The sequence below is a fragment of the Ruminococcus sp. XPD3002 genome (genome assembly GCA_900119535.1).
GTDB classification, from domain to species: domain Bacteria; phylum Bacillota; class Clostridia; order Oscillospirales; family Ruminococcaceae; genus Ruminococcus; species Ruminococcus flavefaciens_H.
The window spans coordinates 1-115343 of record FPJT01000009.1; the positions used below are offsets into that span (position 1 = coordinate 1).

General features: G+C 46.7%; 101 protein-coding genes and 1 other RNA gene (1 of these 102 running past the window's edge). 49 read left to right on the forward strand and 53 right to left on the reverse strand.

The features are described 5' to 3' along the window. The 3 genes from BT127_RS16825 to BT127_RS09300 form a co-directional block, all read left to right on the forward strand. Positions 1 to 1549, forward strand: a 1549-nt coding sequence (locus BT127_RS16825; protein ID WP_318257213.1) for a dockerin type I domain-containing protein, incomplete at its 5' end; no start/stop codon positions are given. 123 nt (positions 1550 to 1672) lie between these two features. After that, complete coding sequence (locus BT127_RS16830) at positions 1673 to 1843, forward strand: hypothetical protein (protein ID WP_175541948.1); 171 nt, start codon at positions 1673 to 1675, stop codon at positions 1841 to 1843. A gap of 2 nt (positions 1844 to 1845) precedes the next feature. Beyond that, positions 1846 to 3351, forward strand: coding sequence for a recombinase family protein (locus BT127_RS09300; protein ID WP_075424737.1), 1506 nt, complete (start codon positions 1846 to 1848; stop codon positions 3349 to 3351). A gap of 66 nt (positions 3352 to 3417) precedes the next feature. Here the strand turns inward: BT127_RS09300 and BT127_RS09305 are convergent, their stop codons facing one another. From BT127_RS09305 to BT127_RS09325, 5 genes are all read right to left on the reverse strand, one after another. Beyond that, positions 3418 to 5064 carry a carbohydrate binding domain-containing protein gene (locus BT127_RS09305; RefSeq protein ID WP_075424738.1) on the reverse strand — a complete coding sequence of 549 codons (1647 nt, stop codon included), beginning with the start codon at positions 5062 to 5064 and terminating at the stop codon, positions 3418 to 3420. A gap of 521 nt (positions 5065 to 5585) precedes the next feature. Beyond that, positions 5586 to 6281 carry a cyclophilin-like fold protein gene (locus BT127_RS09310; RefSeq protein ID WP_075424739.1) on the reverse strand — a complete coding sequence of 232 codons (696 nt, stop codon included), beginning with the start codon at positions 6279 to 6281 and terminating at the stop codon, positions 5586 to 5588. Further along, positions 6271 to 6837 (reverse strand): sugar O-acetyltransferase, encoded by a 567-nt coding sequence (locus BT127_RS09315; RefSeq protein WP_075424740.1) that lies wholly within the window; start codon positions 6835 to 6837, stop codon positions 6271 to 6273. The genes BT127_RS09310 and BT127_RS09315 overlap by 11 nt, the downstream gene beginning before the upstream one ends. 22 nt (positions 6838 to 6859) lie before the next feature. Beyond that, a complete protein-coding gene (locus BT127_RS09320; protein WP_075424741.1) occupies positions 6860 to 7858 on the reverse strand; it encodes an alpha/beta hydrolase in 999 nt (332 codons plus the stop codon). Position 7859: 1 nt separating this feature from the next. Continuing rightward, the gene (locus BT127_RS09325; RefSeq protein ID WP_075424742.1) at positions 7860 to 8093 is read right to left on the reverse strand and encodes a hypothetical protein; all 234 of its coding nucleotides are present in this window, start codon (positions 8091 to 8093) and stop codon (positions 7860 to 7862) included. A 257-nt stretch (positions 8094 to 8350) separates the two neighbouring features. Between BT127_RS09325 and BT127_RS09330 the strand changes: the two genes are divergently transcribed. Beyond that, positions 8351 to 9109, forward strand: a complete 759-nt coding sequence (locus BT127_RS09330; protein ID WP_318257214.1) for a MerR family transcriptional regulator — start codon at positions 8351 to 8353, stop codon at positions 9107 to 9109. A gap of 91 nt (positions 9110 to 9200) precedes the next feature. On the opposite strand, the gene BT127_RS09335 is transcribed toward BT127_RS09330, so the two are convergent. Together BT127_RS09335 and BT127_RS09340 are read right to left on the reverse strand one after the other, a co-directional pair. Continuing rightward, the gene (locus BT127_RS09335) at positions 9201 to 11495 is read right to left on the reverse strand and encodes an ABC transporter permease (RefSeq protein WP_075424743.1); all 2295 of its coding nucleotides are present in this window, start codon (positions 11493 to 11495) and stop codon (positions 9201 to 9203) included. 10 nt (positions 11496 to 11505) lie between these two features. Continuing rightward, positions 11506 to 12207, reverse strand: coding sequence for an ABC transporter ATP-binding protein (locus BT127_RS09340; RefSeq protein ID WP_075424744.1), 702 nt, complete (start codon positions 12205 to 12207; stop codon positions 11506 to 11508). A 286-nt stretch (positions 12208 to 12493) separates the two neighbouring features. Here BT127_RS09340 and BT127_RS09345 point away from each other — a divergent pair, with 286 nt between their 5' ends. Continuing rightward, on the forward strand, positions 12494 to 13726 hold the full coding sequence (locus BT127_RS09345; RefSeq protein ID WP_075424745.1) for a hypothetical protein: 1233 nt from the start codon (positions 12494 to 12496) through the stop codon (positions 13724 to 13726). After that, entirely contained in the window at positions 13723 to 15156 is a 1434-nt protein-coding gene (locus tag BT127_RS09350) for a carboxypeptidase regulatory-like domain-containing protein (protein WP_075424746.1), read from the forward strand. Before BT127_RS09345 ends, BT127_RS09350 begins: the two co-directional genes overlap by 4 nt. A gap of 188 nt (positions 15157 to 15344) precedes the next feature. On the opposite strand, the gene BT127_RS09355 is transcribed toward BT127_RS09350, so the two are convergent. From BT127_RS09355 to BT127_RS09395, 9 genes are all read right to left on the reverse strand, one after another. Then, entirely contained in the window at positions 15345 to 17714 is a 2370-nt protein-coding gene (locus tag BT127_RS09355) for a glycoside hydrolase family 9 protein (RefSeq protein ID WP_082334981.1), read from the reverse strand. A gap of 91 nt (positions 17715 to 17805) precedes the next feature. Then, positions 17806 to 18372: a manganese catalase family protein gene (locus BT127_RS09360; RefSeq protein WP_075424747.1), complete on the reverse strand. Its 567-nt coding sequence runs from the start codon at positions 18370 to 18372 to the stop codon at positions 17806 to 17808. A 3-nt stretch (positions 18373 to 18375) separates the two neighbouring features. Further along, positions 18376 to 18624, reverse strand: coding sequence for a spore coat protein CotJB (locus BT127_RS09365; RefSeq protein ID WP_075424748.1), 249 nt, complete (start codon positions 18622 to 18624; stop codon positions 18376 to 18378). Further along, on the reverse strand, positions 18621 to 18878 hold the full coding sequence (locus BT127_RS16300; RefSeq protein ID WP_082334982.1) for a spore coat associated protein CotJA: 258 nt from the start codon (positions 18876 to 18878) through the stop codon (positions 18621 to 18623). Before BT127_RS16300 ends, BT127_RS09365 begins: the two co-directional genes overlap by 4 nt. A gap of 823 nt (positions 18879 to 19701) precedes the next feature. Further along, the gene (locus tag BT127_RS09375; protein ID WP_075424749.1) at positions 19702 to 21141 is read right to left on the reverse strand and encodes an FMN-binding protein; all 1440 of its coding nucleotides are present in this window, start codon (positions 21139 to 21141) and stop codon (positions 19702 to 19704) included. 85 nt (positions 21142 to 21226) lie between these two features. Further along, positions 21227 to 22762, reverse strand: a complete 1536-nt coding sequence (locus BT127_RS09380; protein WP_075424750.1) for a hypothetical protein — start codon at positions 22760 to 22762, stop codon at positions 21227 to 21229. A 309-nt stretch (positions 22763 to 23071) separates the two neighbouring features. Next, the gene (locus tag BT127_RS09385) at positions 23072 to 25693 is read right to left on the reverse strand and encodes a LamG-like jellyroll fold domain-containing protein (protein ID WP_075424751.1); all 2622 of its coding nucleotides are present in this window, start codon (positions 25691 to 25693) and stop codon (positions 23072 to 23074) included. 541 nt (positions 25694 to 26234) lie between these two features. Then, positions 26235 to 27542, reverse strand: coding sequence for a sensor histidine kinase (locus tag BT127_RS09390; RefSeq protein ID WP_075424752.1), 1308 nt, complete (start codon positions 27540 to 27542; stop codon positions 26235 to 26237). Between the two features lie 13 nt (positions 27543 to 27555). Next, positions 27556 to 28257: a LytR/AlgR family response regulator transcription factor gene (locus BT127_RS09395; protein WP_075424753.1), complete on the reverse strand. Its 702-nt coding sequence runs from the start codon at positions 28255 to 28257 to the stop codon at positions 27556 to 27558. 420 nt (positions 28258 to 28677) lie between these two features. Here BT127_RS09395 and ileS point away from each other — a divergent pair, with 420 nt between their 5' ends. Next, positions 28678 to 31788, forward strand: a complete 3111-nt coding sequence (gene ileS, locus BT127_RS09400; RefSeq protein ID WP_075424754.1) for an isoleucine--tRNA ligase — start codon at positions 28678 to 28680, stop codon at positions 31786 to 31788. A gap of 84 nt (positions 31789 to 31872) precedes the next feature. Next, on the forward strand, positions 31873 to 34572 hold the full coding sequence (locus BT127_RS09405; RefSeq protein ID WP_075424755.1) for a valine--tRNA ligase: 2700 nt from the start codon (positions 31873 to 31875) through the stop codon (positions 34570 to 34572). Positions 34573 to 34883: 311 nt separating this feature from the next. On the opposite strand, the gene BT127_RS09410 is transcribed toward BT127_RS09405, so the two are convergent. After that, positions 34884 to 35579 carry a GTP pyrophosphokinase gene (locus BT127_RS09410; protein WP_075424756.1) on the reverse strand — a complete coding sequence of 232 codons (696 nt, stop codon included), beginning with the start codon at positions 35577 to 35579 and terminating at the stop codon, positions 34884 to 34886. Further along, positions 35579 to 36544 (reverse strand): RluA family pseudouridine synthase, encoded by a 966-nt coding sequence (locus BT127_RS09415; RefSeq protein WP_075424757.1) that lies wholly within the window; start codon positions 36542 to 36544, stop codon positions 35579 to 35581. Before BT127_RS09415 ends, BT127_RS09410 begins: the two co-directional genes overlap by 1 nt. Positions 36545 to 36843: 299 nt before the next feature. Between BT127_RS09415 and BT127_RS09420 the strand changes: the two genes are divergently transcribed. From BT127_RS09420 to addA, 3 genes are read left to right on the forward strand one after another with little or no spacing between them, the layout of a single operon-like run. Next, positions 36844 to 38499, forward strand: coding sequence for a GH25 family lysozyme (locus BT127_RS09420; RefSeq protein WP_075424758.1), 1656 nt, complete (start codon positions 36844 to 36846; stop codon positions 38497 to 38499). A 60-nt stretch (positions 38500 to 38559) separates the two neighbouring features. Beyond that, on the forward strand, positions 38560 to 41895 hold the full coding sequence (locus tag BT127_RS09425) for a PD-(D/E)XK nuclease family protein (protein WP_075424759.1): 3336 nt from the start codon (positions 38560 to 38562) through the stop codon (positions 41893 to 41895). Then, positions 41895 to 45512 (forward strand): helicase-exonuclease AddAB subunit AddA, encoded by a 3618-nt coding sequence (gene addA, locus BT127_RS09430; RefSeq protein ID WP_075424760.1) that lies wholly within the window; start codon positions 41895 to 41897, stop codon positions 45510 to 45512. The genes BT127_RS09425 and addA overlap by 1 nt, the downstream gene beginning before the upstream one ends. Before the next feature lie 71 nt (positions 45513 to 45583). Here the strand turns inward: addA and BT127_RS09435 are convergent, their stop codons facing one another. Beyond that, positions 45584 to 46966, reverse strand: coding sequence for a S1C family serine protease (locus tag BT127_RS09435; RefSeq protein WP_075424761.1), 1383 nt, complete (start codon positions 46964 to 46966; stop codon positions 45584 to 45586). Positions 46967 to 47483: 517 nt separating this feature from the next. Here BT127_RS09435 and BT127_RS09440 point away from each other — a divergent pair. The 16 genes from BT127_RS09440 to clpX all read left to right on the forward strand — a co-directional run bounded on the left by BT127_RS09440 (position 47484) and on the right by clpX (position 60672). Then, on the forward strand, positions 47484 to 47693 hold the full coding sequence (locus BT127_RS09440; RefSeq protein WP_075424762.1) for a DUF896 domain-containing protein: 210 nt from the start codon (positions 47484 to 47486) through the stop codon (positions 47691 to 47693). Positions 47694 to 47696: 3 nt separating this feature from the next. Then, on the forward strand, positions 47697 to 48089 hold the full coding sequence (locus BT127_RS09445; RefSeq protein ID WP_075424763.1) for a cytidine deaminase: 393 nt from the start codon (positions 47697 to 47699) through the stop codon (positions 48087 to 48089). After that, entirely contained in the window at positions 48086 to 48535 is a 450-nt protein-coding gene (locus BT127_RS09450) for a GNAT family N-acetyltransferase (protein ID WP_075424764.1), read from the forward strand. Before BT127_RS09445 ends, BT127_RS09450 begins: the two co-directional genes overlap by 4 nt. Positions 48536 to 48549: 14 nt before the next feature. Then, positions 48550 to 50409 carry a TIGR03960 family B12-binding radical SAM protein gene (locus BT127_RS09455; RefSeq protein ID WP_075424765.1) on the forward strand — a complete coding sequence of 620 codons (1860 nt, stop codon included), beginning with the start codon at positions 48550 to 48552 and terminating at the stop codon, positions 50407 to 50409. Next, positions 50384 to 51040, forward strand: a complete 657-nt coding sequence (locus BT127_RS09460) for a TIGR03936 family radical SAM-associated protein (protein ID WP_075424766.1) — start codon at positions 50384 to 50386, stop codon at positions 51038 to 51040. Before BT127_RS09455 ends, BT127_RS09460 begins: the two co-directional genes overlap by 26 nt. A 246-nt stretch (positions 51041 to 51286) precedes the next feature. Further along, positions 51287 to 51631: a 50S ribosomal protein L19 gene (gene rplS, locus BT127_RS09465; protein ID WP_075424767.1), complete on the forward strand. Its 345-nt coding sequence runs from the start codon at positions 51287 to 51289 to the stop codon at positions 51629 to 51631. A gap of 144 nt (positions 51632 to 51775) precedes the next feature. Continuing rightward, complete coding sequence (gene lepB, locus BT127_RS09470; RefSeq protein WP_139275487.1) at positions 51776 to 52507, forward strand: signal peptidase I; 732 nt, start codon at positions 51776 to 51778, stop codon at positions 52505 to 52507. Beyond that, entirely contained in the window at positions 52500 to 53099 is a 600-nt protein-coding gene (gene lepB, locus BT127_RS09475; RefSeq protein WP_075424768.1) for a signal peptidase I, read from the forward strand. Before lepB (BT127_RS09470) ends, lepB (BT127_RS09475) begins: the two co-directional genes overlap by 8 nt. A gap of 31 nt (positions 53100 to 53130) precedes the next feature. Further along, a complete protein-coding gene (ylqF, locus tag BT127_RS09480) occupies positions 53131 to 53994 on the forward strand; it encodes a ribosome biogenesis GTPase YlqF (protein WP_075424863.1) in 864 nt (287 codons plus the stop codon). A gap of 2 nt (positions 53995 to 53996) precedes the next feature. Then, on the forward strand, positions 53997 to 54626 hold the full coding sequence (gene rnhB, locus BT127_RS09485; RefSeq protein WP_075424769.1) for a ribonuclease HII: 630 nt from the start codon (positions 53997 to 53999) through the stop codon (positions 54624 to 54626). Next, positions 54619 to 54996, forward strand: coding sequence for a YraN family protein (locus BT127_RS09490; RefSeq protein WP_075424770.1), 378 nt, complete (start codon positions 54619 to 54621; stop codon positions 54994 to 54996). The genes rnhB and BT127_RS09490 overlap by 8 nt, the downstream gene beginning before the upstream one ends. An 11-nt stretch (positions 54997 to 55007) precedes the next feature. After that, the gene (gene thrC / locus BT127_RS09495; protein WP_075424771.1) at positions 55008 to 56501 is read left to right on the forward strand and encodes a threonine synthase; all 1494 of its coding nucleotides are present in this window, start codon (positions 55008 to 55010) and stop codon (positions 56499 to 56501) included. Continuing rightward, positions 56501 to 57202, forward strand: a complete 702-nt coding sequence (locus tag BT127_RS09500; protein WP_075424772.1) for a metallophosphoesterase — start codon at positions 56501 to 56503, stop codon at positions 57200 to 57202. Before thrC ends, BT127_RS09500 begins: the two co-directional genes overlap by 1 nt. Before the next feature lie 205 nt (positions 57203 to 57407). Beyond that, positions 57408 to 58712 (forward strand): trigger factor, encoded by a 1305-nt coding sequence (gene tig, locus BT127_RS09505; RefSeq protein WP_075424773.1) that lies wholly within the window; start codon positions 57408 to 57410, stop codon positions 58710 to 58712. Between the two features lie 80 nt (positions 58713 to 58792). Continuing rightward, the gene (locus BT127_RS09510; protein WP_075424864.1) at positions 58793 to 59383 is read left to right on the forward strand and encodes an ATP-dependent Clp protease proteolytic subunit; all 591 of its coding nucleotides are present in this window, start codon (positions 58793 to 58795) and stop codon (positions 59381 to 59383) included. 8 nt (positions 59384 to 59391) lie between these two features. After that, positions 59392 to 60672, forward strand: coding sequence for an ATP-dependent Clp protease ATP-binding subunit ClpX (clpX, locus tag BT127_RS09515; protein WP_075424774.1), 1281 nt, complete (start codon positions 59392 to 59394; stop codon positions 60670 to 60672). A 158-nt stretch (positions 60673 to 60830) separates the two neighbouring features. Here clpX and BT127_RS17195 read toward each other — a convergent pair whose 3' ends face one another. After that, positions 60831 to 60962: a hypothetical protein gene (locus BT127_RS17195; protein WP_318257215.1), complete on the reverse strand. Its 132-nt coding sequence runs from the start codon at positions 60960 to 60962 to the stop codon at positions 60831 to 60833. 471 nt (positions 60963 to 61433) lie between these two features. Between BT127_RS17195 and BT127_RS09520 the strand changes: the two genes are divergently transcribed. From BT127_RS09520 to BT127_RS09540, 5 genes are all read left to right on the forward strand, one after another. Beyond that, a complete protein-coding gene (locus tag BT127_RS09520; protein WP_075424775.1) occupies positions 61434 to 63785 on the forward strand; it encodes an ATP-dependent Clp protease ATP-binding subunit in 2352 nt (783 codons plus the stop codon). A gap of 415 nt (positions 63786 to 64200) precedes the next feature. Continuing rightward, positions 64201 to 65064: a patatin-like phospholipase family protein gene (locus BT127_RS09525; protein WP_075424776.1), complete on the forward strand. Its 864-nt coding sequence runs from the start codon at positions 64201 to 64203 to the stop codon at positions 65062 to 65064. Between the two features lie 26 nt (positions 65065 to 65090). Then, the gene (locus BT127_RS09530; protein ID WP_318257216.1) at positions 65091 to 65672 is read left to right on the forward strand and encodes a cyclase family protein; all 582 of its coding nucleotides are present in this window, start codon (positions 65091 to 65093) and stop codon (positions 65670 to 65672) included. Between the two features lie 145 nt (positions 65673 to 65817). After that, complete coding sequence (gene pnuC, locus BT127_RS09535; RefSeq protein WP_075424778.1) at positions 65818 to 66516, forward strand: nicotinamide riboside transporter PnuC; 699 nt, start codon at positions 65818 to 65820, stop codon at positions 66514 to 66516. Positions 66517 to 66556: 40 nt separating this feature from the next. Further along, positions 66557 to 67009: a DIP1984 family protein gene (locus BT127_RS09540; protein WP_075424779.1), complete on the forward strand. Its 453-nt coding sequence runs from the start codon at positions 66557 to 66559 to the stop codon at positions 67007 to 67009. A gap of 457 nt (positions 67010 to 67466) precedes the next feature. Here BT127_RS09540 and BT127_RS09545 read toward each other — a convergent pair whose 3' ends face one another. Genes BT127_RS09545 through BT127_RS09565 form a run of 5 tightly spaced genes read right to left on the reverse strand, consistent with a single transcriptional unit; the run spans position 67467 to position 71018 of the window. Then, positions 67467 to 67994, reverse strand: a complete 528-nt coding sequence (locus BT127_RS09545; RefSeq protein WP_075424780.1) for a hypothetical protein — start codon at positions 67992 to 67994, stop codon at positions 67467 to 67469. After that, positions 67975 to 68484 (reverse strand): hypothetical protein, encoded by a 510-nt coding sequence (locus tag BT127_RS09550; RefSeq protein WP_075424781.1) that lies wholly within the window; start codon positions 68482 to 68484, stop codon positions 67975 to 67977. The genes BT127_RS09545 and BT127_RS09550 overlap by 20 nt, the downstream gene beginning before the upstream one ends. Beyond that, positions 68481 to 69335 (reverse strand): metal ABC transporter permease, encoded by an 855-nt coding sequence (locus BT127_RS09555; RefSeq protein WP_175541949.1) that lies wholly within the window; start codon positions 69333 to 69335, stop codon positions 68481 to 68483. The genes BT127_RS09550 and BT127_RS09555 overlap by 4 nt, the downstream gene beginning before the upstream one ends. After that, complete coding sequence (locus BT127_RS09560; RefSeq protein WP_075424782.1) at positions 69328 to 70044, reverse strand: metal ABC transporter ATP-binding protein; 717 nt, start codon at positions 70042 to 70044, stop codon at positions 69328 to 69330. Before BT127_RS09560 ends, BT127_RS09555 begins: the two co-directional genes overlap by 8 nt. Continuing rightward, on the reverse strand, positions 70044 to 71018 hold the full coding sequence (locus BT127_RS09565; RefSeq protein ID WP_350339278.1) for a metal ABC transporter substrate-binding protein: 975 nt from the start codon (positions 71016 to 71018) through the stop codon (positions 70044 to 70046). Before BT127_RS09565 ends, BT127_RS09560 begins: the two co-directional genes overlap by 1 nt. Before the next feature lie 252 nt (positions 71019 to 71270). Here BT127_RS09565 and BT127_RS09570 point away from each other — a divergent pair, with 252 nt between their 5' ends. From BT127_RS09570 to BT127_RS09635, 14 genes are all read left to right on the forward strand, one after another. Continuing rightward, entirely contained in the window at positions 71271 to 74486 is a 3216-nt protein-coding gene (locus tag BT127_RS09570) for a carbohydrate-binding domain-containing protein (protein WP_075424783.1), read from the forward strand. 307 nt (positions 74487 to 74793) lie between these two features. Then, the gene (cobT, locus tag BT127_RS09575) at positions 74794 to 75843 is read left to right on the forward strand and encodes a nicotinate-nucleotide--dimethylbenzimidazole phosphoribosyltransferase (protein ID WP_075424784.1); all 1050 of its coding nucleotides are present in this window, start codon (positions 74794 to 74796) and stop codon (positions 75841 to 75843) included. Then, positions 75840 to 76361, forward strand: coding sequence for a bifunctional adenosylcobinamide kinase/adenosylcobinamide-phosphate guanylyltransferase (locus BT127_RS09580; RefSeq protein WP_075424785.1), 522 nt, complete (start codon positions 75840 to 75842; stop codon positions 76359 to 76361). Before cobT ends, BT127_RS09580 begins: the two co-directional genes overlap by 4 nt. Continuing rightward, on the forward strand, positions 76355 to 77125 hold the full coding sequence (locus BT127_RS09585) for an adenosylcobinamide-GDP ribazoletransferase (RefSeq protein WP_082334984.1): 771 nt from the start codon (positions 76355 to 76357) through the stop codon (positions 77123 to 77125). Before BT127_RS09580 ends, BT127_RS09585 begins: the two co-directional genes overlap by 7 nt. After that, the gene (locus BT127_RS09590) at positions 77122 to 77496 is read left to right on the forward strand and encodes a bifunctional adenosylcobinamide kinase/adenosylcobinamide-phosphate guanylyltransferase (RefSeq protein ID WP_075424786.1); all 375 of its coding nucleotides are present in this window, start codon (positions 77122 to 77124) and stop codon (positions 77494 to 77496) included. The genes BT127_RS09585 and BT127_RS09590 overlap by 4 nt, the downstream gene beginning before the upstream one ends. 22 nt (positions 77497 to 77518) lie before the next feature. Beyond that, a complete protein-coding gene (locus BT127_RS09595; protein WP_075424787.1) occupies positions 77519 to 77905 on the forward strand; it encodes a DUF5071 domain-containing protein in 387 nt (128 codons plus the stop codon). Positions 77906 to 77920: 15 nt separating this feature from the next. After that, positions 77921 to 78328, forward strand: coding sequence for an MmcQ/YjbR family DNA-binding protein (locus BT127_RS09600; RefSeq protein WP_318257217.1), 408 nt, complete (start codon positions 77921 to 77923; stop codon positions 78326 to 78328). Further along, positions 78325 to 79029 carry an elongation factor P 5-aminopentanone reductase gene (ymfI, locus tag BT127_RS09605; RefSeq protein WP_075424789.1) on the forward strand — a complete coding sequence of 235 codons (705 nt, stop codon included), beginning with the start codon at positions 78325 to 78327 and terminating at the stop codon, positions 79027 to 79029. Before BT127_RS09600 ends, ymfI begins: the two co-directional genes overlap by 4 nt. Positions 79030 to 79038: 9 nt before the next feature. Further along, a complete protein-coding gene (locus BT127_RS09610; protein WP_075424790.1) occupies positions 79039 to 79629 on the forward strand; it encodes an HD domain-containing protein in 591 nt (196 codons plus the stop codon). Positions 79630 to 80110: 481 nt separating this feature from the next. Next, the gene (locus BT127_RS09615; RefSeq protein ID WP_075424791.1) at positions 80111 to 81979 is read left to right on the forward strand and encodes an LTA synthase family protein; all 1869 of its coding nucleotides are present in this window, start codon (positions 80111 to 80113) and stop codon (positions 81977 to 81979) included. 1 nt (position 81980) lies between these two features. Next, positions 81981 to 82373: a thioesterase family protein gene (locus BT127_RS09620; protein WP_075424792.1), complete on the forward strand. Its 393-nt coding sequence runs from the start codon at positions 81981 to 81983 to the stop codon at positions 82371 to 82373. Between the two features lie 318 nt (positions 82374 to 82691). Continuing rightward, positions 82692 to 83402, forward strand: a complete 711-nt coding sequence (locus BT127_RS09625; RefSeq protein WP_075424793.1) for a PrsW family intramembrane metalloprotease — start codon at positions 82692 to 82694, stop codon at positions 83400 to 83402. Positions 83403 to 83461: 59 nt separating this feature from the next. Next, positions 83462 to 84160 carry an AzlC family ABC transporter permease gene (locus BT127_RS09630; RefSeq protein ID WP_075424794.1) on the forward strand — a complete coding sequence of 233 codons (699 nt, stop codon included), beginning with the start codon at positions 83462 to 83464 and terminating at the stop codon, positions 84158 to 84160. Then, on the forward strand, positions 84157 to 84465 hold the full coding sequence (locus BT127_RS09635; RefSeq protein WP_075424795.1) for an AzlD domain-containing protein: 309 nt from the start codon (positions 84157 to 84159) through the stop codon (positions 84463 to 84465). The genes BT127_RS09630 and BT127_RS09635 overlap by 4 nt, the downstream gene beginning before the upstream one ends. A 294-nt stretch (positions 84466 to 84759) precedes the next feature. On the opposite strand, the gene BT127_RS09640 is transcribed toward BT127_RS09635, so the two are convergent. Beyond that, positions 84760 to 86667 (reverse strand): leucine-rich repeat domain-containing protein, encoded by a 1908-nt coding sequence (locus BT127_RS09640; protein ID WP_075424796.1) that lies wholly within the window; start codon positions 86665 to 86667, stop codon positions 84760 to 84762. Between the two features lie 299 nt (positions 86668 to 86966). Between BT127_RS09640 and BT127_RS09645 the strand changes: the two genes are divergently transcribed. Beyond that, the gene (locus BT127_RS09645; RefSeq protein ID WP_075424797.1) at positions 86967 to 89384 is read left to right on the forward strand and encodes a glycoside hydrolase family 44 protein; all 2418 of its coding nucleotides are present in this window, start codon (positions 86967 to 86969) and stop codon (positions 89382 to 89384) included. A gap of 61 nt (positions 89385 to 89445) precedes the next feature. Here the strand turns inward: BT127_RS09645 and BT127_RS09650 are convergent, their stop codons facing one another. From BT127_RS09650 to thyX, 6 genes are read right to left on the reverse strand one after another with little or no spacing between them, the layout of a single operon-like run. Next, positions 89446 to 90666 (reverse strand): peptidase U32 family protein, encoded by a 1221-nt coding sequence (locus BT127_RS09650; RefSeq protein ID WP_075424798.1) that lies wholly within the window; start codon positions 90664 to 90666, stop codon positions 89446 to 89448. A gap of 17 nt (positions 90667 to 90683) precedes the next feature. Beyond that, positions 90684 to 92090, reverse strand: a complete 1407-nt coding sequence (mltG, locus tag BT127_RS09655) for an endolytic transglycosylase MltG (RefSeq protein WP_075424799.1) — start codon at positions 92088 to 92090, stop codon at positions 90684 to 90686. Further along, entirely contained in the window at positions 92080 to 92661 is a 582-nt protein-coding gene (locus BT127_RS09660) for a 5-formyltetrahydrofolate cyclo-ligase (RefSeq protein WP_075424800.1), read from the reverse strand. Before BT127_RS09660 ends, mltG begins: the two co-directional genes overlap by 11 nt. Further along, a complete protein-coding gene (locus BT127_RS09665; RefSeq protein ID WP_075424801.1) occupies positions 92639 to 93184 on the reverse strand; it encodes a DJ-1 family glyoxalase III in 546 nt (181 codons plus the stop codon). The genes BT127_RS09660 and BT127_RS09665 overlap by 23 nt, the downstream gene beginning before the upstream one ends. Positions 93185 to 93196: 12 nt before the next feature. Beyond that, on the reverse strand, positions 93197 to 94087 hold the full coding sequence (locus tag BT127_RS09670) for a DUF2156 domain-containing protein (protein ID WP_075424802.1): 891 nt from the start codon (positions 94085 to 94087) through the stop codon (positions 93197 to 93199). 12 nt (positions 94088 to 94099) lie between these two features. After that, a complete protein-coding gene (gene thyX, locus BT127_RS09675; RefSeq protein ID WP_175541950.1) occupies positions 94100 to 94870 on the reverse strand; it encodes an FAD-dependent thymidylate synthase in 771 nt (256 codons plus the stop codon). Positions 94871 to 95078: 208 nt separating this feature from the next. Here thyX and BT127_RS09680 point away from each other — a divergent pair, with 208 nt between their 5' ends. Continuing rightward, the gene (locus BT127_RS09680; RefSeq protein WP_075424803.1) at positions 95079 to 96323 is read left to right on the forward strand and encodes a hypothetical protein; all 1245 of its coding nucleotides are present in this window, start codon (positions 95079 to 95081) and stop codon (positions 96321 to 96323) included. A gap of 156 nt (positions 96324 to 96479) precedes the next feature. Here the strand turns inward: BT127_RS09680 and BT127_RS09685 are convergent, their stop codons facing one another. The 21 genes from BT127_RS09685 to aroB form a co-directional block, all read right to left on the reverse strand. Then, positions 96480 to 97346: a sensor histidine kinase gene (locus BT127_RS09685; protein ID WP_075424804.1), complete on the reverse strand. Its 867-nt coding sequence runs from the start codon at positions 97344 to 97346 to the stop codon at positions 96480 to 96482. A gap of 12 nt (positions 97347 to 97358) precedes the next feature. After that, a complete protein-coding gene (locus BT127_RS09690) occupies positions 97359 to 98216 on the reverse strand; it encodes an ABC-2 transporter permease (RefSeq protein WP_075424805.1) in 858 nt (285 codons plus the stop codon). Further along, a complete protein-coding gene (locus tag BT127_RS09695) occupies positions 98209 to 99123 on the reverse strand; it encodes an ABC transporter ATP-binding protein (protein WP_075424806.1) in 915 nt (304 codons plus the stop codon). Before BT127_RS09695 ends, BT127_RS09690 begins: the two co-directional genes overlap by 8 nt. A gap of 81 nt (positions 99124 to 99204) precedes the next feature. Then, a complete protein-coding gene (locus tag BT127_RS09700) occupies positions 99205 to 99873 on the reverse strand; it encodes a response regulator transcription factor (protein ID WP_075424807.1) in 669 nt (222 codons plus the stop codon). Between the two features lie 514 nt (positions 99874 to 100387). Beyond that, complete coding sequence (locus tag BT127_RS09705; RefSeq protein ID WP_075424808.1) at positions 100388 to 101119, reverse strand: metallophosphoesterase family protein; 732 nt, start codon at positions 101117 to 101119, stop codon at positions 100388 to 100390. Positions 101120 to 101153: 34 nt separating this feature from the next. Next, a complete protein-coding gene (locus tag BT127_RS09710) occupies positions 101154 to 101915 on the reverse strand; it encodes an amino acid ABC transporter ATP-binding protein (RefSeq protein WP_075424809.1) in 762 nt (253 codons plus the stop codon). Positions 101916 to 101927: 12 nt separating this feature from the next. Then, positions 101928 to 102629, reverse strand: a complete 702-nt coding sequence (locus BT127_RS09715) for an amino acid ABC transporter permease (RefSeq protein WP_075424810.1) — start codon at positions 102627 to 102629, stop codon at positions 101928 to 101930. A gap of 153 nt (positions 102630 to 102782) precedes the next feature. Then, positions 102783 to 102966, reverse strand: a non-coding RNA gene (gene ssrS, locus BT127_RS09720) — 6S RNA. Between the two features lie 70 nt (positions 102967 to 103036). Beyond that, positions 103037 to 103351: a DUF1292 domain-containing protein gene (locus BT127_RS09725; RefSeq protein ID WP_075424811.1), complete on the reverse strand. Its 315-nt coding sequence runs from the start codon at positions 103349 to 103351 to the stop codon at positions 103037 to 103039. Positions 103352 to 104929: 1578 nt separating this feature from the next. Next, entirely contained in the window at positions 104930 to 106201 is a 1272-nt protein-coding gene (locus BT127_RS09730) for a replication-associated recombination protein A (protein WP_075424812.1), read from the reverse strand. 9 nt (positions 106202 to 106210) lie between these two features. Then, positions 106211 to 106537, reverse strand: a complete 327-nt coding sequence (locus tag BT127_RS09735; RefSeq protein ID WP_082334985.1) for an inorganic diphosphatase — start codon at positions 106535 to 106537, stop codon at positions 106211 to 106213. A gap of 43 nt (positions 106538 to 106580) precedes the next feature. Then, positions 106581 to 106997 (reverse strand): NUDIX domain-containing protein, encoded by a 417-nt coding sequence (locus BT127_RS09740; RefSeq protein WP_075424813.1) that lies wholly within the window; start codon positions 106995 to 106997, stop codon positions 106581 to 106583. A 28-nt stretch (positions 106998 to 107025) separates the two neighbouring features. After that, on the reverse strand, positions 107026 to 107817 hold the full coding sequence (locus BT127_RS09745) for a class I SAM-dependent methyltransferase (protein ID WP_075424814.1): 792 nt from the start codon (positions 107815 to 107817) through the stop codon (positions 107026 to 107028). A gap of 60 nt (positions 107818 to 107877) precedes the next feature. Then, complete coding sequence (gene glyA, locus BT127_RS09750) at positions 107878 to 109134, reverse strand: serine hydroxymethyltransferase (protein WP_075424815.1); 1257 nt, start codon at positions 109132 to 109134, stop codon at positions 107878 to 107880. Between the two features lie 110 nt (positions 109135 to 109244). Further along, entirely contained in the window at positions 109245 to 110075 is an 831-nt protein-coding gene (locus BT127_RS09755; RefSeq protein WP_075424816.1) for a dockerin type I domain-containing protein, read from the reverse strand. Further along, a complete protein-coding gene (locus tag BT127_RS09760; RefSeq protein ID WP_075424817.1) occupies positions 110072 to 110371 on the reverse strand; it encodes a hypothetical protein in 300 nt (99 codons plus the stop codon). Before BT127_RS09760 ends, BT127_RS09755 begins: the two co-directional genes overlap by 4 nt. Before the next feature lie 12 nt (positions 110372 to 110383). Further along, positions 110384 to 110578, reverse strand: a complete 195-nt coding sequence (locus tag BT127_RS09765) for a hypothetical protein (protein WP_075424818.1) — start codon at positions 110576 to 110578, stop codon at positions 110384 to 110386. After that, a complete protein-coding gene (locus BT127_RS09770) occupies positions 110559 to 111152 on the reverse strand; it encodes a DUF4364 family protein (protein ID WP_075424819.1) in 594 nt (197 codons plus the stop codon). The genes BT127_RS09765 and BT127_RS09770 overlap by 20 nt, the downstream gene beginning before the upstream one ends. A gap of 9 nt (positions 111153 to 111161) precedes the next feature. After that, the gene (locus tag BT127_RS09775; RefSeq protein ID WP_075424820.1) at positions 111162 to 112214 is read right to left on the reverse strand and encodes a chorismate synthase; all 1053 of its coding nucleotides are present in this window, start codon (positions 112212 to 112214) and stop codon (positions 111162 to 111164) included. Next, positions 112195 to 113421 carry a 3-phosphoshikimate 1-carboxyvinyltransferase gene (gene aroA / locus BT127_RS09780; RefSeq protein ID WP_075424821.1) on the reverse strand — a complete coding sequence of 409 codons (1227 nt, stop codon included), beginning with the start codon at positions 113419 to 113421 and terminating at the stop codon, positions 112195 to 112197. The genes BT127_RS09775 and aroA overlap by 20 nt, the downstream gene beginning before the upstream one ends. A gap of 1 nt (position 113422) precedes the next feature. Further along, on the reverse strand, positions 113423 to 114466 hold the full coding sequence (gene aroB, locus BT127_RS09785; RefSeq protein WP_075424822.1) for a 3-dehydroquinate synthase: 1044 nt from the start codon (positions 114464 to 114466) through the stop codon (positions 113423 to 113425). 494 nt (positions 114467 to 114960) lie between these two features. Here aroB and BT127_RS09790 point away from each other — a divergent pair, with 494 nt between their 5' ends. Beyond that, positions 114961 to 115343: the 5' portion of an RING finger protein gene (locus BT127_RS09790; RefSeq protein WP_075424823.1), read on the forward strand. It continues 850 nt past the right edge of the window; 383 of the gene's 1233 nt are visible here — the first part of the coding sequence; it begins with the start codon at positions 114961 to 114963; the stop codon falls past the right edge of the window.

Here is a 115343-nt window from a genome sequence, read left to right on the forward strand (position 1 = left end):
TAATGTTAAAATAATTTACGGAGATGTAGACTGTGACGGAGATGTTGATTTCAATGATGCTGAATTACTCAATAAGTACCTCTCAGATTCGTCGAAATATCCTCTTACAGAACAGGGATTTGAAAATGCACGTGGTGCATATCCGGGAGGAGCAAATCCTGATGCTGATGATCTTCGGAAGATTATAGAATTTCTTGCAGGCAAAGGTTCGCTGGGGGTAAGTGGGGTTAGTCTAAAATCTGAGAATATTATCAACGATCTTGATAAGCCTGTCCTTCCGGGAGATTTCAACTGCGACGGAGTAGTTGATATCGTGGATGCAGTAGGTATCGTGTCTTGGCTCAACGACACCGACAGAAACAGAAAGATATCCCTTCAGGCGCTCAGAAACGGTGATGTATACGATCCCGGTACAGGTCTGACAGTAGAAGATGCAAAGGCTATTGAAGCCCAGATCAACGGTGAGAGGAGTATTCCTGTTTATTCAGATGATTATCTGGAACAGCACTACCTCTTGGGCGATTTCAACTGCGATAATGTAGTTAACACAAAGGACGTTATGCAGCTCAACAGCTATGTACAGGGTTCGACCGATTACAAGCCTTCCGAGCAGGGACTTAAGAACGCAGACGTATACAAGAAGGGTTCAGGTATAACCTTCGAGGACGTTGCTGCTATTGCAGAATCAATAAAGGGCACAAACAAGCTTCCAACAGAAAAGATAGTCAACGTAGGCTCAAAGACAGTTCTCGGCGATTTCAACTGCGATAATGTAGTTAACACAAAGGACGTTATGCAGCTCAACAGCTATGTACAGGGTTCGACTGATTACAAGCCTTCCGAACAGGGACTTAAGAATGCAGACGTATACAAGGAGGGTTCAGGTATAACCTTCGAGGACGTTGCTGCTATTGCAGAATTCATAAACGGCACAAATGATCTTCCTACAGAAAAGATCGTCAACGTAGGCTCAAAGACAGCTCTCGGCGATTTCAACTGCGACACTGTATTCAATGTTGCGGACGCAGTAATGTTCCAGAGATACATTGATAGTACATCAGACTATGTACCTTCAGAGCAGGGTAAAATAAATGCTGACATCTACGAGCCCGGTAAGGCTCTTGACTACAAGGACCTCGAGCTCATGCTCAACGCACTCAAGGCAGGTGTTGAACCTATAATCGAAAACCCAGTTGTTACTACAACAGTACCTGCACCAACAACTACAAAGCCTGCAACTACGACAAAGGCAGTAGCTACTACTACAAAGGCAGCTGCTACAACAGCTAAGCCTGTAACTACTACAAAGGCAGTTGCTACAACAACAAAGCCTGCTGCTACTACCGTACCTGCAACCACAACAGCTCCTAAGGCTTTACAGGGCGATATCAACGACGACGGAAAGGTTAATGTTGCAGACCTTGTAACACTTAACAAGGCTCTCGCATGCTCAGGCAAAATAACCGCAGCTTGCGATGTAAACGGCGACGGACGTGTAAACCTCTTCGACTCTATCACATTAAGAATGATACTCTTAAAGCTTATATAACTACAATATAAGAACCGCTAAAACAGAAAGCCGTTCACCTGAAATACATTCGGGTGAACGGCTTTTCTCGTATGGTATAGGACAGCTTGTGGGGTGCATATTATCTCACGGGAGGTGAATGGCATGATAAATATAAATAGACTTGAAACGCGGTATACAGCCACAACTTATTACACGGACTCAAAGGACAAAGTACATACCGTAACGCATAAGGTCGTATTGACTGATGATGCATACGATACCGAAGAACAGATAGCAGAGGAACTGTTCATTGTCCTTGCAGGCAGAAAGTGAGCATGTACACGGCGCTGTATGCAAGGCAGAGCATAGACAGGGACAATTCTGTGAGTATCGAAACTCAGCTTGAATACTGTAAGGGAGCGCTGCGTCCCGATGAACAGCAGTATGGTGTAAGGTGTTTCTCGGACAGGGGATATTCGGGCAAGAATACGGAACGTCCCGATTTTCAGCGGCTTATGAAGGAGGTCCGCAGAGGCAGAGTAAGAAAGATAATCGTGTATAAGCTGGACCGCATCTCACGTTCGATAGTGGACTTCGTTGATATGCTTCGGGATTTCAGGCGATACAATGTCAGCTTTTCAAGCTCGCAGGAGGGATTTGATACAGGTTCAGCCTACGGTGAGATGATATGCAAGATACTCATGGTGTTTGCGGAGTTTGAACGTGAATCCATTGTAAACCGTGTTCGGGACGCATTTGAGAAGCGCAGTGACATGGGACTCTATACAGGTGGAAGGCAGGTTTACGGCTACAGGCTCTGCGAAACTGTCATACACGGCATAAAGACGAAGTATTTAGTACCCGAAGAGAACGAGGCAGAACAGGTAAGGTACATATTTGATGCATATTCACAGCCTTCCGTTACTCTCAGGACACTGCAGGCTGAACTCCTTGCAAATAACATCGTTCCCCTGCGAGGCGCTGACTGGACTACGGGAAAGCTCGGTTCGATGCTCCGCAATCCTGTATACGCAAGAGCGGATGCGGATATCTACAGCTATTTTGAGCAGAAAGGTACACGCATAGTCGGCGGACTTGAAAGCTTCAGCGGCAGGCATAATGTTCAGCTGTACGGCAGGACTGTACACGATGCCTCACTTGATGACTGGAGCGATATGAAGATAGTCCTTCTTGAAAGCGAGGGACTGGTTGATTCGGAAACGTGGCTGAAATGTCAGCATAAGCTGGAGCAGAACAGACAGATTGGCAACTCACTTAGCAACCGCACATCATGGCTTTCGGGAAAGCTGGTATGTTCCTTGTGCGGACATACAATGACAACTGTCAGGAGCGGTTCAAGGCGGTATTTCATGTGCAGCGGAAGGACGAACAAAAAGACCTGCAAAGGAATAAAGCCGACGATATACGTTTCGGATATGGAGGATATGATGGACGGATATATCTCGGAAAAGCTGAAAAACATCCGCGGAAAAAACAAAGACCGTTCAGCAGAGGATACCGCACGGCTGAATGAACTGAAGCTGAAATTGAAATCGGCGGAACAGAAGCTGGATTCTGTTGCCGAAGCTGTTATGAACAGCGGTGCAGTATCCGAGCTTATATCGGTTCTGAACGAAAAAGCCTTAAAGCTGACTGAGGAGAAACGGCATTACCTGAGTGCTATTGAGGTACTGGAACGTGCTTCCTCAGCGGAAACTACCGACCTCTCGAAGAAATGGGATAAAGCGGCCTTTGCGGAGAAGCGCTCGGTGTGCAGCATACTTGTAAAGGCGGTGAGTCTGTACGAAAACGGCGATGCTGAGATAATATGGAATATATGAATAAGGCAGCACCGCACAATGCCTGCGGTACTGCCTTAAAGATCACTGCATTATATAACAGGAATATTATTTGCCTGTTTCGTGGAAGAAGTAAGGCAGAGCATTGTATATATAGTGCCTTACCTGACGCCATGTGTGTTCATATCCGTTAGCTACAAGGAAGTAAAGGTTGCCTTCTGAGAAATCCGAGGTGTATATGAACTGGTCATACTTCTTCATAGCTTCGATCTGAGGATTCTCATTCTTGAAAGCTATATCATTTGAACCGGTTGCGGCAAAGATGAAATATTGATTCTTCTTATACCCGCCGCTGTCAACAGCACCTGCTATCTCTGCGGCTTTATCGCCGTTTGTCCAGTGATCGCCGCTGAGAGGCATGAAGTAGCCTGCAAGATCAAGATCGTTCTTGAATACAGCCCAGGTCGATACCGCACCCATTGAGAATCCGCCGTATGCTCTGTGCATTCTTGATGCACGGATATCATCTTCAGAGGTAGATTCTGCATAAGTGGAATACTTACCCTCTACGAATGGGATAACGCTCTCGCGGAACTCCTCGTAGAAGTTCTCTGCCTTACTGCCGTTGCCGTTGAAGGTAGGAGTTACAACGATCAGCGGTTCAAGCTCACCGTTCATTATCATATGATCGAGAAGATTCTGTATCATTGTATCGTTCTGGAAGAAAAGGGTATTTTCGTTTTCGCTTCCGCCGTGCATCAGATAGAAAATATTGTATTTCTTTGATGGATCGTAGTTGTATGGGGTATATACATTAAGCGACTTGTTGCCTCTGATACCGTTGTAGGTCTCCTTTGTGACTTTTCCCTGCTGTGAGCATGTATTGAAATAGCTGTCAGGTGCAGCCTTGAACTGCTTATTCTTTTCATAAGCAAAGGGAGTCACTTCCTCTATCGGCTCCGGAGGCGGCTCAGGACTGTTATCAGGGAACTCGCTTATCTTTCCGAACAGGAACTCCTGCAGGAGTATGACATCGTTGATCTCAAATTCAGTGCTCTTATCAACATCAGCAAGCTTTACGAGCTCCGCATCCTTTTCGGAAGCTGTAAGAAGCTGTCTTGCAGATACAACATCAAGAGAATTCAGGCACTCGTCCGAATTCACATCACCGAGGATGAATTTCGGAACTTTGATGATAACACCTTCCTCAGCGACCTTTACTTCGTCCAGATAGAAGTTAGGTATTACGCTGCTTGCGCTGTTTTCCTCTGTCTCTACATAGATGTACACATTTTCCGCACCTGCAGGGATAGTAAAGCTTGTATTTGCAAGCTGAGTCCACTCTCCCTTTTTCAGTTCGGCGCTTGCTATTTTTTCATACTTTGCCTCACCGTCGATGTCGTACTGCATGGTAAAGTGGAACAATTCGCCGTCCATACCGCCGTTATACATAACATTAGCGCTGAAGCTGTAAGCAGTACCCGCAGTAAAATTGCTGCCGAGCTTATAGGAAGCGCCGTTCCATGCGCTGTCTCTGCCTGTGCAGTAGAGTGAACGGCTTCCCGTCAGTGCAGCAGAGGAAGAAACAGCAACAGATGCATTTCCTCTGCCTTCCCAGTTTTCGTCTCCGTCCTCAAAGGAGAAGCTGAGCAGATAACCGTTATCTGTATCAGCACAGTCAGCCGTGAGAGCAGAGGACGTCACTGCGGACACAGTCATAGCAGCCGCAGCGATCACAGGTAATATCTTTTTCATAAGTGACCCCCGTTTCAGGATTATTTATCGCCGTTGAGCGATATGGTTCAATTCCGCCTTCGTAAGTTATGAAATTACTGTTTTTTCTTTATTATATTTATTAATGTCTGCTCAACAACTAAAAAATGGCTTATTATAGCTTCCAAAGCCGTTTTTTAGTTGGCAAAGTGCAAGAAAATAATGATATTAAAGGTTTTTCTTGCACTTTGTTTTGCCCTTTCGGGCAAAATGAGCTTGACATAAAGAAATGTGACACACAAATTCTTTATATTTCAGGGAATTTGCGCTCCCCGAACAAAGTTCGGGGCAGTAACCGCCCAAAGGCGGTTACTGAGTACACATTTATTATAATGGTAAAGGGGGATTATTCATAACAAAATCATGATAAAAATAGCATTTTCTTGACATTTGGACAATATAAATAACGATATATCGCCGATTCAGGAAGCTCCTGTATGAGTATTGCTCCACCTGATAACTCTTGAAGTATCGGGTGGAGCAATAATGTCCTTTGTATCTGTTTACTGCTGTGAAAGCCTGTTCCGCATAAGGCAAAGGTCGAAAGTATCAAGACTGCCGCTGCCGTTCAGGTCGTAGTTTTTATCCTTTATATCTTCCGAAGTCTGTTTCGTAAGGAGAAAGTCATTTAATGCAAGCATATCCGGTTCGGTATATGTTATGTTGTCTGACTGAAATGTCAGTGTAACGCCGCCTTTTCCGAGAGCTTCTTCAAGTTCGCTTGTATCGCTTATATGTCCTATCTTCGTGTAGCTGTAAGGCGTTGAGAAACTCTTGTAGAACACCACAAGGCAGTTATTTCCGTAAAGCATGATATCGCCTTCGTTGATATTTCCCACTTTTTCGGAAGCTGAGGGCAGTTCCGTATCAAGGTAATAATATTTCTCGTTGCCGTTGAGTTCGGACATATCAAGAGTCATTGGTATAAGTTCTTTCAATGCCGTAACTGTATCGTTATTTTCAAGGGTGATCTCAAAGTCTTTTCCGTTTACAGTCATTTTCATGGTATCACCTGCTTTTTCCTGCGGCTGTATCTCCGAAGTCACAGCTGAGGTGATGTCCTGTGCAGCCGCTTGTGAATATTCAGTGGTATGCTTTTCCGTAACCGGATTCTCAGCAGACTCCTCAACATTTCCGCAGGCACTTGTAAATATCATCAGGGATGAAAGTACAACTGCCGATACAATTTTATTTTTCATAGATACTCCTTATCACTTTTGCAGGCGAACCAACAGCTATCATGTTTTCGGGGATATCCTTTGTTACTACCGAACCTGCGCCAATTATAGCGTTATCGCCTATAGTGACGCCCGAAAGAACAGTGGAGTTCGAGCCTATCCAGACGTTTTTACCGATGTGTATGGGACGGGGGATAAGGTCATGGCGTTCTTCGGGAAGAAGCCCGTGGTTTAGAGTTGCGAGTACGGTATTGTGTCCTATCAGCGCACCGTCACCGATATATATGCCGCCCTGATCCTGGAATTTGCAGCCTGCATTTATGAACACGCCTTTTCCGAGGTGTATATTCTTTCCGCAGTCGGTATAGAAGGGAGGAAACAGTCCAACTTCCACAGATTCGCCGATAAGCTCAGACATAAGGGCATTTATCTCCTCGGGAGTGTGATAACGGTTGTTTATCTCCATAGTGATGCGGATAGCCTCCTGACTGAGTCTGTGCATGGTCTGATGGACTCCGCACTCTGCCGTGACCTGCTGACCGCTGTTCATGAAGCTGATGAATTCCTCTGTTGTCATGTATGTTTCCTCCGTGTATTGCTTATTTAAGGTATTTGTTGTAGAACTCTGCAAGCTTATCGAACGGGATAGCATTGTTTTCGCCGCCGTCGTAAAGGTCGGTGTGAGAAGCTCCCTCAATAACAAGAAGCTCCTTGTTGTCGGTGTATTTGCTGTCCTTTGTCATGTTCTCGAATGCATCCTTGCCGAAATAGAATGAATGAGCCTTGTCGCCGTGCATTATCATAACTGCCGAGCGTATCTCATTGCTGTACTTAAGGATAGGCTGATTCATGAAGGACATACAGCCGATAACGTTCCAGCCGCCGTTGGAGTTGAGAGAACGGGGATGATATCCTCTGTCAGTCTTGTAGTAGCTGTGGTAGTCCTTTACGAAGAAAGGTGCATCCTCTGGAAGGGGATCGATAACTCCTCCGCCGAGTGCATACTCGCCCGACTTGTAGTCCGCAATACGCTGAGCATTGAGAGCGACTTTCTTCTCGTAGCGTTTCTCCTCACTGTCCTCCGAATCGAAATATCCGTTTGCATTGACTCTTGTCATATCGTACATTGTGGAAGCAACGGTTGCCTTGATGCGTGTATCAAGTGCGGCAGTATTAACAGCCATACCGCCCCAGCCGCAGATACCGAGTATACCGATTCGGTCGGGATCGATGTTTTCCTGCACGGAAAGGAAGTCTACTGCAGCCATGAAGTCCTCGGTATTGATATCGGGAGAAGCCATATATCTTGGCTGACCGCCGCTTTCGCCTGTGAATGAAGGATCGAATGCAATGGTCAGGAATCCGCGCTCTGCAAGTGTCTGGGCGTAAAGTCCGCTGCACTGTTCCTTTACTGCGCCGAAAGGTCCGCATACTGCGATCGCAGGAAGCTTTCCCTCTGCATTTTTCGGGATGTACATATCCGCCGCAAGAGTAATGCCATAGCGGTTGTGAAAGGTGATTTTCTTGTGTTCGGTCTTGTCGGACTGTGGGAAGGTCTTATCCCATTCCTGTGTTAATGTGAGCATTTCTTCTTTCATTTCAGTGTACCTCTTTTCTTAGATTATAGGTGAAGTAGTCCAGGCAGTCCAGCTGTGAGGTGTACTTGTGAACGCCTTCAAGCAGTTCTCTGCGGTGGTCTGCAAGGAGCTTTTTAAGGGCAGTTATATCGCCGTTATCAAGCATTTTCATGCATTTATCCGTACATTCCTCGGAAAGTCCTGCATCAAGAAGATTTTCCCTGATACAGGCATTTTTGTCTGCTGCGTTTGCCATACTGTCACCTCTGTTTTCTGTAATTACAGTATAGCACATCATTGTTGAAATGTAAAATACCTATTTTTCATAGCTTGCCATTCTTACAGAGAATCACAAACTGCTCCGATTACAATATCATCAAGGACTTCAAGTCACATTGCACAAGTTTTATCGTGAAAATTGTGCATGTCTACAAAGTTGGCTTCGGAGTATTGACTATGACGTTACGTAATAGTGTATAGTATATACAGCGAAAGACAAAGGAGGTCGTTTCAATGGTCGCAGACAACGGAACTTCAATGACAGTCAATGAGGTCAGCAGGATAACGGGACTCAGTGTGCGCACACTGCAATACTACGACAAGATAGGACTGTTATCACCAAGCGGATATACCGATTCGGGCTACAGGCTGTATGACGATACGGCACTGGAAAAGCTACAGCAGATAATGCTTTTCAGAGAGCTTGCATTTCCTCTGAAGGAGATAAAAGCGATCATCTCGGATCCGCATTTCAACGCCGAAAAGGCACTTGAACAGCAGATAGGACTTCTGAAGCTGAGACGTGATCATCTTGACAAACTCATTGCTTTCGCGGTTAAGATCAAAATGTCAGGAGTGAACGATATGAGTAATAAAACAGATTTTTCAGCATTCGACAAGAGCAAGCTTGAGGACTACAAAAAACGTGCCGCAGAACAGTGGGGCGATACTGCGGAATACAGGGAATACGAGGAAAAAGCGTCAGGACGAACAGTTGATGACGATATCAGTCTCGCAGAAAAGACAATGGCACTGTTCGCAGAATTCGGCGCTATGCGTGATCACGCTCCCACCGACGATGCAGTTCAGGCACAGGTAAAAAAGCTTCAGGACTTTTTCTGCGATAATTTCTACAACTGCACGAATGAGATACTCCTCGGACTCGGAAAAATGTACGCAAGCGGCGGCGAATTTACCGGGAATATCGACAAGGCAGGCGGTGAAGGCACTGCTGAATTCGTACATCAGGCTATAGAGGCATACTGCAAATAGTGTAAAGATAATGCCATTCACATGAGGTTTTTCATGCGAATGGCATTTTTTCTGTATTATGTCAGATATCCCGAATTAGCGGACAGGTATTTTACTCCATACCCTTGAGGACTTCGACCATATCTATCCTTTTTATCCTGCGTGAGAAAAGGAAGCTTACAAGTACGGATACGGTCATAACAAATATCGCTGCAAGTAAATACGATAATGGTGAGATATAGCACGGCCAGTCCACTGCATCGCCGTTTGAATCCATCATTGCCTGAAGCGGTGCTCTTCCGATAGGTATACCGAATATTACTCCCAGTATCGAGAGCCACAGGTTCTGAGTTGAAAGGAGCTTTCTTATTGCACCGCTTTTAAAGCCGAGCACCTTAAGTGTAGCGAACTCCTTTTCACGCTCGTTGAAGGACAGATTTCCCGAATTATAGAGAACTATAACAATAAGCAGAACTGAGAATATGACCATGAAATAAACCAGAAGATCCATGATTTCCATCATCTTGTCAAAAGCCGCAATAAGGTCATCCATGCTGTGAACTGCGGAAACATAGTCCTTATCCGCTGCATTTTCGCAGTTGTTCTTTGATACGAGCATAACGGGACGGAAGGTCAGGTCCGTTTTTTCATAATCTTCACGGAGCATTGTTATACCCGTAATATTCGGATGACGTGAGATAAGTCCTATCTTGCTTTCATTCCATTTTGTTCCTGTAGTGGTTTTCCAGTAGACATTGTCTCCCTCTGAGAGACCGAGTTTCTTTGCCTGTTTCATGGTAAGGGCAACTGTACCCTTTGGTATAGGGGTTGTATCAAGTTCTGTATCCGATACGCAGTAAAGCTGTTCGCCCTCTGTGACCGCAAGTCGGCATGTGATAATGCCGTCCGAAGTGGGATGGTCCTTTGCTGCGATAGAGATAGCTTCCATAGCGACAAGCTCGCCGTCAGTTTCTTTTTTCAGCTCCTCTGCCTGTTCGGGAGTGCAGCTGTCATTCAGCAGGACCTGATATTTATAGTTCTGTATATCGTTGAAATACCAGTTGCGTACATAGTCTAAAGTATCGTATGCACCGAGTCCAAGCGACATTATCATCATACCCATGCACGTTCCGAAAACGCCCATAAAGGCTCTCATTTTCGAGCGTGAGATATCACGGAGATTATATCTTGCGTTGAAGCTCAGCTTGTTCCAGAATGGCAGCTTTTCAAATATACAGGGTTTTGCAGTCTTTGCCGCAGCAGGTCTCAGGGCTTCGGAAGGATGTATCCTGAGTATCTGCTTGCAGCTGAAATATGAAGTTCCCGTACATATGAGTATGAGAATTGCCGCAACTATGATGCTCTTGTAGTTGAATCCCGGCTTCCATCCTGGTATGGTATAGAACTGGCTGAACATATCGACCATCAGTCTGCCGAAGGTAAAGATACCGAGTATTATTCCAAGCAGGCAGCCTATGAGCGAAAGTACAAAGCTGTAGCTGAGGTAGTGACGGAGTATCTTTCCCTTTTTCATACCGAGGGCATTGAGTGTACCTATCTGCGTTCTCTGATGAGCTATCATTCGTTTCATTGTCGTGATAATTACGAGAAGCGCTATCGCAACAAAAACGAAAGAGAAGATATACGAGAAGCTGTTGTGCTGTGCAAGTTCGTCCGAAAGCTGATACCAGCCGCGGATACTGTTCCTGTCGGCAAGATAAGCGTAGTTATCGTCAAGAGCCTTTGCAATGTCATTTTCATAGCTAAGAGCCTTGTCATCGCAGGTGAATATCATCTCGTTGTTTATCCGCATCTCTTCGGGAAGGACCTTCTGTGACAAATAGGCAAATCCTATGTTATGAAAGTCCGTATCCGTATCTGTAGAGGCACAGGCAAATTCGTATTCGGGAGTTACTATAAGTCCCTTGACTTCTTTTTCGATATCAAGTCCCATAACGTGAACGGTGAACTTATCGCCCACATGTATTCCCCATGTCTCCGCAAATTTGCTGAACAGCCAGAGTCCCTCCTCATCGTCGGGGTCAAAATCCTCGCCCTCTGTGGTAAGGGGAATGGTAACGTCTGTGTTCTTCTGGAAATAGCAGTACATCTCGGCGGTATTGTATTTTTCGTCCGCTTTTCCGAGGACCTCGGTACGCAGCTGAACTTTATCTATTCCGTTTATATCGGATATCTTTTTAAGCTGCTCCTCTCCGAAATCTGCACCGTATATCCAGCCGTCCGCAAATACGGCATTGTCCTCAAAAGTCTTTCTTGCCTTTTCTCCGCCGATAACATTTGCCTGAAATCCCGTATAGCACCACATGGCTATGAGAGACAGAAGCATTATCGAGAAAAACTGTGCAAAGTTCGCCTTAATGTCCCTTAGCATTTTACGTTTCAGCATCGCCGTCACCTCACCATTCGATATCGTTGACGGACAATGGCTTGTCGTTGGTCTTTATTGACTTTATCTTACCGTTTCGCATATGTATTATACGATTTGCACACTTCGCTATATCTGCATTGTGTGTAACGAGTATAACGGTATTTCCGCCCTCGGTGGAGAGCTTCTGAAGCAGGTCTATTACCAGCTTTCCTGTTTCGGAGTCCAGCGCACCTGTAGGTTCATCGCCGAGGATTATCTTGGGATCCTTTGCAAGAGCTCTTGCGATAGAAACTCTCTGCTGCTGACCGCCTGACATCTGTGTGGGAAATTTGTTCTTCTGGTCTGAAAGTCCCACACGGTCGAGCATCTCATCGGGACTGAGCGCCGACTTTTTGATATCCTTTACTAACGCAACATTTTCGTATGCTGTAAGTCCCGGAAGCAGGTTATAGAACTGGAATATGAATCCTATGGTATCAGCACGATACTCTGAAAGCTGTTTATCGTTGTAAGAGGATATCTCCTTGCCGTCAACCATTACCTTTCCCTCGGTGGGAACGTCCATACCTCCGAGCATATTGAGAACTGTGGACTTACCTGCACCTGACTGTCCCAGTATGACCACGAATTCGCCTTTCTCTATGGTGAAGCTTACGTGATCCACTGCTATCTGCATACCTTCGCCCTTGCCGTAGGTCTTGACCACATCCTTGAATTCAACTGCTGTCATTTCAATTCCTCCCTTATAAAGTTAGTTTATACAAACTACATTTATATTATATCATGTGCTAACTTATTTTACAAGCTGTTGAAACGATTTTCATTACAATATGCTCAGTATTGCTATAGAAGTTCATACTTTTTATTACGTATTACCATTTCTGAGGCGGAATAATCTTCCGATACTGCTTTAATCACTTGACAATAAATGGTAATTATGATATAGTATAAACGTATTTGATTGTAAAATAATGCAAGTTTTTGTCATAGCTGACTTTCATGAGGTGAGATTTATCTTGAAGCTGAAAAAATTATCATCGTTTTTGCTTGCATCTGCAATAATGCTCGGTTTGCCTTGCCTGACCTCCTATGCAGCGGAAAAAACACAGGATGGTATTACGCTCTCTGTTACGGCAGACAAAAGTGTTTACAGCAAGGATGATAATATCACCGCAGATATCACTCTTGAAAACAACAGCGATTCGGATATTACAGATGTTACTCTCGAAGGTATCATACCTGACGGTTATCACCTGTCTGAAAGCAGTCAGGCAGTTCTGCGGGCGACCTATATAATGTCAGGCGATTCGATAAGCTCGGAGCTCGTTTTTGTTCCCGATAAAATGGTGCAGGTGACCACTGTTCCTGCCGCTTCGTCAGAAGAGACAGTCGTTACCGAATCGGTCACTACTTCCAAAACTGCCGTGAATACTACTGTTACAGAACCATTGTCCGTATCAGCTGACAGCGGAAATGATAACGGAGATACTGGAAATGGGATGAAACTGCTTATAGCAGGTCTGCTTGTTCTTACGGCAGGTGTCGGACTCATTGCAGTTAAAAAGAAAGGCAGAGGTAAAATTACGGTGATACTGCTCTGCGCTGCCGCATCGGGTAGTTTCATAACGCAGACGGATGCAGAAGCTGAAGGCTCGGGGACTTATACTTTTTCAGTCAGCGAGACTGTTACTGCTGATGGTCAGACATACGATATCACGGCTTCCGTAAAGTACACTATGGAAATATCGGATATGCAGGCTGCTGTTGAGGAATACTACGAGGACAACTCGGAAGAGATAGTAGCGGTGGAAGATGCAAAAGAGACTGAACAGGTTTTCTCTGAAAAGGAAGCCATAAGGTTTATGTCCGAGAGAGGCTTTAACGAGTATCCGCTTACCTATGACTACAATATGGACGGCACTTACACCGATGAAGCCGAAGCTTCTCCCGATTCAGACGCAAAGCATCCTATGTATCAGACCTTCTATGTTGCTTCGGACGGTTCGATATGGTCTGTATTTATCGTGGGAAGGACTATAGCTGCAAATCCTGCATCATATAATCTTGAATCGGATATCGATGCGCAGATACTTGTTTCTGAGACCGATACTCTTACAAGCTATACAGAAATGGGCAATAAGTTTTACAAGACAGTACCGAAGGAATCCGCGGTCCTTTTAAAGGTCGTGGAAAAGATCACGAGTGAAAAACTCGATAAACTGAATTATGACGAGGTGACCAGAAAATGAAAAACAAATTTATGAACAAATGCATTTCTTCCGCACTTGCATCAGTAATGATGCTCTCAGCTGTCCCTTTCTGCACGTCTGCTGCAAATGATGATACAATGGTAGTTGTATCGCTCGGAGATTCGTATTCATCAGGAGAAGGAATCCCTGCATTCTACGGACAGAACAAGGCGTGGGAAGACAGAGTTTATGACGAGGACTGGCTTGCACACAGATCCACAAAAAGCTGGCCGGGTATGCTCGAAATACCTGACATAAGCGGCAAAATGAAGGACTATAACGTAAAGGAAACAAATTCGGCGAAGTGCAAGTGGTATTTCGGTGCTGCTTCGGGTGCCGAGACAAAGCATTTCAGTCAGGTGCGCCAGAGAAAGGATACCTACAAGCGACTTTCTTTATTCAAGACTTTCAAAACAACTTCATACCTTCCGAAGCAGATGGATATTTTCAATAAGGCAGGCAATGATGTTGATTATGTCACACTTACCGTCGGAGGAAATGATGTCGGATTCCAGGAGATAATCACTACCTGCGCTACAGGAAGTACATACCTCCATTTCGGAAGCGATAAGCTCAAGCTTGAAAAACAGATGGACAGCGTATGGGAAGGATTTGATTCCATAAGAGCCAATATCAAGGACGTTTATACAGATATACAGTCTGCTGCAGGCGATCAGGCGAATATTATCGTAGCAGGCTATCCTAAGCTTCTTGATAAAGAGGGAAAGGGCGTTCTTATCAGCAAGAAGGAAGCCACTATCGTAAACGATAACGTTACGAAATTCAATAACAGCATACTTGATATAGTCAACGAGTGCAGAGATCAGGGAATGAATATCTACTTCGTTGATGTAGAGCCCGAGTTCGATAAGGACGGAGGACATCAGGCATACTCCGACAATGCATGGATAAACAAGATCATACTCACAAAGCAGGATCAGGATCTTGACCAGAGCGGTATTGCAAGTTCTTATTCTATCCACCCGAATGAGGAAGGTGCGAAAGCATATGCAAGATGCGTAAATGCAAAGATAAAAGAGATCGCAGACAGCATTAAGGCAAAGAAGGCTGCTGCAAAGCTTCTTAAGTCCGCAAGCGCACCTGCTGTTGAAGAGACAGTTCAGTCTGTTGCTGTATCGGGAATCATTTATGATGCAGCTGATGAGACAACTCCCGTTGCCGATGCTGTTGTAAATGTCTACAGCGGAGATGAGCTTGTTATGACTTCAAAGACAGATGCAGAAGGAAACTATTCATTTGAACTGCCTGAGGGTGAATACAGGCTCGAGATCATTGCTGAAGGCTTCAAGGCATCCGAGATAAGCATAAGCGGCGAGACAGTGCCCGAAGCAATAATGCTCGAAAAGGCTGAGACTGAAGCTGATGAAGAAATAGTTCAGGCAACAGAAGCTGCTGAAAAAATTGCCTGATATAACGGAAAACAGCATCCTATCGCATACACATAAATCGTCGGGGGATACCTTTGAACAAGGTGTTCCCCGATTTTTTCTTAGCCTTTAAAATATAGTTCTCACCATGACAGGTAATAAAAAAACTTCCGCACTGTGAACAATGCGGAAGAATGATATATAAGGTTATATCCGTAAGACTGTGTGTTTTACGAATTTGATGAAATGACCAGTCTGCGGAGGAGTACCAGGTCGAAGATATCGACTTTTTTGTCTTCGTTGAAATCGAACTGGTCTGCAACTTCCTTACTGCTGAAAGGTGACTCGCCGTGAAGCATCTTGCTGAGACGTACAAGTTGTGCTGTCTTATAGACCTTTGCAGGCTTTGTGCCGTCAGGTTCTGTACCGCCGATGAGCTTGCCGTCGGCATAAACGCAGACATTTTCGCAGCGCTTTGCAAACTCGACTCCGCCGACGATATTATCGTAGTCCTCACCTTCCTCGGTAAGGTCTATCATGCCTTTTTTGCTCCAGTCGTTGGATGAATCCCAGTTTTCACCGTAATAGTTGCCTATTACGAGCTGATACTTCTTGTTTGAGTTTGCTATAGCGTAATCAGGCCATGATATTTCGATATACCAGATATTATCCTTGAACTGCTTCGGCTTTGAAAGCACCGCTGACCTGTCAGCTACTTCGGTCTCTACCTGATCGTATGTTTTCTGAAGCACGAAGCTTCCGGGGATGGTCTTGTTCTCGAACTCGTCAATGCTGAAATAATAGCGGATCGAGATATCGTCGTGAGGTTCGAGGGAATCGGTATTCACGAAGAATGTGAGCTTTGTAACGCCTGCGCCTGTAGCTTCGGGAGCGTCCGAACAATATCCCGAAACCCAGAAATCGTCACCTGAGAATATCTGTGAATCGTCCGTTTTCTCGGCAGGAGGGAAGTTCTCCTCGGGCTTCATGGTATCGTCGTTCTTATAGAGGTAGAAACCTGCTGCCGCACCAACGATCGCAGCGTTGTAGTCGATAGTTACCTCGTTGTAGATGTAGTCCTTAGTGATGTCGTTATGCTCATCGTTTTCATCGGGACCGCCTGCAAGAGCGCCGTAAAGAACGTGCTTGTGTTCAGCAGGATCCTCGCACTTTGTAAGACCTGATGCCGCACGGTGATGCGGGAACTTGACCGCATTGTCTCCGAAGCCCACAACATAGCATCTGTTCAGCGGATTATCACCGATGAGGTATTCCATCTGACCGAGCGCCCAGTTAGTGAAGGTATAGTCGGGATTCTTTTCATTGTAGCGGTCTTTGCCCTTCTGATACTTGTCATATACCAGCGCTGTGAACTGAACTGCGGTATTGTATCTTGCGCTTCCCCATGTATCAAGGTGGAAATAGCCTGCGGGAGTCATATTCTTGGTCTTGGTCATGACTGTATTGATAGCCTTTGCTTCCATTTCCCAGAAATCAAGCTTTTCATAGGGACCTCTGCCTATTGCTTCACGAGTCTCCTCGCAGACTTCGGGATAGATATCCTGTATGCGTCCGAAAACTATGCCTACGCCGTTCCACATATCGTTCCAGCAGAGAACATATCCCGGAGGTGCATAGTAATCGATATAAGGCTCGCAGGCTTTAAGGTAATCGTGATCCTTTGTAATGAGGTAGAGCCAGCCTGCCGCGAAGCAGAAATCGTCCTCCCACTTGCTTGATGTATAGAAGCTCATGGGACCTTCACCGGGAGGGCCTACAGCTTTATCGTTCTTGTTTGCAAAATCGAAAAGTGCCTTTGCATAGTCGAGGCATTTTTCCGCATACTCGGGATCGGTATCCTTGAAGTTGTAGTAATTGATAGCCAGTGCAGCAGCGCTTTCGGATACGTCATCCGTTGTGGGAAGCTCTGATGTGGCAAAGAATGCGGGACGTCCCATAGCGTCTATCTCGGGGGACTGCCAGTATTCGTGGTCTACGCTTCCGTCGCCTACCTGATAGCAGAAAGCAACAACATTTCCGTCCTTGTCACGGAAAGTGCTGTTCATGAAATAGTCGCAGAAATAGCGGCAGATAGTTTCAACGTGCTTGTCCTGACCTGTTTTTGTGTATGCATCGCGGAATTCGTAATAACCCCACGATACTACCGAGGCTGCATAAGCTTCGGGAAGACCGAATTTAACGTGGTCGCCAGCATCATGGAAACCGCCTGATACATCGATATAACCGTCACCGTCGGGATCGAGGATATCCTTGTTCTCCTTGATGAAAGATGCAGGAAGATTGGTTCCCGTGTGGTTAGTGTCTATTGACTGCATGGGGACTTTTGCATCGTAAGTATGACAGTTGCCGCGCCATGACAGCAGGGTGTTGTCGGCTACCTTCGTTCCGCACATATTGGCATCATAGAAGTAAAGCGTATACTGAAGAAGCTTCGCCCAGTTGTTGTCCGTCTCGTAGTAATCGGCAACATCGGGATTTGTCTCCGCAAATGACTGCATTACCGGCTGCGGTAAGCTGATTGCAGCAGAGGCAGTTACCAGTGCAGCAGCCATTGCGGATATACGTCTGAATATTTTCATGACCTCATTCCTTTCCGAAAAATATTTGTCATCTATATTTTAACGCATATAGTCCAAAAAGTCAACGAGATACTTCATTTATTTCATCGTGTCAATGATATGATGTGAGAATGTTTGAATCAGTACGGTTCCCTTCACCGAATCGCTGATAATGGACTATCTCGCGCTGACGCAGAAAACGTATGGGATCCCTTACATCGGGATCGTCCGCAAGCCGAAGGATGTTATCGTAAGTTGTACGGGCTTTTTGTTCGGCAGCCATGTTTTCATGGAGATCGGTGATTATATCGCCCTTGGACTGGAAATAGGCTGCGGTGAACGGTTCGCCCGATGCGGCTACAGGATAGATACCCGTTGTGTGGTCTACGAAATACTCGTCAAAACCGCTTGCCTTTATTTCTTCTATCGAGAGACCCTTGGTGAGCTGGTAGAGTATCGCAGATATCATCTCTACGTGGGCAAGTTCCTCTGTGCCTATATCCGTTAGCAGTCCCTTGACCTCGGCATAGGGCATCGCAAACCGCTGGTTCAGGTAACGCAGGGATGCAGCAAGTTCTCCGTCAGGACCGCCAAGCTGAGTAATGATGACTTTAGCGAGCTTGGGGTTGGGATTTTTGATATTGACGGGATATTGAAGTTTTTTCTCATACTGCCACATAAATTAGCTCCTTTCCCACGGCCATGGATCGTCGATCCAGTCCCAGTGATCTGCATCGTTGTTCTGTTCTGGCATAAGGGGACCGTACCTGCTGACGTATTCGTTCACAGCATTCATGCGAAGCTGTTTATATTTTCTGAACATAGCAAGCGCCCGCGGACAGTTGGGGTGAGTGTCGAGATAGAGGTTCAGCTCTTTAAGGGTGAAGTCGTACTGGCGTATCTTATTGAGCAGTTTTCTTTTTTCGTTCATGATCTTTCTCCTTTCCTGAATGGGAAATTCAGCTCGGGGAAAAGGGTGCCGTATTCCAGAGCATCGTCATGCTGATAGGTCTCGCCCCACTGCTGGAATGGTACATAAGCCATAGCAAGCGGAGTGTTTTGTGGAAAGCGTGAAGTTGCGTCTGCTGATACGGGACGTTTACGTTCCTGATCGGTCTCTGTGAGGACAGATTCGCGTTCTCTCAGCACAAGACCGTCGATATCATCGAAAAGATTCAGATTCATATTGCTCCTCCTTTCATGCAGAGGAGATCGTGCAGACCTCTTCTGCACAGTTTATATTATGTATCTATGCAGGGAAGCGTTACACTGACCTTTTGTACCTTTTGAACCTTTTGTACCTTTTTTACCTGTACCATATCTGACAAATCAATAATAAGCTGTTTGGGGTAATAGTTAATTTTTTTAATCGATACGTGAATATTCTGTGTAACAGCATTTTTCTGATGCAGCAGCTCATGGACGGTGGGACAAAAGGTACAAAAGGTTCATAAGGAAAAAAGGTAAAAAAGGGGTGCTTGAAGAGCGCAGAAAGCAGTTGAAAGAACTCGGAGCTTAGTGTAGGGGCGAGTTCCGCTCGCCCGTCGATACACGTACAATCGCCCACAACCCTGATACCTTGTAGGGACGGCCATTGGCCGTCCGCAGATGACCGTACATATATGGTTAAACAATTGTAGGGGCGCTTTCCGAGCGCCCTCAGATAACAATATAATTATGATGAACAGATTGTAGGGGCTGCCTTTGGCAGCCCGCATGATCCAATACATACGGTCAAATGCAACGGACCGCCAAAGGCGGCTCCTACACGGTATCATGTTTGCATGTGGATGTACGTGTATTAAAGGACGGCGAATCGCCGTCCCTACAATGTTCTATTCATATTATTAGGGTTAACAACGGGCGCACGGAATGCGCCCCTACACTGCTTTCTGCTTTCTGATTTCTGTGCGGACGACCAACTACAGGGTATTAAGGTTGCATGTGGTTGTACGTGTATCGACGGGCGCTCGGAAAGCGCCCCTATACTGCTTTCTGATTACTTTGTTTAGTTCTTTGCGGAATTCATTGCTTTTTCAACGGCTTCCATAATTGCGTTTGAGCTGTATGTAGCTCCTGAAACGGCATCCACATATGTGTCCTGAGCGGAAATAATAGAGCGGATGACTGCGTCCTTAGCCGAGTTGAAGTAAGAGAGGTCCTCTTCCTCAGACGACGCTTCGATAGAAACGACCTTGTCATTTTCTATGGTTATCTTTACACTTACGTCACCGTCATAGCCGTAAGCCGAAGCCTCGTAAATGCCGTCCTTATAGATGTGGTTTTCCTGAACAGGTTCGGGAGTCGGTGCGGCTTCCTCTTTCTTTTCTGGTTCGGGAGCGGAGTTGTTCTCCTCTTCCTTATCGTCGGACTTGTTTTCGGATTCGGACTGTGTATCGTTCTGCTCGTTCTCTTCCTCAGCGGCTTCTGTAGCTGATGCAGTTACGGATTCTGTTGCAGTCTGTGCAGAGGATGAAGCGGCGGCAGTACCCTCGCTTCCCGAAACTGCTGTGGTATCGGACTTAAGGTCGGTGCCGCTTACAACTGCAGTTGTTGCTGTATCGGTACTTTCTTCCTTCTGCGCCTCTGTAGTCTGCTGTGATTCGGTTATCTGCGGACGTTCACGGCGCTTGCCTCTCTGAGGTTCTGCGGCAGTCTGTGACTTAAGTGAGATACATACTGCACCTGCAAGGACAGCAGCTGCGGCAACTGTGCAAATACTGTTTATGGCAGCCTTGCTTTCGGGCTTTTTCTTTGCGATGTACCACTTTCTGATACGCATTGCCGCATACACTGCAAACACCAGTGTATAGACTATTATGCTGAACATATAGCCTTCCTGACCGAGCTTTGCCTTCGGTACGAAAAGCACCATGATATGAGCATAGATGAGCGCATAGAAGATATAGGCGAAAGGCTGTATAGTCTTCCATTTCTTCGGGTTTATCTTCTTTCTTATCGCCTTGAAGGAAATAACGGTAAGAGGAAGCATTATAAGTACCATTACAAGTGAGATGATACTTGTTGCTGTGAACTGAACAAGTGCCGAGCCTGTACCTGTACGCTTGTTTATGAGCGAATTAATGTACTTCATACCGTAGGTAACGATGTGGGAAAGAGTTACGGCAGCGGCGAAAATGGATAGCTCTCCGCGTATGGGCATGAGCTTCTTTATTGGTGCAGAACCGTTCGGAAGTGCGCCTGCGTACATGACAACTGCCCAGAGTGCGGCAGCAAGTGCGCCTCGTGAAAAGATGCCGAGAACATAGTTCTTTACGAACGGACTGCTTATGACTATATCACCGTTTGAACTCATCTGAGATATAACGATGACTGCGACTGTAACAACGGATGCGGCTATGTAGAAGGGGACAGGATGTTTTTTCAGAATTTTGTCACACAGGAATGAAAATAATAATGCTATTACAAGAGAGACAAGAAATAACATAAAAAAGTTCCTTTCCGTTTTTTGCCCCCTGTGCCGTCGGGACGCAGGGGGCAAAAACTTACTAAATTATCTATTGACCGCTATATCAGTCGTTTTTCTTTCTTGAAATGAATGCTGCTGCACCTGCAAGAGTGAGTACCGATACAGGGATAGCTGCACCGGGAACGCCTGTCTTAGGGCTGTTTGAAGCCTTAGCTGTAGTCTTTGCAGTTGTTTTTGCTGTAGTCTTAGTAGTAGTCTTTGCTGTTGTAGCTGTAGTCTGAGTTGTTGCAGGAGCTTCTGTTGCTTCCTGTGTAGGCTCTTCAACTGCACCCTTTGTAACCTCGAATGAGTATGGAGTTGTATATCCTGTTGCAGTGAGAACTATCTTATACTTGCCGTCCTCTGCGAATACAGGAGTGCCTTCTGAACCTCTGCCTGCACCTGCTGCTGCCTCGAAGTTAACGGTTCCGTCCTCGTTTATTACCTTGACAGCGCCTCTGCCTGATGCATTGTATGTGTTGTCGTTAACAGCAGCTGTTGCAAGGTTCTTGATGAAGTTTGCTGCATCCTCGTCTGTGAAGCCGTCAGCAGTTGTTAGCTTGCCGTCCTCATACTTAATGGGAACGTCAGCTGTTTCGAGTGTGAATGAAGCTGAAACAGGAGCGTACTTGCCCTTTGAATCGTTAAGAGTGATATTGTACTGACCGGGCTTAGCATCTGTGTATGAGATAGTGCCGTCAGCAGCGCTCATGCCCTCGTCAACAGAAGGTGCTATCTCGAAATCGGAAGGAACAGTTGATGTGTATGTTGTTGAACCTGTTCCTGCCTTGCCGTTATCAGCAGTTACACCGCCGTCGAACTTTACAGGTACATAAACAGAGCCTGTATTTACTGTTGTGTAGCCGTCGAGAGTGATGAACTTGACACTTGTGATAGTCTTGCCCATGATGCTTACGAAGTCCTCATACTTAAGCTCGTTTCCGTGAGCTTCGGATGTCTTGAAGCCTGTTGACCATGAGTAAGAACCGTTTCTCCAGATGTTTTCAAGGTGACGGAGCGCATATGAAGAACCGTCTGAAGTATTTACTGTGATACCGTAGAGGTCACAGTCTGTAGGATAGCCCTTTACAGATATCTGATAGTCACCGTAGTTTGAAGTTGTAGCAAGAGTGAGTTCGCCGTCAGCAGTCTGCTCACCGTTTGTATCCTTGACTGCTGAAACAGTTATCTTTCCGTCGCTTACAGAAACTACCTTGTAAGCTGCAGGAGCGCTGTCCAGTGCAGTGAAGCCGTAGTTTTCTGTGAGGAATGTAACATCATCGGATGAAACAGCAACGGGATATGTAACACCGAGGATAGTACCATTATCGTCGTTGTAAGTACCTGCAACGAGACCGCCGTTCTGCCACTTGCCGTCCTCGCCGACAGAACCTGTGTTGTTGCCCTTCCACTTTGTAGCAGTTGCGGAAGAAACAGCGTCAACTTCGTAAGCGTTGCCTATTTCAGCTGCATAGAAGTCTGCGTAAGGGATGTTCATAGTACCGTAAACGGTATCAGCAGCAGATGCGCTGAAAGGTACAGCTGCAAGAACAGCAGCTGCACATGTTGAGATGCTGATAAGAGATCTGAGCTTTTTCATATCAATATACTCCTTTTGTATATAAAATTTGTTGTTAACGGTTACGTATCGCTAACTATAGCATATAAAATAAAGGCATCAAGTGCCTTGTTGTCATAAGGATATTACCATAATACGGGTATTTTGTCAATAGCAGAACGGACGGTTTATTGCTTTTTTCACTAAGTTTTGCGGTGCTAACATCCTAATTTGTTGCTTATATCTAAAGTGCACTTCTCAAAATGTTAACCTAAGCTAACGCAATGATTAAAAAACTGCCCCGAAGTATGTGGCTTCAGAGCAGTTCACTATTATATACTGTATCGTCCGTTAAGAAATGACGAGCTTTCTGAGAAGCAGGAAGTCGTAAATATTGATCCTTCCGTCCTTGACGAGGTCTCCTGCATTCCAGTTGTTCATAGTGCCATTGTTGAGCAGATAATTCTGCATCATTACAGCATCTGCAATATCACATTTTCCGTCCGAGTTCACATCGCCCTCGATTGTTGACTTCTTGGTTATCTCGTCGGGAGACAGTGCGTGGCGGTATACGGCAACGTTATCGACATAGCCCTTGAAATAGTCATCCTCGGGGTAATAGGACTTTCCGATGTATGAAGTGATACCGCTTCCGAGGTCGGACATCAGTGTAGCTATCTCCGTTGAAGTGTCAACAAGAGTGCCGTCCACATAGAGCTTTGCATCCGAACCGCTTACCGCAAAGGTGTAGTTGTGCCATGTGCTTCCGTCGAGACCGTACTTCATCTCGCTCTCACCGCGCCATGTATCGGTAGTTGCAGCGAAGCGGAAGTGGTCATCAGCCACACGGAAGAAAGCGTACTTATCCTTGTCCTTACCTGCGGCAAAGGTAAAGAAGTTGCCCTGTGATTCGGACTTTACATCCATTGAAACGGTGTATTCCGTGCATCCCTCCAGCATACCCGAGGGGAATTCTGCGTAGGTACCGTCCGAACCGTTGAGATAGAGGACATTTCCCTTCTGTGGATCGTTTACTATCGAAGCTGAACCGTTTAAAGTGAGGTCCTTTTTCAGGCTTCCGCCGTTATCAGGAACGGAACTGCCGTTTGAGGTCTCGAAATCGTAGTTCACAGCAGGGGGGAGCTTGGCAGGGATCTCACCTGTGGGAGTTCCGTATATCTTAACTTCGTATACCGTAGGAGTATACCAGTTGTTTGTTGGGTTATTCTGGAGAGTTGCATTCAGTACATTCAGACGGACGTATCTGTATTTGCCCGAGAGCATATCACTGTTGAAACCGTAGGTCTTGCTTACGACCTCGCTGTCCTTGTTGGTGTGGTCGAGAATCTTCACCCAGTTTTCACGGTCATTGCTGCCCTCGACGGTGTAGGTGTAGTAGCCTTCTGAGCCCTTGCAGATGTACCACGAGGTCTGTATGTTTGCAAGGTCGCATACCTGACCGAGATCCACTTCAATGTAGAAAGGCCATCTCTTGTGGTCGCCTATGGCTGTGAAAGCGGTCCTGTAAGAGCCGTCGAAAGCCTTTGCTGCGGAATCCTCCCACTTTGCAGCTATGGAAGCTGATGCAGGCTTGTCCTGTGAGAGGAGTTCGCCCTGCTGAACGGGGAAGAGGTCGCCTGTGGATGTATTGTACTTGAAGTAGGGGTAGTAGTCATAGAAAGCGAAGCTGTTGTCAAAATACAGCGGACAAAGTGTAGTGCCGCTTGTTTCGGAGGCTCTCAGCCAGCGGTAAGCATGCATGAGATAGTTCTTGTCCTGTAGGTTAACTATCCAGCCGGACTGTGATGAGAAAGTGGAGGTGTTTCCGATATCGCGGAGCTCGCTCCAGCTGCCGTAGAGGTCCTTTGTTACGGTATATGCACCGCTGCTTGGGTACCAGCCTGCCGCCTGTGATGTGAACAGGAAGTAGTAACCGTTCTGTTTTATCATGTTGGGAAATTCACGGTACTGGTTCTCGTGGAGAGTCTTGACTACTTCGGTAACGCCGCTGTAGTCCTCGTTCATTTTAAATATGTAAAGGGTAGCGTTTGCGCCCTGACCTTCCTTGTTTGCGGCTGCGATGAGGTAGCCTGTACCGTCGTCGTCGAAGAAGATAGCCATGTCACGAACCTGTATATCAAGCGGGTTGTATACATGGTGAACTGTGAACTGTCCGCCGGGAGTACCTGTTATTACAAGTGCCTTACCGTCACTGTATCCGCTGGGTTTCTCCCAGTGCGCCCATACAACGACTTTGTTTTTCTCGGGGATGTAGTCGATATGAACTGATTCTATCTTGCAGCTTTCCAGTGCTGAGTTCTGGGACTTGTCGGCAACATTGCGCTCATTGCCGAAGTGTTTTCCGTCCGATGAGGAGGTTTCCGCAAGGTAGATGTCACTTGTTCCGGGGTGGGATTTGAGTGAATAGCTGTAGTAGGTGTTTCCTACCTTGTAGCCGTTGGTCTCGTAGACGAGACTGCTGCCCTTCTGGTTGTCGTAGGTGCTGAGTCCCTGCGGCAGGACGCACGGTGATACCGACTTCACGCCCGAATACCATTCGCCCTTGCTGCCTGAAGCCTTCAGCTGGTAGTAGTAATCGTTACCTGTCTGAAGGTCGTCATCCTCGAATGAAGTGCCGCTTCCCTCGTATATCGGGACGAATCCGCTGTCGGGGTTAGTGGAGCGGTAAAGGGTGAACCTGTCAGCCGAAAGAGTGGTCGCCCACTGGATAGCGGCATGTTCGGCGGAATCGCTGCCTGCAACTGTGAAAAGGTTCGCAACGAGACCGATATCGGTCGAAACGTTGTCCGAGACTGCCTGCTGAGGAACGGCTTCGGCTGCTGAGACAGCTTCGGGATCCAGAAATACCGCAGAAACAGGAAGTGAAGCTGCTGTCTGAGAGCAAACCAGTACCGCACCGAACAGTGCAGAGACCAGTCGGGATGCGACTGATCTGCCTGATGTTTTTTTCATGAATATTCCTCCTTGAAATAATATAGTTACGTTCAACTATTTGTTAATCTGATTGTAACACATATTTCACAGAATTGCAACAGTTTTCGGAATTTGCCGCATAAAAAAGCTCAGGCAAAGGGAAGCATGAACTTCTCTTTGCCTGAGTTCTCCTTTGGTGATATGTTCCGTCGGAGGATGAGGTTTTCTCGACGCTATTGCAAACGCAGCAGTCAAGAGCCTGCTGCGCTCGGAATAACACCGTGTGTTGATCCCATTTCCATAAAAACAACTTTGATGAATTAACGGTCGTTTGTCCCCCTCGGACCGTTTGCTTCATATGCGTATCAGCCGCCGTTTCCTGTAAGCCATTTAATGATCTCACTCCAGAAATCAACTGACTCTGAAGCAGCGAATACGCTGGTTATAAGTCCATATAAATTCACGATATGTCCTCCCTTTATCGTTATATAACATGTGCCGATGTAACTATTATATTCAAAACATAAACAATAATCAAGTGCTTAACGGTGAACGGTAGTAAAAAAACGGTAAACGGTCGCTATACGGGCTGCATTGCATTTTCAACCTTTATAGCGGAAGGAAGGATGACTTCCGTCCTGACGATGCCGTTTTCGTAGTTCATAAGGAACGAACCGTTTTTTGACTCGATGACCTTTTTTGCATTGCTTATGCCGTATCCGTGTCCGCCTTCGGACTTTGAAGATACGAATTTTCCGTTGTGCTTTACGGGCTCTGTGAGCGATGTGTTTGATACTTCAAGTATAAGCGAAGAACCGATGTTCCTTACCGATACCGATACATTTTTTTCCTCGGTCTTGACGGCTGCTTCAAAGGCATTTCTCAGCAGGTTCGAGAAAACCGTACAGAGGTCCATTGACGACAGCGAAAGCTCCATAGGCAGATAGCCGTGCCAGTTAAGAGTGACATCACTGTACTGCGATGCTATATCGTTGACAATGGCGTTTATAAGGTTGTTGCCTGTTTCGGTAGAGGTAACTATTTCGTTGAGCGAGGTCGTGAGGTTGGAAAGATAGTCCTCGAATTCCTCGTATTTGCCTTCTGAATAGAGCGTTTTAAGACAGTATAGATGACTCTTTATATCGTGGCGGAACGCTCTTGTCTCGTTCTCGCGCTTAAGGAGCATGGTGTAGTATTTTTCCTGTATCTTCATAAGCTGATTGGCTTCTGCATTTGCTTTTTTCAGCTTGTGGTTCTGTGCCTTGTTGGAGATAAGTGCCTCGCAGATGAATACGAAGAACAGACAGCTCAGACTGACTCCGAGTATCACTACTCTCATTATGTTTCCGTTGAAAGAATCCGAAGCTGAAAGCTGTATCGCTCCGAAAAACAGTCCGACGGCTATACCGCCTGCGATAAGCAGGACGGTTGTTCTGTTGGACAGACCGTTCTTAAGCTCATTTCGCTTACGTATGTTGTGTATCATAAGCGGAAGCAGCATTATCAGCGAAAGAGAATTCATCAGCAGATACTCGAACCTGTTTTCAATGACTGAATTGAGGTTTATATCGAAAAGAGATACGCATATGCCCAAAAGCACCATATCCATTATGACGATATACAGATATCCGAGAACTGCCGCGACGTATTTCTTCTTTTCAACGGTCATTACGCATACCGCAGCTATGGAAAGAAGTCCCACTATCAGCGAATACAGCGAATGATACGCCCATACCGACAGCGCGCCTGCAAGTATGCATGAGACTGCACCGACAGTCAGCATCGTTTTCAGCGTTCGGCTCTTTATGCGGAATATGCCGAACTGAAGCATCATCAGTTTAGAAAGCTCGATGATGAAGAAAAGTAGATTAAAAAACAGATTGGTCATACGTCCTCCGTTCTCACATAGAGCTTGCGTTCAGGCGTATGAAGTCGAAAAGCGCCTTTCTGAACTGTGCGTTCTTGCGACGTGAGATAGGAATGGTGGTTGATATGTAGTTCATCTCTATCTCATTCTGGAGTATATTCTTGACATGCTGGAGAGATACCGCAAAGGACTTGTGAGTCTGGAAGAAGCTGTTCCCCACGAGTTCAAGGAGATACTTCATCGCAAGCGAAGAGGTTATCACGCCCGAACGGGTGTATATGTATGTTCCGTCGCCGAAGGCTTCAAAGCAGACGATATCGTTCTTATCGATGAGAACGGTCTCGTGACTTGTTCTCACTGCTATCTTGCAGTTCCCGAGGAGCTCTTTATCGGCGGCATAGATAGCCTCTGCAAGCTCGTTGGGGTTTATGGGTTTAAGCAGGTAACGATAGGCTCTTACTTTAAAAGCGCTTCTTATGAATTCCGTATGACTGGTCAGGAAAATAATATGTGCAAGGCTGTCTTTTTCTCTGATGATCTTAGCGGTCTCCATGCCGTTGATATCGGGCATTTCTATGTCAAGGAAGTAAATGTCGAATTTTTCGTCTGCTTCAAGCAGCTCGCTGCCTGATGAGAATTTTTGTATCAAGTAGTCTGACTTTATACTGTGTATTTTGCTTTCGAGTGTGTCTCTGATGCAGGCTTCGTCATCGCATATTGCAACTTTTAACTGCATTCAAACGCCGGTGGATGTTTCCGGCTTCACCTCACTTTCCCTGTTGTGATCCATTTCCGTTTCAGCGGATTCTCATACCCGCTGTATATTATCCCTGTTTGATTAATGCAAAGTGTTAAATCAAACTATTTTATTATATCATAACTTTATGCATTTTGCAATAGCTTTTGAAGAAATTTAGATAAAAAATATTATTTTAATAAACTAAATGTATATTGTTACTAACGTATTGCTTTTTGTAAATTAAATTATGCCGAAGCCTGTCGTAATATGCAGTTAACTGTCGTAAAAGTCGGCGGTGCGAGAATATTGACGATTTTACTTGACAAGTATTTGGTAAAAGTGATATAATATAGTGTATTTGTATTATGAATTAAAACTGCCCTGCGGCGGTTATGATCAACAAGAGGTGAATTATCAATGAAATACGAAGAGCTCGCAGGTAAGCCCGATATAAGCGGGATACAGGAAAGCGTCCTGAAATTCTGGAAGGACGAGAAGGTGTTTGAAAAGTCTGTTGATAAGGAAGGCGCAAACGAAGTCGTCTTCTATGACGGACCTCCTTTCCCGACAGGAAAGCCTCACCACGGTACCATACTTGTATCATTCATCAAGGATATGATCGCAAGATACTGGACTATGAGAGGCTATAAGGTGCCCAGAGTATGGGGCTGGGACTGTCACGGACTTCCTATCGAGAACCAGGTCGAAAAAGACCTCGGCATCGATGACAAGAACTATATCGAGAATACCCTCGGTATCGACAAGTTCAACGACAAGTGCTTCGAGCTGGTTTCAGGCAATAACGAGGCATGGAAGGAATACGTTGAGCAGATGGCGCGCTGGGTAGACTACGACGGTGCTTACAAGACCATGAATTTCTCATTCATGGAGAGCGTTATGTGGGCTTTCAAGCAGTGCTACGATAAAGGACTCATCTACCGTGATTACCGCGTAACTCCTTACTGTACACACTGTGAGACTTCGCTTTCTATCTCAGATACAAGAGAATCGGATTCCACACGTCCCCGTCAGGACAGATGGATAATCGCAAAGTTCGCTACAGACGAGAAGATAAACGGCAAGCCCGTATTCTTCCTTGCATGGACAACAACTCCGTGGACTCTTCCTTCAAACCTCTGCCTTGCTGTAGGTGAAGCACTGGATTACTCCTTCGTTGACGTAGGAGAGGAAATATTCATCGCTTGTACAAACGTACTTTCAAAGTATGAAAAGATATTCGGCAAAGAGCCTGTAATAGTCAAGGAGTGCAAGGGCGCAGACCTCGTGGGACGTACTTACGAGCCGCTCTTCCCCTACTTCGCAGACCTCAAGGATAAGGCTTTCAAGGTAGTTACTGCCGATTACGTAGGTTCTGACGAGGGTGTTGGTATCGTACATACAGCTCCTGCCTTCGGTGAGGACGACTACTGGACCTGCAAGAACAACGGCATCCCGCTTGTTAATCCTGTTGACGCAAAGGGACGCTTCACCGAGGAAGTTACAGACTTCTATGAGCCCGACGGCGACAAGAACGTTATCGAAATGAACCCGACTGTTATCCGCTTCCTCTATGAGCAGGGCAAGGCTGTTGCAGACGGCACCATAGAACATAACTATCCGCATTGCTGGAGATGTAAGAGACCTCTGATCTATAAGGCTATGGATGCATGGTACTTCGATGTTACAAAGATCAAGGACAGACTCATCGAGTGCAATGAGGAGATAAACTGGGTTCCCGAGACAGTAAAGCACGGACGTTTCGGCAAGTGGCTCGAAAATGCACGTGACTGGAACATCTCACGTAACCGCTACTGGAGCACACCTATCCCGATCTGGGAGTGCGATAAGTGCGGCGAGAGAACTGTACTCGGAAGCGCTGACGAGATCGAGGAAGTAAGCGGAGTCAAGCTCACAAACCTCCACCGTCAGTACATGGATAAGGTTACATTCAAGTGCAGCTGCGGCGGCACAAAGAAGAGAGTTCCCGAGGTTCTCGACTGCTGGTTCGAGAGCGGCTCTGTTCCTTTCGCTCAGAAGCACTATCCATTCGAGAACAAGGAGTGGTTCGATTCACACTTCCCGAGCGACTTCATCGTTGAGTATACAGGTCAGATACGCTGCTGGTTCTATTACCTCCACGTACTTTCAGTTGCGCTCTTCGACAAGCCTTGCTTCTCAAACTGCATAGTTCACGGTACGATACTCGCAAAGGACGGAAAGAAGCTTTCCAAGTCCTCAAAGAACTACACAGATCCTATGCACCTTATGAAGAGCTTCGGTACAGACGCATTCCGTCTCTACCTCTATCAGACAAATGCAATGCTCATCGGCGATCTTCTCTTCGATGACAACGGTATACAGGACGCTTATCAGCAGATAATCCTCCCTTACTGGAATGCCTGCAACTTCTTCATAAGCTACGCTAATATAGACGATTTCAGACCTGAAAAGCTCACTCCGCCTGCATCCGACAATCAGCTTGACAGATGGATGCTGGCTAAGCTCTATGAGGCTACCGATACAATAACCAAGAATATGGATGCATACTTCGTTAACAAGTATGTTGACAGCCTTATCGAGCTTGTGGACGGCCTTACAAACTGGTTCATCCGCCGTTCAAGACGCCGCTTCTGGGAGAAGGGCATGTCTCAGGACAAGAAGAACGCTTACGAGACACTTTACTACGTTCTCGTCAACATGACAAAGCTGTTCGCTCCTGTTGCTCCTATCATCTCGGAGAAGATCTACCAGACTCTTACAGACGGCTTTTCTGTACACCTTGATTCATGGCCTGAGATACCCGAGAGCTTCCGCGATGACGAGCTTCTCGATCAGGTAAAGCTTGTACGCAATGTTATTTACCTTGCACGTTCTATCAGAAGCAAGAACAACGTAAAGAACCGTCAGCCTCTCAGCAGACTTGGCGTTGCACTCTCCGATGACAGCGGAATACCTGTTATCAAGTCCTTCAGCGACATAATCGCAGAGGAGCTGAACGTTAAGACAGTTGAGGTACTTGAAAGCGTTGAGAGCGTTGCAGAGGTAAAGTATGCACCTAACTTCAACGAGATAAGGAACCGTTATCCCGACAGAGTTCCCGATATCATCAAGGCTGTAAAGAGCGGCAAGTTCCGTCTTGCAGCAGAGGGCGCTGTACTTGAGATCAACGGCAGTGAAGAGACATTCGATCCCGAGATCATCCTCGTTACCTACCAGGCTAAGGAAGGTCAGCACGTTGCAAGCGAAAAGGGCATCGTTGCTGCTCTCGACCTTACTATCACTGACGAGCTCCGCGAGGAAGGCTTCGCAAGAGACATCGTCCGCAGCATCCAGGATGCCCGCCGTCAGCTCGACTGCGAGATAATGGATCACATCAGCATCCAGCTTGAAGGTGATATCCCTCAGAACTGGGTAGACTATATCTGCGATGAGACTCTCAGTAAGGTGGCAGATGTGGCTTCACCTGATCTCACTCTTGAAGTCGCTTTCGATGACGACCGCAAGGTAACTGTTAAGATAAACAAGTAATAAATAAAGGACAGGCGTCCCGAGATCTGCGGCTGCGGATAACGAGGGCGCCGTCTCCGCGCATTGAACCGAAAGGAAATTGTAATGAAAAGAGACCTTCCAAAGACCTATGATCCCAGCAGTGTTGAAAAGCGGATCTATGAAAAGTGGGAGAGCGACGGCTGCTTCAGAGGCATCCGCGATCCCGAAAAGAAGCCATATACCATATCCATGCCGCCCCCGAACGTAACGGGACAGCTCCACATGGGACACGCTGTTGACAATACCCTTCAGGATATCCTCATCCGTTTCAAGAGAATGCAGGGCTATGCTGCTCTCTGGGTGCCCGGTACTGACCACGCCGCTATAGCTACAGAGGCTAAGATAGTTGAAGCTATGCGTCAGGAGGGACTTACCAAAGCTGACCTCGGCAGAGATAAGTTCATGGAAAGAGCATGGGAGTGGAAAGAAAAGTTCGGCAACCGTATAGTTAAGCAGCTCCGTACACTCGGTTCTTCCTGCGACTGGGAGAGAGAACACTTCACTATGGATGAGCAGTGCTCAAAGGCTGTTCTTGAAGTATTCGTAAACCTCTATGAGCAGAAGCTCATCTACCGCGGAAACAGAATGGTAAACTGGTGCCCTAAGTGTCAGACATCAATATCCGATGCAGAGGTAGAGTATGAGGAGCAGAACGGACATTTCTGGCATATCCTCTATCAGGTAAAGGAAACAGGCGAGTTCCTTGAAATCGCTACAACACGTCCCGAGACAATGCTCGGCGATACTGCAGTTGCTATAAACAGCGAGGATGAGCGTTATAAGCACCTTCACGGCTGCCACGTTATCCTTCCTCTTATCAATAAAGAGATACCTATCGTATGCGATGAGCATGCCGATATGGAAAAGGGTACAGGTGTAGTTAAGATAACTCCTGCACACGATCCTAACGACTTCGAGGTAGGTCTCCGCCACAGCCTTCCTGTTGTACGCTGCTTCACATATGACGGTCACATGACAGGTGAAGCTGATGTTAAGGAGTACCGTGAACTGGTTGAAAGCGGAAAGGCTGCTGACGACGAGCCCGAGGTACTGGACTGCGGAAAGTACGCAGGTATGACTACCGCAGAGGCAAGAAAGGCTGTTCTTGCAGACCTTGAAGCTCTCGGCATCCTCAAAGAGACCGAGGACCTTAAGCACGATGTAGGTACTTGCTACCGCTGCCATACAACTATCGAGCCAATGGTATCAAAGCAGTGGTTCGTAAGAATGAAGACTCTCGCAGAGCCTGCAATAAAGGCTGCTGAGGTGGGCGATATCAAGTTCGTTCCCGAGCGCTTCACAAAGACATATCTCAACTGGATGAGAAATACACGCGACTGGTGCATTTCACGTCAGCTCTGGTGGGGACACCGTATACCTGCATGGTACTGCGCTGACTGCGGCGAGACAAACGTTGCCAAGGAAGCACCGTGCAAGTGTGCTAAGTGCGGAGGCACAAACCTCTCACAGGATCCCGATACACTGGATACATGGTTCTCATCAGCACTCTGGCCGTTCTCTATTCTCGGCTGGCCTGATAAGGACTCTGAGGACTATAAGTTCTTCTATCCTACAAGTACACTCGTGACAGGCTATGATATCATCGGTTTCTGGGTAAGCCGTATGATATTCTCGGGCCTTGCATATACAGGCAAGCTGCCATTCGATACTGTAGTTATCCACGGTATCGTAAGAGACAGTCAGGGACGCAAGATGTCCAAGTCTCTCGGCAACGGCATCGATCCTCTTGAGGTCATCGACCAGTACGGTGCTGACGCTCTCCGCTTCATGCTGGTACAGGGAAGCTCTCCCGGAAACGACATGCGTTACAGCGAAGAAAAGATCGTTGCAATGAGAAACTTCACCAATAAGATATGGAACGCTTCACGTTTCCTTCTTATGAATATGTCCATAGAGAAGGTCGAGCTTCCGAAGGAGCTTGAACTCGAGGACAAGTGGATCCTCTCCAAGCTCAACAGCCTCATCAAGGACGTTACCTACAACATGGAGAGCTTTGATACAGGTGTTGCAGCTCAGAAGATATACGACTTCATCTGGAGCAGCTTCTGTGACTGGTACATCGAGCTTGCAAAGATACGTCTCAACGGTGAGGACGAGCAGAAGAAGAACAACGTTCAGAACGTTCTCTGCTATGTTCTTACAGATATACTCAAACTCCTCCACCCGTTCATGCCTTTCATAACCGAGGAGATATATCAGGCACTTCCTCATGACAGCGGCTATCTTATGATGCAGAGCTGGCCTGAGTACAGCGAGTCGCTGAGCTTCCCGGAGGACGAGGCTAAGATGGAGAAGACAATGGAGACCATCAAGGCAGTACGTGAGTGCAGAGCAGAGCTTAAGGTACCGAATTCACGCAAGGCTAACGTAACTATCGTAACAGCAGTACCCGATATGTACGATGCTGCAAAGAGCTTCCTCGTAAGAATGGCAAGCGCATCCGAGGTCGAGGTCATCACCGAGGAGAACGATTCGCTTACAGGTATGGTAAGTACAGCAACAGCTGACGCAAAGATATTCCTTCCTCTTAAGGAACTTGTTGATACAGACAGCGAAAAGGCAAGGATCAACAAGGAGCTTGAAAAGGCTTACAAGGAAATGGAATTCGTTAACAGCAAGCTGAATAACGAGAGCTTCATGTCCAAGGCACCCGAGAAGGTGGTAGCTTCTGTACGTGAAAACGAAGCTAAGACAAAGGCACTTATAGAGAAACTCCAGGAGATGCTCGCATCACTTGGCTGATAGCAAAAGGGACGCAATATGCGTGATACATATAAAGACATTTCATACGTATTCATCGGGGAAAACCTTTCTGAGGAAAGGTTCTTCCCCGAACCCCTTTCCAAAGACTTTTGCCCCAAATTTTCAGCCTGACAGGTCATTCTTCCGCATTGATTTTAGTGCGGAAGTTTTTTTATAATGACCTGTCAGGCTGAAAATTTAAAGTAAAGGCTTCAAAAAAGAATTGAGGAAAGATTCAATTCAGAATAGCTTTCCTCAATGATTAAGTGTAAATATCTATACATGTATAATCATAAGTGAATCCATAAAAATCATTCTATCATATTTTTTATGCTCTGCATACGCATGTCCCATGAGGCGCTTTCGTCCGCACACTTTTTCATATCACTTGCAAGCAGGTCGAGCTTCTCCTGCGGAAGGTCCTTCTTGTAGCGGAGCTTGTGTTCGAGACTTGCCCAGAAGTCCATAGCTATCGTGCGGAGCTGTACTTCAACCTTGACCATGCGCTTTTCGTTTTCAAGGAATATAGGTACAGCCACTATCAGGTGGAGACTTCTGTAGCCGTTCGGCTTAGGGGACTCTATGTAGTCCTTGCGCTCGATGAGGGTTATGTCGTCCTGACTGAGAAAACAGTCTGCAAGGCGGTAGATGTCCTGTATGAATGAGCATATAACTCTTACTCCTGCGATATCGTGGATGTTTTCTTCCAGCGCTTCGAGAGTGTTCGGGATATTCTTCTTCATGACCTTGCGGAAGATACTGCTGTAGCTCTTTATCCTCGACTGTATGAACTCAATGGGGTTGCTTTCACCGTTTATCGAGAACTGCTCGTTGAGCACCTTGAATTTGGTCTCTATCTCCATGATAGCGCACTTGTAGTATGTGAAGAACTGCTGGAGCGGTATCATGCTCTCTTCGAGCATACCGATGAACTCGCTTTCCGTCATGTCCTGATCGGAGAGGTTTATCAGTTCGTTCATTACCTGTCTTCTGCTTGAATTATCCATTATTTATCATTCCTTTCGGCGAAAAAACGCTTTTCAAATTCGGGAGTTCCTGATGTTACCTTCAAACCGTTAAGGTAGCTCATAGGCGAATCCTCAGGGAGGTCGAAGATGAGGGAATAGGCGCAGAGTGCCTGTCTGAACACTCCTCTCCGCTTGTTGGCTGAGGGATCGCCGTATTTGCCGTCCCCGAGAAGGGGAGCGCCGATGTGTGCAAGATGTGCCCTTATCTGGTGAGTCCTGCCCGTATAGAGTGTCACTTCGATGAGATACAGTCTCGAACGCTCTGCAAGTACACGGTAACCCGTCTTGATCTCTCTGAATCCCTCTTTCGGCTCGTCGGATATGCGGACTATATTCCTGCCCTCGTCCTTGCGGTGATAGGCGGTGAGTATGTCCTCCTGGGAGGGCGGTGCCGAAACCGTGATGCAGTGGTATATCTTATGGAGCTGACCGTTTTTTACTGCGGAGTTTATCTCCCTCAGTGCGGCAGCGTTCTTTGCGGCGGTAACGAGTCCCGAAGTGTTCCTGTCAAGGCGGCTGCACAGCGCAGGTGCGAAGGAGCTTTCCTCCTGTGGATTGTATTCGCCCTTTTCGCAGAGATAGAGCTTTATGCGGTTTATGAGGGTATCGCTGCTGCTTGTTGCGTTGGAGTGGGAATCGAGTCCCACAGGCTTATCTGCAATGAGGATATTATCGTCCTCGTAAACTATGTCGAGCTCCCGTGAAGCGGACCTGAACGATAGGTCGTGCTGTTTTTCGGCTGCAACTTCGTCCTTGACGTAGACTCTTACCACATCACCTTCTGAAAGGCGGTCGGATATATCGCAGCGCTTGCCGTTGAGCTTTATGTCCTTTTTGCGGATCAGGCGGTACATCATACTTTTAGGCAGCTCGGGCATTGCCTTTGATATGAATTTATCTATTCTCTGACCGCTGTCATTATTGTTGATAATAAACTCTTTCATATATATACTCCGTGGAAAACTGGTGTGAAAATAAACAGTTTTTTATATTTTTGTTAGTGCACAACGCACAATGTTTCGGACAGGCTATTGTTTTTTCTGCATAAAGCTTGCGTTTTTCATTTAAGTATGTTATACTATATACACAAACCCATCGCAGGAGTTTTCAGTGCGGTTCTGAATGCGATGAGGAAACCGATCACGGATCAGGTGCATCTGTAAAGCCGTCAGTCCTCTTACGACAGTGTCATGGATGTGCTGAATGATCCCTTAATAATTGAATAGCAAGGAGAATGATTGTCATGAGCATATCCAAAAGGCTGATCAGTGCTGTTATGTCAGGCATACTTGCCCTCGGCACAGCGATCACCGCAGCTCCCACAGCTTTTGCTGCAACGCTGCCTGCCGATGCTTCCGCTGAGTTATATGATAGCACAAATTCAGCCGAAAGTAAAGACTCTGAAGGAAAACCTTTCGACGTATTTGGAATCTACAATGCTTATCAGGAGCTTGTACCCGCAACAGCCCCTGCAACTACATCCACTACCACCACAACCGTTCCCAAAACTACAACGGCTGCAACTACAGTAACTACTACTGAAGAGCAGACTACCACTGCCGAGACCACAACTACTGCCCCTGAGGTGCCTCTTTACATCACAAGACGGGGTATAGACGTATCCAAGTTCCAGAATACAATAAACTGGCCGCAGGTAAAGGCAGGCGGTATAGATTTCACTATAGTACAGGCAGGCTACGGACGTGAACTCTATCAGAAGGACTATAAGTTCGATGAGAACGTACAGAACGCCAAGGCTGCCGGTCTGGACGTAGGTGTATACTGGTACAGCTACGCTAATTCACCGGAGGATGCAGTAAGGGAAGCAGAGACCTGCTACGAGATCATAAAGAACTACGATTTCGAGTATCCTGTATACTACGATGTTGAGGAAAAGTTCCAGAGCTACTATTCCGCAGCTTATATGTCACAGATAGTTGACGCTTTCTGTTCCACAATTGAATCAAAGGGCTACAGGGCAGGCGTTTACAGCTATGCTTGGTTCCTTGAAGCGAATATCTACAGAAGCGTTCTTGATAAATACGAGGTATGGGTCGCACAGTATGCAAGTTCACCATACTCGTTCTCAGGCGAATACGGCGTATGGCAGTATTCGGGTACAGGCTGGGCAAGCGGTGTACCTACACAGGTCGACCTGAACTACTCCTATAAGAATTATCCTTACATACTTTCTCCCGAGACATATTCAGGTCCCACAGGTACGGTAGCTACAGCTTCGCCTGCAACTAAAAGTACGACAACGACTACAGCATCCTACAAGAAGGGCGTTGATATATCGTCCCTGCAGGGTGATATAGACTGGGGAAAGGCTAAGGCGAACGGTGTTGATTTTGCGATACTCCGTGCAGGATACAACGGTATCGAACCCAAGACTGATGCGAACTTCGCAAAGAATGCTGCGGATGCAGCTGCGGCAGGAATGCCGATAGGCGCTTACTGGTACGCTACTTCTACCACCGTTGAGGGAATGCTTAAGGAGGCAGAAGCCTTCTATAATACGATAAAGGGTATCAAGTTCGATTATCCGCTGTATCTCGATATAGAAGATCCTGTTTACTCCAAATCGGAGCTGACTCCCGAAAAGATAACAGAGCTTGTAAAGGCATTCTGCGGATACTTCGAGGATAAGGGATATTACATAGGAATCTACAGCTATGAATTCTTCCTTACAAACCACGTTGATCCTTCACTCTTTGAGCTCTATGACGTATGGCTCGCAAATTACGGAGTTGAAAAGCCTGCGTTCAGCAGTAAATACGGCACATGGCAGTATGATATCGATGTCAGCATAGACGGTATCGGTGCTCCTGTTTCTGTAAGCTACTGCTACAGATCGTATCCTTCGGTAATGAGGGAATATCATCTTAACGGTTATTGATAATGTCAGATATGCATATCGGTCGTTCCGATATGCATATTTTTTCAGGAATGAGGAATTATGGTTGAATTTATAACAGGCGCTGCGGGAAGCGGTAAAAGTACGCTGATGTTTGAGCGCATAAAGCAGGAATCGGAAAATGCCGACAGGGTATGTATCATCGTACCAGAGCAGTATTCCTATGAATTCGATAAAACTCTGTACTTCTATCTCGGTGCGGAGCGCTTCAACGAGCTGATGTCTCTCAGCTTCACCAGCCTTGCACGTCAGCTGTTCCAGCTGTTCGGTGAACCCGACAGAAAAGGCGAGTACGCCGATGATCTTGCACGTATGATAATCATATATCAGGCTATCTCTGCCGTAAGAAACGATCCCGCTTCATTCAGCTACTTCCGCCGGACCAGTATGCAGAACGGCTTCGCAGAGGAGATGCTTAAGCTTATAAACGATATGAAGCGTTCGGGCATAGCGCCGAATCAGCTTGCGGTAAAGGCTGTTATGCTGGATAACAAGCTCAGGGACAAAACGGACGATGTGGCTTCGGTATACTTCGAGTACGAGCGCCTTATGGAGGAATACGGCTATAAGGACGAGCTGGAAAACGTCCGTGAAGCTGCAAAGACAGCTAATCTGAACAGATATTTCAAGGGCAGGAAGGTATTTATAGACGAGTTCGAGAGCTTCACGGGAGATCAGATAGAGATGCTCAAGGTCATGATATCATCTGCGGATGATGTGGTCATAACTCTCAGGACCGATGATCCCGATGCAGGTGAGTTCACCTTGTTCGAGACCGTAAACCGTACCTACAGGACAGTCAGGGAGATATGCCGTCAGGAGAACGTGCCCGTTAAGGTGACTTCATGTGAAGGATGCTACCGATTTGCAAAACCCGATCTGGAGTACCTCAGCAGGCATATTATGCGGAATTTCCGCTATGAGCCGCAGAATTCCCCGAGTCCCGACAATATAAGCATTTTCGAGGCAAGAGACATGTACAGCGAGGCGGAGTATGTCTGCGCCGAGATAAAGAGGATGATATATGCCGACAGTTCCCTCAGATTCAGGGATATTGCCATTATATCCAATGATATCGCACAGTATTCCGAGGTGCTTAAGGCGGCATTCAGAAGATATGACATACCATACTTCCTGAGCATCGAAAAGCCTGTTGACCACACTTCGGTAATGGTATTCTTTACGGCGCTTCTGGACCTTATGTCCTCAGGCAGGTTCCGCACGGAGCAGATGTTCAGACTGATAAAGTGCGGAATACTTGATATATCCGTTACGGACTCGTCGCTCCTTGAAAACTACTGCTACAAGTGGAGCGTTGACGGCGATATGTGGACTCGTCCCTTTACTGCCGAGGATGAGGGCGTTGAGGAGCTTGAAGAACTCAGAAAAACCGTAGTAAAGCCCCTTGTACAGCTCCGCAGGAAGCTTTCGGGAGAAAATACCGCTCAGGAGGTCTGCGGACTGCTTTACGGCTATCTTACGGACTGCGGTGCGGATAAGAGCCTCGGAAGACTCATGGTACGCCTTATCCGTCAGGACAGGGACTACGAAGCTGCCGAGCTGAAAAGGCTCTGGGGCTGCCTTATGGAGATACTGGACAGCGTGGCATCTGCTATAGGTGACAAGATCATACCGTTCCCCGAGCTGAGCCGCATAATCCGCTCCATGATAGGCAGACTGACCTATTCCGTACCTCCCCAGACGCTGGACGGCGTTATCGCTGCATCTGCACGTACCGCGCGTCTCAATGCACCGAAGGTACTCTTCGTAATGGGAGTGAACGAGGGCAGCTTTCCGCAGAATGTGGATCTTCACGGACTTTTCTCCGAAGCCGACAAGCAGAAGCTTGCAAATGAGGGCATAGAGATAGCTCGTCCCGTTTCTGACCTTATCGCAGCGGAGCGCCTTATAGTGTACAAGTCGCTGTCTGCGGCTTCACACAGGCTTTATGTGACCTATCCGCTTTCGGACCTTTCGGGACAGGTCCGCTACCCTGCGCAGGCAGTGGACAGCATCATCCGTATGTTCGGACGTCCCGATATACGCATCACCGAGGATATGCTTACTCCCGACCGCTATGCGGTGACGCTCCACTCTGCCTACTATCACTATATGCAGGACAGAAAGCTGAATACAAGGGAAACTGCATCTATCAGGAAAGTGCTTACGGAAGTGCCGGAATACAGCAGACGCATATCTCAGGCACTCAGCAGGTCCGGATTCTCGCACGACTATAAGATAGACCGAAGCATAATGGAAAAGCTGAAGAACTTCGAGCCTCTCAGGGTATCTCCATCGGGACTTGAAAACTATAACAGGTGTCATTTCATGTATTTCTGCGATTCCTGTCTGAGACTTCAGAAGTGCGAAAAGGTGGAGCTTGACAGCAGGATAGCAGGGGACCTTACCCACAACTGCCTCAGAAGCGTACTTGCTTCACGAACAAAGGATGAGTTCGTGGGACTTTCCTACGACCAGCTGTGTGGAGAGATACGCCGTGCAGCGGACAGTTACCGTGAGGAGAAGCTTGGGGGAGACTTCGGCAAGACTCCGAAATTCGGACTTATCTTCAACAAGCTAACCGAGCGTCTTGCGGATGTATTTCTCTATACACAGCAGTCCCTTATGGCAAGCAGCTTTGTGCCTGATGCCTTTGAGCTGGACCTGCGTGACAAGCGTCCTGCGGAGATGTCCTTCGGTGACGGCAAAAAGCTGGTATTCGGCGGCATAGTGGACCGTATGGACGTTTGCACAATCGGCGACAGCAGATACCTCCGCATAATAGACTACAAGAGCAGCAGAAAGAATATAACTTCAAAGACGCTTGCAGGCGGACTCAATATGCAGATGCTGATATACCTGTTTTCGGCTACGGAAGCGAACGGGTTGTATTCGGACTGCAAGCCTGCGGGAGTTCTCTACTCGCCTGTGCAGATAAACAGTGTAACTGCGGAGGAATCCAAGACTGACACCCTCAACAGCAGCGTTATAGAATCGGGACTTAAGGGCAGCGGTCTCGTACTTAGTGATATGGATGTCCTTTCCGCTATGGAGAGCGGAGTGAACGGTCGTTTCATTCCCGTAAAGACCAATAAGGACGGCGCAATAGACAGCCGTTCAAGCTGTATATCTTCCTCGGGAATGGAGCTTCTCAGGGAGTACACCTACGGCAAGCTTAAGGATATGGCGGAGTCGCTCCTTTCGGGCGATGCCGAGGCACTTCCGCTGGTAATGGGGACTGATATTCCCTGTACCTTCTGCGATTTCGGCGATATATGCGGAAACTCCGAGGCAGAAATATTCCGCGGTCCCGACGAGTCCGAAGTGGAAAAGGCAGATGAGATATTATCAATGAAAACGGAACGAGGTGAGGGATAATGGCATGGACAGAACAACAGAATAACGCTATCGAAGCGAGAAATTCCTCCGTGATAGTATCTGCGGCGGCAGGAAGCGGTAAGACTGCTGTACTCACCGAGCGCCTTGTGAAGCTTCTTGCGGATCCCGATTCCGGAGTACGTGCGGACAGGCTTGTTGTGGTAACGTTCACAAATGACGCTGCCGCAGAGCTGAAAAAGCGCCTTGATATGAAGCTCAGGGCACTGATAAACGACGATCCCTCCGATCAGCACCTTCTTAGACAGCAGGTACTCCTGCAAAGCGCAAAGATATCCACCATAAACTCCTTCTGCTTCGAGCTGATAAGGGACAATCTTACCGAGCAGGGTATAACCTCGGGATTCGGAGTTCTTGACGAGGCGGATGAAGCAGTGCTCAGGGCGCAGGCAATGGAGGAGCTTTTCAACTACTACAGCGAATCGGAGTATGAGAAGATATCCTTCCTCTATGACCGTTTCTGCATAAAGAACGAAAAGCCCCTTATGGAGATAATCGATAAAATGGACAGATTCCTTGCATCTGCGGCTTTCAGGGACAAGTGGCTGGACGATGCTGTAAGCGAATACAGCAGGGATTTCAGGGACTCGGCTTATTGCAGGACATTTATGGCAAGCTGTCTCCGTCAGATGAAGAGGGCATACCGTATTGCTAAGGAGAACATTGACCTTATCACCGATGCATTCCCCGATGTTACTGGAGTTCCTGCGGCGGTAAAGACTCTTGCACAGGTACAGGACGACTGCGAATCGGTATTCACCTGTATGAGGGCATTTGAAAGCGGAAGATTCCCCGAGGAAAGTGAGATACCCGTATTCGGCAGGCGAGTTGCAGTAAACAAGAATGTTATCTGCGACCACTCGCTTCTGGAGGTCTATGCCGCAAGGCGCAAAATGGTAATGGACACCGTCAAGAGCGTAACAGCAAGCTATTCAAGGGCGGAAGCGGACTTTGCGGAATCAGGCGAGGTAACACAGGTCCTTGCAGAGGTGCTGAAAAAGTATCAGGAGATAATATGGCAGAGAAAGTGCGAAAAGAACGCAGTCAGCTTCGATGACGGCGAAAGACTTGCTTTGGAGCTTCTTGCGGACTTCGACGAGAACGGAAATATTGTACAGTCCGAGACCGCTCTGAGAGTTGCGGAGATGTACGATATCATAATGATAGACGAGTATCAGGACTCCAACAACAAGCAGGACCTTATCTTCAAGCTCATGTCAAAGAATTTCGGAAGAACTGCCGACGGACAGCCTATGTACGGCGACAATGCCTTTCTTGTGGGAGACGTAAAGCAGTCTATATACGGCTTCCGACTTGCAAACCCGAAGAACTTCATCGCAACATTGAAGGCTTCCGAACCATACAGTGCTGATAGTCAGGCGAAAAACAAGGCTATTTTCCTGAACAGGAACTTCCGCAGCTCTCCCGAGGTCATCGACACGGTAAACTATATATTTTCGCGGATAATGTCTGAGGACTGCGGAGATATAGCCTATGACGACAACGAGAAGCTGTATTTCGGAGCGCAGGAATACTCGTCACATACAGGTGACAGACTTACCGAACTGCGTTTCATACCGGATGCTGATGAGGAAGTACCTTCGGGAAATGCCGAAGCTGCCTGCACCGCAAAGAAGATAGCGGAGATGCTCCGCACAGGTGCAGAAGTCGTGAAAAAAGAGGGCGGCACCCGTCCCTGTACTCCTGCGGATTTCTGTATCCTTACCAGAAGCAACGGCATTACTGCCGATTTCGTAAAGGAGCTTGAACTCCGTGGCATACCTGCAAAGGGAAGCGAGGAAAAAGGATACCTTAAGTCGAGGGAGATAACCATACTCCTTGACCTTCTGAGGATAATCAGCAATCCCCTCCGGGACATCCCCCTTGCGGCTGTACTGACTTCGCCCATGTACACCTTCACAATAGGCGATATAGCGTACATACGCTCATTTGACAGGAAAAGTCCGCTGTTCTCGGTCATCAGGGACGTGGTAGGCGGTAAGTACGAGGACTTCACGGATATGTTCCTTATAGAGCGCTGTGCCGACTTCATGGAGGCTCTGGATGCTTTCCGTCTTGACTCCGTAACAATGACCGTAGGGGAACTGATAACTTCCATATACGACACCACCGACTTCATATCCGTTATGCAGCTCTACAGTGACGGCGAGAAGAAACGTGCAAATCTCAGGGCGCTGGTTCAGTATGCGATAAACTACGAAACAGCGGCTTCTGCCGAGGGATTCGGTGGACTGAACGGTTTCCTGCGTCATATTGACAGGATAATGGAGAACGGCGACTACGCACAGGGCAAGGTCTCGGCAAGCTCGGGCGACTATGTATCGGTACAGACCATGCACAGCTCCAAGGGACTTGAATATCCGTTTGTATTCATCGCACAGACAGACCATAAATTCCGTTATGATTCGGACACCGTTATGTGTTCCGCAGACGGCAGGGTAGGCTATATCCTCTACGATCCGAAGCTGGTAAGGAAGTATAAGACCTTCCAGCAGATAATGCTTGCAGAGGAAAAACGCAGGGATGCACGAAGTGAGGAGATGCGCCTGTTGTATGTTGCCCTTACCCGTGCAAAGCAGAAGCTGTTCATAAACCTTAAATGCGGCGAGGATGCTGTAAAGCGCATAAGCGGTCTGACTGAGGAGTGCGTCATAAACAACAGCAGTATAGCCTCTCAGGTGAACAATGCAGACACTTATGCGGACTGGATATGGGCGTGTCTCATGAAGCACAGGAGCTTCGGTGAGATAGCGGAGAAAACAGCAATTGATACGGAGCGTTTCGGATTGCCGAAGTGGGATTCTGAGGACGAACTGTTCAGCTGTGAATACTGCGTTCCCGACTGCTCAGATATCATAACAGAAGCCGCAGAGGAGCGTGAAGCCGAGCCTGACGAAGCACTTTGCCGTGAGCTTCGGGCACTTATAAACAGTACCTACGACAGGGAGCTTTCACAGATGCCTGCGAAGCTCAGCGTAACACAGCTGACGCATAAATTCACCGATACCGAAGAGCCTGATATGCAGCTTCAGCGTCCGAGGTTCATAACGGGTGTTGAGAAGCTGACAGGTACCGAGCGAGGTACTGCGATACACACCTTCTTCCAGTACTGCGACCTTAATGCGGCAAGGATTGAACCCGAAAAGGAGATACAGCGGATGATATCTGCGGGATATCTCACCGAGGCGCAGGGCAGGGCTATAGATACAGACAAGGTCGGCGCATTCTTTGATAACGAGCTGTACGGACGTCTTATTAACTCCGGGAGCTATGTCAGGGAGAAGAAATTCATGGTTGCCGTAGCACAGCTTGATATCAGCGGTCCCATAATAGTGAAGCTGAGACATTCCGACGGCATGATAAAGGGTATCATAGACCTTATGTTCGAGGAAAAGGATGGTCTTGTGATAGTGGACTACAAGTCCGACAGAGGAGCATCGGCGGATGCACTCAGGGAGCGCTATACGGCGCAGATACAGCTTTACCGTGCGGCGGCTGAACTGACCACAGGCAAGAAGGTCAAGGAAGCTTGTCTTTACTCCTTCGAGCTGAAACGTACAATAAATATACCTATATAAAGGGACATGCCCGACTCTTTGCGAGTCGGGCATGCTCTGTAAGGAGAAGATATGAAAGAATGAAGATGATTTCAGTTGTTATAGGTAGGATCTTCTGCACTGAATGGGATATCAGCCTTTGCAGTTTTGTTTGTGACGTCCTCTTCAAGGGTGAGTTCGAGTTCGATCTCTTCGCCGTCACGGTAGATCTTCATGGTGATAGTATCGCCTGCCTTGTGCTGATCCCTTATCTTGTGCATCTCATCGGCAGTAGTAACAGCTTCGCCTTCGATCTCGATAATGATATCGCCGTGCTTGATGCCTGCCTTGTCAGCGGCACCACCCTCCGATACAGACTGAACGTAAAGTCCCATAGGTGTATCATAGTATTTTGCATATGCTTCAGTTATATCGTAGGTAGATACGCCGATCTTCGGACGTCCCGTAACGTATCCGTTGTTGATGAGGTCATCTATAATTACCTTAGCCTCTGTTATCGGGATAGCGAAACCGAGTCCCTCGACTGTAGCCGAACCGTAGCTTGAACCCATTTTTGCGGAGTTGATGCCGATGACCTGACCGCAGCTGTTAAGGAGCGGTCCGCCTGAGTTACCCTCGTTTATAGGGGCATCGGTCTGGATGAGAGTCATATCCTTATCGTCTATGGAGATCTGACGGTTGAGTGCTGAGACTATACCGCTTGTTACTGAACCGAAAAGCTCGAATCCGAGAGGGTTGCCGACTGCTATAACAAGTTCGCCTACACGAAGGTCATCACTGTCGCCGAACTGTGCGGGAGTGAGGTCTGATGCATTTATTTTCAGTACGGCAAGGTCTGTTTCCCTGTCGTAAGCGATTATTTTTGCCTTATACTCGGTCTCGTCGCTGAGAAGTACAGAAACTTCCTTTGCTTCGCCGCCGCCGTACTCCGATTCGTAGATAACATGAGCGTTGGTGATGATATAGCCGTCGCTTGTCATAACGATTCCCGTACCCGTACCCACAACGTTCTGTGTCTGAGTTTCGGGCTGCATACCGAAGAAGCTCCATGTGTTATAGGTCTTGGAGATCTCGAAGTTTGATGATATGCCGACTACCGAAGGCATTACCTCGTCCACGATATCAGGAAGGTACTTTGCATCCTTACGTGCAGCGATACTGATAAGGCTCGGGAGGTTTGAAGAAGCGTTCACAGCCTCTTTATCCTCGGGAGCGGTCTCGGGATCGTTTTCCATTTCGTCTTTTTTCTCGCGGAAATTATTCTGAGTCTCAGCAGCTTCTGTAAGCTGTGAGGAATCGAGCTTGGTGTCGTTCATGAATTTATAAAGCTGTACTGATCCGCCGCCTACTATAGCAAGGCAGAGCAGAAAAGCGATAGCTTTCAGACCTCTGTGCTTCTTTGGCTTTTTGGGCGGATCTGTTTCGTATGAGTATTCCGACGAGCTGTCGGTGTATTCATTATAATTATCAGACATTTTATGAAATCCTCGCTTTCATATTATCATCATATTTTATATACTCTATTTATTATGCCATGTCCTCTGAATATTATTATAGCATCTATTGTGATGAAATTATGATAACATACAGAAAAAATCGTGGTATACTTTTCTGTGGCGGCAGACGTTCAGCGTAGGGAGTGATATTGACTTTTCGGGCGTATCGGGTTATAATTAATGTGTACTCAGTAACCGCCTTTGGGCGGTTACTGCCCCGAACTTTGTTCGGGGAGCGCAAATTCCCTAAAATATAAAGAATTTGCGCGTCACATTTCTTTATGTCAAGCTCATTTTGCCCGAAAGGGCAAAACAAAGTGCAAGAAAAAACTTCTATATAATTTTTTCTTGCACTTTGACAACTTAAAATCGGCTTTGGAAGCTATAATAAGCCATTTTTTAGTTGCTGAGCAGACATTAATTAGTTAACTATACTGCTGCCTGATGCTGTACAGCGGAAGTATCTGCGGAGGGCCGTAAACCTGAGAGGTGCAAAATGGATCAGAAGAAAATCGATCGTATAAACGAGCTTGCAAAAAAATCAAAGGCAGAGGGACTTACCGAAGCTGAAAAAAAGGAACAGACCGAGCTGAGAAACGAGTACAGACACGCAGTTGTGGGAAATCTCAATGTTCAGCTTGAAAATACATACATAGTTACTCCCGACGGCAAAAAGCGCAAGGTCGGAAGCGGAAGCAAAAGGTGAGATATGACTAACGGTGAACTTTTTAACGCAGCTGTAAAGGCTGCCGAAAATTCATACAGTCCCTATTCGCATTTCAAGGTCGGTGCAGCTCTGCTGACTGCCGATGGGAAGGTCTATACGGGATGCAATATCGAGAACGCTTCGTATTCACTCACTAACTGCGCCGAGCGTACCGCCGTATTCAAGGCTGTATCCGAGGGCGTTAAAGATTTCAAGGCTATAGCTGTTGCAGGAAGCGGAAACGGCGATTTCAGCCGTCCCTGTACGCCCTGCGGTGCCTGCTTGCAGGTGCTCAGCGAGTTCTGCGGAGACGATATGGTGATAGTCCTCTCAAACGGCTGGTACAGGCTTGCGGACTTCCTTCCCATGCGTTTCACAGAGGAGAGCATGAAATGAGTTCACTTATTCCCGTAAACGAAAACAAGGAGCAGTATATGGAGCTCCTTCTCATCGGTGACGAACAGGAGAATATGATACTGCGGTATCTGGAGCGCTGTGAGCTGTATGCGCTCTGCGATGAGGACGAGGTATGCGGCGTTTGTGCCGTTACGGACGAGGGCGGAGGAGTTCTTGAAATAAAGAATATAGCCATACGTCCCGAATGTCAGCGCCGAGGTCTCGGAAAGCTCATAATAGAGCTTATAGCCGTGAGGTACAGCGGTCGGTATTCCGTACTCAGGGCAGGAACGGGGGACAGTCCCCTTACAGTGCCGTTTTATGAGAACTGCGGATTTACAAGGGCGTATACAATTCCCGATTTCTTTACGGATAACTACGATCACCCTATTTTCGAGGGCGGAGTTCAGCTTCGTGACATGATTTATTTTGAAAAGGAAATTTAACTTTCGGAGGAATTATGCTGAAAGACAAGATAGAAAAGCACCTTCTTGAGGTGCAGAAGCCGTCAAGATACATTGGCGGAGAGGTGGGCAGCATCATCAAGGACAAGTCAAAGGTGGATGTCAGGTTCGCATTCTGCTTTCCCGATACATATGACATTGGTATGTCACATCTCGGAATGAAGATACTTTATTCGCTCACAAACGAGCGTGAGAATTACTGGTGCGAGCGCTGTTTTGCTCCGGGGCTTGACTTTGAGGAGATAATGCGTGCAAACGATATCCCCCTTTATGCGCTGGAGTCCCTTGATCCTATAAAGGACTTCGATTTCATCGGCTTTACTATGCAGTACGAACTGTCATACACAAACGTGCTGAATATGCTGGACCTTGCAGGCATTCCCATATTCGCAAAGGACCGTACAGAGGAGCTTACACAGATAGTTGTTGCAGGAGGTCCATGCGTCTGTAACCCCGAGCCCCTTGCGGATTTCTTCGACCTGTTCATACTCGGTGAGGGCGAGGAGGTAAACCTCGAACTCATGGACCTCTACCACGAAATGAAGCAGCAGGGCGCAAAGCGTATCGATTTCCTGAGACGTGCTGCACAGATACAGGGAATATACGTGCCGCAGTTCTATCATTTCAGCTATAATGAGGACGGCACTATCAGCGGAGTTACAACAACGGACGGCGCTCCGCAGACCGTAAAGAAGCGCATAATTAAGGACATGGACAGCGTTTACTATCCCGATAATTTCGTTGTTCCGTTCACTGAGATAGTTCACGACCGAGTATCGGTGGAAGTCCTGAGAGGATGCATAAGAGGATGCAGATTCTGTCAGGCAGGCTTCATTTACCGTCCATTCCGTGAAAAGTCCACGGATACCATATGTAAAGAGACAAAGGCACTTTGCGAGAATACAGGCTATGATGAGGTATCTCTTGCTTCGCTCAGTACAAGCGATCATTCGGACATCGATCCGATGCTTACCCGTCTTATTGACTACACAGTAGGCGAGAGGGTGAATCTTTCGCTCCCTTCACTGCGAGTGGACAACTTCTCGGAATCGCTTCTCAACAAGATAAAGAAGGTTCGCAAGAGTGGACTTACCTTTGCTGCCGAGGGCGGCACACAGCGTCTCCGTGACGTTATCAACAAGAACGTCAGCGAGGATGAGATAATGAACACCTGCCGCATTGCTTTCGAGGGCGGCTATTCCACAGTAAAGCTCTACTTCATGATGGGACTTCCCACAGAGACCGACGAGGATATAGTCGGTATCGCAGACCTTGCACAGCGTATAGTGGATCTGTTCTACAGCATTGAGGACAGACCTAAGGGCAGGGGAGTACAGGTATCTGTAAGCTGTGCCACATTCGTGCCGAAGCCCTTTACTCCGTTCCAGTTCGAGCCCCAGGATACCCGTGAGATGATAGAGCATAAGCAGAAGCTGCTCCTTGACTCGGTAAAAACCAAGAAGGTCAAGGTCAGCTACCACGATCCTAATGTAAGTATGCTTGAGGTCATCCTTGCAAAGGGCGACAGACGACTTTGTCAGTCCATATACACCGCATGGAAGAAAGGCTGTAAGTTCGACAGCTGGGAGGAGCATTACAAGTTCGACAAATGGCTCGAAGCCTTTGCGGAGTGCGGTATAGATCCTTCATTTTACGCCAACAGACGATTTGAATACGACGAGATACTCCCGTGGGATCACCTTGACTACTACGTTACCAAGGAGTTCCTCATAAGAGAGAACAAAACGGCACGTATGTCCGTAACAACGCCCCATTGCCGCCTGAAATGCTCGGCATGCGGAGTAAGCAAAGAGATAGGAGGCCCTTGTTTTGCAAAGAGTAAGAGCGATATTTGAGAAAAAAGGCAGAGCAAAGTACATCTCCCACCTGGACCTTAACCGCTGTATGCTGAGGACTTTCCGACGTTCAAGGCTGCCTATATGGTATACCGAGGGCTTCAATCCGCACCCCTACTACAGCTTTGCACTCGCCCTTTCACTGGGGTTTGAGAGCAGCTGCGAGATACTCGATTTCAACATAACCGATGATAACATGTCGATGGAGGAGATAAGGGACAAGCTCAACGCAGTTATGCCCGAGGGCATGAGCATCGTGTCTGTGGCGGAGCAGAAGCTCAAGATAACCGCTATTGCAAAGGCTGAGTACAGCTTCTCACTGGTGAGCGATGATGTTCAGGGACTCTATGACGCTGTACAGAAGCTTCTTGCACAGCCTGAGATAAACATAGAGAAAAAGACAAAGAAGGGCATCAAGACTGTAGATATCAAGCCCGATATGGAGGTACTGTCCTGCGAAAAGACCGATGATTCGGTGGATATGAGGATGTATCTCCCCGCTGGAACACAGACTAACTACAACCCGACTCTCTTCTTCGAGGCTCTTTCAAGGACTACAGATGTGGCGTTCACACCGGAAAAAATACTCCGTACCGGTATTTTATGCGAAAATAATGAAATTTTTTCTTAAAAACACTTGCAATTTCTTTTAAAGTGTGGTATGATATAAAAGCATTTGAAATTCCGTCTGTATATCTCACATACAGATGAGGGTTAATGCCGAAAGACATTAAATCGGATAGTCCGCTGCCCGTATCGTCCCAAAGGGATTTTCGCGCCAAGGCGCATGTTTTACGTTTTTTCTGTATATGCTGTTTTGCTGGACGGTGTATGCGGAACGGGTATGAATGTTCGGAAATTTTAGGAGGAAATAAAAATGGATGCACTTAAGTTAATCAGCGAGTCAAGCATGAAGCAGGATGTCCCACAGTTCAACGTCGGCGATACTGTAAAGGTACACGTAAGAATCAAGGAAGGCGACAAGAGCCGTATCCAGGTATTCGAGGGTACTGTTATCGCTAAGAAGCACGGCGGCATCAACGAAACTTTCACTGTAAGACGTGTAGCACACGGCTGCGGAATCGAGAGAGTCTTCCCTGTACACTCACCTGTTGTTGACAAGGTTGAGGTCGTAAGATACGGTAAGGTTCGCAGAGCTAAGCTCTACTATCTCCGCGACAGAGTTGGTAAGGCTGCTAAGGTTAAAGAGCAGATCCGCTAAAAAGCTGGTTGACAGAGTCGGGCGGATTTTCTGCCCGCTCGTCATTTCCTTAAATCAGGGACTTAGAAGTCCCTTTTTTGCTACATGGAAATTTGTGAAAAAACTCACGAACTTATGAAATCAAAGCGGAATGAGGTGCTTTAAATGGAAAATAATACAGAAATGAACAACAACGCAGAAACTGTTGAAGAAGTTAAAGAAGCAGAAGATACAGCAAAAAAGCCGGAAGAGAAAAAATCGTCCTTTCTTTCCGATGTTATAGAGATAATGGAGTCTACACTGATAATGGTATTCGTTATCGTGCTGGTAGTTACTTACCTTCTCCATCCTGTAAATATTATCGGACTTTCTATGTATCCCACACTCAACAAGCATTATGACGCTTCAGATCCTAATTCCATTTCGGACAGGATCTTTATGACTACTGTATACGGCGACATAAAGTACGGAGATATACTTGTTATCGACAAGAAAGAGAACTATCTCCTTGATGACAGCGGAAATGTTTACGTTCCCGATGATTACCAGTCCTTCAACGAGTGTATAATCAAGCGTGTTATCGCTGTTGGCGGACAGACTGTCGATATCCATGACGATCAGGTATACGTTGACGGTCAGCTTATCGACGAGCCGTATATCGCTGCAGGTTCAACTACATACGATACAGGCGCATTTGACGGTCAGTACCCAATAACTATCCCCGAGGGATACTATTTCGTAATGGGCGACAACAGAAACCACTCCGCAGACAGCCGTAATCCCGGTGTCGGACTTATCAAGGAAGACCAGATCTACGGTAAGGCACTTGCAAGATACTATCCTATAAAGGATTTCCATATCCTTACCGATTCATGGAAAGAGTCTGCAAATGACTGAGAACGAAAACAAGAAAAGTCTCTTTAAAGAGATATTAGGCTTTACAGAGACACTTATAGTAACGCTTTTCTGCGTTTCTCTGATATTCACCTATCTGCTGAGCATCGTCACAGTGGACGGCGATTCTATGGAGGAAACTCTCTTTTCGGACGAACGTGTGCTTGTTTCGCAGGTTAGCCGTCATCCCGAAGCTGGGGACATCGTTGTGGCTTATGCCGCTTATGTGAACGTTTTCAACGATAACGGCATAATGTTCAGACATACGGGACTTCAGAAGAAGATAATAAAGCGTGTCATAGCAGTCGGCGGTCAGACCATCGATATCGATTTCAAGCGCGGTGAAGTCTTTGTGGACGGCGAAAAGCTGAAGGAGGACTATGTCACTCTCGGACTAACACATAATGACGACGGCGCTTTTTCGGGGAAATATCCCCTTACTATCCCCGAGGGATACTACTTCGTTATGGGGGATAACCGTCCCGTATCAAGAGACAGCCGTTCAAGCTATCTTGGACTTGTCTCGCAGGACGAGATAATGGGAAAGGTGCTTTTCCGCATTTCGCCCGTAAATAAGATCGGCTCTGTTGACTGAACAGGAGGAGCTTGTGGAAAATAATACAGATATGAAAGTGATACAGTGGTTTCCCGGCCATATGGCGAAAACCAGACGAGCTATCAAGTCGAATCTGTCACTTGTGGATGCTGTTGTCGAGATAATCGATGCACGTACTCCCATGAGCAGCAGGAATCCCGAGATAGACTCGCTGACCTCGGGAAAACCCCGTATCGTACTTCTCAATAAATGCGACCTTGCCGATGCGAATGCTACTTCGGCATGGGTGAACTATTTCAGCCGTGAAAACGTGACTGCTCTCGCAGTTGACTGCAAATCGGGAAAGGGACTGAATAAGCTCCTTCCCACCATGAAGGCTACCGTGCTTAAGGAGCTTATGGAAAAGCGCAGTAAAAACGGCATGACAGGCGCTGCTGTGCGCCTTATGATACTTGGTATACCTAACGTCGGAAAGTCCTCGCTGATAAACCGCCTTGCAGGTTCAAAGCGTGCAAAGGTTGAGGACCGTCCGGGTGTTACAAGGACAAAACAATGGGTAAAGCTCAAGGACAATACCGAGATGCTTGATATGCCGGGTGTGCTCTGGCCAAAATTCGAGGACCAGTCCGCCGCAATAAGACTTGCCTTCACAGGCGCTATAAGCGACGATATCCTTGATATCGAGACACTGGCAATGAAGCTTCTTGCGTACCTTGCTGAGAACTACCCCGAACCGCTGAAGGAACGCTACAAGATAGATATCGATGAGGCTGATGACGGACTTGCCCTTCTTGAAAAAGTCGGCAGGAAGCGCGGCATGATGATATCGGGCGGAGAGATAAACACCGAAAGAGCGGCTATAACCGTTCTGGACGAGTTCAGGAGCGGCAAGCTGGGACGCATAACTCTCGAGCTTCCGCCTGTAAAGGAGTAATTATGGCGAGAGTTGTTCTTCATAAGGAGCTTTTCGACTACGACTCCGAACGCCGCAGGACATTTCCCGTTATATGCGGTGTGGACGAAGCTGGCAGAGGTCCTCTTGCAGGGGACGTGTATGCGGCTGCTGTCATTCTTTCCGACGGAGTCCTTATCGACTACCTTAATGACAGCAAGAAGATATCCGAGTCCCGCAGGGAGAAGCTCTACGATGAGATAATTTCCCGTGCTGACGCCTATTGCGTAGCAACTGCAAGCGTTCAGGAGATAGACGAGCTGAATATACTCGGAGCTACCATGCTTGCAATGCGCCGTGCAGTTGAAGGACTGGGGAAAGTCCCCGACCTTGCACTGGTGGACGGCAACCGCCTTCCCGAACTTCCCTGCAAAGCAGAGTGCGTTATCAAGGGAGATGCAACATCCGCTTCCATAGCTGCAGCATCCGTACTTGCCAAGGTCTCACGTGACCGCTATATGAAGGAGATAGCCGTGAAGTACCCTCAGTACTGCTTTGAGCAGCATAAGGGCTACGGTACTAAGCTCCACTGCGAAATGCTGAAAAAGTACGGACCTTCCGAGGTACACAGGAGGACCTTCCTGAGAAAGATACTCGGTGAGGACAATGACTAAAAGCGAAACGGGCAGACTCGGCGAGGAAAGCGTCTGTGCCTACCTGACCGAAAGAGGCTACACTATAGCCGCGCGGAATTACCGCATAAAAGGCGGCGAGATTGACATAATCGCCGAAAACGGCGACTTTATCGCGTTCGTTGAAGTCAAGGCAAGAAAGCCAGACAGTATGGTAAGCGGCTTTGAAGCGGTCAACAAACGCAAGCGCGGTCTCATAATAAAGACTGCAAGTGATTATTGCTGCAAGCATCCGAGCGTACTGCAGCCGAGGTTCGATATCGCAGAGGTGACAATCGACAGCGGCAGGGTGCTCAGCATTGATTATATACCCAATGCCTATGATACATCAGGCTACAATTTTATATTCTGAAAGGTGATTCTATGTTTTACAACAGCACAAGAAACAGTGGAGTAAAAGTAAGCAGTGCCGAGGCTATAACTCAGGGAATATCCGCTGAGGGCGGACTTTTCGTGCCTGAGGAGATACCTGCTGTCACACTTGACGAGATAAAGGCTATCGGTGATATGAAGTACGCCGACAGAGCTGCATACATCTTCTCGAAATACCTCACCGATTTTTCTGAAGCTGAGATACATTACTGTACCGATAACGCTTATTCGGTAAAGAACTTCGAGACTGAGAGCATCGCTGAGATAGCTCACCTTTTCGACGGTACATATATGCTGGAGCTGTGGCACGGTCCTACATGTGCATTCAAGGACATGGCTCTCCAGATACTTCCTTACTTCCTTACAACTTCCGCAAAGAAGATAAACCTCGATAAGAAGATAGTTATCCTCGTTGCAACTTCAGGCGATACAGGAAAGGCTGCTCTTGAAGGCTTCAGGGACGTTGAGGGTACTTCCATCATGGTATTCTACCCCGAGGAAGGCGTAAGCCCGATGCAGAAGCGTCAGATGAAGACTCAGGAGGGCGCTAACGTAGGAGTTTGCGCTATCAAGGGCAACTTCGATGACTGCCAGAACGGCGTTAAGGCTATTTTCACTGATGAGGACGTAAAGAACCAGCTCGAAGCAAACGGCATGATATTCTCATCTGCAAACTCTATCAACTGGGGACGTCTTGTTCCGCAGGTCGTATACTACGTTTCCGCTTATGCAGAGCTCGTCAAGGACGGCGAGATAGCTCTCGGAGACAAGATAAACATAGTTGTTCCCACAGGAAACTTCGGAAACATCCTTGCAGCTTACTATGCTAAGCACATGGGAGTTCCCGTAAACAAGCTGATATGCGCTTCCAACATCAACAACGTACTCACAGACTTCATCAACACAGGCGTATACAACAGAAACCGTCCTTTCCATGCGACAGTTTCACCTTCAATGGATATCCTTATATCAAGCAACCTCGAAAGACTTCTCTACCTCATGACAGGCAGGGACGATGCTCAGATACGTGAGTGGTTCGGCAAGCTTGCATCAGAGGGCTGCTACGAGGTTAGTGACACTGTAAAGGCTAAGCTCAGCGACGAGTTCTGGGCAGGCTTCTGCGACGATGCTCAGACCAAGGAGACTATCCACGATATCTACACAAAGTACTCCTATACATGCGATACTCACACTGCTGTTGCAGTTAAGGTATACAACGACTATAAGGCTGCAACAGGCGATACAACAAAGACTGTTATCGCTTCAACAGCAAGTCCTTACAAGTTCAGCGCTGCTGTACTTGAAGCACTTGAAGGCAAGGCTTCCGACATCGACGAATATGACAAGGTGGACCGCATCGCAGAGCTTTCCGATATACCTGTACCCGCTGCTCTTGCGGACCTCAGGAACAAGCCTGAGCGCTTCAGCGATGTTATCAGCAAGGAAGAGCAGAAGCAGTACGTTCTGAAAGCATTAGGTATCTGATGAGCCTGTATGTAATAGGCGATCTTCATCTCAGCTTCTGCGATCCTGCCAAGACAATGAGCATTTTCGCAGGCTGGGAGAACTATCAGGAACGCATAGAAAAGCACTGGCTCGAAAACATAAAAGAGGATGATACCGTAGTTCTCGCAGGAGACATCTCCTGGGGAATGTCACTTCAGCAGGCAGTTCCCGATTTCAGCTTCATCAACTCTCTCCCGGGAGAGAAGATAATCCTGAAGGGAAATCACGACTATTGGTGGACTACCAGAAAGAAAATGGAGGACTTCTTTGCTGCTGAGGGCTTCGGTACTCTTAAGATACTTCACAACAACCACTACCGCTATGAGAATTACGGCATATGCGGTACACGCGGCTGGGTGAACGGTACGGACGGCAGCAGGGACGTTCAGGACGAAAAGGTACTTAAACGTGAGGTACAGCGCCTTGAAATGTCGATACAGTCCGCACTTAAAGAAGAGCTTGAACCTCTTGTGTTCATGCACTATCCGCCGATATTCGCTTCCAACTTCAATTACGATATACTGGAGGTCCTTTATCGGTACAACATCAAAGCTTGCTACTACGGTCATATCCACGGCCGTTCTGCCCACGAGCTTTGCGTCACAAACACCTATGACGGCATTGATTTTCACCTTATCGCAGGTGATTATCTACAGTTTGTCCCCGAGAAGGTATTGTGAAATTGTAAAAAATGTAGAAGTGGCGGAAATTTGTGGAAAAAAATTTCTGAATGTGGTATAATGTACCAAGTATGTTATGTACGGTTCTTTGCCGTTTCAAGGGACGTACCGCTTCTCGGCAGTATGGCTGCCCGCTGTTAAAAACGGCGCATTGCAATGTATATTTGCGGTGGAGCTTAGTATATATTAATTATGGAGGATTATCATGAGCTTAAAATCATCAAACAAGACAGATGTTAACACTACCGAGTTAATTATCTCTATCGACCCCGAAACATTTGAGGCTGCTGTTGAAAGAGAATACCAGCGCCAGAAGAAGAATATCCAGATCAAGGGATTCAGAAGAGGAAAGGTATCTCGTAAGCTTGCTGAGAGAGAGTTCGGCGAGGGTGCTTTCTACGAGGGTGCTATCAACGCTCTTCTCGGACCGGAGCTCGATGCTGCTGTAAATGAGACAGGTCTTCAGCTCGTTGACAGACCTAACGTTGAAGTTACTTCTATCGACAAGGAAAACGGCGTTGAGATCAAGGCTGTTTGCGTTACAAAGCCTGTTATCGAGATCACAGACTACAAGGGCATCAAGGCAAGCAAGAATGTCAAGGAGATCACAGATGAGGATATAGACGCTCAGATCAATATAATCAGAAAGAAGAACGCTCGTATAGTTTCAGTTGATGACAGAGCAGCAAAGGAAGGCGACGAGGTTATCATCGACTTTGAGGGATTCTTCGGCGACGAGGCTTTTGAAGGCGGCAAGGGCGAGGATCATCCTCTTGTTCTCGGCAGCGGTCAGTTCATCCCCGGCTTCGAGGATCAGATCGTTGGACACAATATCGGCGATGAGTTCGATGTTAACGTAACATTCCCAGAGGACTATCAGATGGCTGATTATGCCGGCAAGGCAGCTGTTTTCAAGACAAAGCTCAAGGCTATCAGCTTCGAGGAGCTTCCTGAGATCAACGATGACCTTATCAAGGATGCTACAGATTTCGAGACAGTTGACGAGTACAGAGCTGACATCAAGGCTAAGCTCGAGGACGCTGCTGTAAAGCAGGCTGACGCTGACTTTGAGAACAGCATCATCAACTCTATTATTGAGAAGGTAGACGCTCCTATCCCGAACGTTATGTTCGAGCAGAGAATAGATTCACTTATGCGTGCATTCGATCAGCAGCTCCAGTCACAGGGCATGAGCCTTAAGCTCTACAGCCAGTATACAGGCATGGATGCTGACGCTCTCAGAGAGACATACAGAGACAGAGCTGTAAGCGAAGTTAAGCTCAGACTCGCTCTCGAGAAGGTTGCAGAACTCGAGAACATCGAGGTAACTCCTGATGAGATCAACAACGGACTTGCAGATCTTGCTGCTGCTAACAACGTTGACGTTGAGACTATCAAGAGATTTATTCCTCTTAACGATTATATCGAAGACCTTAAGGTACAGAAGGCAATTGACCTTATCAAGGAGAATGCTGTTATCGAGGATGCTCCTGCTGAAAAGGCTGAGTAAGATATATTTTATCAGACAATAATACAATAAAGGCGTCCCGCAATCGCGGGACTGCCGTTTTTAAAGAAAGGGCGATGAATATGAGCAGTTTAGTACCTTACGTTGTTGAACAGACAAGCAGAGGTGAAAGATCATACGACATTTTCTCACGTCTTCTTAATGACAGGATCATTATGCTGTCAGATCAGGTGAACGATACTACCGCAAGTCTCGTTGTGGCACAGCTCCTTTACCTTGAAAGCCAGGACACTGAAAAGGACATATCCCTTTATATAAACAGTCCCGGAGGTTCTGTTACAGCAGGTATGGCTATCTATGATACAATGAACTATATCAAGTGCGATGTATCTACTATATGTATAGGTATGGCTGCATCTATGGGTGCATTTCTGCTTTCATCGGGTGCAAAGGGCAAGAGGATCGCACTTCCCAACAGCGAGATCATGATCCACCAGCCTCTCATCGGCGGCGGACTCGGCGGTCAGCAGACCGATATCATGATCCACGCCAAGAACCTCGAACGCACAAGAGACCGCCTCGAGAGCATAATGGCTGCAAATGCAGGAAAGACTGTTGAAGAAATGCACAATGCCTGCGAGCGTGATAACTATATGACCGCTCAGGAGGCTCTTGAATTCGGACTTATCGATAAGGTAATTGAAAAGAGGTAAGTGTAGATATGGCAGAATTTAAGACCTGCAGCTTCTGCGGCAAGGGCGAAAACAGAGTTCACAGCATGTTCTCGGCTGGTACAGCCAATATCTGTGATGAATGCGTCTGCTACTGCTATGAAATGATCTTCGGACCGGGTATCACAAAGGCTCAGAGAAAGGCTGCAAAGGGAAACAAGGAGTATTCTCTTTCTTCCATGAAGCTCCTTAAGCCTGTTGAGATCAAGAAGTTCCTTGACGAATACGTTATCGGTCAGGACGAGGCAAAGATATCTCTTGCAGTTGCTGTTTATAACCACTATAAGAGAATAATGAGCCAGGATGAATACAACATAAAGCATGTTGACGATGTAGAGCTCCAGAAGAGCAACGTTCTCCTTCTCGGACCTACAGGTGTCGGAAAGACATTCCTTGCACAGACTCTCGCAAAGCTGCTCAATGTACCGTTTGCTATCGCTGATGCTACTACTATCACCGAGGCAGGCTACGTCGGAGATGACGTTGAGAACGTTCTCCTCAGACTGATACAGGCTGCCGACTTTGATATAAAGGCTGCCGAGCGCGGTATCATTTACATCGATGAGATAGACAAGATAGCAAGAAAATCCGAGAATACATCTCTTACCCGTGATGTAAGCGGTGAGGGAGTTCAGCAGGCTCTGCTTAAGATAATCGAGGGAACTGTATCAAACGTTCCTCCTCAGGGCGGAAGAAAGCATCCGAATCAGGAGGTAATCCAGATCGATACAAGAAACATCCTCTTTATCTGCGGAGGCGCTTTCGACGGCCTTGAAAGACAGATACAGAAGCGTATCGGCAAGGCTCCTATCGGCTTCGGCGGAGAGATCAAGACTGCTGCCGAGGAGAAGGACAATATCTTCAAGAAGGTAATTCCGAAGGACCTTGTAAAGTTCGGTATGGTGCCTGAATTCGTGGGACGTCTTCCTGTTATAACAGTTCTCGAGGAGCTTGACGAGTCGTCACTGGTAAGGATACTTACAGAGCCGAAAAATGCTCTTATCAAGCAGTATAAGAAGCTGTTTGAGTATGACGATATCGAGCTTGAGATAGAGGACGACGCACTTATCGAGATCGCTAAGAAGGCGATAGCTCAGAAAACAGGTGCAAGAGGACTTCGTTCAATACTTGAAGGGATCCTTAAGCATTCTATGTATATCGTTCCTTCGGATGGAAGCATCTCAAAGGTAACTATCACAGCGGACTGCGTTGTGAATAACAGTGAACCTGTTCTGACGGACAAGAAAAACAACAGGATCAATATAGCATAAAGCGAAGTGTTATGCTATATTGCCCGATCGCAGGGAGCAGAACGTTGTTCCGCGTATCTGTGAGGGCATTTTAATTGTAGCATAAAATATGGGACGGACTGAAAAAGTCCGTCCCTTTTTGTGTACGGCGGAAGCATTCCGCCATTACTGTGGAGTTATCAGCATCCGCAGCCGCATCCGTTATTGTTGCCGCAGTCGTTGCATCCGCAGGATGAGAAGAGAAGAATGAAAAGAAGGATGAGAAGGATGATCCACCAGCAGTTGTTTCCGTCGAAGCATGAGTTACACATAATTGTTATCTCCTTTGAAGATATATTTGAATCGCTTTGTGCGTTTCATAGTACATAATATGCCGCAGTGGAAAAAGTGTTACTGATAAGGGTGGTGCATTTATGAGTTTGTATGTATTATCGGGGGAAACTTATCTGATGTAAGGTTATCCTCAGCCAGTCAAAAAATATCGTTTCTTGACGGAGCGCTTCGTATCGCAGGGCGCTGCCCTGCACCCGCCAAAGGCTCTGCCTTTGGAATCCGCTAAAGGGATAGCATCCCTTTAGAATCCCCCAATTAATGGTTTCAAGCTTTTTTGGCACTCTCAAGAACCTTGCATCGGAAAGTTTTTCACAACAGACATACAAAAAACTCCGATACACGTATCACCATTATGTACAAAAGCTATTTCCCGACAGTTATCGCATGAAATAAGTGGCATAATAATATAAGTGTCAAGTCCGCACGGACGTTTTTTTCTGGAGGTAACTATGATAAATACGGATAAATTCACTAAAAAGGCAGCGGAGATCATAGACGGAGCCGTTGTCTGCGGTTCAGAGATGGGACATACCTACGTCGGAAGCGAGCATATTCTCCTTTCGATAGCTGCGGACGGTACTTCTGCGGCAGCCGAGATACTCATAGAAAACGGCGTTTCCTACGATGATATCAGGCGTGAAATGACTAAGCTCGTGGGACTCGGTTCACCTTCAACGCTGAACCGCCGATGTTTTACAACTGCATCAAAGCGCATACTTGAAAGCGCGTACTCTATTGCTGCGGCAGATAAACGCAGACAGGCAGCTCCCGAACACATTCTTGCGGCGATAATCAGGGAGTCCTCTTGTACCGCATGTACCGTTATAAGAAAAACAGGGGGAAGCCTTGCAGGAATATGCAGCGGACTGGAGATGATAGCTTCCTCGGAACTGAAAAGTGAACTGTATGACGCCATAAAGCCGAAAATATCACATCTTCCTAACCTATTCAGGTACGGCAGGAACATAACGGATATGGCGCTTGTAAGAAAGAACGATCCTCTCATCGGACGCAGTACCGAGGTTGAAAGGATACTTCAGATACTTTCACGCAGAAGCAAGAACAATCCGTGCCTTATCGGTGAGGCAGGTGTGGGAAAGACCGCTATCGTGGAAGGAGTTGCAGAGCTGTTCGTGCGTAATCTTGTACCTGATACGCTGAAAAACAAGTTCATTTTCTCGCTGGATCTTGCACTTCTCCTCTCAGGTGCAAAATACAGGGGAGACTTTGAGGAGCGTGTCAAAGCCTGTATAGATGAAGCGGTCAACGCAGGAAATATCATACTCTTTATAGATGAGATACACACGATAGTTGGCGCAGGTGCGGCTGAGGGAGCTATAGATGCGGCGAATATAATGAAGCCGCAGCTTGCAAGGGGCGAGATACAGGTGATAGGTGCGACGACCTTTGCCGAGTACAGCCGGACTATCGAAAAGGATCAGGCACTTGCAAGACGCTTTCAGCCTGTACACGTAAACGAGCCTTCCGAGGAAAGCTGTACCGATATGATACGTGGACTGAGAAACAGCTACGAGAGCTATCACGGAGTCAAGATAGACGATGATATAATATCCCTTGCAGTATCCCTTTCGGTAAGGTACATTCCTGACAGATGTTTGCCCGATAAAGCTATAGACCTCATAGACGAGGCATGTGCATGTGCGAAGATACGCTGTAATTCGGGGATATGCAGGAGCGATACCGAATATATAAGTCTGCGGGATACTCCATCTGCACTGAAAAGGGTAAGGCAGGCTATAAACGCAGTAGAGCCACGCAGAGTTACTGAGGAGGACGTTCTGTCCGTTGTATCCGTAAGGACGGGTATACCTCTCAACAATATAACGGCGGAGGAATCGGAAAAGCTGGACCTTCTGGAGGATAGACTCAGCGAGAGAGTGATAGGTCACAGCTACGCCGTAAAGAAGATAACAAGCGCCGTATACAGGTCCCGTTCGGGACTGAGGGACGGTAAACGTCCTGCGGCATCTTTTCTGTTTGCAGGCCCTACGGGAGTGGGCAAGACCGAGCTTGCAAAAGCGCTTTCGGACTGCCTTTTCTGTTCGGAAAACTCCATGATAAGAATAGACATGTCGGAATACATGGAAAAGCACTCGGTGTCAAGACTTATCGGAGCTCCTCCCGGATATGCTGGCTACGAGGACAGAAACAATTCCCTGTGCGAGAAGATACGCCGTGAACCCTATTCCCTTGTGCTGTTCGACGAGATAGAGAAAGCGCATCCCGATGTGCTGAATATACTCCTTCAGATACTGGATGACGGAATACTGACAGACACCTCCATGCGGCGTGTGAGCTTCAGGAACAGTATGATAATCATGACCACAAATATAGGTGCAGAGGAGATAAGCGGAAGGACTTCCCTCGGCTTCGGAGGAGATGAGGAACCGCAGGAGAGTATGCGTGTTACGGAGAGAGTAAGGGAGCATTTTTCGCCTGAATTTATCAACAGGATAGATGATATCATCGTTTTCAGGGCACTCGAGACCGATGACCTTATGAAAATAAGCCGTAAAGCACTTGATAACCTCAGTTTACGTGCAAAGGCACTTGGTATCGGTCTGAGCTATTCCGATGCGGTAGTAAGAGCGGTGGCGGCATCAAAAGAAACGGCAAGGTACGGCGCAAGACCGATAAAACGCCGTGTTACGGACCTTATCGAGAATGAACTGGCGCTTATGATAATCAATTCGAGAGTGCGCCGGGGGGACGATATCGCACTTGATATGAAAGAAGGAAGGATAAGCTTTTCAAAAAACGTTGCGGAGACCTGTCACTGATATGATCAGTTTGGGTGAGAACTGACGATGTAAGATTAATTTATACGGGAATAAGCGGGGTGCAGGGTTACTCCCTGTTGTACAGGGAGATGTCAGCGAAGCTGACAGAGGGTACGGGCGACCGTTGGGAGCCGCTCGCTCCCTGCCGGAGTCCGGAGGCAGAGCCTCTGGTGGGGTTGAAGGGGCAACGCCATGCAAGAGAGAGCGTTCCTTTCAGACATCTACAGAACAAATATCCTACAAATTTTAGTACATTCTGTTGCCGTGTGCAGCTGATAACAGATACTTGACTTTATCGCCGTAAAGTATTATAATGTAATATGTCAGCAATGACTGCTTATGGTGGGTATTACCCTGACATTAATAATTATATACGCTGTTAAATCTACTATTTTTATATCATACGGAGGATAAGATGAAGTCAGGTCTTGTTATGGAAGGCGGCGCTATGCGAGGTCTGTTTACCGCAGGCGTTACAGATGTACTAATGGAAAACGGAATTACTTTTGACGGCGCTGTGGGAGTCTCTGCAGGTGCATGCTTCGGATGCAACTATAAGTCCCATCAGCCAAGAAGAGCAATAAGATACAACACAAGGTTCTGCAATGACAAGAGGTATTGCAGTGTTCATTCCCTTATCACTACAGGTGATATGTTCGGAGCTGAATTCTGCTATCACACCATTCCCAATGAGCTGGACCTGTTCGACCACGAGACATTCAAAAACGAGCCTATGGAGTTCTTTGTAGTTGCAACGGATATCGAAAAAGGCCATGCGGTATATCACCGCTGCCGCAGTTCCGAGGACAGCGAGCTTGAATGGATAAGAGCGTCCGCTTCTATGCCCCTTGCAGCACGTATCGTTGAAGCGGAGGGCAGAAAGCTTCTGGACGGCGGTATCACCGACTCTATACCACTTCGCTTCATGGAGAAAACTGGCTATGACAGGAATGTTGTAATACTGACTCAGCCGAGAAACTACACTAAAAAGCCGAGCAAGAGCCTTGCACTTATCAAAGCTGCATACAGAAAATATCCCGAACTCGTCAGGGCATATGCCGAGCGTCCTAAGATGTACAACGACCAGCTGAAGTACGTCCGCAGGTCGGAAAGCGACGGAAGAGCACTGGTGATCGCACCTGCTGAAAAGCTTCCTGTGGGACATATCGAGCATGATCCCGAAGTTCTTCTGGAGGTCTATCGCCTCGGACGTAAAGCAGCAAATGAAAAACTGGAAGAGGTGTTCGCGTTCCTCGGACAGGAAGAGACAGTGAACTGAGGAGCAGTTCAGAAAAGAGGATGAAAATGATAATAGATATTTCTCAGGAGGTATTCTCCTGTAACGTGTTTGAGGGTGATCCATTGCCTGTACGCAGACAGGTCAGAAAAATGGACGAGGGCGAGCTGTATAACCTTACTGAGCTGTCAATGTGTGCTCATAACGGAACTCATACAGATGCGCCTTACCACTTTATAAACGACGGTAAAACGATAGATCAGGTGTCACTTGATCACTTCATAGGCGATTGCTATGTAGCCCGCCACGAGGGTGACGTAAGTGCAGAGGATGCTGAAACCATAATGAAAAAAGCTGAGGCGGCAGGCGCTTCCAAGCGTATACTCATAGCAGGAAAAGCCGTAGTTACTGCGGAAGCTGCAAGAGTGTTCGCAGCTCACGGGATACTGCTCATCGGCAACGAGAGCCAGACTGTAGGTCCTGAAAATGCACCTATGGAAGTACACCTTATCCTTCTCGGTGCGGAAGTGGTGCTTCTTGAAGGCATAGTGCTCAAGGAAGTTGAAGAGGGAAAATACTTCCTCAGTGCCGCTCCGCTGAACCTCGGAGGAAGTGACGGTTCTCCGTGCAGGGCGGTACTTATTCGCTGAGCTTGACTTGATGTCAGCAAAGTGGTATAATATCATCGTAGAATCGAATATAACTGCCACCGGGCAGAGAAATGCAGAAGCATTCGTCCCACATCGTTAGGTCTTTGAAGATGTGAGGGCGGATGCTTTTTTTACGGAGGATAATATGAGAAAGATACGTGACTATTTTACAAGGGGAGAGCTTATGCTGTGGGGAGCGTCGGTATTGTTTATAACCGTATCCTTCCTGCTGTTCGACAGGAGCAATTATCTGACGTTTACCGCTTCGCTTATCGGAGCAACATCACTTATACTTAACGCCAAGGGAAATCCGCTGGGACAGCTTCTCATGGTGATATTCAGCATCCTTTACGGCATCATATCCTACTCATTCCGCTACTACGGAGAGATGATAACCTACCTCGGGATGACTGCGCCAATGGCTGTATTTGCGCTTATATCATGGCTTCGTCACCCTTATAAGGGGAATCGTTCGGAGGTCGCAGTGAATGAGATATCCTCTGCTGAAACTGTGTTCATGCTGATACTTACGGCGGCGGTCACTGTGGCTTTTCGTTATATACTCGGTTATTTCGGAACGGCAAATCTCATTCCGAGTACACTTTCGGTAACAACGAGCTTTATGGCGGTTTACCTTACATTCCGCAGAAGTCAGTACTATGCGGTTGCTTATGCCGCAAACGATGTGATACTCATAATCCTGTGGGTACTTGCTTCTGCCGCTGACAAAAAATACGTATCTGTAGCTGTATGCTTCGCGATGTTTCTTGTCAACGACATTTACGGTTTTATAAGCTGGAGATGGATGCACAGGCGTCAGCTTGACAACTATTCGGCGATGTGATAATATAGTGTTATACTACTATTCAAGGAGCGTGAGTTTTATGAAGCTTGCAGAAGCTTTACAGGAAAGAGCGGACCTTGCAAGACAGATAGACCGTCTCGCAGGAAGACTCAATCTGAACGTTATCTATCAGGAGGGCGAGAAGCCTGCCGAGGATCCGAAGGAACTGTTCAAGGAGCTCGATGCGGCTTCGGACAGACTACGTGAACTTATCGGACGCATCAACTCTACCAACTGTCAGACCGTATGCGACGGAAAAACTCTTACACAGATGATAGCTGACAAGGATGTGCTGGTGAAGAAACTTGCATGTTATAAGAACGTGGCAATGTCAGCAAGTCAGACAGCCGCAAGGGCAAGAGGTACAGAGATAAAGATGCTCAGTGCCGTAGATGTGAAGAAGCTTCAGAAGCAGATAGACGATATGTCAAAGGAGCTTCGTCAGCTGGATAATAAGATACAGTCACTTAACTGGACTACCGAGCTTATCTGACTATTTAAGGTGTAGCCTGCAAGCAGGGCGAACGTGCTTTTGCCTGTTTCAAGTAAAACATGCAGCTTCAGAACGTTAAGGGCGGCGTATTATTTTATCGTTAGTGCCCCGATAGCTAACAAATGTATCGTTATAGCTTATCTTATGTTTATTACCATACGTTGACTGCTGCGGCGAGGGTGGGCCGTGGGATATTTATACAAAAAAGTTTATATGTTTTATCGGGGGAAAACCTTTCTGAGGAAAGGTTCTTCCCCCGAACCCCTTTTCCAAAGACTTTTTGCCCCAAATTTTCAGCCTTACAGGGTACCCACTCAAAGTATTACTAAACTGACAGTTTTACATGAGAACCCTGTAAGGCTGAAAATTTAAAGTAAAGGCTTTGCAAAAAAATTGAGGAAAGTCCTTCTCAAAAGGGCTTCCCTCAATAACACATATTAGCTCTCTTGTATAAGTATCACTGTTCCAGAAGGACGGCATCGGTGAGCTGGCAATAGGTATTTACGCCTTCCTTATAGTAATTGAACTTGCCCGAAACAGTTATCTCGGTATTAAGCGCAGGGTAGTCATCGGGGTACTTGTATTCGTCACCAAGTACGAACTCTATTCCCTGACTGCAGCAGGCAGTCGCATCTGATATGAGAACTGCGAAGTACTCCTGCTGAGTCTGAGGATCCTGATAGTAGCTGAATGGACCGCGTACCTTTACGCTCTTTCCTACATAATCCTCGGAGCTGTAGACCATATCGTATACCTGAGAATATATCATCGTTGAACTGAGTTTTGTAAGATCAACATCGTATTCTTCCTCGAAGTAGTTCGATGTATCGAAGTCTGAAGCGGCATTGCTCTTGCTGCTTGCTTCGGAAGAGCTGCTTCCGTTCATCTGCGACTCTATGACTCCCGAGACATTTGCGCTTCCGCAGGCTGACAGCAGCATAGCGGCACATAATACGGCAGTTGTTTTAATTAGTCTGTGTTTCATTTGTGTTTCCTCCTGCGGGAACGACCGAAACGATCTCGGCGTCCAGAAGCTGGCAGTATATAGCGTGGTATTCGTCGTATGCATTGAATGTTCCTGTAACAGTTATCTCGTCGCCTATCTGCGGATAATCATCGGGGTAGGTGTGTTCGCCTTTCAGTACGAATTCTATTCCCTGATTGCAGCACTGTGCGGCATCGGGGATGAATACCGAGAAGTAGTCCTTGCCTGCGGGATCCTTATAATACTGGAAATTGCCCTTGACTCTCACGGAAAGTCCCATATACGGCTCGTAGTTATTGACCATATCGAAAATCTGACCGTACATCATATTGGAATTCAGCTGAGTAAGGTCGCAGTCGTAGCCGTCATTAGCGAGGGCGAGTATATAGTCGGGGAGTTGTGAGGAGCTTTCGCTTTCCTGAGAAGAGCTGCTGTTTCCGCAGCCTGTAAGCATAATGCAGGCAATACCTGCGGCGATGAGCCTTTTCATGCCTTTGCCCTCCCTGTAAACGCTGAGGTTATCCAGAAAATGAGGAATACCACTATATCTGCGGTAACTATTGTTGAACCTACGGGAGTGGAGAAGAGTATCGAAAGGAGTATTCCAACTGCGGCGCATATTACGGATATGACTGCCGAGCAGATGATAACGCCGCGGAAACTTTTGAAAAGACGCATTGCAGAGAGTGCAGGGAATATTATGAGCGCGGAGATAAGAAGCGAACCAACAAGGTTCATTGCAAGTACTATGATAAGTGCGGTGATAACTGCGATAAGAAGGTTGTAGGCATCGGACTTTATACCCGTAGCCTTTGAGAAATTCTCATCGAAGGTAACTGCAAAAATTTTGTTGTAGAAGATAATGAATACTGCGATGACTATGGCAGCCATAATAGTACAGAGCCATACATCGGCTTTTTTCAGGGTAAGTATCGATGTGGAGCCGAACAGAGTGCTGCAAACGTCCGCAGAGATGTTCGAGGACGAAGGGAAGAGGTTCATGAGCATATAGCCTATGGCAAGCGCACCAACGGATATCATGGCGACTGCCGCATCTCCCTTTATCTTGGTGTTCTGACCTGTTCTCAGCAGGAGTATCGCTGAGATAACAGTAACGGGGATAATGAGGTACATCTTGTTGGTGAGCCCTGTAACAGCGGCAACAGCCATTGCTCCGAAAGCGACATGTGAAAGACCGTCGCCGATGAACGAGAAGCGTTTTAGTACGAGAGTAACGCCGAGAAGGGACGAGCATAATGCAATGAGAAGTCCCACTATAAAAGCGTAGCGTACAAACGGATAGCTGAAATACAGCTGGAGCTTATCCATAATATCAGTCATTGTCCTTCACCTCCGCATCGATGAACGAGCGTCCTGTCTTGCTGTTCATGTATTCTTCTTTAGTACCGAAAAACAGCTGCTTCTTACCGATATGAAGTATATGGCTCGCATATTTGAGCGCAGCTGCAAGATCGTGGGATACCATTATTATAGTGATGCCTTCCTTGTTAAGTGAGGCGATAAGGTCATAGAGGTCTGTCTGAGCGCGGGGATCGAGTCCCGTAACAGGCTCATCAAGAAGGAGCATCTTCCTTGTGGCACAAAGCGCACGGGCAAGGAGTACCCTCTGCTGCTGACCGCCCGAAAGGTCACGGTAGCATCTGCCTGCAAGTTCGGTAATGCCGAGCTGTTTCATAGTACTTTCCGCAAGCTTTTTTTCCTCCTTGTTGTAGAAGGGACGGAAGCCTGTCTTTGAAAGACATCCCGACTGGACTATCTCCCTTACCGATGCAGGGAAGTCCCTCTGTACGGGAGTCTGCTGTGGAAGGTAGCCTATTTCTGTAGCCTTGAAGCCTTCGCACCATTCTATTTTTCCGCTGACCTGCGGTTTAAGTCCGAGAAGTGCCTTTATCAGCGTACTTTTTCCCGAACCGTTCTCGCCGAGTATGCAGAGATAATCACCGCTGCTCACGGTGAAGTTCAGTCCCTCGGTAACGATGCCGTCCTCATAGCCGAGAGCGGCGTTTTCGCAAATTATCTGTTTAGCCATTATTCAAGCGCCTCTTTCAGAACTTCGTAATTCTTTTCCATTATAGAAAGGTAAGTTGTGCCGCTGTTTATCTGGTCGGAAGTGACCGACTGTGCGGAATCGAGAACAGCAATCGCTGCATTTTTGTTTCTGGTGTTCTCAACTACCGAACGTGCGATCGAAGCATCCGAATTTTCTATGGTGAAAATGGTGTCGCATCCGAGCTCATCCATTTTCTGAGCGAGGAAAGCGATAGTCCCGAAGCTTGCCTCTGTTTCTGCGGAGCATCCCACAAATGCCGCATAGTAGTCAAGACCGTAGTCATCTGTCAGATAGCGGAAGGGGAATCTGTCTCCGAAGATGAGAGTGTCATTCTTTGCGGAGGATATCATATCTGCGTATCTGGTATCGAGAGCGCCGAGCTGTTCGGTGTATGATGCGAGATTTGCACGGTATTTGTCTGTATTCTGCGGATCTGCGCTGCAAAGGGTATCGGCTATTTCGGAGCAGAGCACCTGTGCATTTTTCAGCGAGAGCCATATATGCTCGTCGTACTCGGGACCTTCTTCCTCAGCTTCATCGTCCTCTTCCTCGGCTTCCATGCCTTCCTTGACTTCCTCTTCTTTAGCGCCGCTGCCGATAACGTCCATGAGTTCGATGACCTTCATATCCTTGTTTACGGCTTCTTTCAGGGCATCATCCACCCACTGGTCGGACTCTCCGCCCACATAGACGAAAACATCGCAGGTCGATATTTTTATCATATCGTCTGCGGTAGGCTGATAGTTATGAAGGTCTGAGCCGTTTTGCAGCAGATAGGTTATGCTGACATTTTCCGCATCGCCTGTGATATTGCGGATCCAGTCGTATTCGGGGAAGATAGTGCAGACTATATCGAGCTTTCCGTTATCGCCGCCTGTGGGAGCTGAGCAACCTGTAAATGAAGAGAGAGCAATGACAGCAGCTGCGGCTGCGGAAGCGAATTTCATATTCATATAATTTCTCCTGTAATAAAATTGATAATCATTTTCAATTTAATATTATATCACTTCGATTTCCCATTGTCAAGCGTTTTCACACAGCTTTTACATTACATTTTTTACCTACATAAATATGTATAAAATTGCAGACCTTTTCTCATAATTTTCATATAACTTTAAGATTCTTTTAAGCTTACAGCCGTATAATCATACACATAGAAAGCATGAAGGATCCATAAACATGCAGATTTAAGGAGTTTGATCTATATGAAAAAATTTGATAAGAAAAGAGTAGCAGCCGTACTCTCATCAGCTTTCATAGCTGCTTCGGCTGTGCCATTTACAGGTTTATCCACTGCTTCTGCTGCTGATACTGTAGTATACGGCGATGCAACTCTCGACGGCGACGTAAGTCTTGCCGATGCTCTGCTGATACTCCAGCACGTTGCCAATGCAAGCAAGTACCCTCTCAGTGAAAAGGCTGCGGACAATGCGGATGTTTACTCAAGAGGCGACGGTATCACCGCTATGGATGCACTTTCTATCCAGAAGTATGATGCAAAGGTCATAAAAGAGCTTCCCGAGTCGTGGAAGGACGGCGCTCCTTCAACAGATACTCCTGCGGCTGATGCGGTAAAGATACACCTTAAGGGCGATTCTATCACTGTAGAAGGCGATAACGCAACAGTGAACGGAAATGTAGTAACTATCAGTCACTCGGGCGAGTATTACATTGACGGTACTCTCAATGACGGACAGATCAACGTAAATATCCCCGATGAGGCAGCTGATCCTGAAACAGTCAAGATCTTCCTCAACGGAGTTAATATCACAGGCAAGAGCGCACCTGCTATCCTTGTTACAAATGCCGAGAATACATCTATAAATATAGTTGACGGCACAGAAAATACCATTACCGACGGCGATACTGCTTATGCAGGCGATTACCTTGACAGCGCAGTTATCGAAGCTAAGGACGATATCACTTTCAAGGGCGGAGAAAAGGGCGACGGAGTCCTCAATATCACCGCAAATACTCAGGACGCAGTATCCTGCAACAATGATATCAAGATAAACGGCGGCGTTATCAACGTAACAGCGCTCAATTCAACAGATAAGACAGCAGGTATCAAGGCAAAGAGCTCCATAACCGTCAAGGACGGCACACTCACAGTAGATGCTGAGGGTGACGGAATCAAGTCCAACAAGGATGCAGTTTCATTCTCGGGCGGTATGACATCTATCAAGGCAGGCAATGACGCTGTACAGGCTGAAACTACTATAGATATCAGCGGCGGTACTCTCATTGCAGGCGGCGACCGCGGACTTACAGCTGTAACAGGTATCAACATCACAGGCGGTATAGTATACGCAACAGCTACCGATAATCAGGTCGATGAAAAGCTCCTGACAGGTACTACACAGACTACAGTTCTCCTCAACTGCATCGACGATGCTGCAAACGAGAAGGACGGCACATGGAAGAAGGCTAACGCAATAAGCGGCGGAAGCAAGATAGAATTCACCAAGAAGTACAAGTATGTACTTATCAGCGGTGATACAGCTATAAACGGAATGCGTTCGGGCGTTCTTACAAACCTCTCTACAGGCAATCTTATCACTCACACTGATGGTAAGCAGACACTGTTCCAGCTCAATACAGGCGTCAATGTATTCAACAACGTTGATCCTTCAGGCGTAGCTGCAACGGGTACAGAGGATTCACCTGCTGTCAATACAGAGGGTACAAATATACTGCTCGGTTCAACTATGACGACCGATGCGGCAGCAGATGTTGCTTCAATAAGCAATAATATCTGCACTATAAAGGCACCCGGTGTTTTTACAGTAACCGGCGGGATGACCGGCGGACAGATCGTTGTTGATGTTGACAAGACTGTCTATCCCGACGGCGTCGTTGAGCTTGAGCTCAGCGGTATGAGCCTTACAAACACTACAGATTCTCCTATATACGTAGCATCGATCGGCGACGAGGTAATTATTACCGCTAAGAACGGCACAGATAATACTATCTCTGACGGTACGGACTACACCAATGCAGACGGCGATACGGGAGCTATCTACTCCAAGGACGATATAAAGTTCAAGGGCAAGGGTACTCTCACAGTAAACGGCAATGCAGGCGATGCTATCGTAGGCAAGGATGATATAAAGATCTACAACGGCACTCTTATCGTTAACGCCAAGGATGACGGTATCCGCGGCAAGGACAGTGTTACAATAGGAAACACTTCCTCGGACGGTACAGAGGTTGACTATTCAAACCTTTCCGTTAAGGTAAAGACCGAGAACGGTGACGGCATAAAAGCTACATCTACCGACGAGTCAACAACTGCAAAGCGTGTTGGTATCGTTACTATCAACGGCGGAACTGTTAACATAGATTCCTATGCTGACGGTATACAGGCAGAGCAGTTCTTCGATATGACAGGCGGAGATGTTACCATAAAGACCTTTGAGGGTTCATCCTTCACAGGTAATGGAACTACAGGCAACACAGGAAATACAGGCGGCTGGGGCGGCGGCTTCGGCGGCATGGGCATGGACGGCAATTCCAACAAGACCGATATCTCCGCTAAGGGAATTAAGGCTGTAGGTATTTATGATGCGGCAGGAACTACATGGCAGAGCTATGGTGATATATTTATCAGCGGCGGTAATCTGACTATTGATTCTTCCGATGATGCTGTTCACTGCGGCGGCAGCATGAACCTCTACGGCGGTACATACACCATTGCAAGCGCTGACGACGGCTTCCACTCTGACCACGAACTGAATATCGGCAAGACAGCTGCAAATACATTCGATGATGTACAGATCTACATTTCCAAGTGCTACGAAGGTGTTGAGGGTGTGACCATCAACCAGAACAGCGGTACAGTTTACATCATCTCAAGCGATGACGGCTACAACGCAGCAGGCGGTGCTGACGGTTCAGGCTTCGGAAATACAGGATTTGGCTTTGGTCCCGGAGGTATGAGTTCATCCACAGGTACACTTAATATCAACGGCGGTCTCATAGTAGCCAACTCTTCCAACGGCGACCATGACTCTATCGACTCAAACGGCGATATCAACCTTAACGGCGGATATGTCTGCGCAAACGGTCAGGAACCTCTTGACTGCGGCGACAACGGTAACACCATCAACTACAAGGGCGGAAGCGTTATCACCATGACAGCAGGCAATACAAATCTGTCACAGAGATACAGCTTCGTTGACAACTCAGGAAACGTTATCGTATCCTTTATCGCAGCAAGCGGCAATCCCGGTCAGAACTGTACAAACTGCACAGCACAGTCAGGCGGTACAGTATCAGGCGGTAAGACAGTTAATGCACAGTCGGATAAGTATGCCGTAACAGTAGGCGGTACTATTTCGGGCGCTACCCAGATAACAGCAGCTGCATCATCAGGCGGCATGGGAGGCTTCCAGCCAGGTGGCCCCGGAAGAAACAGATAAGCTAACCACCAATAATACGTTGGTTCAATTCTCTCTTGAGGAAGGCGATCCGGACAGGACCGCCTTTTTCTCTGTCTTGACTTTTATTTCAGAACATTTTATAATAAAGGAGTAATTACGGAACGCCGAGAGCGGCGTTCCCTACAATTGTGCTGGGTAAAATAGATGAATTGTAGGGGGTGTCCCCGACATCTTTTGTTTTGCAATAAAAGCGACTTTTTTGAACGGACTGAAAACAGTTTAAAGGCGGTTATTGTTCCGAACTGTGTTCGGGGAGCGCAAATTCGCTGTATAAAGGAGTTTTTTCATGGAGCGTATCAGACGTATCGTATCTGCCGACAAATCAGCCTATGGTGCGGCTAAGAGAAAATGGGATTCAATTGCCAAGCCTCTCGGAAGCTTCGGAGTTCTTGAGGAACATATCTGCCGTATTGCTGCGGTACAGGGGACGGATTCGCCTGATATACCGAAGCGGTGTGCAGTGATAATGTGCGGAGATCACGGGGTATGCGAAGAGGGCGTTACGCAGTGCGGCATGGAGGTGACAGCAGAATGTGCTGCGGATATAGCCTGCGGACGTTCCAATGTAAATGCAGTTGCAAAGGCTTACGGTGCTGATGTTCTTGCCGTTGATGTGGGTATAGCTTCAGACGTTAAGTGCAGCAGACTCCTGCATCGCAAAGTTTCATACGGTACAAGGAACATGACAAAGGGACCTGCCATGACTCGGGAAGAAGCGGAAAAGGCGATAACTGCGGGACTTGATATTGCAGGACAGCTTAAGTCCGAGGGAAACAGGCTGATAGTTGCAGGCGAAATGGGAATAGGAAATACTACGTCGGCAAGTGCGATAGCGTCGGTTCTTACGGGACTTCCTCCCGAAAAAGTCACAGGCAGGGGAGCAGGTCTTTCCACTGAGGGACTTATCCGCAAGAGGGAAGCGGTACGCCGTGCAATAGAGGTCAATTCACCCGATCCCTCAGATGGGTTTGACGTTCTCTGCAAGGTGGGAGGACTGGAGATAGCAGCTATGACCGGACTTTTTCTCGGCGGCGCATATTACAGAGTCATGACCGTTATCGACGGAGTGATATCATCAGCTGCAGCGGCTCTTGCAGTCCTTATCGAACCGAAGTGCCGTGAATACATGCTCGCATCACATTGTTCTGGGGAACCTGCAGGAAAGGGACTCCTTGACATTGTGAGACAGAGGGCAGTTATAGATGCAGGACTGCGGCTTGGTGAAGGTACAGGCGGACTTCTGCTGATACCCCTTCTGGACGGAGCGCTTTCACTTTACAACAATGCACGAAGATTCGATGATACAACGATAGAAAGGTATGTAGAGCTTAAATGACTACACTAATAACAGGCGGTTCAAAGTGCGGAAAATCACGCTTCGGAGAGAGAATACTCGACCTGTACAGCGGACAGAAGATATATATTGCGACCATGCAGCCATTCGGTGAGGAGGCTCACATGGCAATAGAACGTCACCGCAGGCAGCGTCAGGGCAGGGGATTCACCACAATGGAGGTTTATAGGGACCTCGTTTCTGCGGAGCTGCCCGATAATTGCGGAGTTCTTCTGGAGTGTCTCGGCAATCTTTGTGCCAACGAGATGTTCTCAACTGGAAAAATGTCGGGAGCTGCGGACAGGATAATGGACGGTATAAAGCATGTGGCTGAACATGCAGAGGAGCTTGTGATAATAACGAATCAGGTTAGCAGCGACGGTATTGACTACCCCGAGGGTACTGCGGAATATATAGCCGTTCTGTCGGAGATAAACCGCAGAATTGCCGTACTTGCGGACTGCGTTATCGAGTGCGTTTACGGCATACCTGTAATGATGAAGGGGGAGCTGCCGTGCTGAAGTCGTTGTTCTCTGCATTTCTTATGTATTCACGCATACCAATGCCCCATGTTGAATGGAAAGAGGAGAACCGCCGTTACGCTCTGGGATTTTTCCCTCTTGTAGGAGCAGTAACAGGTCTTATTCTCATACTATGGAGGATGATTTGCAGCGCTCTCGGATTGGGACAGCTTGTATTCGCAGTCGGAGCGGTGCTTGTCTCTATAGTGGTAACAGGAGGCATACATCTGGACGGATTCTGCGATGTTACGGATGCGCTGTCCTCCTACGGAGACAGGAAGAAGCGTCTCGAAATAATGTCCGATCCCCATATAGGCTCATTTGCAGTGATATACCTTGTGGGACTTCTTTTTGCTCAGACAGCGCTGTTTACGGAGATTAATACCATGTCGGCGGTCATAACTGCCGCTTCGTCCTATGTGTTTTCAAGGGGACTAAGTGCGCTTTCTGCACTGTATTTCCGCTCGGCAAAGAAAGAGGGGACACTTGCAAGCTTTGTGAGTCCCTCCCACAGAAATATATCGGCATTTCTTGCAGGACTGTTCCTGACCGCTGCGGCAGTCCTGATGCTGATTTTCGGAAAAACTGCGGGACTATCGGCGATTTCTGCGGCAGTTCTTGTATTTCTGTTCTACAGGTACACGGCGTACAAGCACTTTGGCGGAACTACGGGAGACCTTTGCGGCTGGTTCCTTCAGCTCTGTGAGGTCTGGATGCTTGCGGCCATAGTCATAACTTCACGTATTGCGGAGGTGCTAAGATGATACTTATAACAGGCGGCGCATATCAGGGCAAGAGAAAAGCTGCTGAGGATATTTTCGGTGAAGGTGTCTGGACGGACTGTTCTTCATGCGGATTCGATGAGGTATATAAGTGCGGAAGGATATACGGATATCATCGGCTGATAAAGCGCCTTATGGAAGCAGGGATATCTCCCGACGAGTTCACGGAAAGACTGTGCAGAGAGAACGGCGGTGCTATCGTAGTTATGGACGAGATAGGCTGCGGCATAGTTCCCATTGATAAGGAAGAACGGCGCTGGCGTGAAGCTGTGGGACGCTGCGGATGCATGATAGCTGACCACTCGGAACGTGTCATGCGTGTGGTATGCGGCATCTCCGCTGACATAAAATAACGATACTATTGGGAGGTCAACTATGGGAAAACTGCCTGCTGATAAATTTGATGTTGAAGCTGTTGAAAGACTTTCGGAGCTGTCTGATGACGAACTCCGTCCGCTTATACCCGAACTTCTCACATGGATTCAGGATATGAACTGGCCCGTTGCAGGACCTGCTGCGGAGCTGCTTTCCGAACGTAAGGAGCTTGTTGAGCCGTTTATACCGCCGCTTCTACGTGCGGAACAGAAGGACGAGTTATGGAAATACCAGATAATAAGTACGCTGGTGAAATCGTGGGGAAACAGTGCTTCCGACAGCATAAAGAATGAGGTGATGCGGATCGCCGCTTCGCCTACGGAAACCGAGAAAGCCGAAGAAGTGAACGAAGCGGCAGTACTTGCGGTTGATACATACACAAAATGAACGACAGGATGTGAAATGATGCAGAAAAAAACTACCTACCGTCAGGACGTTCTCAGCTATGTCAGGGAAAAATACGGCACAGCTCCCGATTATCCGTGGATGAGCACTCCCGATGCTGCTGTACTTCGCCATAAGGACAACAAGAAGTGGTACGGACTTATAATGAACATCCGCCGTGACAGACTCGGACTCGAGGGGACGGATACCGTAGATATCCTCAACGTTAAATGTGATCCGCTCATGACAGGTTCGCTTCTGATGATGCAGGGGATACTGCCTGCGTATCACATGAACAAAAAAAGCTGGATATCCGTGCTTCTGGACGGTACAGCAGATCACGAACAGATATATTCACTCATAGACATGAGCTTCACTATGACGGAGTGGAAAGCTTCGGGAAGAAAGGGGAAAACAGGAAAATGAAAAAGGCACTTGTAACAGGCGGTTCGGGCGGCATTGGTGAGGCTGTTTGCCGAAAGCTTGCCGAGGACGGCTATTTCGTTTATATAGCGTATTCGAGCTCGGAGGAAAAGGCACGGAAACTTGCGGCTGAGATAGGCGGTGAGGCTGTAGGCTTCGATGTTGTGGACTCGGCAGCAATAAAAAAAGCTGCTGCGGATATCGGAGCACTGGACCTTCTCGTGAACAACGCAGGGATCTCGGAGATAGACCTGTTTACATCCATATCCGAGGAAAAAAGCAGCCGTATAATGTCCGTGAATCTCATAGGAGCAATGAACTGCGCAAGGTGCGTTCTCCCCGATATGATACACAGAAAGTCGGGATGCATCATAAACATCTCCTCTATGTGGGGACAGTGCGGAGCTTCCTGCGAGGTGGACTACTCCGCATCAAAAGCAGGACTTATCGGCTTCACAAAGGCTCTTGCAAAGGAGACTGCACCATCGGGCATAAGAGTCAACTGTGTGTCTCCGGGATTCATAATGACAGAGATGAACAGCCGATTCTCGCAGGAGGATCTCGAACTCATCCTTGAGGACATCCCTCTCGGCATATTCGGCGAGCCCCGTCACGTTGCGGATGCTGTATCATTCCTTGCTTCGGACAGAGCGGAATATATCACAGGTCAGATACTTGCAGTAAACGGCGGAATGGTCATATAGGAGGTAAATATGGTAAGCGAAAGACTGAAAAAACAGCTTGATTTCATGCTTGAACTGGATAAGATGAAGAACCTTTATCGTCAGACTTACGTTCTCCACGAGGACAGAAAAGAAAACGATGCCGAACACAGCTGGCATCTTGCGATAATGACGATGCTCCTTTCGGAGTATTCTGCGGAACCTGTGGACGCTCTCCATGTAATGAAAATGGTGCTTATCCACGATGTTGTAGAGATAGATGCAGGGGACACCTACTGCTATGACGCTGAGGGGAACAAGTCCAAGGCTGAACGGGAGGAGAAAGCTGCACAGCGTATCTTCGGTATGCTGCCCGATGACCAGAAGAAGGAGTTCTATGAGCTGTGGAGGGAGTTTGAGGACTCTGAGACAGCTGATGCGAGATTTGCGGCTCTTATCGACCGTTTGCAGCCGCTTATGCTGAATTATACAAAGGGCGGCATATCGTGGAAGGAACACGACATAAAAATGGAACAGGTAATGGCTCGGAACAGTGAATATTTCAGTTCATCCGAGGCTCTTGCGGAGGTCATAACGGAACTGATAAACGATGCAGCAGAAAAGGGCTGGCTGAAAAAATAGTGAATCTGCGCTCCCCTAACAATGTTCAGTGCAATGACCGTCTAATGAGGGTTACAGCTTGTCAAAAAGCCTGAAATCATTAATTTGGGGATTCTAAAGGGATGCTATCCCTTTAGCGGATTCCAAAGGCAGAGCCCTGCAATACAAAGCGCTCAGCAAAGGGTGAATTTCAAAACAGTCCGGTGGACTGTTTTGAAAGAGGGAACGCCCTGCAAGAGAGGGCGTTCCCAGATGATTCAATACTTTTTTGACAGACCGTAACCGCCTAATGGCAGTTGTTGAGCTGCATTCGTTATAATAACCAAAACCATCCACGCATTTCAGTACACTATTACCAAAGCGACGAAAAAAGTGAAAGATTGGTGAATCTTCGTGTATACGCCTTGAAAGTTGATATTTCTTATGTTATAGTATAATTAGCGAAAAATAGATTATTAACGTACTGTTTTGATGTACTTTTTATGATAGAAGGATGGGTTAAATGAGTAACATAAATAATAAGACAACAAGTATGATATTTGAGCGCATACAAAAGCTCAATGATAAACGTGAAAAAAATTCGGAAAAATACAAGCTGCTGAACATATTCCTGCTTGTTGTATTTCCGCTGTTTATAAGCTGTATGGCAGAGATAAACCAGTTCAAGAAGGTCGGTTCATTTGCAGCCTTCTTTGCAGGTCATCCCTCCATAATGGTATTTGATTACATAGTTGCGGCGGTTGTATTCGCATTCCTGTTGGCATTGTTCAGAAAGGGCTGGATAGCTTCGGTGATACAGAGCTTCGTGTATATGGCTCTGAGCATTACGGAGCTTTTCAAATACGGCACCAACGGAAATCACCTGATACTTTCGGATATGAAGCTTTTCAGAAGCGTGAAGAGCCTTAAATCCTTTGCGTATATCAGGATAACACCGAGACTTATAATCTACTGCGCTATAGTAGTGATATTTGCGCTTATAATATTCTATCTTAATCCCAAGCTGCCGCGGCATATACCGATGAAGCGAACCATTGCCGCACTTATGTGCGTGGTAGTATCGGCAGGAATGATCATAATCCCCGGATTCTATGATCCTGTATACCGCTTTTTCAAGCTTGATACCACTGCGGCTACAAATGCTTTCATACTGAACGAGAAGTTCGATAAAAACAGCTTCCTTGCATTCATAGTCGAGACGGCTTCGGAAAGTTATGCGAACCGACTTGTTACTCCCGATAACTACAACGAGGAGTATGTGGAAGAGATTACAGATGTATCCGTTGATAAGAATGAGGACTTCAACGGCGGCGTGAAGCCAAATGTACTTGTGATAATGAGCGAGTCATACGCTGATTTCAGAGTTTTCGACCAGCTGAACATCGATCCTTCATACTATGCAGGCTTCGATAAGGCAAGGGAGGAAGGTTACGGCGGAACCGCGATCTCGCCTACATACGCAAGCTACACAGTACGTTCCGAGTTCGAGCTGCTTTTCGGACTTCCTGTAAAGGGACTTAATACACCTAATATGCCTCAGCGTGAGCTTGCAGACCGTGAACAGCCTGCAATGGCTCAGTACTACAAGTCATGGGGATACAGCACAGCTTATGTACATCCTTTCCGTCCGTCATTCTACAGCCGTGAGAGGATATATGATACATTCGGATTTGACAAGATGATATTCCATGATGACATCACAGGAGTAAGCGATTTCACAGTGCCTGTTGAGCATTACGGTACATATGTGGACGACAGCACCGTATACAATCAGCTTCTCAATCTCATCGAGACAACTGACGATCCGCTTTATGTACATACAACAACTATGCAGAATCATCAGCCTTACGATCAGGGACCTGATCCTACAGACGAGTTCGGCAACTATCTTGACTGGGTACGCCATACAAACGAGGGACTTACAAATTTCCTCGCCAAGCTGAAGACTCTTGATGAGCCTACACTGGTATTCTTCGTAGGCGACCACTTCCCGTCCCTCAGAGGAGAGACAAGTGTATATAACCAGCTTGATCTCAACGGCGATAACTGCGGAGTTCTTTACGAGCAGAAGTATTTCTTCTGGAGCAACTACGATGCAGATTATGCCCGCGTTCCGAAGAATAAAATATCGTTCTTCTATATGCCTTATGTGATAATAAATATCATTGATGCACCTCATGATGCATTTATCGAGAAAATGCTCGGATTCATGAAGACTCTGCCGATCTACTCTACGGACTATGATAATACCATACCCGAAAATGAGGAACTTAACGTACTTACCTATGACAGAGTTATCGGTGATGTAATGTCACCATGTCCGATACCTGAAGAGGTACTTGTAACAAGCAAACAGGTCAAGGAGAAATAATATGAAGGAAATCAATACAGGCATAACAGGAAAAGCTGAAACTATTGCGACCGATGAGCGCCTTGCATCAAGTGTCGGAAGCGGAAACCTGAGAGTCTTTGCAACTCCCGAAATGATCGCACTTATGGAAAAGTCAGCATGCAATGCGGTTGCGGACTACCTTGAAGGCGACGAAACTACAGTGGGTACAGAGCTCAATGTTAAGCATGTATCTGCAACTCCCGAGGGTATGAAGGTATGGGCAGAGGCTGAGCTTACCGCAGTAAACGGACGTGAATTCACATTCGCTGTAAAGGCATATGACGAATCGGGACTTATCGGCGAAGGCGAACATAAGCGCTTTCTCGTATACGGTGAAAGATTCACAGCAAAGGCCGAGTCCAAAAAAGCGTAATTACAATACGTTTATAGAAGATTTATATTGCATTATCGGGGGGATCTTTCTGATGAGAGATTTCCCCTGATTCTTTCCGGAGCTTTAATATGTCAAGGAATCAATTTTATCTATCTGTTGGGAACGGCGTTCCTTACACTACTTTCTGCTGATTACTAAAAAGGGCGCACAGTGTGCGCCCCTACACTTAGTTCTGAACTCTTATAACTGCTTTCTGCTTTCTGATTACTGATTCCAGATTTAATATGATTTTTACTGGACTTTTTTTCGTCACCGTGTTATAATATCAGTTGTGACTATTTAATTAAGGAGAATAATATGCATTATCTTGTTGCTGCAGCAGTACTTCCTGCTCTGATACTATTGTTTTACATAAGAAAACAGGACAAAATAGAGGCTGAACCTCCGGGACTTATCCTTAAGCTGTTCCTGTTAGGCGCTCTCACCGTTATCCCCGCAGGCATTATCGAAGCGATACTTACAACGATATTCGGATATGTGCTGAATGAATCGAGTATAGCATACAAGTTCATAGAGAACTTCCTTTTTGTTGCCCTGACAGAGGAATGGTTCAAGCGACTCGTTACCAAAAAGGTAACATGGAAGTCTCCCGAATTCAACTATACCTACGATGGTGTGGTCTATGCAGTTGCTGTTTCACTGGGTTTTGCTGCGGCAGAGAATCTTTTATACGTATCTGAAGGCGGTTTGAAAGTTGCTATTCTTCGTGCTCTTACTGCTATCCCGGGACACACTATGTTTGCTGTATTTATGGGACTGCAATACGCACTTGCCAAAAAAGCACACTCAGCCGCCGACGGTCCGCTCATGAGGAGACATCTGCGCCGTTCTCTTTTCTTTCCGGTGCTTATACACGGATTCTATGATTTCTGTATTTCTGTGGGCAATGTTTTTTCGATCCTCCTCTTCTATGCATTCTTCATTATGATGCTTATATTTGCGATTTTAACTGTCAGGAGGCTGTCGCGTGAGGACGCACCCGTTTCAAATGAAGATATTTTTGTCTGAAACAGCTGTTGCTACGCCGATCAGACTTTGCTAAAAAAGCTAAGAAAAGGAAGATTAAATTGAGATCAGATTTCACAAAAGGCATTTCACACGGCATACCAATAGCACTCGGCTATCTTTCGGTATCATTCGGTTTCGGAATAGCAGCTGTACGCTCGGGGATATCACCTCTTGCTGCGTCAGTCATTTCCCTTACTAACCTTACCTCGGCAGGTCAGGCGGCAGGTATCGACATAATTGCTGCATGCGGTACCCTGCTGGAGATGATACTCGTACAGCTGACCATTAACATCCGCTATTCACTTATGGCACTGTCACTTTCGCAGAATTTGTCGCCTAAGTTCACAACGGGACACAGACTTCTCGCTTCATATGGTATAACCGACGAGATATTCGCAGTTTGTTCCGCACAGAAAGAGCCGCTTACTCCGCTTTATATGTACGGTATGATATTCATTGCTGCTCTCGGCTGGGTAACAGGTACCGCACTCGGAGCAAAAATGGGACAGATACTTCCGCAGAACATATCGGATGCAATGGGAATAGTTCTCTACGGCATGTTCATAGCAATAATAATCCCTCCGTCACGAAAGGAAAAGAGCGTACTCTGTGTAGTTGCGGCAGCTGCTGCAATGAGCGTGGTGTTCAAGTACCTTTTAACGCAGGTATCAGGCGGATTTGCTATCATAATATGTGCTATAGCCGCTGCTGCTCTCGGAGCTGTATTTTTCCCCGTAAAGGAGGATGAAGCAGAGTGAGTATCGCTGTATATATCGCAGTTATGGCAGGAGTAACATACATAATACGTATGCTTCCGTTCACATTTTTCCGCAAGAAGATAAAGTCGAGATTCATAAGGAGTTTCCTGCATTACATTCCCTATGCTGTACTGAGCGCAATGACTATACCAGCAATATTCTACAGCACAAACAGCGTGATAACGGCTGTTGCAGGTACTGTTACAGCATTGGTTCTTGCATATTTCGACCTGCCTCTTATAGTCGTGGCACTTTCTGCTTCGGCAGCAGCCTTTATTACAGGCCTTATAGAACGAAGCTTATAGGATGCACTTTACTTGATATGCATATACATAGACTTTTACGTACATTTATTCGGGGGAACCCTTTTGAATAAGGATTTCCCTCAATTTCTTTGTAAAGGCATTACGTTATAATTTCAGCCTTACATGGCACTCACGAAAAATTACGGTTTCAGATAACTGTAATGGAGTGACATGTAAGGCTGAAAATTTGGGTAAAAAGTCTTTGGAAAGGGTTCCCCCGATAAATACACATAAAACTTTTGTGTGAGTATTAATCTTACGGTTATTCCTTTTTATAAGTAAATGCAAAACATCTCAGAACTGCACGTATTTCAGGTAATCCGCCATCATCATAGAGCTTTCTGCAATAGGATAGTTGTATACATTAGGCAGCTTATGGTCGGAGTCCATTTTGTTGGTATATGTTCTGCTCTTGTTGAAATAAGTCCATTCATCTGGTTTAGAAGCATTGTCATCGTATGTGCAGTCAAACTCGTACCACTTGTCATCCAGTTTTATTGCGTTCCAGCTGTGAATGTTCGGATTGACGAAAGTGCGGACTTCAAGGCCTGCAAGAGTCATCAAAAGGCTTGCTGCATCGGCATAATGACGGCAAATAGCCTTGTTCTCAATAAGAGCCATATAAGTCGGGTGGTCTGAGTCGTCTGTATCGACGATATCGTTCTCATAATCGATATTATCCATAACCCACTGGCTGAGCCGAACCTCTTTTTCAAGGTCGGACATACTGTCATCCACAGTCTCGCTGACTACTTTCTTAGCCTTTTCCAGTGCCTCACAGTAGTGGGAGTATTCGTATGAAAGCGAGTCGCACAGAGCCTTGTTGTCCTTAATGACCTCCCAGTCGGTGACGGGGTTATAGCCGAGATTCAGGGACCTCAGGTTTTTCATGTCCTTGATCGGAGCAACGCTTGTGATATGATTTCCGATAAGTCCGAGATACTTAAGCGAGCTTATGTTTGTTACAGGTGAGATATCGCTTATATTGCCGTAGCCTAACCATAGGTCGGTGAGCTGTGTAAGAGCGCTCAGATCAGGTATCTCCTCTATCATGCAGAATGAAAGATCGATGGATTTTAGCTTTGTCAGACCTGCAATGGGCGTTATATCGGTAATATCGCTGATAGCAATGGATAAATACTCAAGGTTCGGGAAGTACTCTATACCGTCCAGTGAACCGATACCCGTCATCCATAAACCTGTTACCTGCCTGCACTCTTCCTCGGTAAGAACGTGGTCGATCGGGAAACCAAGCTGTTTTTTTGCGAAATATGAGATGTTTTTTTCAATTTCTCCGTTAGGCGAATTAGGATCGTGTTCATTTGGGATGCTGTTTACTGTTGATACTGCTTCATCCTTGCGGATATATTTTTCGGTGAAGGTCTGGTTGTCCCGTCCTTTGTGGACGATTTTGAGCGTATCGCCGTCGCCTGATATTTCGAGCTGTTCGTCATACAAGTCCTCATAGGCGCTGAAGCGACCGTATTCAATATTGAAGTTGGTAATGAAACTGTATTTTGTATAGCCGCCGTTTTCGTATCTGTCATTTGAAATGAAGAACAGCTGATCGTTTGCGGTCGAAAGTTCAGCGGTCACAACCGACATCATGGGAGAGGGGGTAGTAAAGCCGTTCAGATAGTAGGTTCCGTCAATGAGATCGTGTGAGTCACTGACATTTATAAGAAGCTTCTGCATAAGGCAGCGATCGAAGGTATTCAGCTTTCCGTCGGAATTGAGGTCAGCGTTCTCCCAGTCGGAGATATCTGCGGAAGCATCGCCCATAAGCCACTTTTCGAGCAGTGTCATGTCAGCAATGTCCATTTGTCCGTCGCTGTTGATATCGCCTTTAACGTTCTTGTCGGGACGCATTATATCTGCCTGTTTTTGCAGATAATCCATTGAAGCATAGCCCTTTTGTCCGTAGTAATCGAGGTATGCCCATTTGCCGTCAGAGGAAATGACCTCTATCCTCATATCGGGATAAAGTCTTCCGATTATCTCACTTGATGTATCAGGCGCTCTGCGGACGTTCAGCCAGTCCTTTACGCCCTTGGTAATGTAATAACCTGCGTAGTCAGAGGACATTTCCGCAGCGTATGAAGTGATACCTGATTCCGATGATACAGGCTGTGCGGCAGGAAATGCAAAAGCAGCTGCCGAAATTGCAGCAATTGAGAATGATAATAATTTCTTGATGATCATTTAGTACCTCCGATCTTAGCGAGAGTTGTCTTTGACTTATTTTAACATTTCCGAAATAATTTGTCAATAGAAAAACAAAAGTATATGTATTATAATCTTTTTTTTAGGCAAAGAAGATAATAGTGTACATTTCTTGAAAAGATTTGAGAGAAAAATGCAATAAAACGACACGATTGTTCATTGTTATTTTGATCTTGTTAATGTATAATGTAAACAGGGAAGATCAGTGGGATTTGTTCCCGCACGAATAAAATACAGAAGAATAAAATGAAATCAAGAAAACAGGAGGATCAGAGATCATGAAAAAATCAGCAGCGTTCCTTGCAGCAGCTCTGGTAACAGGCTGCGCACTGACTTCGCCGTTTGCAGGAGTCAACTACGGAAAAGCAAATGCAGCAGACGGTTTCGATATGAACATTACCGTCGACCTCAAAGGCGAGCGTAAGGAGATAAGTCCCCTTATCTACGGCGTTAACCAGTATACCACAAACCTCAAGGACGTAAAGGCTACAGCAGTACGTCAGGGCGGAAACCGTATGAGTGCGTACAACTGGGAGACTAACGCTTCAAACGCAGGTTCAGACTGGAAGCACAGTTCTGATACAAACCTCTCCGAGTCCACAAGTCCTGCGGACTGTGTACAGAAGCTCTCAGCAGAAGCTGCAAAGTACGGAGTAGGCTATAAGTTCACAACACTTCAGCTTGCAGGCTATGTTTCCGCTGATAAGGACGGTACAGTAACAGAGGAGGAGAAGGCTCCTTCAAAGCGCTGGAACGAAGTTAAGTTCACAAAGGGTGCTCCTTTCGCAGACGAGCCTGATCTTACAGACGGCGTTGTTTACATGGACGAGTATGTTAACTACATAATCAAGAAGCTCGGCGATTCACAGTCACCAACAGGTATGCAGGGTTACAGCCTTGATAATGAGCCTGTACTCTGGGATAACACACATTCAAGAATGCATCCCGAGCCTGTTTCTATCGAGGAGATGCGTTCAAAGTCTGTAGAAGTTGCAAAGGCTGTCAAGAAGCTCGATCCTAAGGCTGAGATATTCGGACCTGCACTTTACGGTTATACTGCTTTCGATCACCTTGATGACGATGATGACCACGATGAATGGGAAAAGATAAAGGCTGACAATAACTACCACTGGTACCTCGACTGCTACCTCGATCAGATGAAGAAGGCTTCAGACGAGGAAGGCATCCGTCTCCTTGACGTACTCGATATCCACTACTACTCAGAGTCCGCAAGAAAGGGCGCAGAGGACAGAGTTCAGTCAGTACGTACACTTTACGAGAAGGGCTTCTCAGAGAACAGCTGGATAGGTGAATGGTGCATGCAGAATGTTCCGATCCTTCCTACAATAAAGAACTCTATCGATAAGTATTACCCCGGAACAAAGCTCGCTATCTCAGAGTATAACTTCCAGGGCGGAGAAGATACTTCAGGTACTATCGCACAGGCAGAGGCACTGGGATGCTATGCTGATCAGGGTGTATACCTTGCAACTCTCTGGGGCGGAGAACCTTTCATCCTTGCAGGTCTTAACCTCTATACCAACTACGACGGCAAGGGCGGAAGCTTCGGCGATACACTCATCCCTGCATCTACAGAGGACGTATCAAAGTCCAGCACATATGCAGCAGTTAACGCTGACGATGATTCCAAGGTTACAGTAATGATAACAAACAAGGATATGAAGGCAAACGAAAATGCGGTCATAGACCTTGAAAATGCTGAAAAGGATTATAAGGCAGCAGCAGTATACGCAGTATACGGCGATAACGACAAGGTAAGACTTCTTGACATCGTAAAGGATGTCAAGGACAACAAGGTCAAAGTTGAGCTTCCTGCATTCTCAGCAGCTATGGTAGTCGTTTCGGACGATGCAGCTGCTTTCGACGGCCTCAAGAAGGACGAAGAGATCAAGAAGGAAGTCAAGACAGAAGTATTCGATGATATCGAGTCTATGACTGATGCCAAGGGCTTTGTTACAATACCGATCAGCGATGCAAAGCACCTTTCAAAGATAGTTATCAACGGCGCAGTTACAACAGAAGGCGGTTCAAGCTGGGGTACAGCAGGATGCGCAGTCTGCATCAATGCAAAGGATACTGCCGGCAACGATTTCTGGACATACAAGGATTATTCACTCCCGCTTGGTGCAAAGTCCACTGCAACTGTAAAATTTGACGGTATACTTACAAAGACCACAGGCGAGGGCGATGACAAGGTATCAGAAGACCTCGAAGCTTATATCGCAGACGGCAAGGTAGAGCTCCAGAAGTGGTGGGATGCTTCCGAGAAGGACGAAGAAGTATTTGTAAAGTATTCAACTGTTGAAGTTGTATACGAGTACGATGCTGAAGATACTCCTCAGCCAACAACAGCACCCGTACAGCCAACTACAGCTGCTCCGGTACAGCCTACAACAGCAGCACCCGTACAGCCGACAACTGCTGCACCTACAGCTCCTTTAGGAAAGGTCGTTTACGGTGATGCGAACCTCGACGGTGAGGTATCACTTACAGATGCACTGCTCATCCTCCAGTATGTTGCAAACAGCAACAAGTACAAGATCGACGGACAGGGACTTATTAACGCAGACTGCTGCAATCCCGGTGACGGAGTTTCAGCTCTTGATGCACTTGCTATCCAGCGTCTTGATGCAAAGATGATAAAGTCACTCCCTGACAATTCCTCAGAGCAGTAATCGACAGGATGATATAACAATAACACCCATAAAGAAGCGATTCTTTATGGGTGTTTTCATTTTATTCAGTTGCCTTGCGGATCACGGTACCGCTCGGGAATTTTGTGCTGCATGGGAAATAGAACTCCATCATTGCGTGATTTGCAGTTTCTATCTTTTCGCCGTCGGCATTGTAAAGCTCATCAAGTGTGAGAGTTACAGGCTTCTGCGAAGGTGCAAGCAGTTCAACGGTATCTCCTGAGAAGAAACGGTTTCGCTGAGTGCAGTAAACAATACCGTTTTCACAGCGGTCAACAACTGCAACAACGTCATAATTGCGGATATAACCGCTGTTTTCGTAGTACTGTGATTCCTCGGGAGTACCGAAGAAGAAACCGTTGCAGTATTTTCTGTGGCTTACCTTATAGACCTCGTCCCTTATCCAGTCGGGAAGCTTGAAGTTGTAAGGATCGCGGTAATACTCGTCCACAGCCATGCGGTAGGCATTTGTAACTACGGTAACGTAGTAAGCGGACTTTGCACGTCCCTCTATCTTCAGGCTTGTTATGCCTGCCTCTGCCAGCTTATCGATGTATTCTATCATGCAGAGGTCCTTGGCGTTGAGTATGTAAGTGCCTTTTTCGTCCTCAAATATAGGGAAATACTCTCCGGGACGCTTTTCCTCCATAAGGTGATAACCCCAGCGGCACGGCTGAGCGCACTCGCCCCGGTTTGCATCACGGTGTACAAGGTACTGTGAAAGCAGGCAGCGTCCAGAGAACGAAACGCACATAGCGCCGTGAACAAAGCACTCGATATCAAGGTCGGGACTGTTCTTGGCACGAATCTCAGCTATCTCGTCAAGGGAAAGCTCACGGGCGAGAACTACTCTCTTTGCGCCCATGTTGTAAAGCTCACGGGCAGTTACATAGTTTACTATGCCCGTCTGAGTTGAGATATGTATTTCCATATCGGGAGCAAACTTCTTAATGAGCATCAGAAGGCCGATATCCGCAACGATAAGTGCGTCCACCTTAGCCTCAACAGCCTCTTTTACGAAGCGCTCGAAGAATGGTATCTCGTTGTTTCGGGGGAGGGTATTGCAGGTCACATAGACCTTAACTCCCTTTGTATGTGCATATTCAACAGCCTTGACAAGCTGTTCAAAGTTGAAGTTTCCCGGCGAAGCCCTCATACCGAACATCTGACGTCCGAGGTATACCGCGTCAGCACCGTAGCTGACAGCGGCATGGAATCGCTCCTCGTCTCCGGCAGGAGCGAGAACTTCAAGGTTATGTATCATTGAAGCTCCTCCTTGTATTATTCTGCTGCAGCCTCGGCAGCGGCTGCTGCTGCTTCTGCGTCAGCGTACTGCTGATCGATCATTGCCAGATTAGCTTCATGCTCCTCAAGAGTTTCAGCGAAATAAGTTATCTTTGTGTTGATGTTAGCAGCGAAGTAGTAGTAATTTGTCTGGACATCAGCAAGAACGGCATCTATAGCTTCGAGACCCGGATTGCAAATAGCTCCCGGAGGAAGTCCGCCTGATTTGTAGGTATCGTATGATTCAACCTTTGTCTTATCGTAAACTTCCATGTTGTTCTTGATGAGTGTAGCGTAGTTGCTGGTAGGATCCGATTCGAGTCTCGGGAATGTATCGGGATCTCTCAGACGGTTCCAGAATACAGAAGCGACCTTTTCCATATCCTCTGTTCTCGGAGCCTCACGCTGAACGATAGATGCGAGTGTGATGACCTGATCGAGAGAATATCCCAGCTGTTCCATCTTCTTGTATCTGTCCTCAGTCATCTTGTTATCGAAGTTGAGGTATATCTTCTGGCAAACCTGTTCAGGATCCATATTCTCATAGAAGAAGTAAGTATCGGGGAAGAGATAGCCTTCCATACGCATATACTTAACGGAGCTGTCAGTAGGAAGACGATTCTCGAAGTCGAAGTCGAATCCGCCTGAGTTGAAGTAGAAGAGGAAGTCATCAGCCTTGCATATGCTGTTCTTTTCAAGGAGCTGAGCAGCTTCGATGAGGTTGATGCCTTCTGGGAATGTGACCTCAACAGACTCGCCCTGTTCCTCTTCCTTGACTGTAGTAAGCTCGTTTATGATAGTCTCGTATGCCATGCTCGGACTTAGGAAGTGTTCGCCTGCGATGTACTGTGTATCAGCTTCTCTCAGACGAGAGAACAGCTTGAATGCATCGGGCGAGCGGATGATATCGTTTTCCTCGAGCATATTGGCTATATCTTCGGTTGAAGCGCCCTCGGGGATAACGATGAGCTGAGTCTTGTCGCTCTTTCCGATACCGAACATGTCCTTACCGTAGCCGATAATGATCATAGAGAGAACTATCGAAAGTCCGAATATGAAAGTTGTAAGAATGAGAACGCCCGGGATCCTGCTTCTCTTTTTCTTATGCTTTTTCTTTTTGCGTTTTCTCTGCGGACCATTAGGTGCATTGGGATCACGCTGAGGAGAAACGGGATTTCCGTAGTAGCCGTTGTTATTCTGAGCGAAATTCTGTGCAGGACGCTGCTGCTGCGGATTATGGTAGTCGGCAGAATTGATCAGCGGTTCCTGTGGCTGCACAGGCTGCTGAGGAGGCTGAACTTCCTCGGGAGTCGGTTCAGGACTGACAGGCTCCGCATTCTGTGGGGGAGCTTCGCCGTTGAGCTGATCGAGTATATCGTTGACTGAATCCTTGTTATCGGTCATTACAAAATACCATCCTTTCTTCTGATGCTATAGCTTTAACTTTAATATCATGCTGCAAAAGCGGCAGCGAATCGGTTATACATGCTTCATAGGCGAGTGCGATAGTGTAGATATCGCTGTGCTCAGCGATAAAGCGGTCATAGAAGCCGCCTCCGTAGCCGAGTCTTCCGCCTGAAGGGGTGAAGGCGAGTCCGGGGACTATACAAACTGTACGTTCGGTGATGACAGGCTGAGGGAGTAAAGGATCTGGTTCATGGATGCCGAAAGAACCTTCTTTTCCGTTCCTGATAGAGCCGATCGAGTCCACGATATGGAATGTCATGACACCATGCTCGTGACACAGCGGAAATGCGGTCTTTATGCCGCTTTGAAGGAGCTTTTCCGCAATGAGCCACGTATCGGCTTCAGAGCCGAAGGATGCGTATATCAGTACGGTATCCGCATTTTTCACATGGTCATTCAGAAGAACTCTTTCCGCTATTTTACAGTCTTTATCCTCGCTTTTGGCAGCCTTTCTGACTGCCGAGAACTCTTTGCGCAGAGCAGCTTTATCTTTCGCAGAGTATTGCATTGAACTGTCTCACGCTTTCTTCCTTTGAAACAACTGCTTCTACCAGTGCAAGGCCGAACTGTACGGCAACTCCGGCACCTCTTGCAGTGATGATGTTTCCGTCCACAGCAACGGGAGCGTTCAGGACTTCTGCGCCTTCAAGCTGAGCCTCGAAGCCTTCATAGCAAACAGCCTTTCTGCCTTTGAGGAGTCCCTTGTGGCCGAGTATGGAAGGAGCGGCACATATTGCGCCGATGTACTTGTTGTTAGCTGCGCAGAAATCGATCGCAGCCTGAACGTACTCTGATTTTTCAAGGTTGAGAGTACCGGGCATACCTCCGGGGAGGATTATCATTTCAAGTTCGTCTGTCAGTGGAGCTTCCTGAGCGATAGTATCGGTCACAACGGGGATGCCGTGGGAACCCATGATGATATTATCGCCTACTCCGACGGTAATTACTTTTTTACCGCTTCTTCTGAGCAGATCGATAGGAGTTACAGCCTCGGTCTCTTCAAAGCCTTCGGCGAGAAATGCGTAGATCATAATATAGTCCTTTCATTTAAAAGTAACGATATATTTTTCGAGGATGAAAACGGGGTGATATGAGAGCTTGGCTTTTCTGAGCCCTTCAAGTCCGAGGTCCTCCTCGCGGTTGACGTATTTATATCCGCTCATGCATGACTGAGCGAAGAGATTATTTATACCTGCGTAGATGCCGTTTACCGAAGTATCGGCTTTTTCAATGTGTACGCAGTAGGTGTCGGAGCAGAGTCTTTCGCCGATAGTAACGGCTTTAACCTGTCCGTCTTTTCTTATGATGCCGCCTTGCAGACCGAGTTCATCGAAGTGGGTGAAGAAGGTATTTAGGGCGAACTGTTCAGAAATGAAGGAGCTGTCTGCCTCCTGGGATTTGCTGTTGTAGGTCTCGGTGCAGAACAATATACAGTCATCGAGGTCCTTCTCGGTGATGAGCGAGAACTGACAGTCCTGTTCCTTGTATCTGGCAAGGTGATTGCGTTTGCCGTGGTATTTTCTGCCGGGAAGCTCTATCAGGTCCTTTGATCCGTAGATATAGTCGGAACCTTCCCTGTTGGGAGCAACTGTATACCCGTCGGGGAAAAGCTCCCTGAAAATGTCCAGCTGTTCAGCGGTGACACTGCCTATCCTCAGCGGAACACCGAAGCCTTCGGCAGTCCGTTTCATTTCACTCAGGACATCACTGTAGCTGCCGCTGCCTGCGGGAAAGGTGAAGGAGATATCGTCCTTACTGTTACCGAAGGCACAAAGCAGGTAGAAATCTTTATAGAAAGTGCATTTCGTATCTGCGAGACGTCTCCAGGCGAGGTTATTTGCGAATGAGTACTCGCTGCCTCTGAAGTCGGAAGCGGCGAGGGCTTTATCAGCCATAGGTTTATCGGAGATAGATAAATCCCTGAATTCCAGCATTAGTGCCTCCGTTTACTTTTGTCCGAGATTTGCGTATTTTGCCTGAACTTCCTTCATTTTACCGCAACTCATTTTGCCCTCGGGACATTTTCCCGATACAACGCATGAGGGACCTGCATGGCAGAAGATGTTCGGAGCGGTCTCCTTGCAGAGCCTCAGCATTTCCTCGGCCACAGCTCTTATCTCCCACTGTGCGCGGTTGCAGCAGCGGTGCTCGAAGAAATTGAACAGTGAACGGACGTTCATGGTGACAACTATCTTAGTCTCACATGCGTTGGGAAGTACGAATCTGGCATCCTCGTTAGCGAGCTTACGTGCTTTTGAAGCGGCAGTCTTTTCGTCCAAACCCTCTGCGGTGAGTCTGGCTGTATGATTTGCAGTGAGCAGATCGGCTATTTTGTCATAGCTTTCTGTTATCTGCTCCATGAGCCTGTCAAACTCCGCCTTTGCCTCGGGAAGTTCCTCGATTTCTGGCGGTGTAATGAACTCGAAGCCGTTCTCGTTTACGTATCTCTGACTCTTCTGCGAGTAAGAAGCGATACGGTGGCGGACAAGCTGATGTGAACAGGCACGGGATATGCCTTCGATGCCGAAAGTGAAAGAAACGTGCTCGAAAACGCTTTCGTGGCCTATCGATGCCAGCATTTCTATGAAGCTTCTGGTTTTGTCCTCCGTAAGACCTTCCTTAAGCGAAGATATATCACTGCTGGAGTAGCAGAGCTTTGCGGCAGTTGCGACTATCTTCTCGGGTTCTGGAGTATGAGCGATGAGCATAACTTTCAAGTATCAGCATCTCCTTTTTCTATAGACATATATTATTATTCTATCATTTTTTTAAGTATAAGTCAAGGAATACGGGAAAATAAATTCCCGTTCTGTACTTATTTGTGACAGAACGGTAAAAATTTTCTTTAATCTATGGACAAAACTGAAATTATATAGTATAATAAATAAGTATTGGAATTTTATTCTTAATTGGAGGAATCATATAATGATTAGTTTTAAGAAGCTTGCAGCCGCAGCAGCATCATGTTCACTGGCTGCTTCAATGTTCGGCTGTTCGGCGTCTATAGGAAACGGAACTCAGAAGGCTCTGAGCGCTGACGGTTATGATGTCAGATCAGGCGTTTTCATATACTACACACTTCAGGCATATGACGAGGCTGTATCTGTTCTTTCAGAGCAGAACAACAACGAGACACCTACTCTCAAGGACGTAAAGGGCGCTCATATCGATGAGCTTGATGCATCCGAATGGATACAGGACAAGGCTACCGAGAATTGTACTGCTTTCGCAGCTACAAAGAAGGAGTTTGACAATATCGGCGGAAAACTCAGCAAGGAGGACCTGGATCAGGCAGCAGAAATGGCTGAGTATTACCTTTCTTACGATCCGAGAAACGAAGCAAACGGCGTCGGTATAGAGTCCATGAAGGAGATCGCCGAGAATACATATAAGGAACAGGCTATATTCGAGCATTACTACGGTATCGATGCTCCTAACGGCTGTTCAGAGGACGAGCTTAAGGACTACTTCGACGAGAATTTCGCACGAGTTAAGTATTTCTCCATTAGTCTCACTGATTCGGAAGGCAACGAGATGAATGAGGACGACAAGAGAAAGATGCATCAGAAGGCTGAGGAATACGCAAAGAAGATCAACAAGAAGTCGGGCGACCTTGAAAAGATGCTTGAATTCGATGTGGTCAACGAAGAGTATAACGATTACGTTGCAGCTCAGACAACTGCTGCCGAGGGCGAAACACCTGTTGAGACAACTACTACAGCAGTTTCAACAGAGACCGACGAAAGCGGAAAGGTCGTAACAACTACAACAAATCCTTACGAGAAGGAACGCCTTATGCAGAAGCAGACTACAACAACTGCAGAGGCAAATGCAGATCCTACCGTAACAACAACCGCTGAAACCGAGACATCAAAGCAGTCCCGCCAGTTCAATGAGTATGTATTCAATGAGCTTACCAAGTATAAGGCTGAGGTTTACGACTATTCACCTGATACTATCTATGTTGTTATCAAGGGCGACCTCAGAGAGCGTATGACAGAGGATGATTACTGGACTGATGATTATAAACTCCAGCTGCTCCAGACTCGCTACTATGATGAATTCATCAAGATGATGGAAGGTATCGCAGATAAGATGAGCGTAGAAAAGAACAGTGCATCCTACAGACGATATTCGCCGTTCAAGCTTGAACTTGAATCAAGCAAATAAAAGCTTACCTGCGGTGTTGATATGAAAAAAATAAGCCATAGCATTTCTGATGTTAGTTCAGAGATGCTATGGTTTTTCTATTGCTTTTCAGCAGTTTGATGAACTATCCGCTGAAAAAAAGTCGGCACAGAGGGCGCACTCCGTGCCGTTGCAATATCAAAGAATGATAATTATTGTCAGCCGACCGTCATCATAGTCCGCAGTGATCGTTCCGCCCATCCGCTCAACAAGAGTTCGGGCGATGGACAATCCCAGTCCGGTAGAATGGTGGGCTGTTTCAACCGTATAGAACCTGTCAAAGAGCTGTTCCACTTCGACTGTGGACAGCTCTTTTGCAGTATTTGAAAATTTGATCTCGCCTGTATCGGACAGTGTGATCTCCAGATCACCGTCACTGTATTTCACGGCATTATTCAGAAGATTGGAAAACACCCTTGCAAGTTCGGAGCGATTCGTATTTCGCACGATACGGGTATCGGTCATATTTATTTGCGGCGTGATGCCCTTTTCGGTCAGTACAGGATAAAAGCTGCTGATACTTTCCGCAAGCAGCTGATTGATGAATATATCCTCGGTTTGCGGTTTGTTTTCATCGGATATAATGATAGAGTAGCGAAGCAATTCCTCAGTAAGCTGCTTCATAGTTTCAGTGCGTTCCTCGATCGCATTGACATATGCCCTTATTTCGGAAAGATCATCTGTTTTCCCTATCATGTACAGATTTCCAGCTATTGCCGTCAGCGGAGTGCGTATATCGTGGGATACATTTGTTATTGCATTTTTCAGTTCAGTATTGCCCTGATTATATTGCAGATGCTCTTTCCTTAGTATCTTTAACTGTTTGTTGATACTGTCAGAAAGATAACGCATATCTTTGTCATGAGAAGAAATATAGATCAGCGTATTAGTGTCGGTTTTCAGTCTATCGGCAAATTCATTTGCTATATCTCGTGCAGATCTTTTCATCAGATAGATTTTCAGACACAGGACAATGATAATAATGCCTAACAGACCGTAAACCATATTAACACTCCTTTATTTCAAATCTTTTCTCTTAAACACAAACAAACCAACACCCGTCAGAACGACACATTCTGCCAAAGAGCAGATCGGTATTTTTGCGAATGGCTTGTCAACTATCTTTGAACGCTCACAGTATATTTCATCATCGTACTGCATCTCGCCCTCATAATATGATACAGCGATAGGGTCGAGGATATATAACATTTCTGTCACTATCCGTTTTCCGTCTCCGATATAATACTCATTTTTATATACACTGTCCTCTCCAATAGTTTGACCGTTTTCATCAAACAAATAGTTTATCCTGTATTCCGGCTGTTTCAGACTTTGATACAGTTGATTTCCCATCAATGTCAGCATAAGCATTACCAAAGCAGCTGCTATAAGCCCCGATACCTTGGTATGGAGATTGAGTGAAAAAAGCACAATGACCGCTGCAGCCACCAAAGATGTAAACAGACAGCAGACAAACACCTTAATAAGCACAAGCCTTTCGGTATTGAAGCCGTAGCCACGTATAACGCTGCATACCAAAGCAGTCAGCATACAGATACACGTGTTGAATATCATCATTCCCGAACATAGTGAAAGCTCGGTCAGATATACGCATGAGCGTGTGTGACCTGTCGATATCTTGTTTCGGATAGCACCGCAGGAGTATTCCTCTCCGATAAAAAGCGCAGAGGTCAACCCCGTCAAAACAAGAATTTGAAAAAGATTACCGAACATAAAGCTCTCTATACCCGGCGAGTTCTCGAAATCCTCACACATTACATTATACACAACCCATAGGACAGAAAAGACCGTGCCTGTCCAGAAGGAGATATTTTTTATAATTCGATGAAATTCCGCATTTAACAGATTACTCATGCTTTTCACCTCCCACCAGCGAGATATAAAAGCTTTCTAAGCTCTCATCATGCTTTTCCAACGAGAGTACCTCGCAGCCGTCCTTTGCAAGTGCTAAGGAAAGCTGAGTGATATTAGGATTTGCGTAAATATCGGCTGTCTTATCGTCAATAACTGAATATTCAAGCTTCATTTCGTCAAGCACACTCGCCAGCACCGCAGTATTGCTCACAGTAATTCGCATACACTTGCGGCAGGCGGCTTCAAGCTCCTCCGCACTCATCTCACGAACGATACGCCCGCTGTCGATAAAGCCGTAATGCGTGGCAAGCCGTGACAGCTCATCAAGGATATGCGATGAGATCAGCACCGTGATCTTCTGCTCTCGGTTGAGTTTGAGTATCAGCTCACGGATCTCAATAATACCCTGCGGGTCAAGTCCGTTTATCGGCTCGTCCAGTACAAGGAAATCAGGATTTCCGCAGAGTGCAACGGCAATTCCCAATCTCTGACGCATGCCGAGGGAGAAGTTTTTCGCCCTTTTCCTGCCCGTATTTTCAAGACCGACCAGTTTCAGAAGCTCCGAAATTCCGTCAAAACTCGGCATACCCAAAATGCGGTACTGCTGTTTGAGATTGTCCTCCGCTGTCATATCAAGATAGATAGACGGCGTTTCCACGACTGCACCCATTCTGCGTCTCGACTTTGAAATTGCCTTGTCGGAGTGCTTGACTCCATACAGTTCAAAATCTCCGCTTGTTGGGAGCTGCAATCCGCATACAAGGCGGATAAGTGTTGTTTTGCCTGCGCCGTTCCTGCCGACAAAGCCGTAGATAGAGCCTTTCGGGACATTCATCGTCAGACCGTTGAGGGCTTTGAAATTTTTGTAATGTTTGCAAAGATTGGTTGTTCTCAGAACATAATCCATATTTTGACCTCCTTTATGTTTCTGAAAACATTATAAAACAAAAAAGTAAAGAAAACGGTAAAGAAAAAAGTGAAGAAAAAGTCAAGATTTTTCATTCAGCATAAAACCGATGCCCCAGACCGATGAAATATACTCCTTGCCGGTCAGTGCTTTCAGCTTTTTCCGCAGATTATAGATATGGCTTTTCAGGGAATCCTCGGTGCAGTCAGGCGTGTCAAGGCTGATACGGTCTAATATGGTAAGCTTTGCAACTACCTGTTCGGGATCACGTATCAACAGCTTCATGATCGCAAACTCTGTTCTTGTGAGCTTTTGTTCACTGCCATTTGCGGAAACGGTATGTTTATCCGTATCGAGGGTGATCTCCCGATAAGTAAGAAGTGATTTGTCGGCATAGTTTTCGTTCTTCCGAAGCTGCACCATAATTCTTGCCAGCAGTTCCTTCATATCAAACGGCTTTGTGATATAGTCCGCAGCACCGCCTACCAGCAGTTCGACCTTGTCTGTCACATCAGCTTTGGCACTTACCACTATCACGGGAATATCCTTTATCTGTGGCAGAAGTTCCTCGCCTGATAATCCAGGGAGCATAAGGTCGAGCAATATGAGATCGGGCTTGTTATGCGAAAGCAGCAGCAAAGCTTCTGTTCCCGAATAGGCGCTTGTTACGTTGTATCCCTCGGCTTTCAAAGCTTTTGAGACGATATCGTTGATATGTGCATCGTCATCTATGATCAATATGTTTGGCATAGGTTCACCTCATGGCTTTTTATGATTAATGTCTGCTCCCCGAACAAAGTTCGGGGCAATAACCGCCATAAGGCGGTTATTCAGTACATATTAATTAATGTCTGCTCAACAACTTAAAATCGGCTATCTCAGCTTATTATAGCCGATTTTAAGTTGTCAAAGTGCAAGAAAATTTTATAATATAGAAGATTTTTCCTGCACTTTGTTTTGCCCGAAAGGGCAAAATGAGCTTGACATAAAGAAATGCGACGCGCAAATTCAATAATTTATGAAGAATTTGCGCTCCCCGAACAAAGTTCGGGGCAATAAACGCCATTAGGCGGTTATTGAGTACACATTAATTATAACATTTATTGAGGCGGATTTCAAGCTGTACAGTGATTCATTGTTGAAAGTATAACAGGCAGATACTTCCTGTAGAAATATCTGCCTGTTTTGTTTAATAGCTTGCTGTTTCTGCCTTTGCAATAATTGTTTGTATTTCTGTATGAGTGAAAAATTCAAAGGTGGATATCTATTCTGTGAGTTCGTCCGTATCATCGGTAATTTCGTCAAGGAGATCGTCCGACAGTCTTATAATGTCATTGTACAGCAGGAAGAATTTATCGTCACATATCAGTGTCTGGTGGTAGTGTCCAGAGAACCACAGCTTGAAATCAAGCTTAAGACTTACCTCCTCAAAGAAGTCTGTAAGGCGGTTCGCAGGAAAGTCCGATTCGCCGAACAGGTCTGCCTGTATATCCGTCGGGAGCGAATGAGTTATAACGTAATCCACATGCCAGCCGGCATCTTCAAGCACCTTTCTGCCATGTGCTATCTCCTCTTCCGTGGGGAGCTCTGCCGTCCAGTAGGACTGTCCCTCTATGCGGAATTCCTTGTCGTGGCTCTCAGCACCGCCGAAGGCGAAAATCCGTTTATCCTCGATAGTAAAGATATGACCTCTGCAAAGATGAAATATATTGTCGGTTATTTTCTGTATCATTCCGCCGTTCCATTCCTCAACGGGATAATCGGCGATTATGTCGAAATTTTCATGATTACCGTCTATCCACAGAGTAGTCCAGGGCATACTGTCGAGCCAGCCGAGCCAGTAGTGTTCGATATCGGAATCTTCCCACAGAAGTCCGAAATCACCGCAAATGATGACGTAGTCATCACGGGTAAGCGCTGAACCTTCGGGGAAATTCTCGGGCAGCAGCTTGTCAATGTCTATATTGCCGTGTATATCACCTGTAACATATATCATATCTTCACTCCTTTCCTTAGTTTTTTGAGGAGTATCAGCTGTTGAAGCGCTGAAGGAACTGCTTTACACGTTCGGAAGCATCCTCGCCGAAGAGCTGTTCGGGTGCGCCCATTTCAACGATGTAGCCGTTTTCCATGAATATAACTTTATCCGCAACATCACGGGCGAAAGCCATTTCGTGAGTTACGATAACCATAGTCATTCCCTCTGCGGCGAGTTCTTTGATAACTTTCAGTATCTCGCCTGTAAGTTCGGGATCGAGAGCGGAAGTAGGTTCGTCGAAGAAGAGTATCTCAGGCGAGAGTGCAAGAGCTCTTGCGATGGAAACACGCTGCTGCTGACCGCCTGAAAGTTCGCAGGGGTAAGCGGAAGCCTTGCTTTCGAGTCCCATTTTCTTAAGGAGCTCCATAGCGTTTTCCTTAGCCTTTTTCTTATCCTGCTTAAGTACGCATACGGGAGCTTCTGTAATGTTTCTGAGTACGCTCATATGGGGGAAAAGGTTGAAATTCTGGAAAACGAGACCGGTTTTCAGTCTTATATCCCTGAGAGTTTTTGTATCTGTATAGACAGTTTTGCCGCTGCTGTTTTTTACGAGCATATCCGTACCGCAGACCTTTATGGTACCGCCGTCCGCTTTTTCGAGCTGGTTCACGCAGCGCAGCATAGTGGATTTTCCGCTTCCCGAGGGACCGATAACAGCTACTACCTCGCCTTTTTCCACATTGAAAGATATATCCTTGAGGACTTCCAGCTTATCGAAGCTTTTTGAAAGGTTGTTGACTTCAAGCATTGCCATAATTATGCCTCCTTACTTGTAGTAGCTTAGCTTCTTTTCGATAAAGGCGAAAAGAAGCGTCAGAAGCGTTGCTGCGATGAAATAGAACAGACCTGCAAGGAAAAGAGGGACAAGTGAGCTGTAAAGGCTCATCTGTTTCTTGGCGATGTACATTATCTCCATGTAGCCCATAGCATAGGCGAGAGAAGTGTCTTTGACGAGTGTTATTATCTCGTTGGAGCTTGCAGGGATGACACGCTTGAATACCTGTGGGAGGATTATGCGGAAGAAGGTCTGGAGCTTGCTGAATCCCAGTGCTCCAGCGGCTTCATGCTGTCCCTTTGGTATAGCTTCGATGCCGCCGCGGAATATCTCCGCAAAATATGCGGCGTAGTTGAGGACGAAAGCCACAAGTATCATCCTGAACATATAGCTGTCTCGTATCTCAACTCTGTCCAGGAGAGATTTTAGACCTGCGGGACATTTTTCGTTCATCCTGAGTATCGGGACTGAATAATATACCACGATTATCTGGAGAAGCAGGGGAGTGCCTCGCATAATGAGTATGTATAGGTTGGTGAGCCATGATATCGGCTTGAAACGGCACATTTTAAGGAGTGCGACTATCATGCCGAGTGGTATGGAATAAAGCAGGGTAAAGCCGAATAGTTTAAGGGTAGGTGGGATGTACTCCAGCATAAGTGAAGCCAGAGTTCTGATCTGTTCGCTTGTCATAGGTAAAACCGCCTTTGATTATTTGTCATTGAACCATTAGTTTAAAATTCCGAAATAATTATATCATATTTCTGATATAAAATGCAATAGTTTATTGCAAAGAATGCAAGAAAAAAGCGGCTGAAGATCAGCCGCATGAAAAGCAAAGATGTAAAAAAGTCCGCCTTGCCGTCATATAGTGCATAAAACCCGCACGAAGCAGGTGGGTAAACGCCCGGATGTTTCACGCTCCCTTCTTCCGAAAACGGGAGGTCTGCAATCCGCAGCCGGAGCTGAATTCCCTTGAGAAATGTGTTGGATTATAAAAACTATAATTACTCGAACAAGGCAGATGTTTTTTATCTGCTATTATTATAACACATCTTTTTCAAAAAATCAATACCTTTTTTATGTAAAACCGAAAAAAATTATTCTTCCTCATCATCAGGTTCAAACTGATCGAGAACGTCAGCCATTCTCTGAAGGAAGTATTCGGATACCTGATCGAACTCCTCGTCATCGTCTATAGAAGCGAGAATTTCCTCGCCGTCCTCTTCGATAGTCTTAAGGAAGATAAGATCGCAGTCTGCATTAAGGAAGTCGTCATCCTCGGCAGCAGGTACCATAGCAAAGTACTGTTCACCGTTTATTTCAGCGCAGTCGATAAGTTCAAAGTTCTTTTTGTTTCCCTCGTCGTCGATAAGCTCGAAGAGCTCGGGAGTGTATTCGTTCATATCAGACATAGTATTCTCCAATCCGGCGTACGCCATATAGTATAGATATTATACAACATATCAGTTAAAAAATCAAGCGGTAAATAATAACACATAGTGATTTGTGCAAGATGCTCAGATGAAAAATATTCGTATTGTACTATTCGCCGAAACTTACTAAAAAAATAATAAATATTGAAAATTACTATTGACTTTTGCTAAAGGATGTGTTAATATAGACTCAAGGAAACGGAGAGATCATAAAAGATACTCCAAGCTGGATTTACTTGGACTGAGAGTAATATCTCAATGTAAATGATTTTATGCGGAAAGGAACGTGAGTCCGATGGAAGAAACTATATCACAGCAGCGTGAAGTCGGCGGACTTGCTGAGTGACTTGAATAATTTTCAGGGAATATAGGTTTATATAACTTGTTCCATAGTTGTAAGCTACAGAATTAAAGAATTCGTGTCATCAGGCTGACGCATTGCTGAAATAAAACGACTTCATGTCTAAACTCAGTTTCGATACAGGATTATCTGAAATTTCGACGATGAGTCTTTAGATATATTGTCAAAAAAATAAAAAGTAAAGGTTGAGTCCGATGAGAAATTGATCTTCATTAACCTAAAGGTTAATATATGCTGCATAAGCGGTGTATATGAAAATAATTTCTGAAGGGTGAATCCAATGGAAGTTATGTAATTTGATGCTGGGAACCTTCGGGGTACAGAGTGCTATGTGCATGATGTGAACTCGGCATATAAAACCTGAAAGGAATGATTCCAAAGGGTAATATGGTAAAGTGATGAAAGTCGCTTTAATTATGAAATAACGATACTTGAAAGTATCTTGAACGTGCATTGACGAGAGTCGAGGTGCGGAAAATATGTCTGAGGACCTTCAGGCGCATGGATCTCATGTGCAGGATGTGAGCCCGGCAGTAAATAATTCTGAAAGGAATGATTCCAAAGGGAAATATAGTAAAGTGATGAAAGTCGCTTTAATTATGAAATAATGATGCGTAAAACGTGTCTTTAGTGTGCATTGACGAGAGTCAGAACGCAGAATATGCCTGAGGACCTTCAGGCACAGAGTTTTCAATGTGCAGGATGTGAGCTCGGCAGAAAATAAGTCTGAAAGGAATGAGTCCAAAGGACAGATCCGGTAAAGTGATGAAAGTCGCTTTGAATAGACTTCAAAAGGCGTATAAAACGCTGAAAATAATTTCTGAAAGGTGAATCCAATGGGAAATTAAATGATCAAAAGCTGGGGTGATGCTTCGGGATGCCGAAAGGTGTGGAAGTATCATGGGTCAGCAAATCGAACCAAACCTATGGATGGATCAATTATATGATAGCATACCATATGGTATTACATGCACAACAGTGCAAATAACTGCGAAAGGTGTATACCAATGGGTATTATATAACTAAAGACCGGAGTGATTGCTTCGGGGCATCACAGATGCAGCAGCAGTCAGGGTCCGGCAGGTTCATTAAACTTGAAAGGAATGAGTCCAAAGAGAAATTAAGCTAAGTGATGAAAGTCGCTTAAAACAATAATAAATAATCAAAAGCCTCAGTTGTCCGCTGAGGCTTTTTCGTTATTCTGCTTCTTCGAGTATCTTTCTGCGGTACTGCAAAGCAGCCTGTTCCTGCTTGTTATCGCCGAATTCATAGTAAACGTGGTCCTTCAGCGCATCGGGAAGGTACTGCTGACGGACGTAATGATTGTGGTAATCGTGAGGGTACTTGTAATGCTGTCCAACAACAGCGGCACCCTGTCCGTCGAAGTGCTTGTTCTGGAGATGACGGGGATAATCGAGGGCATCGCAGCTCTGAAGGTCCGCAAGGGCTGCATCTATAGCCATACATGCACTGTTGGACTTGGGAGCAGTCGCAAGGAGGATAGTTGCCTCGGCAATAGGGAGCTTCGCTTCGGGAAGTCCCAGCTGAAGCGCCGAATCCACACATGCCTTGGTTATCTGTACTGCCTGAGGGTAGGCGAGTCCTACGTCCTCACTTGCTATACACAGAAGCCGTCGGCAGAGTGAGATTATATCTCCCGCTTCAATAAGACGTGCAGCATAATGCAGAGCAGCGTTCTCGTCCGAACCTCGCACAGATTTGTGGAAGGCTGAGAGGATATCGTAATGCTCGTCGCCGTCGCGGTCATAGCGCATATTGCTGCGTTGAGAAAGAAGCTCCAGCGATTCGGGAGTTATAGTTATCCTGCCTTCTGAAACATCACCGCAGACGGTACAGAGCTCGGCGGTATTCATGGCTTTCCGAACGTCTCCGCCGCATCCGTAGGCTATAGTACGGCAGATAGCATCTGTATAGACCACTTCGCTGCCTGATTCTTCGCCTATCAGCCTGAATGCACGTTTTATGGCAGGAATTAGCTGATCCGCTGTAACAGGTTTGAACTCGAATACAGTACTTCGGCTGATGACGGCGTTATATACGGCAAAATAGGGGTTCTCGGTAGTACTTGCGATAAGGGTTATCTCGCCGTTTTCTATGTACTCCAGGAGACTCTGCTGCTGCTTTTTGTTAAGGTACTGTATCTCGTCCAGATAAAGGAGGATGCCGTTCTCGCTTCCGAAAGTGCCTATCTGCGATACAACGTCCTTTATATCCGATATCGAGGAATTCGTACCGTTGAGCTTATACAGCGACATTCCGCAGTTTTCGGCTATGATACGGGCAACAGTAGTCTTTCCCACGCCTGACGGACCATAGAATATCATGTTCGGTACTTTTCCACTTTCAATTATACGGCGCAGGGGCTTGCCTTCCGCAAGGATGTGCTCCTGACCGACAACGTCATCGAGAGTTCGCGGACGAATTTTATCTGCTAATGGTGCAGCCATAGTGACCTCCTACATAATTATCTCTGATTTGAAGTATTTCTCCTGAAATTCGATTTGTTTCATTATCTCATCTTTGGTAAAAGTTGTATTTTCGGGACAAACTACCCATTTTTCTTCAACGTCATCTGCGCGTCTGATTATGGCAATTATCTTTCCCGTGAACGTATCAACAGGATGGTCAACACCGAGGATGTAAGCGTCCTGTTCTTCACCGTCAGGAGCGATAATTCCTGCAATATAACCGTAATTTACGGGATAGACCATGTCCGGGTATTCGGGGTGACAGCTTCCGAGAGGACGGTCGACCGTAACTTTTACTTTTCTTCCTATCACCATGATTTTCTCCTTCTGAAAATACTTTTGTCTGGTACTTGGTGTATTATTCTTTTATCAGCATGGAGAAAACGTTTTTGCGGTCGAGTTCCTCCACAATTTCTTTAAGCATCATTTTTCTGCACTGTTCCTCGTCAGCCCAGAGGTAGTCCATATGCTCCTCGCTGAGTGTTACGCTGTATGTATCGGAATGACAGAGGTATCCGATAGAGAGGAGTGTGTGTCCGTTATGTTTAAACAGCGAAACATCGAGCAGTTCATCGACATTATCTATCGATATGCCTGATTCTTCCTGTATCTCACGCAATACCGCTTCTTCGGGAGATTCGTTCTCCTCTATTTTTCCTCCCGGAGGCTCCCAGCAGTAAGCTCCCGTATCTTCAAAGCTGCTTCGCTGAAGCAGAAGTATCTTTTTCATGTCGGGCGAAAAGACGATGCCCTTGACGATCAAAGTTGCTGTCATAAGCTCAACCCCCTTGGATATCAGTTAATTACGGCTTTCTCGCAAGCTCCAGGTCTATGGTGTCGTATATCGTTATAGAACCGCCGTGAGAGTCTATAGCGTTTTTTATTTCAGAGAAGAAAGCTGTCCTTATATCTTCGTCCATTGCGATATGGTCTGAATATGTGCCGAGCAATTTGCAGTATTCATCTGCGGAAAAAGTCCTTGTACGGCGGAAAAGTGTGTATTTTATATCGGTAAAACCGTACTTTACGGCAGTTTCTGCAATATCCGAAGCCTGTTTTTCGGTGAATTCTGCGGACGGTCTGCGTTTTTTGCCGTGAAACGGATAGTAGTACCTGTCATATAGCTCATCGATCTCGCAGGAAAGCTGAGTGTTGCCCTTGTCACGGTAAGGACGATTTGCGAAACGTGCAAAGGCTCCGCCTTTTTTCAGCAGCGAGAGTACTTTCGGATAGCCGATGTCTTCGGGTATCCAGTGGAAAGCGGTCGCAGAATACACAAGATCGAATGTGCTTTCGGAAAGACCGACTTCTTCAAATCTGCCTGTAATTACCGAGAAGTCAGGATAGTTCCTGAACTTCTCTCGGCAAATGGCAGAAAGCTCGTCTCCGTATTCCACGGCAGTAAGACTGCATCCTGTACTGAGTATCGGCGCAGAAGCCTGACCTGTACCTATTCCGATCTCCAGCGCCGTTGAAGTTTCGTTCAAAGGCATATAACCGAAAATTATTCTGTAGAGTTCAGCAACGTAAGTGGGACGGTATTTATCGTAATCGGATGCAACTGTATTAAAGCTACTTTCTGATGCTGCTGACATTTTCTCTTCCTCAAAAAAATAGCGGGACGGACAGTCTTGTCCGTCCCTTTTGCAATATTATTACTTGTAAAGTGGGAACTTCTCGCAGATAGCGTTAACGCCTGCACGGATCTCGTCAGCCTTGTTCTCGAAATCTGTAGCGCAGAGGTAGATGTACTCAGCGATCTTTTCCATTTCCTCAACGCCGAGACCTCTTGTAGTAACAGCAGGAGTACCAATACGGATACCGCTTGTTACGAATGGCTTCTCGGGATCGTTGTGGATAGCGTTCTTGTTAACAGTGATATAAACCTCATCAAGTCTGTGCTCGAGTTCCTTACCTGTGATGTTGAAAGGACGGAGGTCAACGAGCATGAGGTGGTTATCTGTACCGCCTGAAACGAGGTTGAAGCCTCTCTTGAGGAGTCCGTCAGCAAGAGCCTTAGCGTTCTCAACTATGCGCTTCTGATAGTCCTTGAACTCAGGCTTGAGAGCCTCACCGAAGCAAACAGCCTTAGCAGCGATAGTGTGCATGAGAGGACCGCCCTGTGTACCTGGGAATATAGCGGAGTTTATCTTCTTAGCGAGGAACTCGTTGTTTGTGAGGATAAGACCGCCTCTTGGTCCGCGGAGAGTCTTGTGAGTTGTAGTTGTAACGATATCAGCATAAGGTACAGGTGACTCGTGGCAGCCTGCAGCAACAAGACCTGCGATGTGAGCCATATCTACCATGAGGAGCGCACCAACAGCTCTTGCGATCTCTGAAAGACGCTTGAAGTCGAGAGCGCGTGGATAAGCAGATGCACCTGCAACGATAAGCTTTGGCTTGTTCTTGTTAGCGAGCTTGTAAACTTCATCGTAGTTGATAGTCTCTGTTTCATCGTCAAGACCGTAAGAAACGAAGTTGAAGTATTTACCTGAGAGGTTAACAGGTGAACCGTGTGTAAGGTGTCCGCCGTCTGCAAGGCTCATACCGAGAACAGTATCGCCGGGCTGGAGAACAGCGAAGTAAACAGCAGTATTAGCCTGAGCACCTGAATGCGGCTGTACGTTAGCGTACTTAGCACCGAAAAGCTGACATGCGCGCTCGATAGCGATAGCCTCTACCTCGTCAACGCACTGACATCCGCCGTAGTAACGCTTTCCGGGGTAACCCTCAGCGTATTTATTGGTAAGAACAGAACCCATAGCAGCCATAACTGCGGGAGAAACGATATTCTCACTTGCGATGAGTTCGAGGTTTCTTCTCTGTCTTGCAAGCTCCTTATCCATTGCAGCACCCACAGCAGGGTCATACTTTGAAACGAAGCCGATAGAATCCATGAGATCATTGTACATTGTAGTTCAGCACTCCTTTAAAATATTTGATTTGCTCAATATATATCGACCGGATACAGATCCGGTGATGAACGTGTTTGGAGAAGGCGGAAACCTTCCTGCGGCATTATTTATTTCTTTAATATCTCATTCCAGCTCGGATGCTCTGTAACAGATGCATATGTATAGAACTGGAGTATCATTGTAGCGTCATTTGAATCGATCGAACCGTCTCCGTCGATATCACAGCGCTTTTTCTGTCCCGGAGCGTAGCTCAGCGGCGAACCTGTAGCGGCAGACGAGTATGCCATAAGGATGTATGTTGCATCAGAAGCGTCGATAAAGCCATTCATATCAGCATCACCGAGATAGGGATAATAGCTGATATCGTATGTAGCTATCGGCACATCACCGACAATGGGGTAGACCTTAACCGTAGCGCTGTCTGAATTTGCGAAGGCGTTTTCGAGCCTTGAAGGTTCAGATGTACAGTGTTCACCGATATTGACGGTCTCGGTCTTGGTCTTGAAATGGCCGTCTTTGTCCTTTTCGGGAAGCTGAGTTGTCATGGTAATTGTGACATTGAGTCCCGAAAGGTCGATGTCGCCCCAGTTATCAAGGTATTCCTTTTTAGTGGGGAGGCTGTCCAGAGAGATGACGGCTTTTTTGTAAAGCGCCTGGATAGTTACGTCGCTTGTCACCTTATCGGGAACATTTCCCCAGGAGCTGAAAGCGATCTGAGTGTATATATCCAGGTGACGTTCAAGCTTTGAGGTATCGATCTTTGAAAGGTCGACAGGTTTACCGTCCTCGACGGAAAGAGTTTCCATTATCCTGCCCTCGAAATCGAGGACGATAACGTTATGTTTTTTTGTATCCGCTGCGGAAGCACTGAAAGGTACTGCCGATACTGCAAGAATGACAGCGGCAGTCGCAGCGGAGATAAATTCAGAAAACTTCATGTTAATTCCTCCTGTCTGCTTCTGAAGAAGAACAGTCTGCAGGTAGACGAGATCTTTTCTGCAAGCTCCGAATATTTCTGGTATGGCATTCTCAGCAGCATGAAATCTGCTGAAAGAAGTGCGTTGCCATCCGGTTCATACTGATAAACGGCGTAGAGCAGAACTTCATCCCAGTCAAGTTCATGAGAGAGCTCTTCGGCGGCAGAGCGGTATTCGTCGAAATGAGCCTCGATAACATCAAGAGGAAAAAATCCCTGAAAAACAGAGTGTATATAAAGATCGGCGTCATAGTTCATACAACTGCCTCCTTATTGGTCTTTGCTGTTTTTATCCTTAGGATCGCTTTTGTTGAAGCGTTTCATTCTGGTCTTGTATGTGATCATGGCTGTAGCGACAGAGACTGCAAGGAACACGATGATAAAAACAGCTATCACAGTTCCTTGGGAAATATCTTTTGTCTGCTCCGCAAGAGGGAGCAAATGATCAGTTATCGGAAAGGTCATAGCTTACCTCCTCGTTGGAAAGAGCAAGCTCTATCACTTTTCCATAGAAACCCGAAGGGTTGAGCATTATCCTTTCACCGATAAGCTTAGCCTGTTTCATATCGGGTGCATACAGTTTAAGGTCCATAAGGTCGTTCTGTATATCAAGGCAGCGGATATGAGCATAGCAGCCTTTTTCAAGGGGGATATACTCTATCTTGATCTCCTGTTCGAGTTTGAGACGTGCGAAGTATCTGAGAGCTGCAAGAACGAGCTTGTCCCTGTATGATTTTGGGGCATATTTTTTCAGCTCCTTGGCACATGCCTCGCCCTTTGGAAGGAGAGCATAGCAATCCGTACCCTCGGCGTCCTTTTCCTCGCCTATCAGCTGATTTTTCAGCAGATAATCGAGGGAATCCTGATAGCAGAAGTAATTTACGACACCTGTACTGATAGCGATATCATAGAGATGCTCCGTACAAACAGGTCTGCCGATCTTATAAAGCAGATAGCAGAGGAGTATATTCAGTGTAGGAACGTCCTTGATCTCGGTATCAGCCATTTCGGACATTTTGAAAATATTTTCTTCCTGCATATAACCACCCTAACAGAAATTCGGATAATCAAGCATATGTGAAAGAAGCGCTATATTTACAGCTGCTTCCACACAGGGAACCGCCTTTGGAACAAAGCAGGCTTCGTGATCGCTTGAAGAATCAGCGGCGGAAACGGGCAGGGCAGGTACGAATCCCACCTTCAGCGTTATTGGCATACCTGAGGATATGCCGCCGATGATACCGCCGTGATTATTGGTTTTTGTGAATGATCTGCCGAATTTGTCGGTGCAGAACTCGTCATCGTTCTGACTTCCGAGCATTTCAGCCGAACCGAAGCCCGTACCGAATTCGAGTCCCTTTACACCGGGGATGCCGAATATCAGCTGAGCTATAGTATTTCCGAGACCGTCGAATAAAGGCGAGCCGACTCCTGCGGGGACATTTATCGCCGCACATTCGACAATGCCGCCGAGGGATTCGCCTGTTTCACGGGCTTTTTCAACGTCAGCGAGCATGTCCCAGCCTTTTTTGTCATGAATAACGGGGAAGTCCTTGCTGCGGACGCTGATGACTCCGTCTCTGCTTATATTGACGGGATCGAAAGGATTATCTTTGATGTTGTGGAGCTGAAGTATATGAGCTCCTGTATAGATGCCGCGCCTTTCAAGTATCTGACCGCAGACAGCGCCTGCAAAGCACAGGGGAGCGGTAAGGCGGTCGGTGAACTTATCAAGGTACATGACATCTGTATATCCGCGGTATCTCACTGTACCCGTATAGTCGGAAGTACCGACACGGTCTGTGGGAACTTCAACGGGGTATTCGATATGGCGTATTTCAGCATTCTGTATGAGGGCACACAACGGCGCACCTGTTGTACGCTCGTTCAGCACACCTGATATTATACGGGGACTTGCCTGTATACAGGGCTGAGAGCTGTTTCTGAGTGCAGAAGGGTATCTTCTTGCCATAAAGGACGAAACTTCCTCGGCATCGATGAATTCGCCTGCGGGAAGACCGCTTATGGTGATACCTGCTGTGGGATCCTGTGACTCTCCGAATATAGAAACAGAAATGCGGTTATTCCATATCGATGACATTAACTTTACCTCCGAGTGCTGTGAGATCTTTGAAGAATTCGGGATAAGATTTTTCAGCAGCTTCAGCGCCCTTTATAATGACGTCTCCGCTGCAACCGAGAGCTGCTACAGCCGCAGCCATGACGATACGATGATCGCCGCAGCCGTCAACAGTGCCGCCTCTGAGCTGACCGCAAGGTCTGATGATGAGTCCGTCATCAGTTACCGAGACATCTCCGCCGAGAGCATTTATCATAGCGGCAGAGGTCTCAAGGCGGTCGCTTTCCTTAATCCTGAGCCTTTCAGCGTTGTATATGACCGACTTTTCCGAGCCGTAAGAAGCCAGTACAGTGAGTATCGGCACAAGGTCGGGAATATCGGAACAATCTGCGCTGAAGCAGACTCTATTGCCATTATAACACATTTCACTGATAATATCAAGGATTTTCTTGTCACCCTGAACGCTTTTTTCGTTCAGATTTCCTATATCGACCGAACTTCCTGTTGCATTGGCAACATAGAAGAAGGCAGCCTGAGAGTAATCGCCCTCTATTTTCTCGTCGTGGGGAGTGTAGGACTGGCCTCCGTGTATGGAATACGAGTCCTCTGTTTCTGTGACAGAAATGCCGAAACGGCGCAGTATATCCACGGTTATGTCCACATAGGGACGGGATTCGAGGTGAGAGGTGAGCTTTATGACAGAGTCGCCTTCAAGGAGGGGCAGGGCAAAAAGGAGTCCCGTAATGAACTGTGAAGATACGTTGCCTTCAACTTCATAGACACCGCCTGTGAGCTTTCCGCTGATGTCATAGGGCATTTCCTCTGTGATGAAGCGGACTCCGTGCTTGCTGAGTTCACGCTTGTATATGTCTATGGGACGCTGAGGGAGCCTTCCACGTCCGATGAAACGGGAATCGGTACCGAGTGCAGCAGCAACGGGGATAATAAAACGAAGGGTAGAACCGCTTTCGTTGCAGTCGATAACTGCCTTTTCCGCAGGCGAGCCTATTCCCGTAACTGTTATATTGCTGCCGTCTATTATGAAATCAGCGCCGAGAGCTTTCATAGCGCCGATAGTAGCTTCTATGTCCTTGGACATGGTAACGCCTGATACATGTGAAGTTCCGTTTGCAAGTGCCGCACAGATGATAACTCTGTGAGCGCAGCTTTTTGAAGCGGGGATATCAAGGTGTCCGCTGAGTTTTGAGGGAGAGATCCTTACGTTCATATCAACCCTCCATAAGTGCAGCGAATTCGCTGACTGTAACTCTCACTATATCTGCCTTGCCTATCTCAGGGCAAACGATGTAGCTGATAGAATCGTGTTCACGCTTTTTATCGGTAGAGCAGAAGGGGAGAAGCTCGCTCATAGGAGCTTCTGTATCTGTTGGCAGACCGTACTTCTTTACGCAGTTTTCCAGCCTTTCGGTAAGTGAGGCATCACAGAGTCTGCGAGTCATGATGCACATTCCTGCCGAAACGCCCATGCCGTGAGTGTAGTCGGTGTAGTTATGCCAGCCCTCGATAGCGTGACCGATAGTGTGGCCGAAGTTCAGTATCATACGTTCACCGCGGTCGAATTCGTCGTTGACAACTACAGCCCGCTTTATATCGATGCAGGTATATACCATTTCATCCATTACCTCGTCGATATTGTCTATATTGTGAGCTTCGATGAGCTCGAAAAGGGACTTGTCCCTTATCATACCGTACTTTATGGATTCAGCCATGCCGTCCGCAAGAGTCTCCTTTGGAAGGGACTTAAGTGTGTCGCTGTCGCAGATAACGAGAACAGGCTGTTTGAAAGCTCCCACGAGGTTCTTGCCGCCCTTGATGTCAACGGCAGTCTTTCCGCCAACAGAGGAATCTACCTGTGCAAGGAGAGTCGTAGGAATCTGCACGAAGTCTATGCCGCGAAGATACGAAGCCGCAGCAAATCCGGTGATATCGCCGACTACGCCGCCGCCGAGTGCGATGAGAAAGTCGCTTCTTGTAAGGTTCTGTTCGCAAAGAAAATCGAAAATATCGCTGAGGGTAGAGAGAGTCTTGGACTGCTCACCGTTTCTGAAGGTGAAAACGGCAGCTGAGATACCTGCTTTTTCGAGGGAATCAACGAGAGTATCAGCATATAAGTCCTTAACGATATCATCGGTTATAATAACGGCTTTTTTAGAGTCTGTGACCGTCGAGATAAGCTCGCCGCTCTTGCTGAGAGTGCCTCTTTCGATCAGTACATCATAGGGAGTTCGTGTATCGACGTGTATCTTCTTCATAATTCTTTATCCTTTCAAATAAAAATACCGCAGCTGATCATTGCAGACCATGCAGCGGCTTGAATTATGTCATAACAGCGCAGAAGTTGACAGGCTGATTAATCCGATTAAATGATCATTTTTCTGACATTGATATTATAACATATAATAAGTATCTGTGTCAAGGGAAAATCATTCTGATAACCTAAGCTTAAAAACAGTATAGGCAACACCGCACAGAGATTGTGGTGCAGATGCGTAGTCAGATTTTACGGCAGATTGTGCATAAATTTCGCAGGCATACTGACGTATGTCAAGGAATTTGTGTGCAAGATGCCGGAAAATATGCAAGCAGATGTGCCACAAAGCCGTCAGGCGGTCTTTGTGCGGTGTTGCCTATAGAGTATAAAAATGGTTGACTTATAGTGTAAAATGAGTTATACTTAGTATAAAGCGGATGAAGGGGTAATAATCCGCTTAAACAGTCAAAAACAATGATATAAGGAGGAATTATCATGCCACATTCATCAGGCGGAGGTTCGCACGGAGGCGGATCTCATCACAGCAGTTCACATCACAGCAGTTCGAGCCGCAGCAGTTCATCGGGAACAAGATCCTACAGTTCTGTCAGAAGCTCATACTATCCCGGATCAAGGCGATACCGTTACAGCAGCTTCGGAAGGACAAGGTATATCTATTCATCCAGCGATCCAAGATCGGAATTCTCGCCGCTGCGTCTTTTTGTACTTATATTTTATCTGCCGTTTTTCCTGGTTTGCGGCGCAATGATCGTTGCTTCGGTGAAAAATATCAGACCGAAAGTAGTAGATAAGATGATAATTGCCGATGAGGCAAGTGTTATCAGCAACAGCAGTGAACTTGAAGCCACATTCAATGA

Coding starts and splice junctions, on each gene's coding strand:
- BT127_RS16830 (WP_175541948.1), top strand. CDS start 1,673: ATGATAAATATAAATAGACTTGAAACGCGGTATACAGCCACAACTTAT.
- BT127_RS09300 (WP_075424737.1), top strand. CDS start 1,846: ATGTACACGGCGCTGTATGCAAGGCAGAGCATAGACAGGGACAATTCT.
- BT127_RS09305 (WP_075424738.1), bottom strand. CDS start 5,064: ATGAAAAAGATATTACCTGTGATCGCTGCGGCTGCTATGACTGTGTCC.
- BT127_RS09310 (WP_075424739.1), bottom strand. CDS start 6,281: ATGAAAAATAAAATTGTATCGGCAGTTGTACTTTCATCCCTGATGATA.
- BT127_RS09315 (WP_075424740.1), bottom strand. CDS start 6,837: ATGACAACAGAGGAATTCATCAGCTTCATGAACAGCGGTCAGCAGGTC.
- BT127_RS09320 (WP_075424741.1), bottom strand. CDS start 7,858: ATGAAAGAAGAAATGCTCACATTAACACAGGAATGGGATAAGACCTTC.
- BT127_RS09325 (WP_075424742.1), bottom strand. CDS start 8,093: ATGGCAAACGCAGCAGACAAAAATGCCTGTATCAGGGAAAATCTTCTT.
- BT127_RS09330 (WP_318257214.1), top strand. CDS start 8,351: ATGGTCGCAGACAACGGAACTTCAATGACAGTCAATGAGGTCAGCAGG.
- BT127_RS09335 (WP_075424743.1), bottom strand. CDS start 11,495: ATGCTGAAACGTAAAATGCTAAGGGACATTAAGGCGAACTTTGCACAG.
- BT127_RS09340 (WP_075424744.1), bottom strand. CDS start 12,207: ATGACAGCAGTTGAATTCAAGGATGTGGTCAAGACCTACGGCAAGGGC.
- BT127_RS09350 (WP_075424746.1), top strand. CDS start 13,723: ATGAAAAACAAATTTATGAACAAATGCATTTCTTCCGCACTTGCATCA.
- BT127_RS09355 (WP_082334981.1), bottom strand. CDS start 17,714: ATGAAAATATTCAGACGTATATCCGCAATGGCTGCTGCACTGGTAACT.
- BT127_RS09360 (WP_075424747.1), bottom strand. CDS start 18,372: ATGTGGCAGTATGAGAAAAAACTTCAATATCCCGTCAATATCAAAAAT.
- BT127_RS09365 (WP_075424748.1), bottom strand. CDS start 18,624: ATGAACGAAAAAAGAAAACTGCTCAATAAGATACGCCAGTACGACTTC.
- BT127_RS16300 (WP_082334982.1), bottom strand. CDS start 18,878: ATGAATCTGAATCTTTTCGATGATATCGACGGTCTTGTGCTGAGAGAA.
- BT127_RS09375 (WP_075424749.1), bottom strand. CDS start 21,141: ATGTTATTTCTTGTCTCTCTTGTAATAGCATTATTATTTTCATTCCTG.
- BT127_RS09380 (WP_075424750.1), bottom strand. CDS start 22,762: ATGAAAAAGCTCAGATCTCTTATCAGCATCTCAACATGTGCAGCTGCT.
- BT127_RS09385 (WP_075424751.1), bottom strand. CDS start 25,693: ATGAAAAAAACATCAGGCAGATCAGTCGCATCCCGACTGGTCTCTGCA.
- BT127_RS09390 (WP_075424752.1), bottom strand. CDS start 27,542: ATGACCAATCTGTTTTTTAATCTACTTTTCTTCATCATCGAGCTTTCT.
- BT127_RS09395 (WP_075424753.1), bottom strand. CDS start 28,257: ATGCAGTTAAAAGTTGCAATATGCGATGACGAAGCCTGCATCAGAGAC.
- ileS (WP_075424754.1), top strand. CDS start 28,678: ATGAAATACGAAGAGCTCGCAGGTAAGCCCGATATAAGCGGGATACAG.
- BT127_RS09405 (WP_075424755.1), top strand. CDS start 31,873: ATGAAAAGAGACCTTCCAAAGACCTATGATCCCAGCAGTGTTGAAAAG.
- BT127_RS09410 (WP_075424756.1), bottom strand. CDS start 35,579: ATGGATAATTCAAGCAGAAGACAGGTAATGAACGAACTGATAAACCTC.
- BT127_RS09415 (WP_075424757.1), bottom strand. CDS start 36,544: ATGAAAGAGTTTATTATCAACAATAATGACAGCGGTCAGAGAATAGAT.
- BT127_RS09420 (WP_075424758.1), top strand. CDS start 36,844: ATGAGCATATCCAAAAGGCTGATCAGTGCTGTTATGTCAGGCATACTT.
- BT127_RS09425 (WP_075424759.1), top strand. CDS start 38,560: ATGGTTGAATTTATAACAGGCGCTGCGGGAAGCGGTAAAAGTACGCTG.
- addA (WP_075424760.1), top strand. CDS start 41,895: ATGGCATGGACAGAACAACAGAATAACGCTATCGAAGCGAGAAATTCC.
- BT127_RS09435 (WP_075424761.1), bottom strand. CDS start 46,966: ATGTCTGATAATTATAATGAATACACCGACAGCTCGTCGGAATACTCA.
- BT127_RS09440 (WP_075424762.1), top strand. CDS start 47,484: ATGGATCAGAAGAAAATCGATCGTATAAACGAGCTTGCAAAAAAATCA.
- BT127_RS09445 (WP_075424763.1), top strand. CDS start 47,697: ATGACTAACGGTGAACTTTTTAACGCAGCTGTAAAGGCTGCCGAAAAT.
- BT127_RS09450 (WP_075424764.1), top strand. CDS start 48,086: ATGAGTTCACTTATTCCCGTAAACGAAAACAAGGAGCAGTATATGGAG.
- BT127_RS09455 (WP_075424765.1), top strand. CDS start 48,550: ATGCTGAAAGACAAGATAGAAAAGCACCTTCTTGAGGTGCAGAAGCCG.
- rplS (WP_075424767.1), top strand. CDS start 51,287: ATGGATGCACTTAAGTTAATCAGCGAGTCAAGCATGAAGCAGGATGTC.
- lepB (WP_139275487.1), top strand. CDS start 51,776: ATGGAAAATAATACAGAAATGAACAACAACGCAGAAACTGTTGAAGAA.
- lepB (WP_075424768.1), top strand. CDS start 52,500: ATGACTGAGAACGAAAACAAGAAAAGTCTCTTTAAAGAGATATTAGGC.
- ylqF (WP_075424863.1), top strand. CDS start 53,131: ATGAAAGTGATACAGTGGTTTCCCGGCCATATGGCGAAAACCAGACGA.
- rnhB (WP_075424769.1), top strand. CDS start 53,997: ATGGCGAGAGTTGTTCTTCATAAGGAGCTTTTCGACTACGACTCCGAA.
- BT127_RS09490 (WP_075424770.1), top strand. CDS start 54,619: ATGACTAAAAGCGAAACGGGCAGACTCGGCGAGGAAAGCGTCTGTGCC.
- thrC (WP_075424771.1), top strand. CDS start 55,008: ATGTTTTACAACAGCACAAGAAACAGTGGAGTAAAAGTAAGCAGTGCC.
- BT127_RS09500 (WP_075424772.1), top strand. CDS start 56,501: ATGAGCCTGTATGTAATAGGCGATCTTCATCTCAGCTTCTGCGATCCT.
- tig (WP_075424773.1), top strand. CDS start 57,408: ATGAGCTTAAAATCATCAAACAAGACAGATGTTAACACTACCGAGTTA.
- BT127_RS09510 (WP_075424864.1), top strand. CDS start 58,793: ATGAGCAGTTTAGTACCTTACGTTGTTGAACAGACAAGCAGAGGTGAA.
- clpX (WP_075424774.1), top strand. CDS start 59,392: ATGGCAGAATTTAAGACCTGCAGCTTCTGCGGCAAGGGCGAAAACAGA.
- BT127_RS17195 (WP_318257215.1), bottom strand. CDS start 60,962: ATGTGTAACTCATGCTTCGACGGAAACAACTGCTGGTGGATCATCCTT.
- BT127_RS09520 (WP_075424775.1), top strand. CDS start 61,434: ATGATAAATACGGATAAATTCACTAAAAAGGCAGCGGAGATCATAGAC.
- BT127_RS09525 (WP_075424776.1), top strand. CDS start 64,201: ATGAAGTCAGGTCTTGTTATGGAAGGCGGCGCTATGCGAGGTCTGTTT.
- BT127_RS09530 (WP_318257216.1), top strand. CDS start 65,091: ATGATAATAGATATTTCTCAGGAGGTATTCTCCTGTAACGTGTTTGAG.
- pnuC (WP_075424778.1), top strand. CDS start 65,818: ATGAGAAAGATACGTGACTATTTTACAAGGGGAGAGCTTATGCTGTGG.
- BT127_RS09540 (WP_075424779.1), top strand. CDS start 66,557: ATGAAGCTTGCAGAAGCTTTACAGGAAAGAGCGGACCTTGCAAGACAG.
- BT127_RS09545 (WP_075424780.1), bottom strand. CDS start 67,994: ATGAAACACAGACTAATTAAAACAACTGCCGTATTATGTGCCGCTATG.
- BT127_RS09550 (WP_075424781.1), bottom strand. CDS start 68,484: ATGAAAAGGCTCATCGCCGCAGGTATTGCCTGCATTATGCTTACAGGC.
- BT127_RS09555 (WP_175541949.1), bottom strand. CDS start 69,335: ATGACTGATATTATGGATAAGCTCCAGCTGTATTTCAGCTATCCGTTT.
- BT127_RS09560 (WP_075424782.1), bottom strand. CDS start 70,044: ATGGCTAAACAGATAATTTGCGAAAACGCCGCTCTCGGCTATGAGGAC.
- BT127_RS09565 (WP_350339278.1), bottom strand. CDS start 71,018: ATGAATATGAAATTCGCTTCCGCAGCCGCAGCTGCTGTCATTGCTCTC.
- BT127_RS09570 (WP_075424783.1), top strand. CDS start 71,271: ATGAAAAAATTTGATAAGAAAAGAGTAGCAGCCGTACTCTCATCAGCT.
- cobT (WP_075424784.1), top strand. CDS start 74,794: ATGGAGCGTATCAGACGTATCGTATCTGCCGACAAATCAGCCTATGGT.
- BT127_RS09580 (WP_075424785.1), top strand. CDS start 75,840: ATGACTACACTAATAACAGGCGGTTCAAAGTGCGGAAAATCACGCTTC.
- BT127_RS09590 (WP_075424786.1), top strand. CDS start 77,122: ATGATACTTATAACAGGCGGCGCATATCAGGGCAAGAGAAAAGCTGCT.
- BT127_RS09595 (WP_075424787.1), top strand. CDS start 77,519: ATGGGAAAACTGCCTGCTGATAAATTTGATGTTGAAGCTGTTGAAAGA.
- BT127_RS09600 (WP_318257217.1), top strand. CDS start 77,921: ATGATGCAGAAAAAAACTACCTACCGTCAGGACGTTCTCAGCTATGTC.
- ymfI (WP_075424789.1), top strand. CDS start 78,325: ATGAAAAAGGCACTTGTAACAGGCGGTTCGGGCGGCATTGGTGAGGCT.
- BT127_RS09610 (WP_075424790.1), top strand. CDS start 79,039: ATGGTAAGCGAAAGACTGAAAAAACAGCTTGATTTCATGCTTGAACTG.
- BT127_RS09615 (WP_075424791.1), top strand. CDS start 80,111: ATGAGTAACATAAATAATAAGACAACAAGTATGATATTTGAGCGCATA.
- BT127_RS09620 (WP_075424792.1), top strand. CDS start 81,981: ATGAAGGAAATCAATACAGGCATAACAGGAAAAGCTGAAACTATTGCG.
- BT127_RS09625 (WP_075424793.1), top strand. CDS start 82,692: ATGCATTATCTTGTTGCTGCAGCAGTACTTCCTGCTCTGATACTATTG.
- BT127_RS09640 (WP_075424796.1), bottom strand. CDS start 86,667: ATGATCATCAAGAAATTATTATCATTCTCAATTGCTGCAATTTCGGCA.
- BT127_RS09645 (WP_075424797.1), top strand. CDS start 86,967: ATGAAAAAATCAGCAGCGTTCCTTGCAGCAGCTCTGGTAACAGGCTGC.
- BT127_RS09650 (WP_075424798.1), bottom strand. CDS start 90,666: ATGATACATAACCTTGAAGTTCTCGCTCCTGCCGGAGACGAGGAGCGA.
- mltG (WP_075424799.1), bottom strand. CDS start 92,090: ATGACCGATAACAAGGATTCAGTCAACGATATACTCGATCAGCTCAAC.
- BT127_RS09660 (WP_075424800.1), bottom strand. CDS start 92,661: ATGCAATACTCTGCGAAAGATAAAGCTGCTCTGCGCAAAGAGTTCTCG.
- BT127_RS09665 (WP_075424801.1), bottom strand. CDS start 93,184: ATGATCTACGCATTTCTCGCCGAAGGCTTTGAAGAGACCGAGGCTGTA.
- BT127_RS09670 (WP_075424802.1), bottom strand. CDS start 94,087: ATGCTGGAATTCAGGGATTTATCTATCTCCGATAAACCTATGGCTGAT.
- BT127_RS09680 (WP_075424803.1), top strand. CDS start 95,079: ATGATTAGTTTTAAGAAGCTTGCAGCCGCAGCAGCATCATGTTCACTG.
- BT127_RS09685 (WP_075424804.1), bottom strand. CDS start 97,346: ATGGTTTACGGTCTGTTAGGCATTATTATCATTGTCCTGTGTCTGAAA.
- BT127_RS09690 (WP_075424805.1), bottom strand. CDS start 98,216: ATGAGTAATCTGTTAAATGCGGAATTTCATCGAATTATAAAAAATATC.
- BT127_RS09695 (WP_075424806.1), bottom strand. CDS start 99,123: ATGGATTATGTTCTGAGAACAACCAATCTTTGCAAACATTACAAAAAT.
- BT127_RS09700 (WP_075424807.1), bottom strand. CDS start 99,873: ATGCCAAACATATTGATCATAGATGACGATGCACATATCAACGATATC.
- BT127_RS09705 (WP_075424808.1), bottom strand. CDS start 101,119: ATGATATATGTTACAGGTGATATACACGGCAATATAGACATTGACAAG.
- BT127_RS09710 (WP_075424809.1), bottom strand. CDS start 101,915: ATGGCAATGCTTGAAGTCAACAACCTTTCAAAAAGCTTCGATAAGCTG.
- BT127_RS09715 (WP_075424810.1), bottom strand. CDS start 102,629: ATGACAAGCGAACAGATCAGAACTCTGGCTTCACTTATGCTGGAGTAC.
- BT127_RS09725 (WP_075424811.1), bottom strand. CDS start 103,351: ATGTCTGATATGAACGAATACACTCCCGAGCTCTTCGAGCTTATCGAC.
- BT127_RS09730 (WP_075424812.1), bottom strand. CDS start 106,201: ATGGCTGCACCATTAGCAGATAAAATTCGTCCGCGAACTCTCGATGAC.
- BT127_RS09735 (WP_082334985.1), bottom strand. CDS start 106,537: ATGGTGATAGGAAGAAAAGTAAAAGTTACGGTCGACCGTCCTCTCGGA.
- BT127_RS09740 (WP_075424813.1), bottom strand. CDS start 106,997: ATGACAGCAACTTTGATCGTCAAGGGCATCGTCTTTTCGCCCGACATG.
- BT127_RS09745 (WP_075424814.1), bottom strand. CDS start 107,817: ATGTCAGCAGCATCAGAAAGTAGCTTTAATACAGTTGCATCCGATTAC.
- glyA (WP_075424815.1), bottom strand. CDS start 109,134: ATGTACAATGATCTCATGGATTCTATCGGCTTCGTTTCAAAGTATGAC.
- BT127_RS09755 (WP_075424816.1), bottom strand. CDS start 110,075: ATGAAGTTTTCTGAATTTATCTCCGCTGCGACTGCCGCTGTCATTCTT.
- BT127_RS09760 (WP_075424817.1), bottom strand. CDS start 110,371: ATGAACTATGACGCCGATCTTTATATACACTCTGTTTTTCAGGGATTT.
- BT127_RS09765 (WP_075424818.1), bottom strand. CDS start 110,578: ATGACCTTTCCGATAACTGATCATTTGCTCCCTCTTGCGGAGCAGACA.
- BT127_RS09770 (WP_075424819.1), bottom strand. CDS start 111,152: ATGCAGGAAGAAAATATTTTCAAAATGTCCGAAATGGCTGATACCGAG.
- BT127_RS09775 (WP_075424820.1), bottom strand. CDS start 112,214: ATGTCATCGATATGGAATAACCGCATTTCTGTTTCTATATTCGGAGAG.
- aroA (WP_075424821.1), bottom strand. CDS start 113,421: ATGAACGTAAGGATCTCTCCCTCAAAACTCAGCGGACACCTTGATATC.
- aroB (WP_075424822.1), bottom strand. CDS start 114,466: ATGAAGAAGATACACGTCGATACACGAACTCCCTATGATGTACTGATC.